The organism is Streptomyces sp. GbtcB6, assembly GCF_019091475.1.
Classification (GTDB): Bacteria; Actinomycetota; Actinomycetes; order Streptomycetales; family Streptomycetaceae; genus Streptomyces; species Streptomyces hyaluromycini.
In genome coordinates this window covers 1-111551 of record NZ_JAGXJL010000010.1, presented here as the reverse complement: position 1 = coordinate 111551, position 111551 = coordinate 1, and the positions used below count along the sequence as shown (strand labels likewise).

The 111551-nt window shown below is 70.5% G+C and carries 113 protein-coding genes and 4 pseudogenes; 41 read left to right on the top strand and 76 right to left on the bottom strand.

All coding sequences use genetic code 11. The features are described from left to right. Positions 1–207: 207 nt before the first annotated feature. From KVT45_RS18820 to KVT45_RS18780, 9 genes are all read right to left on the bottom strand, one after another. Positions 208–1455: an MFS transporter gene (locus KVT45_RS18820; RefSeq protein WP_217548938.1), complete on the bottom strand. Its 1248-nt coding sequence runs from the start codon at positions 1453–1455 to the stop codon at positions 208–210. Beyond that, complete coding sequence (locus tag KVT45_RS18815) at positions 1452–2357, bottom strand: diiron oxygenase (protein ID WP_217548936.1); 906 nt, start codon at positions 2355–2357, stop codon at positions 1452–1454. Before KVT45_RS18815 ends, KVT45_RS18820 begins: the two co-directional genes overlap by 4 nt. After that, entirely contained in the window at positions 2354–2569 is a 216-nt protein-coding gene (locus KVT45_RS18810; protein ID WP_217548934.1) for a PqqD family protein, read from the bottom strand. Before KVT45_RS18810 ends, KVT45_RS18815 begins: the two co-directional genes overlap by 4 nt. 59 nt (positions 2570–2628) lie before the next feature. Then, complete coding sequence (locus KVT45_RS18805; protein WP_217548932.1) at positions 2629–3402, bottom strand: hypothetical protein; 774 nt, start codon at positions 3400–3402, stop codon at positions 2629–2631. Next, the gene (asnB, locus tag KVT45_RS18800; protein ID WP_217548931.1) at positions 3399–5549 is read right to left on the bottom strand and encodes an asparagine synthase (glutamine-hydrolyzing); all 2151 of its coding nucleotides are present in this window, start codon (positions 5547–5549) and stop codon (positions 3399–3401) included. Before asnB ends, KVT45_RS18805 begins: the two co-directional genes overlap by 4 nt. Then, positions 5524–6510, bottom strand: a complete 987-nt coding sequence (locus KVT45_RS18795) for a putative PEP-binding protein (protein ID WP_217548929.1) — start codon at positions 6508–6510, stop codon at positions 5524–5526. Before KVT45_RS18795 ends, asnB begins: the two co-directional genes overlap by 26 nt. Positions 6511–7570: 1060 nt before the next feature. Further along, positions 7571–8455: an A24 family peptidase gene (locus KVT45_RS18790; RefSeq protein WP_217548927.1), complete on the bottom strand. Its 885-nt coding sequence runs from the start codon at positions 8453–8455 to the stop codon at positions 7571–7573. Then, positions 8452–11439, bottom strand: a complete 2988-nt coding sequence (locus KVT45_RS18785; protein WP_217548925.1) for a hypothetical protein — start codon at positions 11437–11439, stop codon at positions 8452–8454. The genes KVT45_RS18790 and KVT45_RS18785 overlap by 4 nt, the downstream gene beginning before the upstream one ends. 266 nt (positions 11440–11705) lie before the next feature. Continuing rightward, positions 11706–12056 (bottom strand): SsgA family sporulation/cell division regulator, encoded by a 351-nt coding sequence (locus KVT45_RS18780; RefSeq protein WP_089099551.1) that lies wholly within the window; start codon positions 12054–12056, stop codon positions 11706–11708. Positions 12057–12256: 200 nt separating this feature from the next. On the opposite strand from KVT45_RS18780, the gene KVT45_RS18775 reads away from it, so the two are divergent. Further along, positions 12257–13813, top strand: a complete 1557-nt coding sequence (locus KVT45_RS18775) for a sigma-70 family RNA polymerase sigma factor (RefSeq protein ID WP_217548923.1) — start codon at positions 12257–12259, stop codon at positions 13811–13813. 164 nt (positions 13814–13977) lie between these two features. Here the strand turns inward: KVT45_RS18775 and KVT45_RS18770 are convergent, their stop codons facing one another. From KVT45_RS18770 to KVT45_RS18730, 9 genes are all read right to left on the bottom strand, one after another. Beyond that, on the bottom strand, positions 13978–14439 hold the full coding sequence (locus KVT45_RS18770; RefSeq protein ID WP_217548921.1) for a TadE/TadG family type IV pilus assembly protein: 462 nt from the start codon (positions 14437–14439) through the stop codon (positions 13978–13980). Further along, the gene (locus tag KVT45_RS18765; RefSeq protein WP_089099554.1) at positions 14436–14855 is read right to left on the bottom strand and encodes a TadE/TadG family type IV pilus assembly protein; all 420 of its coding nucleotides are present in this window, start codon (positions 14853–14855) and stop codon (positions 14436–14438) included. The genes KVT45_RS18770 and KVT45_RS18765 overlap by 4 nt, the downstream gene beginning before the upstream one ends. Continuing rightward, positions 14856–15296, bottom strand: a complete 441-nt coding sequence (locus KVT45_RS18760) for a TadE family protein (protein ID WP_217548919.1) — start codon at positions 15294–15296, stop codon at positions 14856–14858. 63 nt (positions 15297–15359) lie between these two features. Next, positions 15360–15611 carry a hypothetical protein gene (locus KVT45_RS18755; protein WP_189266468.1) on the bottom strand — a complete coding sequence of 84 codons (252 nt, stop codon included), beginning with the start codon at positions 15609–15611 and terminating at the stop codon, positions 15360–15362. Between the two features lie 59 nt (positions 15612–15670). Continuing rightward, positions 15671–16591 carry a type II secretion system F family protein gene (locus tag KVT45_RS18750; RefSeq protein WP_217548917.1) on the bottom strand — a complete coding sequence of 307 codons (921 nt, stop codon included), beginning with the start codon at positions 16589–16591 and terminating at the stop codon, positions 15671–15673. Continuing rightward, positions 16588–17577 (bottom strand): type II secretion system F family protein, encoded by a 990-nt coding sequence (locus tag KVT45_RS18745; RefSeq protein WP_254646998.1) that lies wholly within the window; start codon positions 17575–17577, stop codon positions 16588–16590. Before KVT45_RS18745 ends, KVT45_RS18750 begins: the two co-directional genes overlap by 4 nt. A gap of 6 nt (positions 17578–17583) precedes the next feature. Next, positions 17584–18891, bottom strand: a complete 1308-nt coding sequence (locus tag KVT45_RS18740) for a CpaF family protein (RefSeq protein WP_217548915.1) — start codon at positions 18889–18891, stop codon at positions 17584–17586. Further along, entirely contained in the window at positions 18888–19727 is an 840-nt protein-coding gene (locus KVT45_RS18735; protein WP_217548913.1) for a hypothetical protein, read from the bottom strand. The genes KVT45_RS18740 and KVT45_RS18735 overlap by 4 nt, the downstream gene beginning before the upstream one ends. 17 nt (positions 19728–19744) lie before the next feature. Further along, on the bottom strand, positions 19745–20473 hold the full coding sequence (locus KVT45_RS18730) for a hypothetical protein (protein WP_217548911.1): 729 nt from the start codon (positions 20471–20473) through the stop codon (positions 19745–19747). 475 nt (positions 20474–20948) lie between these two features. Here KVT45_RS18730 and KVT45_RS18725 point away from each other — a divergent pair, with 475 nt between their 5' ends. Beyond that, the gene (locus KVT45_RS18725; RefSeq protein WP_217548909.1) at positions 20949–21626 is read left to right on the top strand and encodes a hypothetical protein; all 678 of its coding nucleotides are present in this window, start codon (positions 20949–20951) and stop codon (positions 21624–21626) included. Positions 21627–21639: 13 nt separating this feature from the next. On the opposite strand, the gene KVT45_RS18720 is transcribed toward KVT45_RS18725, so the two are convergent. The 9 genes from KVT45_RS18720 to KVT45_RS18680 form a co-directional block, all read right to left on the bottom strand. Continuing rightward, on the bottom strand, positions 21640–22239 hold the full coding sequence (locus tag KVT45_RS18720; protein ID WP_217548906.1) for a hypothetical protein: 600 nt from the start codon (positions 22237–22239) through the stop codon (positions 21640–21642). Then, positions 22239–22850, bottom strand: coding sequence for a hypothetical protein (locus KVT45_RS18715; protein WP_217548904.1), 612 nt, complete (start codon positions 22848–22850; stop codon positions 22239–22241). The genes KVT45_RS18720 and KVT45_RS18715 overlap by 1 nt, the downstream gene beginning before the upstream one ends. Continuing rightward, entirely contained in the window at positions 22847–23659 is an 813-nt protein-coding gene (locus KVT45_RS18710) for a hypothetical protein (RefSeq protein WP_217548902.1), read from the bottom strand. The genes KVT45_RS18715 and KVT45_RS18710 overlap by 4 nt, the downstream gene beginning before the upstream one ends. Positions 23660–23705: 46 nt before the next feature. After that, positions 23706–25109: a DUF308 domain-containing protein gene (locus KVT45_RS18705; protein ID WP_217548900.1), complete on the bottom strand. Its 1404-nt coding sequence runs from the start codon at positions 25107–25109 to the stop codon at positions 23706–23708. Then, positions 25106–25408 (bottom strand): type VII secretion target, encoded by a 303-nt coding sequence (locus KVT45_RS18700; RefSeq protein ID WP_308310819.1) that lies wholly within the window; start codon positions 25406–25408, stop codon positions 25106–25108. The genes KVT45_RS18705 and KVT45_RS18700 overlap by 4 nt, the downstream gene beginning before the upstream one ends. A gap of 219 nt (positions 25409–25627) precedes the next feature. Then, positions 25628–25828, bottom strand: coding sequence for a hypothetical protein (locus KVT45_RS18695; RefSeq protein ID WP_217548896.1), 201 nt, complete (start codon positions 25826–25828; stop codon positions 25628–25630). Between the two features lie 79 nt (positions 25829–25907). Beyond that, positions 25908–26816: a hypothetical protein gene (locus KVT45_RS18690; RefSeq protein WP_217548894.1), complete on the bottom strand. Its 909-nt coding sequence runs from the start codon at positions 26814–26816 to the stop codon at positions 25908–25910. Further along, positions 26813–27556 (bottom strand): hypothetical protein, encoded by a 744-nt coding sequence (locus tag KVT45_RS18685; RefSeq protein ID WP_217548892.1) that lies wholly within the window; start codon positions 27554–27556, stop codon positions 26813–26815. The genes KVT45_RS18690 and KVT45_RS18685 overlap by 4 nt, the downstream gene beginning before the upstream one ends. Beyond that, positions 27556–28260, bottom strand: coding sequence for a hypothetical protein (locus tag KVT45_RS18680; RefSeq protein WP_217548890.1), 705 nt, complete (start codon positions 28258–28260; stop codon positions 27556–27558). The genes KVT45_RS18685 and KVT45_RS18680 overlap by 1 nt, the downstream gene beginning before the upstream one ends. 485 nt (positions 28261–28745) lie before the next feature. Here KVT45_RS18680 and KVT45_RS18675 point away from each other — a divergent pair, with 485 nt between their 5' ends. The 8 genes from KVT45_RS18675 (at position 28746) to KVT45_RS18640 (ending at position 35446) form a co-directional block, all read left to right on the top strand. Beyond that, positions 28746–29420: a hypothetical protein gene (locus tag KVT45_RS18675; protein ID WP_217548888.1), complete on the top strand. Its 675-nt coding sequence runs from the start codon at positions 28746–28748 to the stop codon at positions 29418–29420. 231 nt (positions 29421–29651) lie between these two features. Then, positions 29652–30332 carry a hypothetical protein gene (locus KVT45_RS18670; protein WP_217548887.1) on the top strand — a complete coding sequence of 227 codons (681 nt, stop codon included), beginning with the start codon at positions 29652–29654 and terminating at the stop codon, positions 30330–30332. Positions 30333–30494: 162 nt separating this feature from the next. Further along, positions 30495–31157, top strand: a complete 663-nt coding sequence (locus KVT45_RS18665) for a hypothetical protein (RefSeq protein WP_217548885.1) — start codon at positions 30495–30497, stop codon at positions 31155–31157. A gap of 29 nt (positions 31158–31186) precedes the next feature. Next, positions 31187–32188 (top strand): hypothetical protein, encoded by a 1002-nt coding sequence (locus tag KVT45_RS18660; protein WP_217548882.1) that lies wholly within the window; start codon positions 31187–31189, stop codon positions 32186–32188. A 61-nt stretch (positions 32189–32249) separates the two neighbouring features. Continuing rightward, complete coding sequence (locus KVT45_RS18655; protein ID WP_089099578.1) at positions 32250–32552, top strand: hypothetical protein; 303 nt, start codon at positions 32250–32252, stop codon at positions 32550–32552. A gap of 58 nt (positions 32553–32610) precedes the next feature. After that, entirely contained in the window at positions 32611–33828 is a 1218-nt protein-coding gene (locus KVT45_RS18650; RefSeq protein ID WP_308310817.1) for an enoyl-CoA hydratase/isomerase family protein, read from the top strand. Positions 33829–33839: 11 nt separating this feature from the next. Further along, positions 33840–34733 (top strand): hypothetical protein, encoded by an 894-nt coding sequence (locus tag KVT45_RS18645; RefSeq protein ID WP_217548878.1) that lies wholly within the window; start codon positions 33840–33842, stop codon positions 34731–34733. A gap of 23 nt (positions 34734–34756) precedes the next feature. Then, a complete protein-coding gene (locus KVT45_RS18640) occupies positions 34757–35446 on the top strand; it encodes a hypothetical protein (protein ID WP_217548876.1) in 690 nt (229 codons plus the stop codon). Between the two features lie 212 nt (positions 35447–35658). On the opposite strand, the gene KVT45_RS18635 is transcribed toward KVT45_RS18640, so the two are convergent. The 6 genes from KVT45_RS18635 to KVT45_RS18610 form a co-directional block, all read right to left on the bottom strand. Then, positions 35659–36252: a hypothetical protein gene (locus KVT45_RS18635; protein WP_217548873.1), complete on the bottom strand. Its 594-nt coding sequence runs from the start codon at positions 36250–36252 to the stop codon at positions 35659–35661. Further along, positions 36245–36943, bottom strand: coding sequence for a hypothetical protein (locus tag KVT45_RS18630; RefSeq protein WP_254646996.1), 699 nt, complete (start codon positions 36941–36943; stop codon positions 36245–36247). Before KVT45_RS18630 ends, KVT45_RS18635 begins: the two co-directional genes overlap by 8 nt. After that, positions 36930–38300 (bottom strand): hypothetical protein, encoded by a 1371-nt coding sequence (locus KVT45_RS18625; protein WP_217548871.1) that lies wholly within the window; start codon positions 38298–38300, stop codon positions 36930–36932. The genes KVT45_RS18630 and KVT45_RS18625 overlap by 14 nt, the downstream gene beginning before the upstream one ends. An 8-nt stretch (positions 38301–38308) precedes the next feature. Further along, positions 38309–39799 (bottom strand): putative T7SS-secreted protein, encoded by a 1491-nt coding sequence (locus KVT45_RS18620; RefSeq protein WP_217548869.1) that lies wholly within the window; start codon positions 39797–39799, stop codon positions 38309–38311. Positions 39800–39825: 26 nt separating this feature from the next. Continuing rightward, on the bottom strand, positions 39826–40041 hold the full coding sequence (locus tag KVT45_RS18615) for a hypothetical protein (protein ID WP_254646995.1): 216 nt from the start codon (positions 40039–40041) through the stop codon (positions 39826–39828). A 212-nt stretch (positions 40042–40253) separates the two neighbouring features. Beyond that, complete coding sequence (locus tag KVT45_RS18610; protein WP_046726478.1) at positions 40254–40556, bottom strand: WXG100 family type VII secretion target; 303 nt, start codon at positions 40554–40556, stop codon at positions 40254–40256. A gap of 241 nt (positions 40557–40797) precedes the next feature. Here KVT45_RS18610 and KVT45_RS18605 point away from each other — a divergent pair, with 241 nt between their 5' ends. Further along, positions 40798–45369 carry an FtsK/SpoIIIE domain-containing protein gene (locus KVT45_RS18605; protein ID WP_217548865.1) on the top strand — a complete coding sequence of 1524 codons (4572 nt, stop codon included), beginning with the start codon at positions 40798–40800 and terminating at the stop codon, positions 45367–45369. Between the two features lie 42 nt (positions 45370–45411). Here the strand turns inward: KVT45_RS18605 and KVT45_RS18600 are convergent, their stop codons facing one another. Further along, positions 45412–47076, bottom strand: coding sequence for a serine/threonine-protein kinase (locus KVT45_RS18600; RefSeq protein WP_217548863.1), 1665 nt, complete (start codon positions 47074–47076; stop codon positions 45412–45414). Positions 47077–47161: 85 nt separating this feature from the next. Beyond that, positions 47162–48010, bottom strand: a complete 849-nt coding sequence (locus tag KVT45_RS18595) for a menaquinone biosynthetic enzyme MqnA/MqnD family protein (protein ID WP_217548861.1) — start codon at positions 48008–48010, stop codon at positions 47162–47164. 324 nt (positions 48011–48334) lie between these two features. On the opposite strand from KVT45_RS18595, the gene KVT45_RS18590 reads away from it, so the two are divergent. Beyond that, positions 48335–48538 carry a cold-shock protein gene (locus KVT45_RS18590; RefSeq protein ID WP_003992177.1) on the top strand — a complete coding sequence of 68 codons (204 nt, stop codon included), beginning with the start codon at positions 48335–48337 and terminating at the stop codon, positions 48536–48538. Positions 48539–48632: 94 nt separating this feature from the next. On the opposite strand, the gene KVT45_RS18585 is transcribed toward KVT45_RS18590, so the two are convergent. Next, positions 48633–49223 (bottom strand): helix-turn-helix domain-containing protein, encoded by a 591-nt coding sequence (locus KVT45_RS18585; protein WP_217549213.1) that lies wholly within the window; start codon positions 49221–49223, stop codon positions 48633–48635. A 72-nt stretch (positions 49224–49295) separates the two neighbouring features. Between KVT45_RS18585 and KVT45_RS18580 the strand changes: the two genes are divergently transcribed. From KVT45_RS18580 to KVT45_RS18565, 4 genes are all read left to right on the top strand, one after another. Further along, complete coding sequence (locus tag KVT45_RS18580) at positions 49296–49991, top strand: AzlC family ABC transporter permease (protein WP_217548859.1); 696 nt, start codon at positions 49296–49298, stop codon at positions 49989–49991. Further along, the gene (locus tag KVT45_RS18575; RefSeq protein ID WP_217548857.1) at positions 49988–50302 is read left to right on the top strand and encodes an AzlD domain-containing protein; all 315 of its coding nucleotides are present in this window, start codon (positions 49988–49990) and stop codon (positions 50300–50302) included. The genes KVT45_RS18580 and KVT45_RS18575 overlap by 4 nt, the downstream gene beginning before the upstream one ends. A 104-nt stretch (positions 50303–50406) precedes the next feature. After that, positions 50407–51045 (top strand): bifunctional 2-polyprenyl-6-hydroxyphenol methylase/3-demethylubiquinol 3-O-methyltransferase UbiG, encoded by a 639-nt coding sequence (locus KVT45_RS18570; RefSeq protein ID WP_217548855.1) that lies wholly within the window; start codon positions 50407–50409, stop codon positions 51043–51045. A gap of 58 nt (positions 51046–51103) precedes the next feature. Further along, positions 51104–51790 carry a response regulator transcription factor gene (locus KVT45_RS18565; RefSeq protein WP_217548853.1) on the top strand — a complete coding sequence of 229 codons (687 nt, stop codon included), beginning with the start codon at positions 51104–51106 and terminating at the stop codon, positions 51788–51790. On the opposite strand, the gene KVT45_RS56405 is transcribed toward KVT45_RS18565, so the two are convergent. After that, positions 51771–53003 (bottom strand): sensor histidine kinase, encoded by a 1233-nt coding sequence (locus KVT45_RS56405; RefSeq protein WP_167449860.1) that lies wholly within the window; start codon positions 53001–53003, stop codon positions 51771–51773. The genes KVT45_RS18565 and KVT45_RS56405 overlap by 20 nt on opposite strands. A gap of 282 nt (positions 53004–53285) precedes the next feature. On the opposite strand from KVT45_RS56405, the gene KVT45_RS18555 reads away from it, so the two are divergent. Both KVT45_RS18555 and KVT45_RS18550 read left to right on the top strand, forming a co-directional pair. After that, entirely contained in the window at positions 53286–55505 is a 2220-nt protein-coding gene (locus tag KVT45_RS18555) for an MMPL family transporter (protein ID WP_217548851.1), read from the top strand. A gap of 26 nt (positions 55506–55531) precedes the next feature. Then, on the top strand, positions 55532–55843 hold the full coding sequence (locus tag KVT45_RS18550) for a PASTA domain-containing protein (protein WP_217548849.1): 312 nt from the start codon (positions 55532–55534) through the stop codon (positions 55841–55843). A gap of 32 nt (positions 55844–55875) precedes the next feature. Here KVT45_RS18550 and KVT45_RS18545 read toward each other — a convergent pair whose 3' ends face one another. Next, a complete protein-coding gene (locus tag KVT45_RS18545; protein WP_217548846.1) occupies positions 55876–56736 on the bottom strand; it encodes an SDR family oxidoreductase in 861 nt (286 codons plus the stop codon). Between the two features lie 94 nt (positions 56737–56830). Between KVT45_RS18545 and KVT45_RS18540 the strand changes: the two genes are divergently transcribed. Beyond that, a complete protein-coding gene (locus KVT45_RS18540) occupies positions 56831–57562 on the top strand; it encodes a TetR/AcrR family transcriptional regulator (protein WP_217548844.1) in 732 nt (243 codons plus the stop codon). A 96-nt stretch (positions 57563–57658) separates the two neighbouring features. Here the strand turns inward: KVT45_RS18540 and KVT45_RS18535 are convergent, their stop codons facing one another. The 3 genes from KVT45_RS18535 to KVT45_RS18525 form a co-directional block, all read right to left on the bottom strand. Continuing rightward, positions 57659–58867 (bottom strand): cytochrome P450, encoded by a 1209-nt coding sequence (locus KVT45_RS18535; protein ID WP_217548842.1) that lies wholly within the window; start codon positions 58865–58867, stop codon positions 57659–57661. Next, positions 58867–59865, bottom strand: a complete 999-nt coding sequence (locus KVT45_RS18530; protein ID WP_217548840.1) for a DUF1259 domain-containing protein — start codon at positions 59863–59865, stop codon at positions 58867–58869. The genes KVT45_RS18535 and KVT45_RS18530 overlap by 1 nt, the downstream gene beginning before the upstream one ends. A gap of 102 nt (positions 59866–59967) precedes the next feature. Beyond that, positions 59968–61872 (bottom strand): long-chain fatty acid--CoA ligase, encoded by a 1905-nt coding sequence (locus KVT45_RS18525; protein ID WP_217549211.1) that lies wholly within the window; start codon positions 61870–61872, stop codon positions 59968–59970. A 534-nt stretch (positions 61873–62406) separates the two neighbouring features. Between KVT45_RS18525 and KVT45_RS18520 the strand changes: the two genes are divergently transcribed. Both KVT45_RS18520 and KVT45_RS18515 read left to right on the top strand, forming a co-directional pair. Continuing rightward, complete coding sequence (locus tag KVT45_RS18520) at positions 62407–63243, top strand: MaoC/PaaZ C-terminal domain-containing protein (protein ID WP_217548838.1); 837 nt, start codon at positions 62407–62409, stop codon at positions 63241–63243. Positions 63244–63456: 213 nt separating this feature from the next. Continuing rightward, positions 63457–64758 carry a DUF6716 putative glycosyltransferase gene (locus tag KVT45_RS18515; protein WP_217548836.1) on the top strand — a complete coding sequence of 434 codons (1302 nt, stop codon included), beginning with the start codon at positions 63457–63459 and terminating at the stop codon, positions 64756–64758. Positions 64759–64771: 13 nt separating this feature from the next. Here the strand turns inward: KVT45_RS18515 and KVT45_RS18510 are convergent, their stop codons facing one another. The 8 genes from KVT45_RS18510 to KVT45_RS18475 all read right to left on the bottom strand — a co-directional run bounded on the left by KVT45_RS18510 (position 64772) and on the right by KVT45_RS18475 (position 71507). Next, positions 64772–65410 carry a TetR/AcrR family transcriptional regulator gene (locus KVT45_RS18510; protein ID WP_217548834.1) on the bottom strand — a complete coding sequence of 213 codons (639 nt, stop codon included), beginning with the start codon at positions 65408–65410 and terminating at the stop codon, positions 64772–64774. Positions 65411–65449: 39 nt separating this feature from the next. Then, positions 65450–65773, bottom strand: coding sequence for a DUF4229 domain-containing protein (locus KVT45_RS18505; RefSeq protein ID WP_217548832.1), 324 nt, complete (start codon positions 65771–65773; stop codon positions 65450–65452). Between the two features lie 88 nt (positions 65774–65861). Further along, positions 65862–66386, bottom strand: a complete 525-nt coding sequence (locus KVT45_RS18500) for a GNAT family N-acetyltransferase (RefSeq protein ID WP_217548830.1) — start codon at positions 66384–66386, stop codon at positions 65862–65864. A 243-nt stretch (positions 66387–66629) separates the two neighbouring features. Beyond that, positions 66630–67793 (bottom strand): aminofutalosine synthase MqnE, encoded by a 1164-nt coding sequence (gene mqnE, locus KVT45_RS18495; protein ID WP_217548828.1) that lies wholly within the window; start codon positions 67791–67793, stop codon positions 66630–66632. 84 nt (positions 67794–67877) lie between these two features. Beyond that, a complete protein-coding gene (locus tag KVT45_RS18490) occupies positions 67878–68333 on the bottom strand; it encodes an Lrp/AsnC family transcriptional regulator (RefSeq protein WP_089099612.1) in 456 nt (151 codons plus the stop codon). A gap of 87 nt (positions 68334–68420) precedes the next feature. Next, positions 68421–69065: a UbiX family flavin prenyltransferase gene (locus KVT45_RS18485; RefSeq protein ID WP_217548826.1), complete on the bottom strand. Its 645-nt coding sequence runs from the start codon at positions 69063–69065 to the stop codon at positions 68421–68423. Positions 69066–69150: 85 nt separating this feature from the next. Beyond that, on the bottom strand, positions 69151–70053 hold the full coding sequence (mqnP, locus tag KVT45_RS18480; protein ID WP_217548824.1) for a menaquinone biosynthesis prenyltransferase MqnP: 903 nt from the start codon (positions 70051–70053) through the stop codon (positions 69151–69153). Beyond that, positions 70050–71507 carry a menaquinone biosynthesis decarboxylase gene (locus KVT45_RS18475; RefSeq protein WP_217548822.1) on the bottom strand — a complete coding sequence of 486 codons (1458 nt, stop codon included), beginning with the start codon at positions 71505–71507 and terminating at the stop codon, positions 70050–70052. Before KVT45_RS18475 ends, mqnP begins: the two co-directional genes overlap by 4 nt. 63 nt (positions 71508–71570) lie before the next feature. On the opposite strand from KVT45_RS18475, the gene KVT45_RS18470 reads away from it, so the two are divergent. Then, entirely contained in the window at positions 71571–72122 is a 552-nt protein-coding gene (locus KVT45_RS18470; RefSeq protein WP_217548820.1) for a TlpA disulfide reductase family protein, read from the top strand. 106 nt (positions 72123–72228) lie between these two features. On the opposite strand, the gene KVT45_RS18465 is transcribed toward KVT45_RS18470, so the two are convergent. After that, positions 72229–72759, bottom strand: coding sequence for a DUF3515 family protein (locus tag KVT45_RS18465; RefSeq protein WP_217549209.1), 531 nt, complete (start codon positions 72757–72759; stop codon positions 72229–72231). A gap of 88 nt (positions 72760–72847) precedes the next feature. Here KVT45_RS18465 and KVT45_RS18460 point away from each other — a divergent pair, with 88 nt between their 5' ends. Beyond that, a complete protein-coding gene (locus tag KVT45_RS18460) occupies positions 72848–73114 on the top strand; it encodes a PLD nuclease N-terminal domain-containing protein (RefSeq protein ID WP_217548818.1) in 267 nt (88 codons plus the stop codon). Positions 73115–73120: 6 nt separating this feature from the next. Here KVT45_RS18460 and KVT45_RS18455 read toward each other — a convergent pair whose 3' ends face one another. Then, the gene (locus KVT45_RS18455; protein WP_217548816.1) at positions 73121–73342 is read right to left on the bottom strand and encodes a hypothetical protein; all 222 of its coding nucleotides are present in this window, start codon (positions 73340–73342) and stop codon (positions 73121–73123) included. Between the two features lie 177 nt (positions 73343–73519). On the opposite strand from KVT45_RS18455, the gene KVT45_RS18450 reads away from it, so the two are divergent. Then, complete coding sequence (locus KVT45_RS18450; RefSeq protein ID WP_217548814.1) at positions 73520–74578, top strand: hypothetical protein; 1059 nt, start codon at positions 73520–73522, stop codon at positions 74576–74578. Positions 74579–74581: 3 nt separating this feature from the next. On the opposite strand, the gene KVT45_RS18445 is transcribed toward KVT45_RS18450, so the two are convergent. Beyond that, positions 74582–76273, bottom strand: coding sequence for a protein kinase (locus tag KVT45_RS18445; RefSeq protein ID WP_217548812.1), 1692 nt, complete (start codon positions 76271–76273; stop codon positions 74582–74584). 242 nt (positions 76274–76515) lie between these two features. Between KVT45_RS18445 and KVT45_RS18440 the strand changes: the two genes are divergently transcribed. Next, positions 76516–77730 (top strand): triacylglycerol lipase, encoded by a 1215-nt coding sequence (locus tag KVT45_RS18440; protein WP_217548810.1) that lies wholly within the window; start codon positions 76516–76518, stop codon positions 77728–77730. Between the two features lie 60 nt (positions 77731–77790). On the opposite strand, the gene KVT45_RS18435 is transcribed toward KVT45_RS18440, so the two are convergent. Next, on the bottom strand, positions 77791–78141 hold the full coding sequence (locus KVT45_RS18435) for a helix-turn-helix domain-containing protein (protein ID WP_217548808.1): 351 nt from the start codon (positions 78139–78141) through the stop codon (positions 77791–77793). Positions 78142–78268: 127 nt separating this feature from the next. Between KVT45_RS18435 and KVT45_RS18430 the strand changes: the two genes are divergently transcribed. The 3 genes from KVT45_RS18430 (at position 78269) to KVT45_RS18420 (ending at position 80795) form a co-directional block, all read left to right on the top strand. After that, positions 78269–78919: an FMN-dependent NADH-azoreductase gene (locus KVT45_RS18430; protein WP_217548806.1), complete on the top strand. Its 651-nt coding sequence runs from the start codon at positions 78269–78271 to the stop codon at positions 78917–78919. A 115-nt stretch (positions 78920–79034) separates the two neighbouring features. After that, positions 79035–79343, top strand: coding sequence for a chaplin (locus KVT45_RS18425; RefSeq protein WP_217548804.1), 309 nt, complete (start codon positions 79035–79037; stop codon positions 79341–79343). A gap of 63 nt (positions 79344–79406) precedes the next feature. After that, entirely contained in the window at positions 79407–80795 is a 1389-nt protein-coding gene (locus KVT45_RS18420) for a cytosine permease (RefSeq protein ID WP_217548802.1), read from the top strand. 81 nt (positions 80796–80876) lie between these two features. Here KVT45_RS18420 and KVT45_RS18415 read toward each other — a convergent pair whose 3' ends face one another. Then, positions 80877–81854, bottom strand: coding sequence for a CorA family divalent cation transporter (locus KVT45_RS18415; RefSeq protein ID WP_254646993.1), 978 nt, complete (start codon positions 81852–81854; stop codon positions 80877–80879). A gap of 196 nt (positions 81855–82050) precedes the next feature. On the opposite strand from KVT45_RS18415, the gene KVT45_RS18410 reads away from it, so the two are divergent. After that, positions 82051–82623 carry a hypothetical protein gene (locus KVT45_RS18410; protein ID WP_254646992.1) on the top strand — a complete coding sequence of 191 codons (573 nt, stop codon included), beginning with the start codon at positions 82051–82053 and terminating at the stop codon, positions 82621–82623. Here KVT45_RS18410 and KVT45_RS18405 read toward each other — a convergent pair. Continuing rightward, on the bottom strand, positions 82620–83948 hold the full coding sequence (locus KVT45_RS18405; RefSeq protein ID WP_217548800.1) for a PucR family transcriptional regulator: 1329 nt from the start codon (positions 83946–83948) through the stop codon (positions 82620–82622). The genes KVT45_RS18410 and KVT45_RS18405 overlap by 4 nt on opposite strands. A gap of 111 nt (positions 83949–84059) precedes the next feature. Here KVT45_RS18405 and KVT45_RS18400 point away from each other — a divergent pair, with 111 nt between their 5' ends. From KVT45_RS18400 to KVT45_RS18385, 4 genes are all read left to right on the top strand, one after another. Beyond that, the gene (locus tag KVT45_RS18400) at positions 84060–84545 is read left to right on the top strand and encodes a nucleoside deaminase (protein ID WP_217548798.1); all 486 of its coding nucleotides are present in this window, start codon (positions 84060–84062) and stop codon (positions 84543–84545) included. After that, positions 84538–85515 carry an isopenicillin N synthase family oxygenase gene (locus tag KVT45_RS18395; protein ID WP_217548796.1) on the top strand — a complete coding sequence of 326 codons (978 nt, stop codon included), beginning with the start codon at positions 84538–84540 and terminating at the stop codon, positions 85513–85515. The genes KVT45_RS18400 and KVT45_RS18395 overlap by 8 nt, the downstream gene beginning before the upstream one ends. A gap of 94 nt (positions 85516–85609) precedes the next feature. Then, positions 85610–87709 (top strand): hypothetical protein, encoded by a 2100-nt coding sequence (locus KVT45_RS18390; RefSeq protein ID WP_217548794.1) that lies wholly within the window; start codon positions 85610–85612, stop codon positions 87707–87709. A gap of 25 nt (positions 87710–87734) precedes the next feature. Next, positions 87735–89282 carry a hypothetical protein gene (locus tag KVT45_RS18385; protein WP_217548792.1) on the top strand — a complete coding sequence of 516 codons (1548 nt, stop codon included), beginning with the start codon at positions 87735–87737 and terminating at the stop codon, positions 89280–89282. 57 nt (positions 89283–89339) lie between these two features. Here the strand turns inward: KVT45_RS18385 and KVT45_RS18380 are convergent, their stop codons facing one another. The 10 genes from KVT45_RS18380 to hemL form a co-directional block, all read right to left on the bottom strand. Next, a complete protein-coding gene (locus KVT45_RS18380; protein ID WP_217548790.1) occupies positions 89340–89735 on the bottom strand; it encodes an SRPBCC family protein in 396 nt (131 codons plus the stop codon). A 38-nt stretch (positions 89736–89773) separates the two neighbouring features. Next, positions 89774–90661, bottom strand: coding sequence for a CU044_5270 family protein (locus KVT45_RS18375; protein WP_302832535.1), 888 nt, complete (start codon positions 90659–90661; stop codon positions 89774–89776). Positions 90662–90666: 5 nt separating this feature from the next. Then, positions 90667–91272, bottom strand: a complete 606-nt coding sequence (locus KVT45_RS18370) for an RNA polymerase sigma factor (RefSeq protein WP_217548786.1) — start codon at positions 91270–91272, stop codon at positions 90667–90669. A gap of 78 nt (positions 91273–91350) precedes the next feature. After that, a complete protein-coding gene (gene ccsB, locus KVT45_RS18365; protein WP_089099633.1) occupies positions 91351–92445 on the bottom strand; it encodes a c-type cytochrome biogenesis protein CcsB in 1095 nt (364 codons plus the stop codon). After that, positions 92442–94154 carry a cytochrome c biogenesis protein ResB gene (locus KVT45_RS18360; RefSeq protein ID WP_217548784.1) on the bottom strand — a complete coding sequence of 571 codons (1713 nt, stop codon included), beginning with the start codon at positions 94152–94154 and terminating at the stop codon, positions 92442–92444. The genes ccsB and KVT45_RS18360 overlap by 4 nt, the downstream gene beginning before the upstream one ends. Positions 94155–94158: 4 nt before the next feature. Continuing rightward, complete coding sequence (locus KVT45_RS18355; protein WP_217548782.1) at positions 94159–94935, bottom strand: cytochrome c biogenesis CcdA family protein; 777 nt, start codon at positions 94933–94935, stop codon at positions 94159–94161. 1 nt (position 94936) lies between these two features. After that, positions 94937–95527: a TlpA disulfide reductase family protein gene (locus KVT45_RS18350; protein WP_217548780.1), complete on the bottom strand. Its 591-nt coding sequence runs from the start codon at positions 95525–95527 to the stop codon at positions 94937–94939. Positions 95528–95583: 56 nt separating this feature from the next. Next, positions 95584–96840: a hypothetical protein gene (locus KVT45_RS18345; protein ID WP_217548778.1), complete on the bottom strand. Its 1257-nt coding sequence runs from the start codon at positions 96838–96840 to the stop codon at positions 95584–95586. A 165-nt stretch (positions 96841–97005) separates the two neighbouring features. Then, positions 97006–97698 carry a histidine phosphatase family protein gene (locus tag KVT45_RS18340; RefSeq protein ID WP_217548776.1) on the bottom strand — a complete coding sequence of 231 codons (693 nt, stop codon included), beginning with the start codon at positions 97696–97698 and terminating at the stop codon, positions 97006–97008. Further along, positions 97695–99023 carry a glutamate-1-semialdehyde 2,1-aminomutase gene (gene hemL / locus KVT45_RS18335; RefSeq protein ID WP_217548773.1) on the bottom strand — a complete coding sequence of 443 codons (1329 nt, stop codon included), beginning with the start codon at positions 99021–99023 and terminating at the stop codon, positions 97695–97697. The genes KVT45_RS18340 and hemL overlap by 4 nt, the downstream gene beginning before the upstream one ends. A 302-nt stretch (positions 99024–99325) precedes the next feature. On the opposite strand from hemL, the gene KVT45_RS18330 reads away from it, so the two are divergent. From KVT45_RS18330 to KVT45_RS18320, 3 genes are all read left to right on the top strand, one after another. Beyond that, complete coding sequence (locus KVT45_RS18330; protein ID WP_174855923.1) at positions 99326–100009, top strand: hypothetical protein; 684 nt, start codon at positions 99326–99328, stop codon at positions 100007–100009. 208 nt (positions 100010–100217) lie between these two features. Next, positions 100218–100388 (top strand): hypothetical protein, encoded by a 171-nt coding sequence (locus KVT45_RS18325; RefSeq protein ID WP_217549245.1) that lies wholly within the window; start codon positions 100218–100220, stop codon positions 100386–100388. Further along, a complete protein-coding gene (locus KVT45_RS18320) occupies positions 100385–100738 on the top strand; it encodes an ASCH domain-containing protein (RefSeq protein ID WP_217548771.1) in 354 nt (117 codons plus the stop codon). The genes KVT45_RS18325 and KVT45_RS18320 overlap by 4 nt, the downstream gene beginning before the upstream one ends. A gap of 57 nt (positions 100739–100795) precedes the next feature. Here the strand turns inward: KVT45_RS18320 and KVT45_RS18315 are convergent, their stop codons facing one another. The 5 genes and pseudogenes from KVT45_RS18315 to KVT45_RS18295 all read right to left on the bottom strand — a co-directional run bounded on the left by KVT45_RS18315 (position 100796) and on the right by KVT45_RS18295 (position 103375). Beyond that, positions 100796–101641, bottom strand: coding sequence for an MOSC domain-containing protein (locus tag KVT45_RS18315; protein ID WP_217548769.1), 846 nt, complete (start codon positions 101639–101641; stop codon positions 100796–100798). Between the two features lie 50 nt (positions 101642–101691). Beyond that, positions 101692–101946, bottom strand: a pseudogene (locus KVT45_RS18310) (aminopeptidase); the annotation flags it as partial. A gap of 149 nt (positions 101947–102095) precedes the next feature. Further along, a pseudogene (locus KVT45_RS58110) lies at positions 102096–102320 on the bottom strand (molybdopterin molybdenumtransferase MoeA); the annotation flags it as partial. 57 nt (positions 102321–102377) lie between these two features. Next, on the bottom strand, positions 102378–103136 hold the full coding sequence (locus KVT45_RS18300; protein WP_217548767.1) for a class I SAM-dependent methyltransferase: 759 nt from the start codon (positions 103134–103136) through the stop codon (positions 102378–102380). 20 nt (positions 103137–103156) lie between these two features. Next, entirely contained in the window at positions 103157–103375 is a 219-nt protein-coding gene (locus tag KVT45_RS18295; RefSeq protein WP_254647061.1) for a hypothetical protein, read from the bottom strand. An 8-nt stretch (positions 103376–103383) separates the two neighbouring features. On the opposite strand from KVT45_RS18295, the pseudogene KVT45_RS18290 reads away from it, so the two are divergent. After that, positions 103384–103593: pseudogene (locus KVT45_RS18290) on the top strand (molybdopterin-dependent oxidoreductase); the annotation flags it as partial. A gap of 6 nt (positions 103594–103599) precedes the next feature. Here the strand turns inward: KVT45_RS18290 and KVT45_RS18285 are convergent. The 3 genes from KVT45_RS18285 to KVT45_RS18275 form a co-directional block, all read right to left on the bottom strand. Beyond that, the gene (locus tag KVT45_RS18285; RefSeq protein ID WP_217548765.1) at positions 103600–104286 is read right to left on the bottom strand and encodes a phosphotransferase enzyme family protein; all 687 of its coding nucleotides are present in this window, start codon (positions 104284–104286) and stop codon (positions 103600–103602) included. A 444-nt stretch (positions 104287–104730) separates the two neighbouring features. Beyond that, on the bottom strand, positions 104731–105591 hold the full coding sequence (gene sigJ, locus KVT45_RS18280) for an RNA polymerase sigma factor SigJ (protein ID WP_217548763.1): 861 nt from the start codon (positions 105589–105591) through the stop codon (positions 104731–104733). Beyond that, complete coding sequence (locus tag KVT45_RS18275; protein ID WP_217548761.1) at positions 105588–106166, bottom strand: carboxymuconolactone decarboxylase family protein; 579 nt, start codon at positions 106164–106166, stop codon at positions 105588–105590. Before KVT45_RS18275 ends, sigJ begins: the two co-directional genes overlap by 4 nt. Positions 106167–106421: 255 nt before the next feature. On the opposite strand from KVT45_RS18275, the gene KVT45_RS18270 reads away from it, so the two are divergent. Further along, the gene (locus KVT45_RS18270) at positions 106422–106955 is read left to right on the top strand and encodes a GNAT family N-acetyltransferase (RefSeq protein ID WP_217548759.1); all 534 of its coding nucleotides are present in this window, start codon (positions 106422–106424) and stop codon (positions 106953–106955) included. Between the two features lie 33 nt (positions 106956–106988). Here KVT45_RS18270 and KVT45_RS18265 read toward each other — a convergent pair whose 3' ends face one another. Beyond that, on the bottom strand, positions 106989–107708 hold the full coding sequence (locus tag KVT45_RS18265) for an IclR family transcriptional regulator (RefSeq protein WP_217548757.1): 720 nt from the start codon (positions 107706–107708) through the stop codon (positions 106989–106991). A 236-nt stretch (positions 107709–107944) separates the two neighbouring features. On the opposite strand from KVT45_RS18265, the pseudogene KVT45_RS58440 reads away from it, so the two are divergent. Further along, positions 107945–108265: pseudogene (locus KVT45_RS58440) on the top strand (MATE family efflux transporter); the annotation flags it as partial. Between the two features lie 79 nt (positions 108266–108344). Further along, positions 108345–108617, top strand: a complete 273-nt coding sequence (locus tag KVT45_RS56390) for a hypothetical protein (RefSeq protein WP_254646990.1) — start codon at positions 108345–108347, stop codon at positions 108615–108617. Between the two features lie 70 nt (positions 108618–108687). Here KVT45_RS56390 and KVT45_RS18255 read toward each other — a convergent pair whose 3' ends face one another. Beyond that, complete coding sequence (locus tag KVT45_RS18255) at positions 108688–109476, bottom strand: SAM-dependent methyltransferase (protein ID WP_217548753.1); 789 nt, start codon at positions 109474–109476, stop codon at positions 108688–108690. Positions 109477–109593: 117 nt separating this feature from the next. Beyond that, positions 109594–110283 carry a M24 family metallopeptidase gene (locus KVT45_RS18250; RefSeq protein WP_217548751.1) on the bottom strand — a complete coding sequence of 230 codons (690 nt, stop codon included), beginning with the start codon at positions 110281–110283 and terminating at the stop codon, positions 109594–109596. Between the two features lie 199 nt (positions 110284–110482). Between KVT45_RS18250 and KVT45_RS18245 the strand changes: the two genes are divergently transcribed. Next, positions 110483–111151: a molybdopterin-dependent oxidoreductase gene (locus KVT45_RS18245; protein WP_217548749.1), complete on the top strand. Its 669-nt coding sequence runs from the start codon at positions 110483–110485 to the stop codon at positions 111149–111151. The last annotated feature ends 400 nt before the right edge of the window (positions 111152–111551 follow it).

The following is a 111551-nucleotide window of genomic DNA, read 5'->3' as shown; positions in this document are numbered from 1 at the left end:
TCAATTCAACTTAACCGTGGATTCCACTCGACCGCAAGCCTCTTGGCGAATTTCACAGGATCGGCTTTCGGTTGGAATCCAGGCATGCGGAAATCTGGAATGCGGACAAGCGAAAACACCTTGGCGTCCGCCTTTACATCTCTCCATTTATTCGGTCATGGAGAGTTAATGGCCGTGCTCGCGGAGCGTGGTGGAACCGGGTGGCCGCTAGACCGTGTCCAGGACCTGACCGACGTACCGTTCCCGACTGTGCACAGCCGCCCTCACCAGCGGCCGCACGAGCAGGGCGGCCACGAAGAAGAGCGCGGACAGGATGACCCAGCCGGTGACGCCCAGGGCTGACACCAGCGCCAGCGCCGTCACCGGCGTGAGCGCCTTGCCGATCTGGGCCGCCGAGGAGAACAGGCCGAGGTACTGGCCGTGCAGATGGTCCGGCGACAGGGCGGTGGCCGCGCCCCAGGAGCCGCCGGCCAGGGCCATCTCGGCGACCACATGGGTCACCGCCCCCACCACGAGCAGCGCGATTCCGGCGCCGACGCCGACATCGGCCGCCGCGCCGAAGAACAGGCAGGTCACACCAAGCCCGATGGCGCAGACCACGAGCGACCGCGAAGCGCCGCCCAGCGTCTCGCCGGCCCAGGCGACCTTCGTCTGGAACAGCACCACGAAGACCGTGTTGATGACGATGATCCCGGAGAAGAACGACTCCTGGATGTCCGTGCGGCTGACCAGCCAGACCGGCAGGACGACGAACAGCACGCCCTGGTTCATCGCCAGCACTCCGTTGACCAGCACCAGTCCCAGCACCGGCAGATCGCGATGGCCCTTGGCGGTGACCTGGGAACGGTCCGTCTCCGAGGCCACCTCGCGGAACCGCAGGCACACCAGCGCCCCGCCGATCTGCATCAGCCCCGCACCGAGCAGCCCGACCACGAAGGACGTCCGGACCGGGTCGAGCAGGACGAGGGCGCCCAGGCCCGCGCCGACGGTCAGGCCCACGTTGTTGGTCGCCCGCATCAGTCCCCGGGCGCCGGCGCGGGTAGCGCGCGGTAGCACCTGGCTGACCAGGGCGCCACGCGCGGAGGTGGCCGCGGCCTCCGCGACTGCGACCGCGCAGGCTGCGACCATGAACCAGGGCACGCTCGTGACCAGGGCGTACGAGGCCGTCGCAAGGCCTTGCGTCATACCGGCCGCCACCGTCATGGTCCGGGCACCGAACCGGTCCGCTGCCACCCCGGCCGGATAGGACACCAGGAGGGCCAGGAGCCCGGCGATGGTGAGCCCGATGCCGAGCTGGGCGGGCGACACCTTGACCACGGAGACGAAGTAGAGAGTCGTCAGAGACAGCACCAGGCCTGTGCCGACGGTGCGGACCAGGTTGCTCAGGCAGAGCCGCCGCACGTCGGCGTCCCGCAGCAGACTCCGAATGGTGGGCCGGTCGGTCGCATCCGTCATGCCGCCAACCTCTCCTCGATCATGTCCTGATTGACGGCGCCCAGTTCCACCAGGTAACGCACGCAGGCCCGTGAGTCCTGCAGCAACCGCCCCGCGGCAAATACCTCGCGGAACCCGCGGACCGTCTCGGCCGCCCGGTCCGGCCTCATCCCGGCCTCAGTCAGGCAGTGCCGTTCCATCGCCTCGTCCTGGCCGAGGAACGCGACGATCATCTCCGGGATCAGCGCGCCGAGGACGGCCCGGTCACGCATGCCGAGGGACCGCCAGAAGTGCGGCAGCAGCGCCCGGAAGTACGCGTGGTGGCGCCGCTCGTCCTGACCGTGGTCGGCGACCACCTCGCGGACATAGGTCGGAAGCCGCTCGTCCCGCGGCAGCATCAGCAGCTTCGTCGAGATCAAGGTCTCGCTGACGTACGTGATCAGCAGGTCGAACGCGGGGCGCAGGGTCGGCTCAATCGATTCCCGCAGTCGCCCGCGCACGCGCTGGAACTCATATGTCTCCGGCAGGCATGGCGGCACGCCCGTCTGGTCGGCGATCCTCTCGATCAGATCGAAGGTGAACTGCCCATGCCACGCCTCGTCCGTGGTGATCGCCATCGCGTCGCGCCGCATCGCGATCGGCAGTTCGAGCCCGGACCGCCCGGTGCCCAGCAGGGTGGTCACCGGGAGGACGACGAGCGACTCCAGTTGCACGGTGAAGTCGAGGTACGCGTACAGATGCAGGGTCAGCAGCCGTCGCACCTGCTCGGGGCCCAGTGACGACCGGAGCACCTCGTGCCCGGTCACCAGTTCCGGCGGGTAGTAGAAGTCCCTCGCCTCGGTCGCCTCCCGCAACGGCTTCGTTCGCACACTGGCCTGGCTGTCCCACCGTACGAAGGCACTGCGGTACTCGTCGACGCTCAAGAACGGCTCCTCTCCTGAACAAATCCCGCCTCCACCAGACTGGCGACGGCCTCGGAGATGTCGGAGCGAACCTCGTCGGGAGTGATTCCGTACTCGGCGGCGACGGCCTCGGCAAGCTCCTCGACCGTCACCTGAGCGGCGAGTCGGTGCCACAGGAACTCGGCGGTTTCGTCGAGGGCAATGTCCCGGTCGTCCAGCGTCAGGTGGAGCACCCCGTCGACTCGCCGTAACCGGGTCCGCAGCGTGCGCCTGAACTGCCCTGCCATCGCGGTCACAGCTCGATCGACGCGGCGATGTTCTGACAGGTCACGAGCACGCTCTCGATCCAGGCCTCGGGGTCCTTGTGATAGTCGCGCAAGGTCTCGACCGCCCAGTACTCGTCCAGGGTGAACTGGGTCGGCCGAGCCTCCTCGACCCGGCGGGCGCGCCACTTGCTGGACGCGCTGAACTCCCCGCACACCGCCAAAGCCGCGTCCACCGAGTGCCCGTGGGCGCGCAGCGTCGCGAGGGTCGCGCTCTTGATATCACCGGTTTCCAACTGGCCGACAGCGTCCTCGACCGCGTTGTCCGACAGCCGCAGGCATCGGTCGGCCATGACCTGGCGGGCGTCGGAGGCGTGCAGGCGTCGTTGCCACCGCGCGACGTTGTCCCCTCCGCTGATCGGCTGACCGTGCCAAAGCCGGCCGAGGAAGTCGACCTCGTAGTTCGTCAGCGTGACACCCACCGCACGGTTCTCGTGCACCTCACTGATGTGCATGGCCGAAAACAGCGACTCCACCTGCGTCTCCCGCCACACCTGCAGGTCCCCGACGTCGTCGCCGTCCGCCAGCGCACGCCGGTAGAAGTGGCCGTCGGCCGCACCGCACGGAATCTTCGTGAACAGCCCGTCGGCGGGCTCGTGAACCTGCGGCAAGATCGCGTACAGGTCGCGGTCGCTGTGCTGGTTGGCCCAGCCGCGCACCGTGGACCCGCCTTCGAAGACCGTGGGCGGATCCGGCAGGTCCGTGGCGAATACGGTCAGCGTCTGCTCCAGTCGCCCGGTCATCGGAGTACCTCCGGACACTGGAGCAGGCCACCGGCGATCAGTTCGTCGACCTGCAGCTCAACCCGTGTCCGCTCCGGCCCCGCGCACCCGTCGACCAGGTCGGAGACCGACGTGGTCTCCACGGCCCGCTGCAGCAACTCCACAATCCACCGCTCGTCTTCGTCGACGGTGTACTCGATCGTGCCGTCGACGATCACCAGCGTCACGTTGTCGTCGGACCGCGCGAAGTCGACACCGGGAGCGGTCCGCACCAAGGTGTCGACACCGCCCAGCAGGCCGAGGAACACCGAGTGCCTGGACGTGTCGAGGTCCGTCTCCACCAGCGCGGGCTCCTCCGTCGAATAGGCCGGCGGATCCAACTCGTACTCCGCAAAGCCCGAGGCGACGATGTCGTCCAGCAGCGCCATGTTGACCAGGCGCAGCAGCAGATCGACGTCCACACCGCGATCGCCGTCGACGGCCCGGCCGACGGCCGACACGATGGCGTCCGGCCGCAGGTGCTCCTTGCCACCGACGCTGTCCAGGGCGCGTTCCAGCAGGGCCCGGCGTTCGCCGGTCAGCATGGCGAGGGTCTGCTGTTGCACGAGCCCTTCACCGACACCGCGGTAGAACGAGATTTTCGGGCGATCCGCAAGACCGCTCGGCAGGACGTCCTGGAAGGCCTGCCGAGCGATCGCCTTGTCCCACAGCAGCTCCGCATGCCGCGCGCGCGGAATGCGGCCCAGGAGTTCGATGATCCGGTGGTCGAGGAACGGCACCCGTGCCTCGACACCGTGCATCGCCGCGACGCGGTCCTCGTGCCAGTTGTTGTACTGCTGGATGTCCTCGTACTTCGTCCGCACGAAGTCCGCGTAGTGACGGGCCCCGTCGCCCTCCGCCACCGACCGCAGGTACGAGCCCGCACCGCCCTGCCATCCGTTGAGCCGGCCGTCGGACAGCAGGCGCGTGTTCTGGCTCATGCTGTGCAGCGCCTGCTCGAACATCGGCCAGTCGTCGGCGTTGGCGATCGCAGTGGCGTATCCCCCGTTGAACTCGTCCGCCGCCTGGCCGAGCAACATGGCCTTCAGAGCCGGGTTGGTGCGCTTGGCCTCGATGTACAGGTTGTGCTTGAACCACTGTTCGGGCCCGCAGAACGGCGTCTCCGTACCGGCCAGCAGCTGCAGCCACTCCCCCGCGGTCGGGTACAGACGAGGCGGCAGGGCCACCAGGCGCAGGTCCACCCCGAGGCTCGCGGCCAGCCGCTGAGCGGCCTCGGCGTCCCCGTTCATCAGCGTGCCGGGCGTGACCGCGCTGAACGCCGTGAAAGTCTTGCCCGCACGCGCGGCGAGCGCGGCCACGACGGCGGAGTCAAGGCCCCCGCTGAGCAGGAGACCGACGTCCGCGTCGGCCGTGGCGCAGTCGGCAACCGCCGCGGCCACCAGCGCGCGATACTCCGCTGCGAAGTCCCGGTCGAGGTCGACGGGCACGTCCAAACCGCCGAAGTCCGGGAGTTGCCAGTACCGCCGGGAGGTCATGGCGCCGCTGCGCAGGTCGATCGTCTCGATGGTCGCGGCGGGGGTGGCGTGCACGCCGACGACGAACGAATCCAACCTGTTGCGCGCGAGCGAGGGTTCGGCCGCCAGTTGACGGTTGTGCAGAGCGGCGTCCCAGTCGAAGCGCATGTCGATCCGGGACGAGCGGGCGACTGCTTTCAGCTCCGAGGCGAAGACCAGCCGACCACCCGAGACCGCGTGGTACATCGGTTTGATGCCGAATCGGTCCCGCGCGAAGATGACTTCATCGCGGCGGCGATCGTGAATGACCAGCGCGAACATCCCGCACACATCGTCAAGAAAGTCCAGCCCCCTCCGCTCGTACAAGTGGAGCAGGATTTCGCAGTCCGATTTGGTGCGCAGCCGAATATCCGGCAGCGACGCCTCCAGCTCGCGATGGTTGTAGACCTCGCCGTTCGCCATGAGGACGATCTGGCCGTCCGCAGACACAAACGGCTGATCGCCGTCCTCGGGTGCGACCAGGGCGAGTCGAGTGAATCCCATGATCGCGGAGCTGTCGCGCACCATGACCCGTCCGTCGGGGCCGCGGCGGCTCAGCGCGTCGAGCATGGCACTGACCGCTTCCAGTTCATGGTCGGTCGACCGGGAATCCACCGATCCGAGAGTCGCCAATCCTGCTAGACCGCACATCTTCGTTCCACCCTTCGGCCCGGTTGTTCCTCGCTTGCTCGGCAATCGCGGCACGCGTCCGCTTCTTGACCTCGGCAAGATGGTCCAAGTGCGGGATATCGGCGTACGCCTCGCCGAGCAGCCGCGGCAGGTCGGAGTAATGCACGACACACGTGTCGGCGCCGCTCCGCAGCGCCGCCTCCATCAGTGGCGGCGTCAGGTAGCCGGCCACGTGCATCTGGTAATCGTCTGCGACGCTCGCCTCGCGGACGAGGCTCAGCGCCCGGGCCAGCCCCGGACCCAGTTCGGTGTTGACGTCCGGCACCCGAGGTCGTGCCGCCAGCAGGCTGCCCAGGTCGTTGGTGCCGACAACGACGTGTCGTGCACCGGCGGCGATGAGTGACGCGGCGTCCAGCACGGCGGCCGGCGTCTCGATCATCGTTCCCACTCGGCAGTCCGGCCCCACTTCCGTCAGCACCTTGTCCCGGAACCACAGGTACTCGTCCACAGCGGAGACGAAAGGGGCGATGACGATCAGGTTCGGGTGGCGCCGGTGAATCTCACGTAACACCTGCAGCTCTGCCGAGAGACTGGCCGGATGCCTGATGTGACGGCGCACTCCGCGCACGCCCATGAGCGCGTGGACATCCTCGTGGATTACCTCTTCGACGCCCTTGAGGGTGTTCGCCTCGGCCGCCGTGACCTCCATCGTGCGATAGACGACCGGCCCCGACGAGAGCATAAAGAGCTCGTCGAGATAGGCGAACAGCTGTTCCTGTGCAACTGGATGCGTCGGATACAGCTCCAGCGCCCGGAAAACATACTCACCTCGTACGAGACCAATCCCCGTGAAACGTGAGACTAGTTCACGAGTCGGTCTCTCGCCGGACAACGCCAATGAAAGAGAATCCGACTTCTGATGATTCTCCGGACTGCCTGCACTCACCAGAGACACCCGACGATGACGACCACTCCCCGAAATGCTCGCACTCGCTCGAATATGTTCTTACTGCTTACCCAGGCGGTCGAACAGATGAGAGAGCACAGGCTTTCAAGTAAAGGGGTACTGCGGTCGCACAACTAGTGCCGACCCTTACCCCGAACCCCCGGTTCATCCCCGTTCTGCCCCCGCTTGACCGTCGACGGTACCTGATTACCCACAGGACCTGTCAACCACTCAACTACAGCACGTCCCGCACCGCTTGTATGACTACTCGACCCACTTCGCCGGCAACCACAGCTATAAACCGCATCCTCGAATATGGCGAGAAATCTGCGGTTGCGCTCCACCGAGCGGCGCGGGGATCCGGCCCCCACCAGTTTGCCGGAGACCCTGTCGGCGGGGTGTCACCCGAACCCTGCGGTCTCACCCGGGATCGCATATGAAACACCGACGCGACCTGCGGAATCCTTGGCCTGGTCTCGTCACGTGGCCGGGTCGGACGCCACGGCCTGCGCCCACCTTGCCGAGTGTTCCCTGCCAGTCACGGCAACGGAATCATTGACCAAGGCCAGTCGGCAAATTTCGGCCCTCGTGGCGTGAATCGACTGACCGATTATCATCAACAGCGCCCGAGGTCACGGACGAAGCCGCCTTCAGGAATCCTCGCAGAAGTGGCCGACGCGCACTTCTCGGGCGGTACGGCCCCTTTCTTTATGAAATCCATCCCCCACGCGCGGTGTGGGTCAGGATCCAGTGCAGCTCTTCCGGATCCGGGGAACCTCCCACGAGCTCGTCACACGATCTTGTTGGGGTGCGCTCGGGCCATGTCGACCTGTGGATCGCGAATTCGCTATGCAGCAGGACGGTCAGTGGGGCCCCCGGGTGGGCGAAATACCGGCGTCCGTCACATTCTGTCCGCAAGCCGGGACAGACTGCGGCCGAGTCGAGTGCTCACGGTTCGGCAATGGTCTGCAGGGACAGGCCTCGTACCCCCGCCAGGCAGTGGGCCACGCGGCAGGACAACGCAAGCACGCCCGTACATCCGAGAAAAGGACATCGGAAACTAGACGCCGCTGTACGCGCCGACCAGCAGCCCCGCGAACGCTCCCGCGATCAGGAACGGTCCGAACGCGATCGCCGTCTTGCGCCCGGCCCGCCGTACGACGACGAGCGCGCCGCCGTACAGGGCGCCGAACAGGAAGCCGGCGAAGGTGCCGAGCAGCACGGTGGGCCAGCCGTACCAGCCGAGGGCGGCGCCCGCGCCGAGCGCGAGCTTGACGTCGCCGAAGCCCATGCCGCCGGGGTTGATGAGGAAGAGGACGAAGTAGGCGCCGCCCAGGGCGAGGGCCGCGTAGAGGGAGGTGAGCCAGTCGCCGGCGTGCTCGGGGAGCAGGGCGGTCACGCCGAGGAGAGCGAGGGCCGCGGCGGCGAAGGGGAGGGTGAGGGGGTCGGGGAGGCGCTGGACGCGGAAGTCGACCACGGCGAGCAGCACGCCGACGGGGGCCAGCAGCAGCCAGACGGCGAGTTCGGGGCGGGTGCCCGTGGCCAGGGCGAGGGCTGCGCAGACGAGGGCGGTGGCCAGGGCGAGGGGGGCGGGTGCGGGTGCGGGTGCGTGGGTGGTTGCGGATTTGGTGCTCCCACCCGCATCACCCGTGCGAGTTTCGTTGTCGGGTGCGGGTGGCCCCTGTGGGGCGTTCTCGCCGTCGGCGGCCACCGGTTCGTCGTCGGGGGTGGGTGCGGGTGCCTGGGCCGGGGAGTCTGTCGGGCAGTCGCGGCAGTGTGTGGGGCCCAGCCAGCCCCTGATGGGGTGGCCCGCCGGGCACGTCTTTCGCCAGTCCTCCCCCGCCGGGGCCGAGAAGCGGTACGCGGCGCGGGGCAGCAGGGACCCGGCCGCTGCGCCCCAGAGGGCGGCGGCGGCCGGGAGGGCGAGGTCCAGGGCGGTCGTCATCCCGTCGCGGCGGCGCCGTCGCGCCAGGTCGGGAGGAGCTCGTCGAGGAGGGCCTCGGTGCGCGGGGGCAGGCCGCGCGCGCCGCTGCGGGTGACGAGGTCGGCGGCGAGGGCGCGCAGCCGGTCCGGGTCGCCGGTGGCGTGCGTGGCGCGCAGCAGCTCGTTCCAGAGGCGCTCGTCCGCCGAGGCGGTCCGCAGCGCCGCGCCGAGCGCCTCGATCGCCTTCTCCGCGCGGTCCTTCTCCAGGTGGAACGCGGACAGCGCGAGGCCGATGTCGGCGACGAGGAGCGGGAGCTGGGCGTCGATGATCTCGTGGGTGAGCCAGCGGTAGCGGCCCTCCGCGCGGTCGGCGAGCAGCGGGCCGCGCACCAGGACGAGCGCGTCGGTGAGGAGGCGGCCGCGGACCGCCCGGCTGTCGACGCCCTTGCCCTGGGTGGCCTCGTGGTACAGGGAGCGCAGGACGTCCAGGTCGGAGACGACCGACTTGGCGAGCGTGAGACGGCCGGCCGCGTCGGAGCGCAGCCGGGCGCCGCCGTCGGGGTCGGTGCCGAGCCAGCCGCGCAGCCGCTCCAGGAGGGCGTCGCGGACGTCCTCCGGCACGCCCCGCGGCCACAGCGCGGACGACAGCACGCGCGGGTGCACGCCCTCGCGGTGCAGGAGGAGCAGCGCCAGCGCCTCGTGGAGGAGGGCGCTGCGCTCGCCGTCGGGGGCGTCCAGGCCCATGATCTCGTACGGCCCGACGAGCCGCGCGTACACCGCGGGACGGCCCTGTTCGCTGATGTCGACGAGGAACGGCGGGGTGGTGGTGGGGCCGTCCGGGTCGCGCTCGGGGTCGGCCTCCACGAAGAGTTCGACGACCGCGCGCTGCTGGACGGCGGGCAGCAGCTGGGCCTGGAGTTCGAGGCCGAGGAGCGGGGCGAGGAGCCTGCCGTCCGGGGTGATCTCCATCGCCCAGGCGGCGCCGGCCAGGTCGTCGCTCTCGGTGCCGACCAGGTAGCCGATGCCCAGCCGGCTGGCGTCCGCGGCGAGTTCGGCCAGGCGCAGCGCGTCCTCGGCGGACGGCTGGGTGGCGAGGAGGACCAGGTTCGGCGCCCAGCGGGTGTGCTGGGCGGGCCCGGTCCGGCCGGTGAGGACCGAGTGGTGGTCGGCGGCGCCCAGCGCGCCGCGCCGCTGCCGGGTCTCCGCCTCCATCGTCTCGAACAGCGCCTCCACGTCGTCGAGATGGCGCAGCCGGTTGGGGGCGAGCGGGGTGAGGTCCGCGCCGAAGCCGACGAGCGTGATGGTCATACGGTCCGACCAGCCGTTGGTGGCGAGTTCGGCGGCGACGGAGGCGAACACGGCGGCCCGGTCGGCCTCGCGGCCGCTCAGCGAGACGATGCCGGGCACGGCCTCCAGGTTGAGCAGCAGCCGCGAGTCGTCCATGGTGCCGAGGCTGACCAGACCGGGGTACGGGGCCGCGGCGTCGGTGTCCTCGTAGCGCTCGGCGTCCGCGCGGGACAGCGTCCAGAACGTCTGGTCCTGGCCGAGCTGCCAGGGCGCCGGGGGTTTGCCGGCCGGCTGGGCGAGTTGCAGATGCAGATCGCCGTGGCTGAGCCAGGCCGCGTAGACGACGGGCAGCGAGCGGGACTCGGCGGTGAGGGCGGCGGCGAGTGCGCGGAGCGACCGGTCGAGCAGCCGTACGCCCTCCGGGTCCGCGCCGACCAGCAGCGCGTCCTGTACGTCCTGGGCGTCGCCGGTCGGGATCGGCGGCTCCATGCCGCGGCGGCCGCCTACGGCACCGAGCGCCGACTGCCACAGGGCCTGCCGGCGCCGGAGGCCGAGGGCGGCCAGCAGGCCGGCGGCGAGGAGGGGGGCGCCGAGGAGGGCCTCGGACAGACCGAAGGAGGAAGAGGAGGACGAAGCGGAGGAGTGCGCGGAGGTCCCGTGTGCGGCGGGGGTGCCGGTGTTGTCGCCGGCCGGGCGCTGGCTCGGCACGGTGATCTGGGCGGTGGCGCCGTCCTGGTCCGCGTGCTGTCCGCCGCCCTGCTCCTGGTGCTGCTGCTGGTGCTGGGCGTGGTCGCCGGTCTTCGCGTAGTCGCCGATCTGCTGCTGGACCTCCGGGGAGACGTGCGCGTCGGGGTTCTCGACGAGTTCGCCGCCGTGTGCGTCGCCGGGCATCTCCATGATCCAGCCGGGGCGGATGAGGCTCGCCTCGGAGAGCCGGGAGCCGTCGGGCTGGATGCGGTCCTTGTTGAGCTCGTAGATCTCCTTGTACCGGCGGCCGTCGCCGAGGTGGCGTTGCGCTATCTCCCACAGGGAGTCGTGGTGGCGGCCCTCGGGCGGCTGGATCCGGTAGTACTTCGTCGCGCCGTGCGCGGCGGTGGAGCCGTGCTCGGCCTGGGCGGAGACATGGCCGGCCTGCTCGGCGAGGGCGGCGGCGGTGCTCTTCGCCTGCGCCTGCTGCTGGGCGAGGATGCCGGGGGTCGCCTGGGCGGCGGCCACCGTGCCCTTCTGGTTGCCCTCCATGCTGTGGCCGAGCTGCGAGAGGCCCGGGGTGAGGCTGGCGGCGGTGGCGCCGACCAGCAGCAGGGCGGCGACCAGCTGCCGGGCGAGCAGCTGGCTGGGGCCGGCGCCGGGGACCCGGCCGGGCAGGCCGACGCCGGAGACGGCGGCCTTGACCTCCACGAGCACGCAGGCCGTGAACTGGGCCCAGGCCAGCCAGACGACGACCGTCAGCGCGTACAGGAACGTCTCGACGCCGATCGGCTGCGACAGCCAGTCCATGCTGGGCGCGGTGCGCGGCAGCGGCCAGCCGACGGTCACGGCGAGGGCGCCGGGGACGCCGACGACGAGGACGAGCAGCACCACGAAGGCGAGGAACGCCTTGACGACGTCCCCGAACGTACGCCGCCGCAACCGCACCGGCTGCGGGGTCCGGTTACGCGGACCCGACGGAGCGGTCCCCGTCGGTCTTCCCGTCGAGCTTGATGTGCTGCGTCGCGCCATGGCGGGTGTCCCGGGGTCGTGTGTGGAAGGAGTGGGCCGGGGGCGCACCGAGCCTGTCGAGGTCCCCCTGACGATCCTATTGACTGGGACCGACAGCGTCGAAGGGGAAGAACGGCGAACGGCCGCCTGAATCATCCCCTTTCACCAACCGGTGCACCATTGACCGGAGTTGCCACCACCCGGCCCGTACACGCCCCCTCCACACACCCCGCACAATCCCCCGCCATCCCCCGGTTCGCGGTCATCCGCCCCCGCCGGCCTCGTTTTCAGCTGCACACCCGGAGCGACGACAGCAGGAAGCGGGTGAGGGCCGAGGTGGGGAAGCTGATCGCCGCCACGCCCTCCTCCGCGCGCAACTCCACGACCGTGCGCGACGGGCCGTACGGGCGCACCTGCACGTTGCCGAGCGCGGCGGGGCCCTCCAGGCCTTCCTCCAGCAGGGCCCGCGCGAAGGTCCAGGTGACCTCCTCGCCGTCCAGGGAGATCCACGGCGGGAAGACGAAGTGCACGGCCTGCGGGTCGGCCGAGGTGTAGCGGAGGGTCGCGGGGACCGCCACCTCCTGTTCGTCGGCGGTGAGCAGGCGGGCGCCGGTGGGCTGCTCCAGCGTGATGGGCACGGGTCGTCTCCGGGGGGGGGTGCGTGGTGGGCCGTCGTACAAGTGAGAGCGCCTGGCGACGGGCTCATTACGCCGAAAACACAAGTGACTTGAGTGACATGTGTCACTTTCCGGTGGGCTTGAAACTTTGCTTGAAAGTTTCGTCATCTACTCTGACAAACCTTCTCCCGCCCCACAGCCGGCAACTGGAGCGTTCCGCCATGCACGACGGTTCCTCTGCAGTGATCAGCGCCACCGCCTATGCCCGGATCTACGAGGAACAGCAGCCGCGCCTCGTCGCGTACGCCCGCTCCCTCACCCGGAACGCCTGGCTCGCCGAAGACCTCGTCGCCGAGGCGCACTTCAGGGTCTGGCGGCGGCTGGCCGAGGGGCACGGGATCGACAACGTGTCGGCGTACCTGACGACGACCGTCCGGCATCTCGCGTACGCCGCGAACGGTGCCGCGCGCGAGACGCCCCGCGACCCGCACGCCGACGAGCAGGCCGAGTCCGGCCACCACGGCGACGACCCCGCCGAGCAGGTCTCCGCCGTCGACCTGCTCGTGCGCGTCCTGGCCCAGTTGCCCGAACGCTGGGTCAAGGCCCTGTGGCTGGCCGAGGCGGAGGGCCAGCCGCTGGCGCAGATCGGTCCGCAGCTGGGCACCAAGGAGGGCGCCACCGCCGTACTGCTGCACCGCGCCCGGGAAGGGATGCGGCAGGCCTTCCTGCGTACCCAGACCGGAGCCCCGGACGACCCCGCCTGCCAGGTCCACTGGAGCCGGATGCCCGCGTACGTGCGGGGCGCCGCGACGGAACGTCAGTCCGACCGCCTGCTGGGCCATGTGGACACCTGCGCGGACTGCCGGACCCGGCTCGCCGCGCTGATGAGCGCCAACGACCGGCTCCCCGCCCTCGTCGGCCCGGCCCTGCTGGTCTTCGCGGTGGGCGGCACGGCCGGCAAGTTCCTGCTGACCCTGACCGCGGCCGGGGCCGCGGCGGGCGGTCACGCGGGCGGGGGCGCGAGCGGGCTGCTGCACGGCGTACGGCAGGCCACCGGTGTCGGCGGTACGAAGGCGCCGCTGGCGGTCGCGGCGGGCGCGATGGCGGCCGGTGCGGCGGCGCTGGTGCTGATACTCGGCCCCGGCCAGTCCCCCTCGGTCCCCGCCCAGCGGACACCGGTCGCCGACGCGCCGGTGACACAGGCACCGGTGGCCGAACAGCCGGTGGTCCCGCAGGACGAGCCCGCCATCCGGCCGACGACGGCACCCGGACAGGGCGAGGGGGAGCCGGTACGGCAGCAGAACGCGGACGACGGCGGTACCGCCGCGGCCGTCGTCTCCCCGTCCGAGCCCGCGACGCAACCGCCGGCGTCGAACGGCAGCGACGGCGGCTCGACGGCGGATCCCGGCGGGAACACCCCAGGGGGCGACGGGAACGGCGACGGGGACGGGAGCGGCACTCCCCCGGTGACCACCGAGCCGACACCGCCCGCCGCGCCCACGGACCCGGAGCCCACTCCCCCGGCACCGCCGACCGAGCCGACGCAGCCGACCGATCCCGCTCCCCCGGCGGACCCGGTGTACCCGACTCCCGTGGACCCCCCGCCCGTCACGGACCCCGCCCCGGCACCGGCCGACCCGGATCCGGTCACGCCGCCCGACGACGACTGCCCACCCCAGCACGGTCACGGCAACGGCAACGGCAACGGCAACGGCAAGGACCGTACCCACGGCCACAGCAGCCGCACCGCCTCCGACGCCTCCGACCCCGAGGCCTGAGCGCTCCGCTGGAAGTGCCGCGATGTGCCGTCTGCCGTCTGCCGTCTGCCGTCTGCGGCGTCGTCGTGGCTGGTCGCGCCCACGCGGCGGTAGCCGCATATCGGATACGGCCCCGCGCCCCTTCGGGGGCGCTGTCGAACCGCAGCAAATATCGACGGACCCGCCTAGCCGACCTCGTTCTCGGCCGTCGCCTGGCCGTGTACCACGATCGCGCCGCCGTAGAACATGCCGGTGAAGACCGGTTCGTACGTCAACTGGACCTCGACCTGGACCTGCTGGGCGTCGGCGGCGACGCAGTGCGTGCCCGCGATGTCGGCGGTGGACATGTCCATCTCGCGGGCGAAGGTCTTCACCCGGGCGTCGCAGTCCTGGAAGTTGATCGGCGCGTCGCCCTGGTTCTCGTACAGCTTGTCCAGGTCGATGTCCTGGGCCGCGTAACGGGCCGCCTGTTCCGCGATGTCGGCGGCCCGTTCGCGCTTGGAGATGGACAGGCCGCCGTCGATGACGAAGGCGGACAGGGTGAGGAAGACCAGGGCGAAGATGATGACCGCACCGGCGCCCGAGCCCCGGTCGTCGAGCCGGAGCCGGCGCGCGGTCCACCAACTGCGCAGCACCGCAAGGCTCATGCCGCCCTCCGGAGCGGGTCGAGGGGCGAGGAGAACGTCGAGGAGAGGGTCGTCGGGATGTCCAGGCCCAGCATCGCCAGACCCCTCACCTCGCAGCTCACCTCGACCGTGAAGATGGTGCCGGACTGGAAGCCGGCGCTGGTCTGTACGACGGAGACCGGCCCCGAGCAGACGTCCGACAGGTCGGCCTCGGCGGCCTTCTGGGCCTCCGACATGGCCGTGGCGTGGTCCTTCTGGATGGACCCGGCGCGGGCCGCGTCCCGCGCGGCGCCGTCGATCGCCCCACGCCCGTCGACGAGTTGGCCGAAGGCGACCAGGACGAGAATGAACAGGATCATGACCGGGGCGAGGATGACGACCTCGACGGTGGACAGCCCCCGGTCGTCGTCCAGAGCTCTCTTCTGCACGGAGGACATCTAGTTCCTGTCCTCCACGAACCGCTCCACCGGTCCCGACGACTGCGCGTGCACCGTCAGGTCCAGGCCCGGGAACACCGTCGGCACGCGGGCCGTGATCTCGACGCCGACCGTGGTCTGTTCCGGCTGGAGCATCTTCACGTCGGGCGACAGGACCAGCTGCGGCCCGAGCTGGCTGATGTAGGAGTCGACCACGTCCTGGGCCTCGCCGCGCCAGGCGCCCGGCTCCGCGTCGGCGGTGGCACGGGCCTTGCGGGCGCCGGCCTGGGCCGCCGCCTGGGCCACGTGGTCGGCGAAGAAGTACAGCGCGAACTGCACCGTCGCGAAGATCATGAAGAACAGGACGGGGGTGAGGAACACGAACTCGATCGCCGTCATGCCCGAGTCACCGCGCGCGGCGGCGGCACGGCGGCGTACCCAGCCGCGCAGGCCACTGCTCACGCCCGCAGACATCCCCGTCACCCCCGTCATCCCGTCATCCCCGTCGTAGTCGCGCTCGTCCGCTCAGCAGGTTCCGCTGGCGTTGGCGCCCTTGATGCAGTCGCCGACCTTCTTGGCGCCGTCGCTCAGCGCGGCGTTGATGATGGCGGCCACCACGCCGACGATCGCCACGACGACCGCGGAGATGATGACCCACTCGACAGCGGAGGCGCCGCGGTCGAGTTCGCCGGAGCGGGCGCGCTGCACCCGGCCCTGGAGGAAGGTGACCAGGAAGTCCACCGCCGGGATCCCGGTGCTGAAGTTCCGTGTGTTCATGATGACTTGTCCTCTCGAAACAGCAGTAGGCGAAGGTTCTCGAATCAGCTCACGTCAGCTCACACCTGGAACACCCGCATCGCCGCCGGGAAGATCAGGAAAACCAGGAAGCCGGCGCACAGCAGCAGCTGGGCGACGAGCATCGACTGGGACTTCTCGCCCGCGCTGCCCTCGATCTCGGCGAGTTCGCGGTGGCGCATGGTCTCGGCGCGGGAGGCGAGGGACTCGCGGACCTTGGCGCCGTCGTCCGCGACCAGGGCGAGGGAGGCGGAGAGGTCCTTGAGCTCCTCCACGCCGAGTTCCTCGCCGAGCGCGCCCAGCGCCTGCCACTGGCTGACGCCGGTGATCCGGGCGTCGGCGAGGGCGTTGCGGATGCGCTGGTTGGCCCAGCCGTCGGAGACCTCGGCGGCCGCCATCAGGGCCTCGGGCAGGCCGCGGCCGCCGGCGAGGCTCATCGACACCAGGTCGAGGTACGCCCCGATGACCCGCCTGAGGTCCCGGCGCTTCTCGGCCGCGTCCCGTCGTACCTCCAGGTCGGGCAGGAAGAAGAACAGGGCCGCGCAGGCCAGGGAGAGCCAGACCGGGATGACCGGGCTGTGCCCGAAGCCCATCGTGTAGACGACGGCGAACAGGAACGGCCCGAAGATCAGGCCGGCCGTCGCGAGCAGCACCTTGGTCGCCAGGAACTTCTCCCAGCTGCGGTCCAGGACGGCGAGGTCGGCGCGGAGCGAGCGCTGTTCCCAGCCCTGCTCCCGGTAGAACTCGGCGACGCGTGCGCCGACTTCGGCGCGCAGGGAGCCCAACCGGCCGGTGTCCTGCGTCGGCCGCGCCGACTCGTAGGCCGCGCCGCGCGCCCGCATCGCGTCGATCCGGGCGACCTGTGCGACCGCGCTGCGCCTGGACGGCATCAGGGCACGGATCAGGGCGTAGACGCCCAGTCCGAGGATCACGCCGACGACGATCGGCATCGTGAGGTTCACCGGCGTACTCCTTCCTCGGTGGGCAGCGACTGCTGACCAGGCGGACCCTGCTGGCCGGGAGCGGTACGGGGCGGTCGTACGAACTGCACGGAGGACTGGTCTCGGACCAGGAACCGTTCCGGGGTCTCGATGGTGGACAGCTTGCGCAGCCACCAGAAGCCGAGCGCGAACAGCCCGCAGACCAGGGCGAGGACGAGCTGGCCGACGGCGGTGCCGTACGGCGAGACGAAGTCGCGGTTGAAGACGGCGAGGCCGAGGACGAACGCGACGGAGACGGCGACGACGATCTGCACCGAGCGCCGCGTGGACGCCCGCTGGGCCATCACGCGCTGGCGCATGTCGACCTCCTCGCGCGCCGACTTGGCCAGGGCGCCCAGCACTTGGCGCAGACCGGGGCCGCGGAGGCGGGCGTTGAGGATGAGTGCCGCCACGATGATGTCGGCGGACGCGTCGTCGATCTCGTCGGCGAGGTGCTGGAGGGCGTCCGGCAGCGGGGTGCGGGCGCGCAGCCGGTCGACGAGGGCGTCCAGGTGCGGCCGCAGGATGGGCGCGGCGGCACGGGCCGAGGCCGGGATGGCCTGCTCCAGACCGACCGCGCCGGCGATCGTGTCGCGCAGCGACTCGGTCCAGGAGGCGAGCGCCTCCACGCGCTTCATCGCGGCCCGCTCCTCGGCGGCGCCGCCGAACAGCTTGTCCCAGAAGAAGACCAGGACGCCGGCGGCGATGCCGGCCACCGCCCAGCGGGTCATCAGCAGCACGGCGAGCCCGATGATGGCGGCAAGGGAGCCGCGCTGGCCGGCGAACCGGATGAGCTCGGCGGCCCGTTCGTTGGCCTTCTGCTTCTCGTGGTCGGGCTTGGCGGGCAGACCGCGGATCGCCAGGATCAGCAGCGCGAGCCCGCCGCCGGCGGCGACTCCGCAGCCGAGCGAGTAGAGGACCTCGGTGGAGAAGAGCCCGCCCATGGAGCCCAGGGAGTCCAGGTTCATGTCACATCACCCCCAGGCCCCGTGCGGCTGGTAGCCGTAGGCCATCAGGTCCTCCAGGCAGGCTATGGGCGCATGCGGTACGACCCGGCCGTCGTGTGCCTCCGCGAACACCTCGCTGGACAGCACCCGGCCGTCGACGCCGTTGACCTCACGGACCGAGGTGACCATGCGCTGGAGGCGGCCGCCGGTCTGGTAGTTGTTGCGCCGCTGGATGAAGACGACGAAGTTCACCGCGCCCGCGATCAGCATCTGGCTGGCCTCGATGGGCAGCCGCTCGGCGGCCTGGAGCGCGTACGTCGAGATGCGGTTGAAGACTTCGCTGGAGCTGTTGGCGTGGATCGTGGAGAGGGATCCGTCGTTGCCCTGCGACATCGCGTTGAGCATGGTGACGATCTCGTCGCCGAGGACCTCACCGACGATGACCCGGGACGGGTTCATACGCAGCGACCGGCGGACGAGTTCGGCCATGGAAATGGTCCCCTGTCCTTCGGAGTTGGGCAGCCGCTCCTCGAACGCCACCACATTGGGGTGCAGGTCCTGGAAGGTGTCGAGCCCGAGCTCCAGCGCGCGCTCGACGGTGATGAGCCGTTCGTGCGGCGGGATCTCGTTGGCGAGGGCACGCAGCAGGGTCGTCTTTCCGGCGTTGGTGGCCCCCGCGATCATGATGTTCTTGCGGGCGCGGACCGCGCAGGCCATGAAGTGCGCGACCTCGGGCGTCACGGTGCCGTTCCCCACCAGGTCGGAGATGAACACCTTGCCCATGCGGGCGCGGCGGATGGACAGCGCGGGCCGCCGGGTGACGTCCATGACGGCGGAGAGCCGGGAGCCGTCGGGAAGGCGGAGGTCGAGCTGCGGATTGGCCGAGTCGAACGGACGTGACGACAGACCCGAGTAGGCGCCGAGCACCTGGATCAGCTCGATGAGCTCCTCGTCCGTCTCCGCGACGGGATCCCCGATGGCCTCCCGTCCGTCGCTGTACCCGACGAAGACCTGGTCGCAGCCGTTGATGTCGATGTTCTCGACGTCCGGGTCGTCGAGCAGCGGCTGCAGCCGCCCGACACCGAACAGCGCGGCGTGCACGGCGGCCGCGTACTGCTCCTCGGTCTCCGCGTCCAGCGGGGTGCGCCCGGCGTTGATGTCCGCGCGGGCGTACTCCTCCAGGATCTGGGCTATGACCGCGCGGGCGTACTGCCGTTCGTCCTCGTTGGACATCGGCGTGACACCGGACGTCTGGTCCTGCCGGCGCTGCTCGGCGATACGGTCGCCGGCGTCCTGCCGGAACCGCTTGACCAACTGGTGGTCGACAGCCGTCATCGGCCGGCCCCCGCGTGGGGCGCCTGCGTCGGTACGGCCCAGGCGGCGCCGTACTGCTGGTGGAGGTCGGCGGTGACCTTGCGGGCCGAGCGGATGAGCAGGGACTTGTCGAGGCGCCCGCGCTTGCGGCCGGCCAGCTGGTCGGCGCCGGTGGGGTCGTCCGCGATGGTGCCGACCACCCGGGCACCGGTCTGGGCGTGTACGAGCATGTCGTTGACCTGGTTGACCAGCTTGCCGGAGCTCGACGGGTCGGCGACCAGGACCACGCCGATCAGCGGGGTGGCGAGGGCGGCGGCACCGCGCGGACCGCCGTGCAGCTTCTGCGCGAGGGCGGCGGCACGGTCCCGGACCCGGGCGAGGGCCTCCGGCTCGGTCCGCGAGACCAGCAGCACGAGCGCCGCGTGCGGGAACAGCTCGACGGCCGGGGTGTCGCCGCTGACCCGGCCGCAGTCGGCGATGACGTCGGCGGGCGCGTTCGGGGAGTCGGCGAGGGAGGCGAAGGCGTGCCCGAGGGTGGGCCACAGCCCGGCGAGCCCGGCGGCCTGCTCGGCGATGCCCAGCCCGACGAGGACCTCGAGCCCCCCGCTCAACGGCTGGACATGGTCCCAGAGTTGATCGGGAACGAGGCCGCGTCGAGCCGTGGCGGCTATGGACAGCATGCCGGTGTTGGGGTTGAGCGGTCCGCCGTGCGCGGCGGCACTGCGGTAGACCAGGTCGCCGCCGGCCGGGTCGGCCTCGGCGAGCAGGACCCGGCGCGGCCAGACCGCGGCCAGCGCGACGGCCGCGGTGGTGACGCCGGGGGAACCCTTGTCGGCGGCGATTGCGATGAGCGCCATGGGGTGGAAGCCGCCTTCTAGTTGCCGGTGCCGGGCACGAGGACGAGGGCGACCTCGCCGCCTGACGCGGCGTCGGCCAGGTCGGCGGCCTTGTCGCTGTCGACGGTGAGCGTGATGGCGTAGCTGGTGCTGCTGACGAGTTCGCCGCTGCTCTTGTCGTCCGGTACGGCGCTGACCCTGGCGTTGCCCGTGATCAGCGAGTCGGTACCGGAGGAGGACGACGACGAACCGCTGGAGGACGAGCCGCCGGAGGAGCCGCTGACGCGGTAGGCGGCGACGGTGTCGCCCACCTCGATACCGCTCGGGTACTGACCCTCCTTCAGGGCCAGGCCGACGGTGGACTTGCCGGCGGGAAGCTTGCTGCCGCTGCCGAACATCTCGCCGACGGCGACGGCACCGGCCGGGATGGTGCTCAGGGCCTTGAGCTTCTTCAGGCTCTCCAGCTGGGACCACCTGACGTAGTGGATGCTGGAGTCGTCGGCGACCATGACGGAGGTCACGTTGCTCCCGTCCACGGACGAGCCGGCCGGGATCTCCTGCGTGATCTTTATGACCTCGATGCGCTTGCCGGCCTGCAGCACGAGCGTCGTCGCCCCCAGCGCACCCAGCAGGATCAGCAGCACCGCGAGCGCGGCCAGCGCGGGCTTGCGCTCACGGGGCGCGCTGGGAAGCCGGTCACCGACCGAAGGCTGAGCCGGACCGGCGGAACGACCGGCGCCCGCCCCCGTACGCTCTTGGATCTTCACGCAACCGCTCCCCGTTACAGCCAAGAAAACTGTCTGCCGAACACTCGAACACTCTGTCAACGCCGTAAAAGCGGACACTCGACACCAACCGCCCGATCCGGCCGAGTACTCGGCGACATGGCGAGAGTCAAGCGATCGCACCGTATCAGCCGCACATAAGCCCCTCAAGGCGCGCCCGGACTCCTTGACCTCACCGAAATCGTCGTTGCGATCTGCAACGGCGTTGCCCTGTGCGGCGGTTGTGATTGGGGGGACACCAGGGGACACCGGGCTGTGCGCCGGCGAATCCAGAACACCCTGTTCGCGGCCGGGCCGCCCCCGACGCCCTCACCGCGCACCCATGAGGCCTGCACGAAGTGCTCACGTCGGCCGGGCGGGCACCGACGGCGGCCCGAGTACGATCACCCGGCCGGACGAAGCGTTCACCGCAGCGAAAGACGGCTGACGACCCCGACGACCGTGAGGATGCCAGACCGTGACCGTGCCTCAGCGGCATTCCTGGCAACCCCCGGCGGGCGAGGAGCTCGTGGCGCGTGCCCTGGTGTCCTTCGCGACCGGCGCGGCGCACCGCGTCCAGGGCCGGCGCTGGTTCCGCGACACCGAACGGCGGGACATACAGGACGAGTTGGCGGGCTGGCCGGCAGGCCCGGCATACCGCCTCAGGTCGAGGATCGGCCCGGTGGTGTGGACGGTGCTGACGGCCGTGTTCCTCCTCGGGGTGTTCGTCCTCGCCGTGCTCTCCGGGGGCAACGTGCCGCCGGGCAGCGGCCCGGGCGGTTCCGGCCCGCTGGGCAAGAGCGAGGATCCGGAGAACGAGGAGACGGACTTCCCGGTGCTGTGGGCGGCCCCCGGCACGATCGCCCGTACCCTCCCCTGGGAACTCGACCCGGCCCGCCGTCCCGACACGGACCTCACCCACCTCGTCCTGACCGACCGCCGCCTGCTGGTCCTCGGCGGACTCCGCGATCCCAGGGAACCCTGGGAGGAAGTCCTCTGGGAGACGGACCTGAGCACGGTGGCCACGGTCGGGCGGCGCCCGTTCAGCGTCGGCGGACGGGACTTCGGGATCACCTTCACGGACGGCTCCTGGTGCCGCCTGACGTCCCTGGAGGGCGAGCCCCTCGTCCGTCACCTGACCGCGGCCCGACCGTAGCGGGAGCGCTCGGCTAGGCCGTGACCCGGACGGTCCGCGCCAGTTCGTCGGTCAGCTCGCACAGGGCGTCGGTGTGGGCCGGCGCCTGCCAGGACGTCAGCAGGACGAGCCCCCACGTCTCGTCGGCCCGGATGCCGTACGCGCACGTCTCCATCACCGTCCCCAGCCCGTCCCGGCCCACGTCCTGGACGTACGCGTGCCGGACCCGCACCGCCGGGCCCGCGGGAAGGGTACGGAGCTCGGCCTCGGGCGGACGGTAGGAGACGGGGGTGGGGGCGGCGAGGTAGCGCTGGAGGAGGTCGACGGTCATGGCCGGGTACGTGTCGTCGGCGACCAGCGCGGACAGCTCGATCCGGGCGAGTTCGCCGAGACGCGGCTCGGGGACGTACGACAGCGCCGTGATCGGACCGCGCTCACGGGAGTCGGCGGCGGCCTCGCGGAGTTCGGCGGCGAGGACGTCGAGCAGCTTCGGGTCGGGGTCGTCCGGGGCGACGTGGCGCGCGGCCGCCTCCGCGGCCCACGCACGCAGGTCGACCCCCGCCACGCGCACCGGCAGGGACACGGCGTCCTCGGGCACCTTCATACGCACCGTGGACGCGGCGAACTCGGGCATCAGGCCATCCATTGCAGAGTGCGGGCAACGGCATCGAAGAGACCGACCAAGGCTTCCGCCAGCGGCTCCATCGGCGTGGAGAAGGAGAGCAGCAGCCGCTGGTCGCTGTTCGGGACGGCGAGGTAGACGTCCAGGTGCGTGACAGCGAGCTTGTTGCCGTCGGGGTCGTCGGCGGCGGGCCGGCGGAGGTAGCGGTGGCGTACGGCGGGGCCGGCGGGGAGGCCGACAAGAGTGACGTCCTCGGCGGTCGCGCGCAGAGCGAGGGAGCGGGCGATGTCCCCCAGGTCGCCGGTCTCGGTACCGGGAGCCGGCCGAAGCAGGGTGACGACCAGGCCGGCGGAGACCGGGACCTGGCCGAGGAGCTGGTTCATGACGTACATCTCGACACCGCCGTTGGCGTGCGCCGCCTCGGCCTGCTCCCGCATCCGGTCGGCAAGCGCGGCTTCGAGCTGCGGACCGGCCTTCGTACGCCGTAGACCGCGCTTGACGACCTTGTCGATACGGTGCGCCCACTTCTCGGGATCGAGCACGATCCGCTCCCAGCCCTCGGGAACGGCGAGGCGGTAGTCGGAGGGGGGTGCCGTGGCCGTACTGGCCGTCCCGCCGTTCATACCGCCGTCCCGATCGCCTGGTCGTACCGCTTGCGCCGCCCCATGGCCACGACCGTCACCGGTGCCAGAACAAGCACCGCGGCGGCGCCCAGGCAGACGTAGCCCTCAAGGACGCCGCCGATCCCGGACTTGGTGCCGAGGGATGGCTTGTAGTGACCGGCCGGGTCGATGACGGCCGTGGTCGTCTGCCCGACTCGGTCGGCACAGTTCTCCTTGTTGTCGATCACCTCGTGGACGGACCCGTCCCGCAGCCGGACCCTGCAGTACGTCTCACGGGTCCCGTGCGTCCATTGATGGGTCGGCGTGGCGATCGTGACCGTCTGCTCCACCCCGCGCAGCTGCAGGTACCAGGCGTTGGCGAAGTACGAGCCGACCAGGACCAGTACGAGATAGGCGGCCGCGGTGACATACCGGGCGACGGGGGCCCCTCGGGAGTCACGGGTCTTGAAGGCCACCCAGATCACCGGCAGCCCGAGCAGCAGGCCGACGAACGCCGCCGCCTTGCCGATGAACAGGCTGGAGAGCAGACAGACGACGACCGATACGGCGGCCACCAGGAGCAGCCGGGCCCACGGCCATACCGGCGTTCCGCCGCCGTAACCGGTCCACCCGGCCCGCGCCGGCCGAGGATTGGCGGTGGCCTCGGAGAACTCGGCGAGGATGGTGCGTACCCGCCGCATGCCGTCCGGGCCGGCCTCGATGCGGCGCAGCTCCGGCAGCCCCAGGCCCACTTCTTCCAGCGACCGCTGCCATTTCTCCGGCAGTTCCGCGAACAGTTCGTCGACGGACCGCTCGTCCTCACTCGCCACGTGATCCTTGCTCTTTCCGCTCTGGGATTCCTGACAGCCGACCGGGTCAGCCGCTGGTGCTCCAGTGCCAGTTGTAGAACGGTGTTCCGCCGGCCCCGATGCCCGGAATCTCCTTCGCCCCCTGGAGGGCGTTCGGCCCGGTGACCCACGGCTCGTCGGAGTGCGTGTGTGCCAGGTTCGACCAGCCGGCCAGGAGCGGCAGCACCTGGCTGCCGTAGTACAAGGCCTTGGCCTGACCCGCCATGCTCTTGAACGAGGAGTCCGCGATCTCCGACAGCTCGGGCGCCGATTCCGCAAAGGCCTTGGCCGCCCGGTGCACTGCGGGGGCATCGCGGATGTCGGTCGCGTACGCCTTGAGGTTGAGCGACTCCTTGACCACCGAGCGCATCCGCGGCAGGAGTTTCGTGGGCCCTTCGGACAGCGCCTTGCCGATCTCTCCGGGCTTGACCCCGTTGAGCGTCTCGGCGAGTTCGCGGGCCGCCGTCGGATTCAGCCCGATCTCCCGGGCCAGCTGGAGGTCCTTGACCGCGGAGGCGCCCCGGGCGGCCATGGCCGCCTCCTTGGCCGTCGTTCCCAGGACCCGTCCGGCGCCGAAGGACAGGACGCCGATGGCGTCGATGGCGACGTCCAGCCAGGTGCCCTTGCCGTCCAGCGCCGAAACGGTGTCGCAGACCAGAGCGACGACCGAGGCGATGAGTGCCAGCGCGCCGAGCACCTCGCCGAGGACCGGCACCCAACTGAGAGCGAGGGCGAGCACGCCCAGAACAGCCGCGGCAACTCCGGCCCAGTGCCCGATGTCGGCGACCCAGTCCTTCCAGTTGTCCCACCAGTGGTGCTTGGGATCCTTCAGACCGTCGTGGTCGATGGCGTCCCGTATCGCCTTGGCGGCGTACCCGGCCTGGGTGTCCCGGTAGTCGAGCGCGGCCCGAAGCTCCCGTTTCGCGGCGTCGAGCTCCCCGTCCGAGGCCTCCTTCTGCCGCTTGAGTTTCTGCTTGTCCGGATGACTGTCGTCACCGGACGGATGCTGATCGATCTGCTTCTGGTAGTTACTGCTGTCGGCATCGGCCGCGGCGGCCTTCTTCAGCGCCGAGCGCACGCGGTTCTGGGCGTGGTTGAGGGCGGTGGCCCAGTTCTCCCGGACGGTGTCAGCGATGGGCTCGTACGGCACGGAGGACCCGAGGGCCGCCCCGGCCGCCGCGTACCGCTGATGCGACTGGCTCAGCAGCTTGACGGTGTCGCCGGTCTTCTTGGTGAACTCCCTCCCCGCATCGGAGTCCCACCCGTTCCCGTCGACGAGGTTGTTCAGGTTGCCGGCCTGCTCCTCGATCAGCCTGGCGGTGTCGGAGATCCGCTTCCCGAGCCGGGCGACCTCGTACGGATCCCCCGGCGTGAACTCCCTGTCGTCGTACCGGGCCGTCTGCCAGTCGACCCCGGAGAAGTCGTCGCTCACTTGTCCCCCGACTGGGCCTTGAGCAACGCGTCGGCGAGATGCTGGTCGACCCCGTCGTAGGCCTTCGCCGCCTCGCCCGCGGTCTTCCCGAGGAACTCCAGCCCGTCGCAGAGCTGTTTGCGCTTCTTCTTCCAGTCGTCCGCGAAGTCGCCGAGGGCATCGGCCACATCACCGGACCCGATCTCGGAGCCGTACGCGTCGACGAGATCCTTTGCATGTTCGAAGTTGGACTTCAACTTGGCGACAGACCGGCTGATCTCCCGCAACTCGGTCGTGGACACCCTGACGTGATCCGCCACTACTACCCCCGTGAACACCTGCCTACCCGGCCGCCCCGCGAGACGCAGGGGACCAGGGTCACTGTGTGTCGAGGGTTTTCGGGGCTACAACCAACGGACCGCAAAGGGTGCTCAAAGGAGCAGGCCACCGCCCGGGCGGACCACACCGCCTCCACCCCGCATCCACGCGCCCCCCACAACCGGCCCGGCCTGCCCACCACCCCACACCACTCTTCATTCTCACGGGGGATCCACTGTGGGGGACGGCAGTTCCGAGAGCGGCGACAAGAGCGCGGGGACCAACGCGGGTGGATCGGCCTCTCCAACGGTCTCGAACTCTGCCCCGGCTGAGAGAAACGCACCGGCCTTCGCCTTCCCGTCGGACATCGAGGCGGTCGTGGAGCGGACTTCGACCGGGAACGCCACGAAGGACACGATCATGAGGGACACGATCACGAGGGACGCGGCAGAGCTGGAAGAAGGCGGACAGGAGGTGTGTGCAGGGATGAGGGCTCCGGGGTCAGTCGAGCGGTACTTCCTCCACCACCTTCTCGGCGAAGCGCCATGACCCTCGATTGCCGGATGCCTCCGCACGAAGACCCAGTTCCCAGGCGATCCGAGCCGCGCGCTGCCGGGTCACGTCGGGGTACTGCTCAGGTGGCACCTTGATATAGCCCCGGCGGTCGGCGGGATATGTACGCAGCGCCTCGCGGAGCTGCTCTTCCTGCTCCTCCGGTGTGGCGCCCGAGCCGCGGGTCCCGACGAGGTTCCGGTTCGCGCCGTGTGCCTCGCCGCCACGGCTCCTCCGCCGGGCCGAATCCGACCCCTGCCAAGCCGTCCACCCAACCGCACCGAGGGCGGCGAGGGCGAAGCCCAGCGACCCCAGTTCCTCACCTGTCGCATCCGCCTGCCCCGGAGTCCTCGGCCGGAGCTCGCCGCGCGGATCCTCGATGACCGTCACCTTCTGGCCGACGGCATAGAGATCGGTCAGAGTTCTCATGGCGGGCCCCGGCACCTTCGTACCGTCCTGCCGCTCCAGCGTGTAGTTGTAGTCACGCGCCTTGCGGCCCTCCGCCGCGTCGCGCCACTTCTTCACCACGGTGGCCGTGACCCGCTCGCCGCGTTGCTGCAGCGTGAGATCGTCACGCGCCATGTCTGCCACGTACACGGACATGACCGAAGTGGCCACGATGAACAACATCGTGTACGTACTCGACGTCTTCGCCCCCAGCTTCCTGATGAGCACAACGAGGATCACGGCGTGGACGATCCACACAGGCACGAGGAGTGCGGGGCCGAAGTCGCCCGCCAGGACGAACAGGCCCACAATGGCCGCGAGCGCGTAGCCCCCGATGACGACCGCGAGAGCGACGGGGTGCCGCACACGCCTCCCGCGAGCCTCGTCATAACCGGTGTCGCCGCCGTTCATGTCTGTCTCTCCGTTCCTTCGGCCCCCGGATTCCGATCGCCTGGTCGGCGCTCGTTCTCCGGCTCGTCCGTCGAAAGCGACCTCATGATGCCGCTGAACATGTCGAGGTACGCCGACCAGTGGCCGGGGTCGGTGTCCTGCGTGGTGAAGACGAAGAGGGCGGACCCCGGCCCGGTCCGCAACGGCACACAGAACTGCACCTGGCGAACCGTGACGGGGACTGGGTCGCCCAGCCCGAAGACGGCCCCGGGAATGAGGATCGCCTGGTCACGTATGCAGAGAGCGGTCATGCCGTACGGCAGCATCACGAGCCCGACCTCGGCATCCGGATACAGGTCGCGCCACTGCACGGCCGTCCGCTTGGCCGAACTCTGTCGGTCCTGGTGCTTCGGACCCGCCGCCGGCCTCTCGACGAGGACGCACAGGGTCGCCTGGGACAACTCCCCGTCGGGCATTCGCACCAGGCAACTCGACACGTGCTCGGCGTCCGCTGCGATCATGGTCTGGAGGACGTATTCACCCGACACGATCAGACTGAGCTTCTGCTCCGCCGTTGCGGTGACGCCGAACATGACATCGGTGGCCTCGGCCATCCGCAGCATGCGCGACTCGGGATCCTCGTCGAGCCGGAACGGGGTGAAGCCCGGCGGAAGTTCGAACCACAGGTCGGGCCCGACCGCGTCATCCGGCAGGCCACCGGTCACCACGCCGGCCGTCGCCGTCTCTTCGTAACCGGTCATCAGTCCGTCAGCTCCCAGGCACCCAGCCCGATGGCGCTGCCGACGGCCACGAGTCCGCCGAACTTGCCACCGCCGGTTCCCATGGTGGCGTTGCCCACCCCGGTACCCCAGGTGGCTGCGTCGTACCGCCCGGGGGTCGTCTGGTAGGCGTTGAAGGCGGTGGGTGCGGTCCAGGCGAGAGTGGCGGCAGCCTGCACCCCCTCCGTGACGGTCAGGGCGGTACCGCGCGAGACGCCGAGCTTCGTGGCGACGGCCATGACCGGCCTGTCGATCACGGCAGAGACGGGATCGGCGGCCTTCATGATGTTCTTGGCCGTGACGCCGGCCGTCTTGAGACCCACGCGGGTGCCGGCGACCAGACCTTCCGCACCTCGCCCCGCCTCGAAACCGGCCGTGATCCCCGACTTGGCGGCGCCGACACCCGGCACCATGCCCAGCGCGTCTCCGCCCAACGTGAGCCAGTTGCCGATGTTTCCGCCCGTCGGCGGCCAGAGTCCGTCGACACCGTAAGACGCCGCATGTGCGAAGAAGGCGAGTGCGCTCAACCCGATGGCCAGCGGAGCCAGCGCCGGGCAGAAGATCGCGATCACGCCGACCACAGAGGCGGCCACCGTGATCCAGTCCGTATGGCTCTTGATCCAGTCTCCGAGGTCGGAAAGGAGCTTGCCGACCTCTCCCGGCAGATCGGCAAGAGCCTTGCCCAACTCTTCGAGTGCATTACCCAGCCTGTCCCAGATACCGGGCAAACACCGCGCAGTCAGCCGACAAGTCACTCATTCCGCCCCGTTACTGCCGTGCTCGGACCATCCGCACGAGCAAAAGACCCTAAGACCGGGAAAGGAGCGCACGACAGGGACGCCGGGCAAGGGAGACGTAAAAACCGCACGCGAGAAGCAGGCAGAAGGCAAAAATCCAGCAGAACACCGAGGCAACCGGGGCAAAGGAGGGAAGAGTTCACGCTTCCCTCCCGACGGTTCCGTTCCACACACAGGCAAGCCCGACCTGCCACACCCGGTTCGCCGCCTTCGCCATCCCACGCACGAGGACACAGCCGGACACAGAGGTGGGTGGTTGACGCACCTTGAGCCGGGCTTTCCCTTATGTCTCACAGGTTCGCGCTGGCGAAACCGTGAACCCCGCCGATAGCGTCTGCATCCTCGACGAACTTCATTCTCACGGGGAGTCCACAGTGAAGCGCCGCAGATTGCCCGTTGTCGTCGCGCCGGCCGCGACCGCAGCCCTGCTACTGACGGCCTGTGGTGGCGGGGACGGCAATTCCAAGAGCAACGAAAAGATCGCGGGTGCTGACACCGATGGCACCAAGACGCCGGCATCGCCGAGCGCATCGGACGCCGCTGCGGGCATCGACCGTCCGGCGATGACGTTCCCCTCGGACTTCGAGATGGCGTTCGACATCACCAAGCCGTCCAATGCCAAAGAGGCAGCGGCTCTGAGTGACGCAGAGAACTTCATCCGGGCCATCAACTACGGCATCATCCGGCAGGACCCGGAGGACACGGCGTACAAGTTCTACTCCACGGCCGGCGACACCGCTCAGGCCTACGCCAAGAAGCAGATCAAGCAGTACGTCGACGGCGGCTGGACCGTCACCGGGGTCCAGCGTTACTCGCAGGGCAAGGTCGATTTGGCATCCGACGGCAAACGAGCGTCCGTCTCCTTCTGTGACGACGACTCGAAGTTCTACGGCAAGGAGGTCAAGTCCAAGAAGATCCTCAAGACCAGTCCCAGCCTCAAGGACTACTACCACTTCGAGATCGTCATGACTGCCTCTCCGGAGGCCCAGGGCCTGTGGACCGCCGAAGACATCGAGGTGCAGACGGAGGCCGCACAGTGCAGGGCATGAAGCGTCACACGATCGGCATTGCCGGTTTGACCACCCCCCTGCGGCATCAAGTACCTGCGGTCGTCAGGTGACGGTGCATACAAGCTCCGGGCCACGGTCACCTGGGAGATCACCTGGACCGGACCCGAAGGCGCGCATGGCGACCTGCCTGACGAGACCTTCGGCAATGGCCAAGACATCGAGGCCCAGGAAACCCAAGCCGTGAACCGCCGAACTGGAAAGCCTCCGGAAATGAGCACGAAGAGCCTGGCCGGGCACATACAGAGCCGTCTCGGTGTCCCGGCCGAGTCCGCCGCCTGGTGCAAGATCGGCAAGATCCCTGCACCCCCGAAGAACGTGCACCGGGCAGCCGGCGACGGACCGCTCAGACCCGCACTCATCAGGCCGCTGGGTGCGCTCGGCATGGTCCTGATTGGGCTTCTCTCCCCGCTGATACTGCTTCTCTACCTTCTCTCGAAGGTTGCGGACGCGGAGGAGTGGCTGAAGGCCTCGGCGTCGGAGCGCGCCACGGCCCGGACCAAGGCGCGCGAGGCCAAGGAGGGCAAAGCCACTGTCCGCGCCCAACGCCTCGACCAGGTCTTCGACGGCGACTGGAACAGGTCTGCCGGCCAATTTCTGCTCCACTGGTACAGCCAGTCGTCGCACCACACCCGCGTCCTGGCCCTGACCCAGGACCGCATCGTCCTCGCCGCCCCGCCCAAGCGCGTATCCGTACGGCAGGAGAGGCGGCTTCAGGTCGTTGCCAGCATTCCGGCAACCGAGGCCGTCGTGGAGGATCCCCTCGACGGGTTGCACAAGAGCGGCCTGTTGCGCATCCGGTTCCGCGACGGCTCCTGGCTCACGGTCCTCACCGAGGAGCTGCGCAGTGAGGTGCACAAGCACCTTATGAGGCAGACCAGGTCGGAGGGCTGAGCACGCGCCCGCAGAAGCACGATCAGGAAACGGACGGGCCACGCAGTATCCGGTTCACACCATATTGCCCACGTTGACAAAGAAGTTCGCGCTGGCGAATCGAGAACCCCGCAGATAGCGTTGGTGTCCTTGCCAAACATCTGTCTCACGGGGGAGTCCACAGTGAAGCGCCGCACCTTGCCCGTTGCCGCCGCGCTCGCCGCGACCGCAGCTCTGCTGCTGACGGCATGCGGAGGCGGGGACGACAGCTCCAAGGGCAACAACGACAAGATCGCGGGGGCCGGCACGGAAGGCTCGGCTTCCCCTTCACCGTCCGCCTCCGCCTCGGCCGACAAGAACGCGCCGAGCTTCGACTTCCCGTCGGACATCAAGGTGACAGTGGATCGAGAGTCGACCGGGGACGCCACGAAGGACGCGATCCTGCGGGACGTGGCCTACTCGACCCAGGCCAATATCGAAGCCTTCGCCAAGGGAGTCGGCCAGACCCCCAACATGAACCGCTACTTTGCGGCAGCCGCCCTCACGTACTGGGCCAAACGCGTCGAGACGGTCAAGAAGGACGGGCTCACCGTCACCGGCGACTACCGGTATTACGACTTCGAAGTCACGGATGTCGTGAACGGCAAGGCCGCGGCGGCCCGTTACTGCGAGGACCAAAGCAAGGCGTTCGGCAAGGAGATCAAATCGGGGAAGGTGCTGCGTACCAAGGCCAGCGACAAGAGCTTCGTCCTCTACACCCTCCAGGCTCAGAAAGACGCGGCCGGCGACTGGCAAGTGACACAGCAGAACTGGAAGAAGGGGGCTGCTTCGTGCGTGCAGGGGTAGGGGCAAGGACTGTTCGTCCCGCTGCACGGGTGGCCACCGTAACCGGTCTCGTCCTGGCGCTTTGGACACCGTTCCCGGCCTACGCGGACGACATCCGAGGTGATGGGAGCGGTACGGGAACCGCTGCACCGCCGAACCAGCCCGACAAGGGCACCGAGTCCGGTGGGGATTCCGCCCCCGGCTCCATCGGTGCCCACATCCGTATCAACCAGAGCAAACCTGCCTCGAGCAGCTCCACCACCACGGCGACCTCTTCCAACGCCAACTGGAAGCCCCCCGTCTGCTGGTACGAGCCCATGTACACGCCGGACGAGTACGAGGAGTTCATCAAGTCCTCGTACAAGGGCGCCCAGGAACCGGCCGCGAGCTACGCGAAGAAGCGCGCCGACGAGGACTACCACAAGGGCGACAAGGGCCTGTGGTGGCAGGTGCAGTTCCGGAACGACAACTACACCGACGCCTGTCCCGTGACCCCGGCCAACTGGGAGATCTGGGTCCCGCCCGCCCAGCCGAAGACGGACCCCAACCAGCTGACTCCGGAGATCCTCTCCGAACTCGCCTACAACTCGACGAAGTTGCCGAAGCCGCCCGTGGTGCTGAACCCGAGCCCGGACCGGCTCAAGGTGAACCTCGGTACGCGGGTGAAGTTCGAGGGGAACTTCGACCGGGTCTGGACGACCGCCAGCATCAACTACAAGGGCGTCCAGATGGCCGCGACGACCGTCGCAACCCCCATTGCCCTCAAGGTCGAGGCCGGCACCGCGGACGCCGACCCGGAGTCGTGCACGTACGACCTGGTCAAGGGCGACAACGGCTACACGGTCGACAGCAAGGACGCCGGTTGCAACGTCACTTACCTGCGTTCGTCAGGTACCGGCACCTACCCCTTCAAGGCGTCGATCACCTGGAAGGTGACCTGGACGGACTCGGCCGACCCCGACGGACCCGCACGGCAGCCGGGCCTGCCCGACGGCCTGTCCACGTACGAGCAGAACGTGACCGTGAAGGAAATCCAGGCGGTCAACCGCTGATGAGACGCGAGCGGCCCGTGGAGTTCTGGCTCCGGGCCGCTCCAGGAGACCGGAATCCGACATGAGTGACCTGCGCCTCGAAGACACGATCTTCCAGGACCTGAAGAAGACCTTCTCGTCCATCAGCGACCGCATGGAGACCACCCGCCGCACGCTTCGCAGCGCGGACGCCTCGGCCGTCGGCGAGAAGCAACTCGTCGAAGACGTACAGGACTTCGCCGACGACTGGGGCTACGGCATCAAGCAGCTCGGCAAGCACACCCAGGGTGCCGTGAAGATGATCAACAAGATCGGCGAGAGCTTCGGCAAGCTCGACCTGGACCTGGCCGAGTCCCTCAAGGCTCCGCAGCAGAAGGGCAAGTGACGTGGCTGGGCAACGGCCGGCCTTCCCCCACATAGGCTGGGACCCCACGCCGGGGAGCGTGGAGGACACCCGGGACCTCGCCAAGCAGCTCGGCAAGCTGGCCGGCGAGTTGGGTACGGCGCTCGGAGAGCTGGAGCGCATCGAGACCGGTGCCTGGAAGGGCAAGACCGCGATCGCTTTCAGCGAGTATGTCGGCCAAGACGTCACCCCGCTCATCCGCAAGAGCCACGAGTCCTTCGACAAGGCATCGCGTGCTCTGCATCGCTGGGCCGACGACCTCCAGGACTTCCAGGACCGCGCGGACCGTCTGGAAAAGAGCGCCGGGGAAAAGCTCGACGCCAAAGCGAAGGCCCAGGCCAAGGCCGGCAGCGACGGCAGTACGGAACTCGGCGAGGCGTCCAGCGCCGTGGACGGCGTGATCCAGAAGGTCCACGAGCTGGAAGAGGACTACCGGGCAGCCGCCCGCCAGGTCAGCAAGGAACTGGACAAGGCCGGCGACATCGCCCCCGACGAGCCCGGCTTCTGGGACAAGCTGGGGCACGGGATCGCGAACGCGTGGGATGCCACGGGTGACTGGCTCAAGGAACATGCCGACCTGATCAAGGAAATCGGCGACATCCTCAGCGACGTCACTGCGATCCTCGGCGTGCTGGCCATCATCACTCTGCCCTTCGAGCCTCTCGGCGCGATCTTCGGTGCTGCGGCGGTTCTCACCAGTGGAATGGCGCTGCTGGCGCACTCGGTCGCCAAGGCAAGCGGTGCTGACGTCAGTTGGCTCACCATGGGCACGGACGCGCTGGGGCTGCTGCCAGGTATCGGCCTCCTCGGAAAAGGCGCCAAGGTGGCCAGCAAGGCAGCCGCGGCCGAGAGGATCGCGGAATTCGGCAGCGGCTTCAAGGTGTCCGGCATCGAGCGTGCCTTCAACGTGATCGCAACGGGTGACATGGCAAAATCGGTCGAGGGTGGTATCGGCCTGCTGGGCAGGCGGATCGTCCTGGGCGGTGCGGGGAAGGACCTCGGACTGCTGTCCCATGAGAGTGGTGCGATGAGCCGCCTGTCCGGGCTCGCCGAGGCGGGGTATCACCAGGGCCAGTGGCTCGGTACCAAGGGTCTGGCGCTCGCGGGCGAGAAGTTCACGGTCGACCCGTTGAGCAAACTGGGCAGAGGGATCGACGTGGCAGGCAAGGTGCTCCCCAAGGGCATCAGCATCGGCCTGCACAGCGGTGACTCGGCCAACCCGGGAGACAGCCTCCAACAGTCCGCCACAGCACATTGAGGCACGAGAAGATGACAAGATGGCAGCCTGACCCCGACGAGACCCTGCTCGCGCGCTGCGGAGTGAGTCTCGCCACCGGCGTCGCCACCCCCGTGTCCGGGATGCGCTGGTTCCGGGACACGACGCGACGAGACATCCAGAACGAGCTGCCGGGCTGGCCGGCGGGTCCGGAATTCACCGCCCGCACCAAGAACGAGAGCCGCCTGCGTGAGGCGGGCAAGCTCGGCGCTCGCTCTCTGCTCGTCGCGACCCTCGGGGTCCTTGAATCGCTGGCCGGGTCGGGCAGCACAGGAAACGTCTCGCGGCTCGGACAGCCCGAGGAGCCGGAGAACGAGGTCGAGGACTTCCCCGTCATGTGGGCGGCTCCAGGATCCCTCGCCCGTACCCTCCCGTGGCAGCTCGACCCCGGACGCCGTTCCGACACGGATCGAACCCATCTGGTGGTGACGACCCGGCGGGTCCTCGTCCTCGGGCTGCTGGACGACAAGAACGATCCCCATGACGAGGTCCTGTGGGAGACCGAGCGGTCCAACATCAGCACCGCGAAACGGATGAAGTTCAGCCAGCACAAGGTGGACTTCAAACTTGTGTTCGCCGACGGATCATGGAGTCGCCTCGCGGGTTGGAACACCAATTGCCGTGACGATGTCACCCGGCCCCTGGCCACCAGTCCTGAACTGCTGTCCGACGGCGCGCTGACAGAGGGGCAACAGCGGACCGTCGCGGAGCTGCTGAAGCGCCAGAAGGGACCCGGCGATCTCGTGATCAGTCGTCGACCGAGCGGCCACTTCCTCGCCGACTATCTGAGGACCGGCACGATCGATCCCGACTACGGAATCAGCAGCGACTTCTGCCTGATGGGCGTCAACGGCGAAGACGTTCCGTTCCAAGAGGGCGACCTCTAAACCGGATTGGAAGCGGAAACCCAGTGACCACGCCTCTCATAACGGTCGAAGCGGATGTCCCTCCCCTGACGTTCGACGTCCCCGAAGGCTTCTTCACCCTCCCGCTGGCAGCCGAGCCCGAAGCGCGGGCCGCACTGTCCGACAACTTCGTTCGGGACCTCTACTCCCAGGGCGCCGAAGCACTGTGGACCCCGGCCGCCCCGTACTATGCGGCCCTGGCCGAACAACTGGCCCTCAGCGGTGTTTCGTACTCGGCCCTGGGCTTGTTCTCCACCGAAGACGAAGGCGTCGTCCAGTGCGCCTTCACTGTGGCAGCGGTCGAAACCGATCATGCAGATCCGGAAACTGCGGCACACGGCATCCTGGTCGCCCTGTCCCGTGATCCGCACCACGACGCACGCTGGATGGATCTTCCCTGCGGCCCGGCGGTTTCCTGCGTAACCATGCGCGAGGTGACGCTCTCACCGGAACTCACTGCCGATCACACGGAGAAACAACTCCTGACCGGGCAGATCCAGATCCATATCCCGTTCCCGACGGGCCCCTACACCGCCGTTTTCACGCTCCACACTGCGTCCACCGAATACTGGAACGAGTTCTGCGACGGAACGGTGGCGATCCTACAGACGGTGTCATTCCCCGCTCCTGAAAACGACACGGACTCAGCAGAACAAGGCAACAGCGGATCCGACGAACCGACCCTGGGGAACTGAGCCCCATGGGCTGGTAGATCCGGTGCCGCCGTACACCGAGGTCCGCCCACGCCGGCATCCGCCTCGCCGAGTGCCGGGGCATGCGCTTGGGCGTACCGGGCGATGAGAAGAACCGCGAAGGCACCCACACGCGGGCAACGCAGAACGCCGGGGGGCGAGCTATGGGCCTGAACGCGAGGCGGCGAAGGAGTGCCGTGCCAGCTGCCAACGGCTCAGAAGCCCACCGTCAACGTCCGCGCGATGCTGTCCGCGGCGTCCTCGATCTCCTCGTCGATGCCCGGCACCGTCCAGGACACCAGGAGCACAAGGGCGTTGTCGGTGCCCTTCGGGAGGACACCGTACGTGACTGTCTGGAGCAGCACTCCGGGACCGCGGCGGGACATCCCCTCCGCTGCGAAGTTCTGGCGGAGGCGCACGGCGGGGCCGATGGGCAGTTCGGGGTGCGAGATCTGCGGGGGCCCGAAGTCGTGTGCGCTGAAGGTGTCCGCCAGCCAGTCGAGAGAGAGACGGGGGATGGTGTCGTCGGGCCGGACGACCTCGACCTCCAGAAGGGCCAGGGCGGTGTCGAATCCGTCGGGATAGAAGGCGAAGCCGTACAGCGGACCACGGCTGCGGCTGTCCTCGGCCCAGCCCCGCAGGTCTTTTCGCAGGGCCGTGCCGTCCAGCTCGTATCCCGCCGCGCTGCTCCGTTCACAGAGCTCCGTCGCGGTGCTCTTCGCCCAACTCTTGACGTTGTCCGCCGGATCGAGCGGGAGCGGAACCCAGTCCGTCGGACAGACGATGCCGCAGGTCTGGATGTCACTCATGGGTGGCGTCACCGTCCAGCCAGGTGAGCGAGCCGGCGACCGCGTCGAAGAGCTCGACCATGGCGTCGGCGATCTGCAGGAGCGGGGTGGAGAAGGTCAGCAGGAGGTGCGCCTCGGCGCCGGGCACGGGGAGTTGGTAGTCCACGGTAACCGACGGCAGCACCTCGTCCGGGCTTCCGGCTGCCCCGGGCGGAGCGGGGGTGTTCGGTTGCCCCGTCACCCGGCGGACACGGACCGCCGTGCCCGCGGCCAGCTCCGTGACCGTGGTCTCCCCCTCCATCCCGGCTGAAAGGCGCCTCGCCAGTTCGGCCGTGTCCGGCAGGGCTGTGCCAGGTGCCGGCCGCAACAAGGTGATCAGGAGGGAGGCCGGAATCGTCAGGGGGCCCGCCTGCTGCAGACTCAGATACAGCTCGATTCCGCCGTCGCGGTAGGCCTCTGTGGCCTGTGTCAGGAGTTCGTCGCGCAGTTGCCGTTTGAGGTGGGGCGCGTTGTCGACTCCTGCGAACTTGCGGTCGACCAAGGCGTCGACCGAGCGCTCGCGCCCCTCCGGGTCGATCCGTACCCGGAACCAGCCGTCCGGCAGCAACAGCCGGTAGTCGGACGGGGATGCGGTCGTCCGGGGACTGCCCGCGTTCGCGGTCACATTGGCTCCGGTGTCGTCGGTCCGGCCGGTGGCGTCACGCATTCTCATGCGGCTTGTCGTAGTGGAAGCGGCTAATCAGCGACCTCGTCGCGGCGGGAACCCATTCGGCCACGATGGTCAGCGCGGAGAACAGACCTGCCAGGCGCGCCGGGACGCCGTCGCCGAAGAGTCCGGCGAGCAGCAGGAGGCTGAAGAGGGGAATCAGCAGCAACTCGTTCCCGCCGATCACGGAGCTGTGCCAACTGGTCGCGGCCCGGGCCTCCTTGGCCGGCAGGGGCGACATCGTCCGGGCGTCCGCGGCGAGGGGGTGGCCGTTCCACCAGGGTTCCGTGTCCCCGCCGGGCCGCTTGGGCCTGCGCGTCTCCTCGTCCGCTGCCGGGACCGCGAGCGCCGAGACCAGGTCCTCCCATTGATCCTGGCCCTGCGGACCGGCGAACCAGTTCCGCCACGGAAGCAGCGCCCGAACCTCGCCTCTGCCGTCGCGGAACTCGACACCCAACGGCTGCCGGTCCCCCGGAGACACCAGGCGCACCAACCGCGCGACGCCAGGCGCGCCGTCGCGTCCGAGCCAACGCTCACGACCCACGGTGTCGGTGATGACGACGTCATGAGGCAGCACATGTACGGACGCCGTCTGCAGGAACCTGGGCGTCGCTCCCGCTCCGGCCGCCGGATGGGGCGTGAACAGCACCGCCTCGGCGAAGCTTCGGCCGTCCCGTCGCCTGCGCCACCACGCACTGACACGCACCACCAGATCGGCTGCCGGTACGGCGAACAGAGCACCCGCGGCGATCGGCAGACACCAGTCCACGTCAGCCGCGAAGGCGACGATGAGAGCGATGAACCAGCCCAGGATGCCGAGCCCTCTGATCCAGCTGTGCCAACGGGGCAGTTCGCCATGGAACACGCGGTCCGGAGCGCGGTCGGACGCCGATTGTGGCTGGTCCCGTCCACCGTCCGGCGTTTGCGGACGATCCTCCACCGGAATGCCGAGCGTCGCGGCCAGGTCCCTCAGTCCGGTGCGGTCCAGGCATTTCGTCGGCTTCAGGTCCAGAATCCCCACGGCGTCGGCTTCCGGCAGCCATTCGGCGAGCGGCACCCTCAGGACCTCATGCCCGTCCTCTTCCTCGAAGACGAGCACACCCCAGCGCTCCGCGGGCCGCTTGCTCACAGCCTCCCAGGCGTCGGGGGGCGGCGGGACGAACACGGCCCGCCGAATGCCTCCGGCGCCGACCGGATACCGGCGCTCACGCAGTCTCCGGTCGCGTACGACGAAGGTCTTCCCGTCGGCAAAAAGACGCGCCCGACGTACGACGCCGACGTTGTGCGGGCGCATGCCACTGGGCCGCACCACGGCAGCCTGCTTGCCCAGCGCTTCCTCAGTTGCCCATGACTCGGCCTTCACCCGTCTGCTCACCCGTCACTCGTCGTCGTCGCGTCCTTGACTCCGGTCGCCGACCAGACTCCGTCATCCAGCCCGCTGATCCCGACACGATCGCCAATCCATCCCGTGATCTCGCCCTTGTCAAGAAGGTCGGTGGCCGAGGCGACAAAGGTCGAGCCCGCCCAGATCCGGGTCTGGGTCCTGAACACGCTGCCGGCCGCCTTCACCGCATCGTCGGCCCGCAGGGACTCGGAGATCTGTCCCATGCTCTTCTCCAGCCCCGCGATGCCGGTGTCCCCGAGCCGTGGCCGAACTCCCGCCCAGGTGGAACTGTCCCCCAGCTGACGGAGATTGTTCCACCCAAGGTCCTTGACTCCCTTGAGGCCTTCCCACGTCTCCTTGCCGATCGACTTCGGGCTGAAGGCTTCCCTGAGCCGGGCGGTTCCGGGGTTCCAGCCCTTCGGCGCGCCGGCGATGGCCTCGACAGCAGCCTTGCCGCGCGGCGCACCGCCGCTGAGCACGTTGGCTCTGCGCCATGCCTGGTTCAGGGCCCGCTGGTAGGCAGCCGTGCCGGGCTTCGCTCTGATGCCGGCCCTGAGCGCCCGGCCCGCAGCAGTCCTCGCGGAGGCTTTGGCGGCCAAGGACGCGCCCTTGGCCCCTGCGATGGCGCCCCGGCCGATGCCCAGGGTGACGAGGCCGACTACGTCGAGCGCGACATCGAACCAGCTACCGTCACCGGACAGCGCCAGAAGGAGATGACCCACGAGCGACACCAGGGTGGCGAGAAGCGCGATGGTGCCGAGGATTCCGGCGAGTGCCTGGCCGATGACCGGGATCCAACCCACCAGCAGGGACAGAGTTCCGCAGACGGTGGCGATCCAACCGCTCCAGGTCAGGATCGTCTGGATCACCCCGGCGTGATCGTGTACCCACCCCTTGAACTTGTCCCAGCGGCTGTCCTTGAGACCGTCGTGGTCGATGGCGTGGCGGATCGCGTCGCGGGCTCGCTTGGCCGCCGCGTCGCGGATGTCCTTCGCCGTCTCCAGGTCCTTCTTCGCCCGCTCCAGCGCCGAACTCGCCGCCTCCTGGCGCTTTTGCAGCTTCTTGCGGCTCGGATCGTCGTCGGGGGTGTCCTTGGGCAGCTTGTCGAGGGCACCGCCGCTCGCCCGGTGCTCGTCGTCGGCGGTCCGAGCGTCCCGGAGTGCCTTGTCGGCCGTCTGCTGCGCCCGGTGGAGCTCCGAGGCGTACTCGGTGGAGGACGAACCGTCCAGGACCCGCTCGCCCAGCGCGTCGGCCGCGGCGTCGTACCGCTTGAAGGCCTTGCGCAGTTTTCCTTCGGCCTCTTCCGCCTGCTGCCGGAATTCCTCCGCCGCCTTGCTCTTCCACGCTTCGACCGAGGACAGGGCCTTGATCTCGGCGGCCTGCTTCTTGATGGATTCGGCGGTCTTCCGCAGTTCTCTGCCGAGTCTGGCGACTTCGTCCGGATCGCCGGGCACCGGATCGGCCGATTCCCCGATCACTGCCCACTCGTCAGCCCGGGGCCGCGTCACTTCGCCCCTCCCTCGGGCCCGGCCGGCTTGGCATCCGTACCGCGCAGGGCGTCGGCCAGTTGGCGATCGATGTCCTCGTAGCCCTGCGCCGCGGCGGTGAGGATCTTCGAGAGCTTCTCCAACTCGTCCAGCAGACGCCCACGGTGAACCCGCCAGTTGTCGCCGAAGTCGTCGAAGACATCGACCAGACCCTTTTCGCCGAAGACGGGCACCCCCAGCCCCTTCGCCGGATTCGCGTTTCCGGCGAACTCCTTGTGGATCCTGGAAAGCGAACGAGCACTCTCCTTGATGCGTGAGAGATCAGCAGTCTGATCCGACACAACTACCCCCGTCGAGGAAACTTGTGAAACATCCGCACAAAGCCCGCCGGTGCGATGGCCGACCGCTCCACCGCACCGACGTGACTCGTCGCATGCCGAGGTGATTAGCCCTTGGCCTGCTTCGCCAGCTGGTCGTCCAGCTGCTCGTACGCTTCCTTGGCCTTCTTCAGGAAGTCGGACAGCCCGTGCAGGCCCTGGATCGTCTTCGTCGCGCCCTTCGTGAAGTCCTTCATGGAGTCGTCGTACGCTCCCGAGGCCTTCTGGGTGGTGAAGCCGTTCTCCACCAGTGCGGAGACGCGCTTCTCGACGTTCTTGATCTTGTCCTCAAGCTCGTGCATGTCCTTGATCAGGTCGCCCGCGACCTTCTCCATCTCGGCATATGTGAGATCCGTGTCCTTGCTGGCCATGACGGCTCCCTCCCGTTGGTGTGGCCTCAGGGCCTTCCCCCGTGGCACCGATCGCGCGGATCCTTGGCCATGACATGGCCGTCCGCACGAGCAAAGATCCTACGGGGGTGACGCGTTCGACCGCACGGTGCTTGTGCGGCGGAATCGTGAACCCCGCACATCCCGTTGCACCCGGGAAAGGGCGGGCGGCTAAGGTCGCTTCCACTGTGTTGGGTGCTCTCGGTGTGTTGGGGGACGGAACGTGCGCCTGAGTCTGACCGTCGTCGACCCGGTCGGCGGTGCCACCGCCGACGTGGTGCTCGACGCGGATCCCGAGTCCACGGTCGGTGACGTCGCGCGGGAGTTGGCCCGGCAGGTCGGTGTGGGATATCCCGAGAGCCAGGGAGGGGCCCAGGTCATACCCATCGGCGCCTCAAGGGGCGCCGCCCCCTTCCAGGCCGCCGGACCGCACGCCTACGTCGACGGGTACGCCCTCGACCCCGCCGCCACCGTCGTCGGCTCGCCCCTCCGGGACGGTGTCGTCGTCAGTCTCCACGACCCCGCCGGGTGCCTGCTCGGCGAGCCCACCGGCGTCGTGGAGTTCCGGGTCGCCGGCGGCCCCGCCGCCGGCGCCGTGCACCGGCTCGGAGTCGGCCGGTACGACATCGGCACCGGGGCCGCCTCCCACCTCCGCGTCGAGGACCCCGAGCTGCCCGCCCGCGCCGCCACCCTCACCATCGCCATCGACGGCACCTGCAAAGTGCAGACCCACGTCGATGGCGTGCGGTTGGACGGGGAGGAGTTCCAGGGGGACGGGGACTGGCCCCTCAACTCCCAGCTCGCACTCGGTAACACCCTCCTAGAGATCACCGGGTACGCCCCGCCCAACGCCGCCCTCAAGTGGTCCGACGACGGTGCCGGGCTCGACTACAACCGGCCCCCGCGGCTGCGCCCCGCCGACCGGCAGACGCACTTCTCGCTGCCCAACCCGCCCGGCGACTACGAGGCCCGTCCGCTGCCCTGGCTGATGGCGCTGCTGCCGCTCGTCGGCGCGGTCGTGTCCGTCTTCATGTTCCATCGCTGGTACTACCTGGTGATGGCCGTGATGAGCCCGATCATGCTCTTCGGCAACTACTTCATGGACAAGAAGCACGGGCGCAAGTCCCATGCGAAGCAGCTGAAGGAGTACAAGGAGCACAAGGCGCGGATCGAGGAGGAGGCGCAGGAGGCGCTTGTCGCCGAACGGTCCGAGCGGCGGGGTGCGGTGCCGGATCCGGCGGCCGTGCTGACGTACGGGACCGGGCCGCGGACGCGGCTGTGGGAGCGGCGGCGCACCGACGCCGACCACCTGCTGATCAGGTTCGGCACCGGGCGCGTGCCCTCCGAGGTCGAGCTGGACGACCCCGAGCAGGACGAACACAAGCGCAAGGTCCGCTGGTACATCGAGGACGCCCCGGTCGGTCTGTCGCTGCGCGACCTCGGGGTGATCGGGGTCGCCGGGCCGGGGGATTCGGCACATGCGCTGGGGCGTTGGGCCGTCGCCCAGACCGCCGTCCTGCACAGCCCCATGGACGTGCAGTTCTACGTCCTCACCGACAACGACGCCGGCGCCCGCTGGGACTGGATGCGCTGGCTGCCGCATGCCCGGCCGGGCGGCGGCCAGGACGTGAACGTCCTCATCGGCACCGACTCCGAGACCGTCGGCGCCCGCGTCGGCGAGCTCACCCAGCTCCTCGACGGCCGGCAGAAGGCCTTGCAGCAGGGCGGCCGCAGCAAGGTCGACGGGCCCGCCTTCTCCGACCCGGACATCGTGGTGGTGTGGGACGGGTCGCGGCGGCTGCGGTCCATGCCCGGTGTCGTACGGCTGCTGAAGGAGGGGCCGGGCGTCGCCATTCGCTCCATCTGCCTCGACGAGGAGGAGCGCTTCCTTTCCGGGGAGTGCCAGGGCGTCGTGGTCGCCGAGCCGCGGTCCAGCAAGGAGGCGGCCGCCCAGGCGACTCCGGTGGCACAGCAGGCCGCCGGCGGCTTCCCCTCCTTCCAGGCCTGGCATCCGCAGCACGGCGGCGGCGAGGAACAGGCCCCGCAGGACCTGGAGTTGCGACTGCGCGTCGAGCAGAGCGGGGCGCTGCGCAAGCTGGGCGTACGGCCCGACTTCGTCTCCGCCGCCTGGTGCGGCCGGCTCGCCCGCTCGCTCTCCCCGCTCCGGGACATCAGCGGCGAGAGCGAGGACTCCGCACTGCCCGCCGCCAGCCGGCTGCTCGACGTGCTCCAGCTGGAGCCGCCGACGCGGGACGCGATCGCCGCGCGGTGGCGGATGGGCGGGCAGTCGACGATGGCCGTCATCGGGGAGTCGTACGACGGCCCGTTCGGCATCGACCTGCGACGCGACGGGCCGCACGGGCTCATCGCCGGTACCACCGGTTCCGGCAAGTCCGAGCTGCTGCAGACAATCGTGGCCGCGCTGGCCGTCGCCAACACCCCCGAGAACATGACCTTCGTGCTCGTCGACTACAAGGGCGGCTCGGCGTTCAAGGACTGCGTGAAGCTGCCGCACACCGTGGGCATGGTCACCGACCTCGACGCCCACCTCGTGGAGCGGGCCCTGGAGTCGCTGGGGGCGGAGCTCAAGCGGCGCGAGCACATCCTCGCCGCCGCCGATGCCAAGGACATCGAGGACTACCAGGACCTGGTGAAGAGGGATCCGTCCCGGGCGCCGGTGCCCCGACTGCTCATCGTCATCGACGAGTTCGCGTCGATGGTGCGCGATCTGCCCGACTTCGTCACGGGACTTGTCAACATCGCTCAGCGGGGGCGGTCCCTCGGGATCCACCTGCTCCTCGCCACCCAGCGGCCCTCCGGTGTCGTGTCCCCCGAGATCCGCGCCAACACCAACCTCCGGATCGCGCTGCGCGTGACCGACGCCGGTGAGTCGACCGACGTCATCGACGCGCCCGACGCCGGGCACATCGCGAAGAGCACGCCGGGCCGGGCGTACGTCCGGCTCGGGCACGCCTCGCTGGTCCCCTTCCAGTCGGGGCGCGTCGGAGGAAGGCGGCCGGGGGCCGCGGACCCGGCCACGCTCGCGCCCTGGGCCGGGGCGCTGTCCTGGCAGGACCTCGGGCGGGCCGCGCTGCGCAAGCCCAAGTCCGAGGCGAAGGAGGACGACGAGATCACCGACCTGAAGGTGCTCGTCGACGCCGTGCGCGAGGCCAACACCGCCCTCAGGATCCCGGCCCAGCACTCGCCGTGGCTGCCCGCCCTCGACGACATGCTGCTGCTCGACGACGTACCGGCCGTGCAGGCGCAGGGCGCGCTGCCCGCCGCCGCGTACGGTGTCGAGGACCTGCCCGCCGACCAGGCCCGGCGCGCGGTCGCCGTCGACTTCGCGACCTTCGGGCATCTGATCATCGCCGGTGCCCCGCGCACCGGACGGTCCCAGGTGCTGCGCACCATCGCCGGTTCGCTGGCCCGCACCAACTCCTGTGCCGACGTGCACCTGTACGGCATCGACTGCGGCAACGGCGCGCTGAACGCGCTGACCCGGCTGCCGCACTGCGGTGCCGTCGTCAGCCGTAACCAGACCGAGCGCGTGGAACGGCTCATGGCCCGCCTCTCCGGTGAGCTGAGCCGCCGTCAGGAGCTGCTCGCGGACCGGGGGTTCGCCGACATCGGCGAGCAGCGGGCGGCCGTGCCGGAGGCGGAGCGGCTGCCGCACATCGTGCTGCTCCTGGACCGCTGGGAGGGCTGGCTGCCCACCCTCGGCGAGCTGAACCACGGTGACCTCACCGACAAGATCATGGTGATGATGCGGGAGGGCGCGAGCGTCGGCATCCATCTCGTCCTCACCGGCGACCGGCAGATCCTGGCCGGCCGGATCTCCTCCCTCACCGAGGACAAGTACGGTCTGCGGCTCGCCGACCGTGCCGACTTCTCGATGCTGGACATCAACTCCCGCAAGGTTCCCGAGGAGATCCCGCCCGGCCGCGGCTTCCGCAGCGAGACGGCCGCCGAGACGCAGTTCGCGCTGCTCTCCGCGGACACCACCGGTCAGGGGCAGGCCGCGGCGATCGTCGCGATCGGCGAGGCGGCCGAGGTCCGCGACGCCCAGGTGCCTCGCTCGCGGCGGCCGTTCCGGGTGGACGTGCTGCCCGGCCGGATCTCCTTCGAGGAGGCCTGGGCGATGCGGGACCCGGCTGCGGCGGCTTCTCCGCTGTGGGCCCTGGTGGGTGTCGGCGGCGACGAACTCACCGCCTTCGGACCGGACCTGGCGCAGGGCGTGCCCGCCTTCGTGATCGGCGGTCCCGCCAAGTCCGGCCGCTCCACGACCCTGTTGGGTTTCGCCCGCTCCTACCTGGCCAACGGCGTGCGGATCGTGGTCGCCGCGCCCCGGCAGTCGCCGCTGCGCGAACTCGACGGCCAGGAAGGCGTGCTGAAGGTCTTCACCGGCCGGGACGTGGACGAGGACGAGCTGACGGAGGTGCTGGCGTCGGCGTCCCCCGCCGAGCCGATCGTCGTGCTGGTCGACGACGCCGAGGTGCTGGACGACTGCGACGCCGAGGACGTCTTCAAGCGGATCGTGGAGAGCGGCACCGAGGAGGGGCTGGCCGTCGTCATCGCCGGTGACGAGGACGAGATCTGCGACGGCTTCTCCGGCTGGCAGGTCGATGCCAAGAAGGCCCGCCGGGGCATCCTGCTCTCCCCGCAGGAGTCCGGCTCCGGCGAACTGATCGGCATCCGGACCACCCGTGCGATGGTGGGCGGGCCGATCCAGCCCGGCAAGGGCATGCTGCACCTGGGCAGCGGGGAGCACGTCACGGTGACGACCCCGCAGTAGCCGTACGCGAAGCAGTCCTGCGACGGGGGCCCCTGAGGATCCTCAGTCCCCCGTCTTCGACATCACCGCCACCGGGTTCCCCTCCGCCGAGCTGTCCGACGTGTAGACCAGGTCGCCGTGGCTCGGGGTCAGGTAGACCGTGTTGGTGCCGGGGTCGCAGCCGTCGTGGTTGCCCTTGGCGCCCTTCGAGGAGGCGACGAGCCTGGCGGCCGTCACCGATCTCAGGGTCAGGATGTCCGTGCAGACCCCGCCCAGCTGGTCGGTCTGCCGCAGGCGGCCCAACTCCTTGCCGACCGCCGCCTGTTCCACGGTGACCCGGAAGGTGCCGATGGGCAGGTTGCCGGACAGGGCGGTGGCCGAGCCCTGCCAGGTGCCGAGGTAGGCGGCCGGGATCGCCCCGCCGCCGGACGCTGACGACGCGGACGCCGAGGGCGACTTGGCGGCGGCTCCCACGTCGCTGTTCGATCCGCCGCTGTCGGACCCGAGGAACGGCTTCACCAGGAACCCCACGCCGACGGTGACCACCGCCAGCGCCGCGGCCACCGAGAGCGCGACCGTACAGCTCACCCGGCGCCCGCGCCCGTTCTCTCCCGGCACGGCGGTCGCGGCCACGCTCACGGACACCTTCCCGGCCGCCGGCGGCAGGGCGTCCCGCGGCTCCGGTACGACGGCGGGCGGCATCGTCGGCAGATCCGGTACGCCCGCGGGCGGCAGCGTCGGCGCCGGCCCGAACTCCCCACCCACGGACGGGGTGCCGAACTCCACCGGCCCGGACGCCAGCCCGGACGCCGGCCCGGACGGCGCGGCCTCCACCACCTCCAGGTTCAGCACCTCCACGGCGCTCCGGCTCACCCGCTCCACCAGCGCCCCCGGCAGCCACCCGCCCGCCACCAGCGGCGCGGCCCCCTCCGGAGCCAGCCGCCGCGCCACCTCCGCCGGGCCGGGCCGCCGCTCCGCCTCCTTGGTGAGACACGCCTCGGCCACCTCCCGCAGCTCACCGCTCAGTACGCCGAGTTCGGGTTCCTCGTGGACGACCTTGTAGAGCAGGGCGGCCGAGGAGTCGCCCGGGAACGGCGGCTCCCCGTTCGCCGCGTAGGCCAGCACCGCGCCCAGCGAGAACACGTCCGCGGCGCCCGTGACGCCCTTGCCCAGGATCTGCTCGGGCGACATGTATCCCGGTGACCCGATCGAGACCCCCGACGACGTCAGCGAGGCGGTGCCGTCCGTGGCCCGGGCGATGCCGAAGTCGATGAGCAGCGGGCCGTCCAGGGTCAGCAGCACGTTCGACGGCTTCACGTCCCGGTGCACAAGACCCAGTTCGTGCACCGCCGCCAGCGCCTCGGCCAGCCCGGCGCCGAGCGCCCGTACCGTGTGCGCGGGCAGCGGGCCGCCGTCGGTCACGGCGGCCGTCAGGGAGGGACCGGCCGCGTAGGCGGTGGCGACCCAGGGCACCGGCGCGTCCGGGTCGGCGTCCAGGACGGGGGCCGTCCAGGCACCGCCGACCCGCCGGGCGGCCGCCACCTCACGGCGGAAGCGGGCGCGGAACTCCTCGTCCAGCGCGAAGTGCGGGTGCACGATCTTCACGGCGACGGTCCGGCCGCCGGTCGAACGGCCCAGATAGACGCGGCCCATGCCGCCGGAGCCGAGCCGGCCGAGCAGCCGGTACGGCCCGATGGCGGTAGGTTCGTCGCCCGCGAGCGGCTGCATGCGCCCTCACCCCCCAGAGAGTCCACACAGCAGCCTAGGGCCTGCCGGTGCCTGCCGACGCGTGTCACGGCGTCGGCAGGTCGTGTCACGGCGCCAGCAGGTCGACCTTCACATCCGCCGCGAACCCGGTCGTCGGGCCCACCCGGCGGGCGAACTCCGCCACCGCCGCCAGCTGTGCCGCGCCGAAGCTGAAGTCGAGGGTGGTGAAGTACTGGGCGAGGGTCGCCTCGTCGAAGGCCTCCCAGCGGGCGGCCTGTTCGGCGACCTTGGTGACCTCCTCCAGGGAGAGGTTGCGGGAGTCGAGGAAGGCGCTGTGCACCTCGCGGGTGATGTGCGGTTCGCGCTCCAGGTAGTCCCGGCGCGCCGCCCACACCGCGAAGACGAACGGCAGGCCCGTCCACTGCTTCCACAGTGCGCCGAGGTCGTGGACCTGGAGGCCGTAGCGCGGGCCGTCCAGCAGGTTGGCGCGCAGGGCCGCGTCGCCGATGAGCACCGCCGCGTCCGCCTCCTGCATCATCAGGCTGAGGTCGGGCGGGCAGGTGTAGTAGTCGGGCTGGACGCCGTAGCGGTCGGCGAGCAGCAGCTGGGCGAGGCGGACCGAGGTGCGCGAGGTGGAGCCGAGGGCGACCCGGCGGCCGTCCAGCTGGTCCAGCGGCACCTGCGAGACGATCACGCAGGACATCACGGGGCCGTCGCAGCCGACGGCGATGTCCGGGAAGGCGACCAGGTCGTCGGCGTTGCGCAGGAACTCGACGAGGGTGATGGGACCGATGTCGAGGTCGCCGCGCACCAGCTGCTCGCTGAGCTTCTCGGGGGTGTCCTTGGTCAGCTCGAAGTCGAGGAGGGTGCCGGTTCTCGCGAGCCCCCAGTAAAGGGGCAGGCAGTTCAGGAACTGGATGTGGCCGACGCGCGGCCGGGTGCGAGAATTGTCCACATCGCGAGACTAGACCCCATGGGGTACCGTGCTGGGACCGCCCCCGCCCCCGCCCTCGGTGCCTCGACCGCCCGTACGGTCAACCCGCGTTCGGGGTCATTCAAACGTCCGGGTGACGTGATCTTGGCCTCTGTTGCTTTCGGCTGCCCACATGCTAGGCTCGCCGCAAGTTGCAGTTTGGTTTCCCTTGCAGTACAGAGCCTGCGGAGCATGTAACCGCGGGCTCTCGTCGTTTTCAGACATATGCAGTTGTGCGGCACTTAGTTTGTTTTCACACTTGCAGGTTCTGGAGCAGGGCGACCCTTTTGAGCCCAAGGAGGGCTTATGGCTACCGGAACCGTGAAGTGGTTCAACGCCGAAAAGGGCTTTGGCTTCATCGCCCAGGAAGGCGGCGGCCCCGACGTCTTCGTCCACTACTCCGCGATCAACGCCAGCGGGTTCCGCTCCCTCGAGGAGAACCAGCAGGTGAGCTTCGACGTCACGCAGGGCCCGAAGGGTCCGCAGGCGGAGAACGTCACCCCCGTCTGATCCCAGACAAACCAAGTCTGATCGCAGACTGAGTGCAGTACCCAAGGAGCCCCGCGCCGTCAGGCGACGGGGCTCCTGCCTTTTCACCGCCGCCTCAAACGTGCTGCATGACCAGCACGAACGTGGTGCCGGGCAGCAGCGCCTCATAGGAGTGCGGCACGTCCCCGCGATACGTCAGGTAATCCCCGGGATTCAATTCGACGGTTTCCCCGCGCGGCCCCGCCTTCACCTGCCCGCTGCATACGACGAGATGCTCGACCGTTCCCGGAATGTGCGGCTCGGACTCCCGCGGCGCACCCGGCTCCGTCCGCAGGTGGTAGATGTCCCGGCGGGCGCCGGGCGGGCAGGACGACAGCAGGGTGGCGGCGAAGTCGGCCCGCTCCGACGCGACCGTGGGCCCCTCCCCGGCCCGGATCACCTGGACGCCGGACACCGGCGGCTCCACCAGCGCGCTGAACGGCACGCCCAGCGCCACGCCCAGCGCCCACAGTGTCTCCACGCTCGGGTTCCCGCCGCCGGCCTCCAGCTGGGACAGCGTGGACTTCGCGATGCCGGCCCGCTTGGCCAGTTCGGACAGCGAGAGCCCGACCCGGGCCCGCTCCCGCTTCAGGGAACCGGCGATCCACTCCATCGGAAGCCGGTCCGGCTGTTCTGACCGGTCCGGCCGGTCGGGTGCCTCGGACATCTGATTCGTTCGCTCCATCGGTACGATCGTTCGCCTTGACGAACATCACTCTGTACGTTCATTGTAGAGAACATGCGTTCGCCACACCGAACCACTCTTCCGCCGGGCACCCGGACGGGTACCTCGCTCGTCCGGGACAGTTCACTCGTCTGGCTGGCCGGCGGGATCGTCGGCGTCTCCTTCGGCGCCGTCAGCGTGGCCGGTGGCCTGCCCGTATGGGTCCCGGTCGTGATGTCCCTCGTCGTCTACGCGGGCTCGGCCCAGTTCAGCGCGGTGGGCGTGCTGCTCGCCGGCGGCGGCCCGCTGGCGGCGGCGGCCACCGGCCTGCTCCTCAACACCCGTACGGCGGCCTTCGGCCTCGCCGTCGCCGACCTCCTCGGCCCCGGCCGCGCCACCCGCCTGCTCGGCGCCCACCTGGTCACCGACGAGACGGTCGCCTTCGCCCTGGCCCAGCCGGACCCGGCGCGCCGCCGCACCGCGTTCTGGATCTCGGGCCTCGGCCTGTTCGCCGCATGGAACGCGGGGGTGCTGATCGGCGCCCTGGCCGGCACGGCCCTCGGCGACACGGCCCGCTACGGCCTGGACGCGGCGTTCCCGGCGGTACTGGTGGCCCTGGTCCTGCCCGCGCTGCGGGCGGACGCGGGGGTACGCCGGGCGGCGCTGCCCGGCGCGGTGATCGCCCTCGCGGTGACCCCGGCCGTCCCGGCCGGAGTCCCGGTCCTGCTCGCCCTTCTGGGCCTGTTCGCGTTTCCGGGGGTACGGCGATGAACGCGACGGTGGTCATGATCCTGGCGCTCTGCCTCGGCACGTACGCCTTCCGTCTGGTGGGCCCGGCGCTGCACGGCCGGGTCGAGATCCCGGCGCGGGTCCAGGAGCTGGCGTCGGCGGGGGCGGTGGTCCTCCTCGTGGCCCTGCTGGCCACCGGCGCGCTGACCGAGGACGGCGGTTTCGCGGGCTGGGCCCGCCCGGCGGGGGTGCTGGTGGCGGGCGTACTGGCCTGGCGGCGGGCGCCGTTCGCGGTCGTGGTCCTGGCGGCCGCGGCGGTGACGGCACTGCTGCGGGCGGCCGGAGCCGGCTGAGCGCTCCGCGGGAAGGGCCGCGGTGCGTCGTCGTTCGACCGCGGCGCCGTCGTGGCTGGTCGCGCAGTTCCCCGCGCCCCTTCGGGGCGCTAGGGTCCGCGGGCATGACCGCCGACTTCCTCACCGCCACCCGCACGTTCTACGACGCGATCGCCGACGACTACGCCGACCACTTCCGCGAGGACATCTCCAACCGCCCTCTGGACCGGGCCCTGTTGGCCGCCTACGCCGAACTCGTCGGCGCCGGCGGCACGGTGGCCGACCTCGGCTGCGGCCCCGGTCGCGTCACGGCCCGCCTGGCCGGGCTCGGCCTGTCCGTCTTCGGCCTCGACCTGTCCGCGTCGATGCTCGCCGTCGCCCGCCGCGAGAACTCCGGCCTGCGCTTCGTCCAGGGCTCGATGCTGGAACTGGCCGTGGCGGACGGCGCCTTGGACGGGGTGGTGTGCTGGTACTCGTCCATCCACACCCCGGACGACCGGCTGCCGGTGCTGTTCGGGGAGTTCAGGCGGGTGCTGCGGCCCGGGGGCCGGCTGCTCCTCGCCTTCCAGGTGGGGGACGCGGCCCGCCGGTTCGAGGACCCCTGGGGACATGCGGTGGCGCTGGACTTCGAGCGGCGGCGGCCGGAGCTGATGACGAGGCTGCTGACGGAGGCCGGCTTCCGGCTCCACTCCAGCACGGTACGGGAGGCGGACGCGGGGCTGGGAGAGACGAGTCCGCAGGCGTATCTGATCGCCTCCTTGTGACCGCCATGGAGACCGCCGTCCCGGTTCGCGCGTGACACGGGCGGGCTAGAGTCCGGTGGTGACCGACGAACCGATCGACGTGGTGATCGCCGACGACCAGGAACTGGTGCGGGCCGGCTTCGAGATGATCCTCGACGCCCAGCCGGGCATCCGGGTCGTGGGGGTGGCCGGAGACGGTGTGGAGTGTGTCGAGCTGGCCCGCCGGCTGCGGCCCGACGTCGTGCTGGTCGACATCCGGATGCCGCGGCTGGACGGGCTGGAGGTCACCCGGACACTGACGGGCGAGCGAGGCGGCGGGCAGGGTGACGGTGACGGGCCGAACGTCGTCGTCATCACCACCTTCGACCAGGACGACTACGTACGGGACGCGCTGCGGTACGGCGCCTGCGGGTTCCTGCTCAAGGACGCGTCTCCGGAGCTGCTGGTGGAGGCGGTCCGGGCGGCCGCCCGCGGTGACGCCCTGGTCTCGCCCGCGGTCACCGTCCGCCTGCTGGGCGAGCTGCAGCACGGCCCGCGGAGCGGGCGGGACGCGGAGGCGGCCGGGCTGAGCACCCGGGAGACGGAGATCGTGCGGCTGGTGGCCGTGGGCCGCACCAATCAGGAGATCAGCGAGGAGCTGTTCCTGTCGCTGTCGTCGGTGAAGACGTATCTGGCCCGGATCCAGGCCAAGACCGAGGCCCGGAACCGGGTGGAGATCGCGGCCTGGGCGTGGGAGCACGGCGTGGTCACTTCGCGGTCCTGGTAGCACCGCGTACCGATCGCGGTGGGTGCGGTGGCGAGTCCGGGGACCGGGGCACGCTGGCCCGGACCTCCCACTGGGCGGGGTCGACGGCACCCGCCCAGAACTCGCCGTCGAGCGCCTCGACGCGCTCCCGCAGCCCGATCAGGCCGAGCCCGCTCTGTCCGCCGGCGGGACTGCCGATGCGGCGGTGCGGCAGGCTGTTGGCCACCGTCACGTGCAGCCAGTCCGGGTCGGCGTCCAGCCGTACGACCACCCGCTCGCCCGGCGCGTGGCGGTGCACGTTGGTGAGGGCCTCCTGGACCACCCGGTACACGGATGTCTCCACCTCCGGGCTGAACCTGCTGGTCCGGGCCGCCGCGCCGGCCTCCAGGCGGGCGGCGGGGGCCTCGGGCCGGCCCCGGGAGAAGCCGGCGACGAGGTCGCCGAGCCCGGAGAGCAGGTCGGCGGGGCGCAGCGCCTGGTGGTCGTCCTCGCGCAGCACGCGGACCAGGCGCCGCATCGACTCCAGGGTCTCCGTCCCGGACCGGGAGATCGCCTCCAGGGCCGGGTCGACCTTCTCCGGCGCGATCGCGTGCACGGTCCGGGCCGCGTTGGCCTGCACGATGATCCCCGTCATGTGGTGGGCGATGAGGTCGTGCAGGTCACGGGCGAGGGCGAGCCGCTCGGCGTAGCGCACCTCCTGGACGGCGCGCCGGCGGCGGGCCTCCAGGGCGCGCAGGGAACAGCCGATGAGGACCGCCAGCGCGAGGGCGACCGTCAGCACGTACTGCCCGGCCACGAAGCTGAACACGGTACGGCCGCGCAGCGGCATCATCAGCACGGCGGCGACCAGGGCGGCGGCGGTCCATGCCGTGGTGCGGTCGGACGCCGTCTCGGCGAGCACCCGGACGATCAGGAAGAGCAGGGCGAGGAGCTCCAGGAGGCCCCAGTCGCCCACCGGCCGCGGGTCTACCAGGCATACGCAGGTCAGCGCGGCGGACATGGCGGCGATGCCCAGCGACCGGGCCGTGAGCGAGGGCGACCAGCGGGTGTCGGGCAGGGCCAGCACGGCCAGCGGACCGGTGACGAACACCGGGAGCCAGCGGATGGGTGAGCTCGCCTCCCCCGGGTTGTACACCGCGAGGATGTCGACCACCCAGGTGAGGGCCAGGGCCAGCAGTGCGGCGGCGGTGATGAGTCGCCGCACTCCGGGCGAAAACGGAAGTTTCCAGTCCACGCCTACCAGAGTAGAAAACCGACCCGCTCCCGTGGTGTCGGCCAGATGACCGACACGGTCCGGCGACGCCCGTACCAGAGGCTGACGCGGCCGGGGTTCGGCCCGGCGCAGCATGGTTGTGGGGCACGGGCGTCTCCCCGGCGCCGGTGCCCCGCCACCGCGCCCGTCGACGACGACAGGCCGCGCATGCCCGGAGCACCGCCCCGTGCGCACGGTCCTCGACCCCAGCCGCATGTGTCTCCGCCCCCACCCTCGTTCCGACGTACGGAGTCTCTTTTCGTCATGGCTACTTTCCTGCACCGGATCGGTCGCCGCGCCTTCGAGCGCCGCTGGCTGGTTCTGCTGCTCTGGGCGGTCGTACTGGGTGTCGCGGGCGCCGCGGCGGCCGGCAGCAGCGGAGGCGGCAGTTCCAGCGTCACGCTGCCCGGCATCGAGGCACAGAAGGCGTACGACCTGCTCGGCAAGAAGTTCCCGGCCGCGAACGCGGAGGGGGCGAGCGCCCGGGTCGTCGTACGGGCGCCCGGCGGGCAGAAGCTGACCGGCGGCAAGCCGAAGGCCGAGGTGAAGGCGCTGCTGAAGGACCTGAAGCAGTCCTCGCCGCGGGTGGCCTCGGTCACCGATCCCTTCACCGCCAAGACCGTCAGCGCCGACCGCACCACCGGCTACGCCCAGGTCACCTACTCCGCCAAGGCGGCCGACCTGACCGACGCGGACCACAAGCACCTCGACAAGGTGCTCGAGGAGGCCCGCGGCAAGGGCCTGACCGTCGAGGCGTCCGGCACCGCGCTGACGGCCGCCGCAGCCGGTGGTTCCTCCGAGGCGGTCGGTTTCGCGCTCGCCGCGCTCATCCTGGTCATCACCTTCGGCTCGTTCGCCGCGGCCGGCATGCCGCTGGCGACCGCCGTGGTCGGCGTCGGGATCACCATCTCCTCGGTGACCGCGCTGAGCGCGGCCCTGAACCTCAACAGCAGCACGTCGGCGCTGGCCACCATGCTCGGTATCGCGGTGGGCATCGACTACGCGCTGTTCATCGTCTCGCGCTACCGCTCCGAACGGGCGGCCGGTCACGACCCCCGGGAGGCCGCCGCGCGCGCCAACGGCACCGCGGGCTCCGCCGTGGTCTTCGCCGGACTGACCGTCGTCATCGCCCTGGTGGGCCTGGCCGTGGTGAACCTGCCGATCCTCACCGCCATGGGCATGGCCGCCGCCGGTGCCGTGGTCGTCGCGGTCCTGGTCGCCGTCACCCTGGTCCCGGCCCTGCTCTCCCTCGCCCCCGAACGGGTCCTGGGCCGCGCCGGAGGCCGCCGTACCGCCCGCACCTCGCGCACCGGTGCCAGGACGCCGCTGGGAGAGCGCTGGGCGGTCTTCGTACTGCGCCGCCCGTGGAAGGTGCTGCTCGTCGCGGTCGCCGGCCTGGTCCTGGTCGCGCTGCCCACCGCCAAGCTCGAACTGGGCCTGCCCGACGACGGGTCGAAGCCGCCCTCCACCACCGAGCGCAAGGCCTACGACATGCTCGCCGAGTCCTTCGGGCCCGGCTTCAACGGCCCGCTCACCGTCGTCGTCAACGACACCGATCCGGCGGCGACGAAGAAGGCCGTCGGCGAACTCACGGACGGCATCACCGGTATGAAGGACGTGGCCGCCGTCAGCCCGGCCGTCTACAACCCGGCCGGCGACACCGCGATCGTCACCGTGGTCCCCAGGAGCGCGCCCACCAGCGAGAAGACCAAGACCCTCGTCCACGACATCCGCGACCGGGCCGCGGACACCCACGCCGCCACCGGCGCCGAGGGCCTGGTGACCGGCACCACCGCCCTGAACCTCGACGTCGCCGCCAAGTTCGCCCAGGCGATCGTGCCCTACCTGCTGCTCGTCGTCGGCCTGGCCTTCCTGGTCCTGATCCTCGTCTTCCGGTCCGTCCTGGTACCGCTCAAGGCGGCGCTCGGCTTCCTGCTGTCCGTCCTGGCCGCCTTCGGCGCCATGGTGGCGGTCTTCCAGTGGGGCTGGTTCAAGGACCTGTTCGGCCTGCAGACCACCGGCCCGATCATGAGCCTGGTACCGATCCTCACGGTCGGCATCGTCTTCGGCCTCGCCATGGACTACCAGGTCTTCCTCGTCACCCGCATCCGCGAGTCCTACGTCCACGGCGCCGGCTCCCGCGAGGCGATCACCGAGGGCTTCCGGCACAGCGGCAAGGTCGTCACGGCCGCCGCGCTCATCATGACGGGCGTCTTCGGCGGCTTCATCGGCGGCGACGACTCCATGATCAAGTCGCTCGGCTTCGGCCTCGCCGCCGCCGTGCTCTTCGACGCGTTCGTGGTCCGCATGACCATCGTCCCGGCGGTCCTGGCGCTGCTCGGCGACCGCGCATGGTCACTCCCCGGCTGGATCGACCGCCGGCTCCCCCACGTCGACATCGAGGGCGAGAAACTGACCCACCCCACGCCCCCGACCACCGCCACCACCGACACCACGGAGCCCGATTTCACCCACGCCGGCTGAACCCGGCCCCCCGGGAAGAGGCACCCATGCGCAAAGGTCCCGCGCTTCTCGCCCTCGCGGTCGTCGTCGCCCTGCTGGCCCTGTCCCAGCACGCCCGGAAACAGACGGCGGAGCTGCCGGACCTTCGTGGCAAGACCCTGCGCGACGCACAACTGGCCGCCCGGGACGCGGGGTTCCGTCAACTCGCCGGCGAGGACGCGCTCGACCGGCACCGGATCCCCGTCCTGGGCAGCAACTGGCGGGTCTGCTCACAACAGCCGCCACCGGCACGCCACACCCTCACCACGCCGGTCACCGTACGCGTGGTGAAGACGGGCGAGGCGTGTCCGGCCCCATGACGCACGGGAACTCCCGCGGCGAGTGCCAGGCCCTAGGTCAGCCGCTCCTGCAACAGCCGGCGCATGGTGACGGGTGCGCGGCCGATCAGATTCGCCAGGGAGGGGTCGGTTGCCGCGAACTCGCCTTCGCGGGCGGCGGTGAAGATGCCCAGGAGCTGGTCGGCCGTCTCGGCGGGTACGCCGCCGGCCGCCAGGTGCGCCCGGAACGCGTCGTCCGGTGCGGTGGTCCGGGTGACCGTACGGCCGGTGAGTTCGCTCGCGAGGGCGACGAGGTCGGCGAAGGTGAGCGCCTCGGTCGCGGTGAGCGGGGGCGTCGGCCCCTCGAAGCGGTGGCGCTCGTCCGCCAGGATCACCGCCGCCGCCTCCGCCAGGTCGGCGTGCGACGTCCAGCAGACCGGGCCGTCGGCGGGCAGGGCCACCTCCCCGGCGGCCAGCCCCGGGGCGAGGAAGTCGAGCCCGCCGGCCGCGTGGAAGCCGTTGCGGAGGGAGGTCCAGGGGACGCCCGAGGCGGCGAGGGCCTCCTCCGTGGCCGCGTGGTCGCGGCAGGCCTGGAAGCGGGAGGCGGGGCTCGCGCCCATGTGGGCGGTGTAGACGATACGGCGGGCGCCGGCCGCGACGGGCGCGTCGATGGCGCCGCGGTGCTGCCGCACGGCCTCCTCTCCCATCCGGTCGACGGAGACGATCAGGATCCGGGCGGCTCCCTCGAAGGCGTGCGCCAGGCCGGCCGGTTCGGTGAAGCTGCCCTGCCGCACCCGCACGCCCCGGTCCGCGAGGGCCTGCGCCCTCTTCGGCTCACGGACGCTGACGCCGACCCGGTCCGCCGGTACGCGGGCGAGCAACCGCTCCACGATCTGACCGCCGAGTTGTCCGGTGGCTCCGGTCACGATGATCACGATGTCCTCCAACAACGACACTGATAACGCCGGAAACACCTTCATGATAACACCGATACTAACGACGGAAGCAAGAAGGCGATATCGTTGATACATGGCACCCGGACCACGTGACACGACCGCCGCCACCACCACCGCCGGCACCGCCGCCGACACCCGGCAGCGCGTCATCGACGCCGCCATCGGGCTGCTGGAGCACGAGGGCCGGGACGCCGTCACCACCCGCGCGGTCGCCGTCGCCGCGGGGCTCCAACCCGCGGCCATCTACCGGCTGTTCGGCGACAAGGAGGGACTCCTGGAGGCGGTGGCCGAGCACGGCTTCGCCACGTTCCTCGCGAGCAAGCGCGTCGTCCCGGACCCCGAGGACCCGATCCAGGACCTACGGGACAGCTGGGACCTCGCGGTCCGGTTCGGCCTGGAGAACCCCGCGCTGTACCTGCTGATGTACGGCGACGTCGCGCGCAGCGACTCGCCCGCCTTCCGGACCGGGCTGGAGATCCTCAGGGGCCGGGTCCGGCGGCTCGCCGTCGGCGGCCGGCTGCGGGTCGGCGAGGCGCTCGCGGCCGACGTCATCCACGCCACGGCCCGCGGCGCCGTCCTCACCTGGCTGTCCATGCCGGCGGCCGACCGTGACCCGGCCCTGCTGACCACCCTGCGCGAGGCGATGGTCACGGCCGTCACCACGGAGAAGCCCGCCGTACGCACCACCGGCCCCGCCGGCGCCGCGCGTGCCCTGCGGGCCTCCCTCCCCGACCAGACGACCCTCAGCCCGGCCGAACAGCACCTCATGAGCGAGTGGCTGGACCGCCTGGCCACCGACGCCTGAGACACCGGCGCCCGAGACGCCGGCGCGCACCTGAGACACCGGCGCACGCCGGACGACCCGGCGTCACCTCGTGGGCCGGGTCACCCAGCACACGGCCTACCAGGCCACCGGCAGCTCCAGGGGGAAGCGGCGGATGGTCTCGGTGTCCCAGCGGACCTCGTCCGGGCGTACCGCCAGGCGGAGCGCGGGGAAGCGGTCCAGGAGGCGGCCCACCGCGACCTCCAGTTCGGCCATCGCCAGGGGGACCGCGATGCAGCGGTGGCCGCCCCAGCCGAAGGTCATGTGCTGAGCCCCGAGACGGCCGGGCACGATCTCGTGGGGGTCCGCAAAGCGGTCCGGGTCGCGGTTGGCCGCCAGGTACGAGACGTGGACGAAGTCACCGCGCCGGATGACCACCCCGTCCATCTCCACGTCCTCCAGCGCCACCCGGGGAATGCCCACGCCCTTGCGGAAGGGGATGTACCGGAGCAGTTCGTGCAGGAAGTCCGTCAGGTTCCCGCGCTGCGTGCGGGCGTACTCGACCAGTTCCGGCCGGGTCAGCAGCAGATACACGATGTTGCTGATCTGGCAGGTCGCCGTGTCCTGTCCGCTGAGTGTGAACGTCAGCGCGAGGACGGCCAGTTCCTTGTCGTCGAGCTGGTCCTCGCCGTCCCGCGCCTCGGCGAGCACGCTGATGATGTCCGTACCGGGGTTGTTCCGGCGCTCGGCGACGAGCTCGGTGAAGTAGGCCGTCAGGCCCTCCTTGGCCGCCCGCGCGACGTCCCGGCTGCCCGCGCCGAGCACCAGCAGGCGGTGGACGTCCTCCTGCATCCGCGGCCACTCGGCGCGTTCGATGCCGAGCAGGTCCAGGATCGTGTGCTGGGGAAGGGTGTCGGACAGATGGCGGACCAGGTCGGCCGGCGGTCCCTCGGACTCCATCTCGTCCAGGAGCCGGTCCGCGAGGAGCGTGATCCGCTCCCGCATGTGGTCCACATGGCGCTGGGTGAAGGCCTGGGTGGCCAGATGCCGGATCCGGCTGCTGTGCGGCGGGTCCATCACGTTGATGGACTCGGGGGAGACGATCGGCTCCGCCGTGAGACGCGGATAGTCGTGCCGGATGATCCCGGCCCGGCTGAAGCGGTGGTCCGTGGTCACCCGCTGCACCGACTCGAACCCGGTGACCAGCCAGGCGTCCGGCCGACCGTACGGCAGGTGGATCCTGGCGAGGGACTCGCGCTCCATGAGACCGGCCAGGACCGGGTCGAAGTCGAGGGCCTCGCTGAACGCGAAGGGGCAGGTGACCGCCTGGTCGCGGTGAGCCGTCATCAGCCGGTCACCCCCGCCATCGGTACCACGGCGGTGGCGTGGACGGCCTCGCGCAGGACCTTCGCGAGCCGTACGGCATCGCCCGTGCCCCAGTAGTGGACGAAGAACAACCGCGGCTCGTCGGTCAGGTTGTGGTGATGCAGTTCCACGAGTTCCACCCCGCCCTTGCGCAGGATCCTCAGGACCGGCTGGACCTCGCTCGCGGTCATCACGAAATCCCCGTTGGTCACGGCCCTCCCGCCGCCCACCGGCTGGAAGTTGACCGTGGTCGTCGCGCCGAGGCCGGGCGGCAGGATCATGTCGCCGTCCAGGATCCGCTCGGTGCGGACCCAGGTGCTCTTGTAGATTCCCTCGTCCTGGAAGCCGGCGACGCCGAACACACCGTCGATGCCCTTGGTGTCCAGGGCGAGCGGCGGCGGGGCGGTGGGCGGCCGGTAGGGCGGGGTACCGGTGCGGCCGAAGGCCGCTCGAAGCCCCTTGGCGACCGGCACCGGGTCGTGGGCGTGGGCGTGCAGGTGCAGCCACCAGACGGCGGGCTTGTGGGCGAGCAGATGCTTGTGCACGGCGGTGATCCCGATGCCGTGCTCCAGGAGTGTGTCGCTGAAGCCCTGCAACTCCTGCTCGGTGACCACGGCGTCGCCCATCAGCAGATGGGCGCCGTCCTCGTACCGCACGAAGGACACGTGGGTGCCGAGGGCCAGTGCGGTTTCGATCCGCACGCCCCGGGAGACGACGTCGAGGTCCCGGCGGGGCAGGCCGGTGTGGTACATGTACCGCTTCATCTCACCCGGCCGGCCAAGGGCCTTGGTGACCTCGGCCCAGTCGGCGAGCACGGTCATCGTGGGTTTGATCAGGGCGCGAGGACGTTCCCGGGGCAGTGCGCGGGCGTCCGGGGTCGCCGCGCCCACGAGTACGGGGGCCACGGCGCCCGCGGTGAGCAGGCCGCGCCGGGTGGCGGTGGGTCGGGTGAGGATGGTCCGCTGTCTGTTGTCAGCCATGGTGCACCTCCATCCGCGATGGAAGCACGGGGGATATCCGCGACCGGTGATTCCGCCCGCCAGTGAGGCCAGCTGGCCTAACCAGAGCCGACGCCGTGTGACCTACTTCGCGTACAGGCTCTCGATCTCCGGCGTGAAGTCCTTCATGATCACCTCGCGGCGCAGCTTCATCGACGGGGTCAGGTGCCCGGCCTCCTCGGTGAAGTCGACGGGGAGCATCTCGAAGCGGCGGATGGACTCGGGACGGGAGACCAGTTTGTTGGCCTCGTCGACGGCGCGCTGCAGGACGGCCCGCAACTCCATGTCGTCCATGAGGAGTTCCGGCGGCACCGGGTGCTTGCCGTTCATCTGGCGCCAGTGGGTGAGGCCGTCCCGGTCGAGGGTGATGAGGGCGCTGACGTAGGGCAGCCCGTCGCCGACCAGCATCACCTGGGAGATGAGGGGGTGCGAGCGCAGCCAGTTCTCCAGCGGGGCCGGGGCCACCGACTTGCCGCCGGCCGTGATCAGCATCTCCTTCTTGCGGCCGGTGATGGTGAGGTAGCCCTCGTCGTCCAGTTCGCCCAGGTCGCCGGTGGCCAGCCAGCCGTCCCGGGTGGCCGGGACGACCCCGCCGGCCTGCGGGTCCCAGTAGCCGCGCAGCACGTGGTCACCGGCGACCAGGATCTCCCCGTCGGCGGCGATCCGGACCTTGGTGCCGGGCATCGGCCAGCCCACCGTGCCCAGGCGGGGTTTGAGGGGCGGGGTGCAGGTGGTCGCCGCCGTGGTCTCGGTCAGGCCGTAGCCCTCGTAGATCTCGATGCCGGCCCCGGCGTAGAACGCGGCGAGGCGACGGCCCAGCGGTGAGCCGCCGCAGATGATGTGCCGGACCTTGCCGCCCATGGCGGTGCGGATACGGCGGTAGACGAGCGGGTCGTAGAAGGAACGGGCCGTCTTCAGGGCGCGGCCGGGGCCGCTGCCGGTGCCGGTCTGCTTGGCCTCCAGCGCCTCGCCGTACCGCTGGGCGACCCCGGTGGCCCGGTCGAAGACCGAGACCCGGCCGCCTGCCTCCGCCTTCGCCCGCGCGGTGTTGAAGACCTTCTCCAGCATGTACGGGATGGTGAGGAGACAGGTCGGTCTGAAGCCGGCCAGGTCCGGGAGCAGGTCCTCGGCCTTGAGGCTGGGGGCGTGGCCGAGGCGGACCCCGGCGCGTATGCAGGCGATCGCCACCATGCGCCCGAAGACGTGGGACATGGGCAGGAAGAGGAGGATGGAGACCTCATCGTCGTCGCGCGACTTGAAGATCGGGTAGAGGAGTTCGATCGCGTTGTCGACCTCGGCGAAGAAGTTGCCGTGCGAGAGGGCGCAGCCCTTGGGGCGGCCGGTGGTGCCCGAGGTGTAGATGAGGGTGGCGAGCGTGTCGGGGCCCAGCATGCCGCGCCGTACGCCCACCTCGGCGTCCGGCACCTGCGCACCGGCCTCCGCGAGCCGGTCCACGTGCCCCTTCTCCATCACCCACAGGTGCCTGAGGTCGGGCAGCCGGTCGAGTTCGGGGCCGAGCGCGGCGGCCTGCGCGGTGGTCTCGGTGACCAGGGCGACGGCACCCGAGTCGTGCATGATCCAGCGGGTCTGGAAGACCGAGGAGGTCGGGTAGACCGGCACGGTCACCAGGCCGGCCGCCCAGGCGCCGAAGTCGAGGAGCGTCCACTCGTACGTCGTCCGGGCCATGATCGCGATCCTGTCGCCCGGCATCAGCCCCTCCGCGATCAGGCCCTTGGCCACCGCCAGCACCTGCGCGGCGAACTCCGCGGCCGTCACGTTCTCCCAATGGCCTTCGCCCTCGCCCGACTTGCGGCTGAGCACCACGGCGCCCGGCTCCGCCTCCGCGTTCTCGAACGGCAGGTCGCCGAGCGACCCGTGCCGCACCGGCGGCGCGAACGGCGGTACGTACGCCTCCCGCACCACCCCGTCCAGCCGCTGGACGAGGGGCTCGACCAGGATCGGCTTCCCGTCGTAGTCCGTGGCCTGGATCGCCGCGCCCGAGGAGACGGGGGCGGCGCTCGGATAAGAGGACGTGGACACGGGGCGGCTCCTCGGGCGTGCAGCGGTGAACTGCTTGCTGCATGACGTACGTGCCTCGCGCACCGAGGCGTTCACCGGCACCGGCCCTCGGAAAGGGGTTACCGGCGGTTCAGGCTGGAGATCGTACGGGGCCGCTGTGGCGGGCTTGTGGGTATTCGGGGGTTGTCCGGGGACGGGCCTGTGCAATCCCGGAGGTTACGTGAGGGTCCTTCACGTTCGGTCCGTTTCCCGGCACTTGACAGCTGTGACATAGACTTACCTACGGTAACCTTACTCCAGAGTCAGGAATCGGGCGACATGGGGGACGGAAATGACGGACCGCTGTCCGAGCTTCACCGCCACGGCACCCGGCCGATTCCCCACCCCGCTGCAACCGGCCCTGTCGGTGCGGCCGCCGCAAGCGCCGTCCCCGGCCGGTGAGGTGCCGGGCGCGCCAAAAGCGGAAGCAGGGCACTTCCACCGCCGGCTGGAAAGGCGAACCTCGTGATTGTCCTCGACAGTGCACCCTCGCTGGGGCCCCTCCTCGCCCGCGGTGCATTGCAGTCCCCCTTCAAACGGCCCACCCCCGACGCCCGCTTCCCCCGCACCTGTCTCCTCCTCCCCCAGGTCCGCCCCGACCTCGAAAAGCTCGCCGCCTACGAGCGTGTCTGCGGGTTCGCCACCGGCGACGACGGGCTGCCGATCACGTACCCGCATGTGCTCGGGTTTCCGTTGGCCATGCGGCTCATGAGCGCGCGGGACTTTCCGCTGCCGTTGCTGGGGCTGGTGCACACCTCCATCGAGATCGAGCGGTATGCCGAGCTGCCCGGGGACGGCACGTACGACATGGCCGTCCATGTGGAGAAGCTGAGCCCGCACCGGCGGGGCACCGAGGCCACCGTCGTGACCGGGGTGCGGGTCGGCGAGGACGTCGTATGGGAGTCGCGCAGCACGTATCTGGCGCGGCACCGTACGCGGCACTCCGGTGAGACGGCCCGGAACGAGCCCGGGCCCCTGCCCGTCGTCGAGGAGTGGCGGATCGCCGGGGATGTCGGCCGGCGCTACGCGGCCGCCTCCGGGGACCGCAACCCCATACACCTGCACCCGCTCACCGCCCGCCTCTTCGGCTTCCCCCGGGCCATCGCGCACGGCATGTGGACCGTGGCCCGGTGTCTCGCCGCGCACGGGGTGCCGGCGGCGGCGGAGGTACGGGCGGAGTTCCGGGCGCCGGTGCTGCTGCCGGGCACGGTCGAATACGCCGCCGAGGACGGTCGCTTTCAATTGCGGAGTGGAGACCGGCTACATGTGGAGGGCAGCGTGCGCCCACGCGTTGCCCGGTGATCTGCTAAGAATGCACAAAGACTGTGTTTCGCCTTTCTGTGCGACTCCTGTCATGCCGTTGCGAATCCGCAGGTGGCCGCGGTGGCCGGAGGTCTCCTCACACCGGACACCCAGCTCGTCCAAGGATCCGTGAAGGAATCCCTAATGCTGCGCCAAGAATGCGTCCTTAGCCTCTGCTCACTTTTGTGATCCATTGCACGAAGGGCACTGAGCATGCCTCCCAGACGCGTCGCAGTAATCGCCGACTCGGACACCCGCTGGAAATGGGGTGCGTCGGTGGCCCGGCAGATCGCCCCCGAGCACGCGCTGGACGCGTACTTCCTGCGGGGCCGGTCCACGCCCACCGAACGGCAGCTCGCCGAGATCGGCATCGAGCCCGACACCCGGCGCGAGGTACGCGCCACCGAACTGGTCGACGACGAGGAGCTGGCGAGCGCCGACATCGTCGTGCTGGCGGTCCTCGGCGGCACCGTCCTGACGCTAGTCCACAGCCTGGGGATCGCCTGGGAGGGCCGGCTGCACCGGCCGATCACGGTCAGCGGGTACGTCGGCGTGGTCTACGAGAAGATGGTCGACGGTCTCATGACCCGCGCCGGCACGGATCTCGTGCTCGCCAACTCCGACCACGACACCCGGCGGTTCCGCTCCGTCTTCGCGAGCGTGGGTGCCGACCCCGACTCGGTCGTCGAGTGCGCCCTGCCCTTCCTCGGCGGCGCCCCCTACCGGCCCTCCTCCGAGCGGCCGTTCACCGTCACCTTCGCCGCCCAGCCGTCCGTGCCCAAGGACCGCGCGTCCCGGCTCAGGCTCCTGGAGCGGGCCGCCGCCCACGCGCGCCTGCAGCCGGATCGGCTCGTGCTGGTCAAGCTGCGCAGCCGGCCCGGCGAGCAGACCACCCACGAGGAACGGGACCCGTACCAGAAGCTGGTCGAGACCCTCGCCGAACCCGCGCCCGCGAACCTCCAGCTCGTCTACGGCAACATGGCCGAGGTGCTGGACCGCACCGACCTGCTGGTCACGGTGAGCTCGACGGCCGCCCTGGAGTCGATGCACCGGCGGATACCCACCGCGATCCTCACCGACTTCGGCGTCCGCGAGGCCCACGGCAACCACTACTTCGTGCACTCCGGCTGCCTCGCCTCCTGGGACGACATCGACGCGGGCGCGCTCCCGCAGCCGGACCCGGCATGGGCGGCGGCACACGGCATCGGCAGGAGCGACCCGTACACCGCGGCCCGGGCCCGCATCGCCGCGCTGCGCGCCACCGACCCGCTGCAACCGCTACCGCCGCTGCGCCCGTACTACACGCCGCAGAACGCCGGCATCTACCTCGACGGCATCCTCCGCAACAACGGCTTCGACGAGCAGGGCCGCCCGCTGCCGGTGCCGCTGGGCGGCGGCGGCCGGGGGCGGGTGAAGAAGGCCGTCCGGGCGGTCGCCGGGCGGGGTGCCAAGAAGCTGTACCGCGTGGGCCATCAGCGGCTCGCGCCCGCCCTGCGCCGCTGGGGTTCCGTCTGACGGGCCGGGCCGGTCACGGCGGGGACCACGGCCGGCCCTCCATCAGGTTGCCCAGGCCCGCCCAGGCGAAGTTCATCAGGGTCGCCGCCGCCTGACGTGCCGTTACCCCTGGTGTGGCGTTGGCCCAGGCCGCGAGGGACTCGGCCGCGCCCACCAGTGCCTCGGCGAGGCCCGCCACCTCGCCCTCCCCCAGGTCGGGATCGCGGTGCGCCTCGCGGGCGGCGGCGACGATGAGCTGGGTCACGAACGCGACGATCTCCTCGCGCATCGCCGCGACCTCGGAGGCGAACCGCTCGCCGTGGGTACGGGCCTGGATGTGCAGCACCGACCAGCCGTCGGGGTGGTCCGCGGTGTACGTGAAGAACGCCCGGAGTCCGTCCCAGAGCTGACGGTCGGCGGGCAGTTCGCGGTCGACGCCGGCCCGGACCGCCTCGGTCAGGGCTCCGGCCTCGCGGCGGATGCACGCCGCGAACAGGTCTTCCTTCGAGTTGAGGTACAGATACACCAACGGCTTGGAGACACCGGCCAGTTCGGCGATCTCGTCCATCGACGCGGTCATGTAGCCGCGCTGGCCGAAGGTCCGCACGGCGGCGTCCAGCATCTGCTGCTCACGTACCGCGCGCGGCATCCGCTTGGTCTTGACGGTCCCCATGGGACAAAGCCTAGTTGGGGCCGGAGAGCGGGGAGCCGCTCAGGAAGAGGTCTGGGCCTGCCCCGGGGCCTGGGCCTGGGCCTGGTCCGCCTCGTCGACCGCCGCGTCCTCCTGGCTGCGGTTGGCCTCGATGTTGGCCTTCATCCGGTCGACCCGCTGCGAGACCTGCACGGAGGCGCGGTCCCGCTCCTTGCGCAGCACGACGAAACTGATCGGCGCCGACAGGACGAGGGAGAGCAGCAGCACCCAGAAGGGGTTGGAGTCGCCGAAGCCACGCGGGAACGCTCCGGCGTAGACGAGGCCCCAGACGACGAGGAGGCAGCCCGCGAAGATACCGAGGCGCATCAGCGTGTAGCGGAGCATCTCAATCCAGTCTTCCGATGACGAAAAGGGGCACCGTCCAGTGAAGCACGGCGTGGGGTCGATCTTGCACCGGGGTCCGGTCGGGCCTTCAGGCCAGCGGGAGCAGCATGGTGATGTCGTCGCGGTCGTCGCCGGGTGCGACGCGGATCGCGGCGGGGATCCGGCCGACCTCCTTGTATCCGCAGGAGCCGTAGAACTCCTCCAGGCCGAGGCCGCCGCGGCAGGTGAGCCGTATCGCGTCGATGCCGTCGAAGCCACGGGCGGCGCCGGCGGCGGCCGCGAGCAGGTCGCGCCCGTATCCCCGGCCCTGGTGCCTCGGGTGCACCATCACCGTGTACAGCCACACCCAGTGCTTCATCAGCCGGTGCGTGTTGAAGGAGAAGAAGGCGGTGGCGGCGACCTCGCCCGCCTCGTCCTGCCCGACGAGGAGGCGGTGACGCCCCTCGGCCATCGCGGTGAAGTGCCTGACCAGCTCCGGGCGGATCTCCTCGGAGGTCACGGGAGCGACGAAGCCGACGGCCCCGCCGGCATTCGACACGTCCGTCCACAGGCCGAGGACACCGTCGCGGAGGGCGGGGGTGACGGCGGGGTCGAGGGTGAAGGTAAGGGGCATGGGCGGATCGTATCTATTACAGCGAGGGGTGTGGAGAGGCTTTTCGCCGTGAGGGGTTCGGCACTGTCCCGGCTGCGGGTCGGTGGGGGCTGGTCGCGCCCACGCGGCGGAGCCGCAAATCAGATACAGCCCCGCGCCCCTTACGGGGCGCGGGCGGCCATGGCCTCGCCTTTTTGCCCACCGAGTCGGGTGGTGGGTGGGCGAGGGTCCCGGGGGGTCCGGGGGGCGGAGCCCCCCGGGGTCTCACACCCGCATCGGCTGCGGGGACTCCCTGCGGGCCGGGTCCGGGCCGTCGTACTCGCGGATGATCTCGTAGCGGGTGTTGCGTTCCACCGGGCGGAAGCCCGCGTCGCGGATGAGGTCCAGCAGGTCGTCGCGGGTCAGCTTGTTCGGCGTGCCGTAGTTGTCCGCGTCGTGGGTGATCTTGTACTCGACCACCGAGCCGTCCATGTCGTCGGCCCCGTGCTGGAGCGCCAGCTGCGCCGTCTGCACCCCGTGCATGACCCAGAAGACCTTGACGTGCGGGACGTTGTCGAAGAGGAGCCGGGAGACCGCGAAGGTCTTCAGGGCCTCCGCGCCGGTCGCCATCTGGGTCCGCGCCTGGAGCCGGTTCCTGACCTTCCCGTCCTTCATGTCCACGAAGTCGTGCTGGTAGCGGAGCGGGATGAAGACCTGGAAGCCGTTCGTCTCGTCCTGGAGTTCGCGGAGGCGGAGGACGTGGTCCACCCTGTGCCTCGGCTCCTCGATGTGGCCGTACAGCATGGTGCACGGGGTCTTCAGACCCTTCTCGTGCGCCAGGCGGTGGATCCGGGACCAGTCCTCCCAGTGGGTGCGGTGGTCCACGATGTGCTGCCGGACCTCCCAGTCGAAGATCTCCGCGCCGCCGCCGGTCAGGGACTCCAGCCCCGCGTCGATCAGCTCGTCCAGGATCTCCGACGCCGACAGCCCGCTGATCGTCTCGAAGTGGTGGATCTCCGTGGCCGTGAAGGCCTTCAGCGAGACGTTCGGGAGGGCCGCCTTGAGTTCCCGCAGCGACCGGGGGTAGTACCGCCACGGCAGGTTCGGGTGCAGGCCGTTGACGATGTGCAGCTCGGTGAGGTTCTCGCCCTCCATCGCCTTGGCGAGCTTCACCGCCTCCTCGATGCGCATCGTGTACGCGTCCTTCTCGCCCGGCTTGCGCTGGAACGAGCAGTACGCGCAGGACGCGGTGCACACGTTCGTCATGTTGAGGTGGCGGTTGACGTTGAAGTGGACGACGTCGCCGTTCTTCCGCGTCCGCACCTCGTGAGCGAGGCCGCCGAGCCAGGCGAGGTCGTCCGACTCGTACAGCGCGATGCCGTCCTCGCGGGTCAGCCGCTCACCGGCCCTGACCTTCTCCTCCAGCTCACGCTTGAGCCCGACGTCCATGCCCACACCTCTCTACGACAACTCCGACAACGTTACGCCCCCGCCCTTCGGGCGGGAGGTGCCCCCAAACGGCGCTGAAGGCGCCTAAGCCTCTTCGGGAAGTTCCCCGACCCGGTTCTCCCACTTCGTGGACAGCACGATCGTGGTACGGGTCCGGGAGACGCCCTTCGTCCCGGACAGTCGCCGGATGGTCTTCTCCAGGCCGTCCACGTCGGTGGAGCGCACCTTGAGCATGAAGGAGTCGTCGCCGGCGATGAACCAGCAGTCCTCGATCTCCGGCAGGTCCCGCAGCCGCTGTGCCACGTCCTCGTGGTCGGCCGCGTCCGAGAGGGAGATGCCGATGAGGGCGATGACACCGAGGCCGAGCGAGGCCGCGTTGACGGTGGCGCGGTAACCGGTGATGACCCCGGCCGCCTCCAGCCGGTTGATGCGGTCGGTGACGCTGGGTCCCGACAGTCCGACGAGGCGGCCCAGCTCCGCGTACGAGGCCCGGCCGTTCTCCCTCAGGGCCTGGATGAGCTGCCTGTCCACGGCGTCCATGCGATCGAAGCCTTCCGCTGAAAGTTCCCGAAGTAGATGAGAGGTGGTGCAGAGGTGGTGCCGGGGGTGGTGCTGGGGGGCGTGGTGCTACTTGTTCGCGCCGCCGAGGTCCCCTTCCCAGCGGCGGTAGAGCCGGTGCCCCACACCGGCCGCGTCCAGCACCCGCCCGGCGACGAAGTCGACCAGGTCCTGGATGTGGGTCGCGCCCGCGTAGAAGGCGGGTGAGGTGGGGACGACGACCGCCCCCAGGTCGTCCAGGGTGACCAGATGGCGCAGGGTCTGGCCGTTCAGCGGGGTCTCGCGGACGGCGACGACGAGCGGCCGGCGCTCCTTCAGGGTGACACTCGCCGCCCGCTGGAGCAGGTCCTTGGAGAGGCCGAGCGCGACCCCGGCGACGGCGGCGGTGGACGCCGGCACGATCAGCATGCCCTTCGTCGGGTACGACCCGGAGGACGGCCCGGCGGCCAGGTCCCCGGCACTCCAGTACCGCACCCGCGCGAGGTCCGCCCGGAAGGTCCCCGGCTTGCCGTCGGCCCCCCGAGCCAGCCATTCCCCCAGGTCGTCCTTCCAGTGCGCGTCCCGGAAGGAGATCCCGGTCTCGTCCAGCAGGGTGAGCCGCGAGGCCCGGCTGACCACCAGGTCGACGCTCTCCCCCGCGTCCAGCAGGGCACGCAGCACAGCAGCGGCATACGGCGTTCCGGACGCCCCGGACACCCCCACGATCCAAGGCACGCGCTGCGTTTCTCCTGCGTTCACATCTTGAGCGTACCGGCGCGACCCGGCGAGTTCAGGACGGGTCCACGGTGGCCGACGGTACTCAGACGCTCAGGCCCCGGACCAGCAGGTCCAGCAGCGCGCACGCGAAGAGGGCGATGCCGATGAAGCCGTTGACGCTGAAGAAGGCTCGGTTCAGGCGGGAGAGGTCATGGGGGCGGACGATGGAGTGTTCGTAGACGAAGGCGCCGGCGACGATGAGCAGGCCCAGCCAGAAGAACGCGCCGGCACCGGTCGCCACGGCGTACCAGACGAAGAGGCCGGTCGTCACCGCGTGGCAGACCCGTGCGCCCCAGATCGCCGCCGGGATGCCGAAGCGGGCCGGGACCGACATGACGCCGATCTCGCGGTCGGTCTCGACGTCCTGGCAGGCGTAGATCAGGTCGAAGCCGCCGATCCAGATGCCGACGGCGAGGCCGAGGATCACCGCGTCCCAGGACCACTCACCGGTGATCGCCAGCCAGCCGCCGATCGGGCCCATGGCCTGGGCCAGGCCCAGGATGGCCTGGGGGAAGTTCGTGAACCGCTTGCCGTAGGGGTAGACCACCATCGGGATCACGGCGACGGGCGCGAGCGCCAGGCAGAGGGGGTTCAGCAGGGCCGCCGAGCCCAGGAAGACCGCCACCGCGATCAGCGCGCCGGTCCAGGCGTGCTTGACGCTCATCGCACCGGTGACCAGCTCCCGGTGGGCCGTGCGCGGGTTCCGGGCGTCGATCTCGCGGTCGATGATCCGGTTCACGGCCATCGCGAAGGTGCGCAGGCCGACCATGCAGATCGTGACGAGGAGCAGCCGGCCCCAGTGGATGTTCTTGTCCATCTCGAACATCGCGGTCAGCGCGGCGATGTACGCGAAGGGCAGGGCGAAGACCGAGTGCTCGATCATCACCAGGCGGAGGAAGGCTTTCGTGCGTCCCGGCTGCGGGAGTGCTGCGGAGGCGGAGCTCACAGGCCGTACTCCTTCCAGCGGCGGTCGACCGTCGCCGCCGTATCCGGGTCCGACAGGACCATGTCCGGCCAGCCCCCGTCCCTGGTGTAGCCCTCCTCGGGCCACTTCTTCGTCGCGTCGATTCCCGCCTTGCCGCCCCAGAACTGCTGGTAGGAGGCGTGGTCGAGGTGGTCGACGGGGCCTTCGACGACCGTGAGGTCGCGGGCGTAGTCGGTGTTGCCGAGAGCTCGCCAGGCGACCTCGTGCAGGTCGTGGACGTCGCAGTCGGAGTCGACGACCACGATCAGCTTGGTGAGGGACATCATGTGCGCCCCCCAGACCGCGTGCATGACCTTCTGCGCGTGCTTCGGGTACTTCTTGTCGATCGAGACGATCGCGCAGTTGTGGAAGCCGCCGGCCTCGGGCAGGTGGTAGTCCACGATGTCCGGGACGATGATCTTCAGCAGGGGCAGGAAGAAGCGCTCGGTGGCGCGGCCGAGGGGGCCGTCCTCCGTCGGGGGACGGCCGACGACGATCGCCTGGAGAAGCGGGCGCTTGCGCATCGTCACGCAGTCGATGGTCAGCGCCGGGAACGGCTCCTGGGGGGTGTAGAAGCCGGTGTGGTCGCCGAACGGGCCCTCGGGGAGCATCTCGCCCGGCTCCAGCCAGCCCTCCAGGACGACCTCGGCGTTGGCCGGGACCTGGAGCGGGACCGTCTTGCAGTCGACCATCTCGATCCGCTTGCCGGCGATGAACCCGGCGAAGAGGTACTCGTCGATGTCGCCGGGGAGGGGGGCGGTGGAGGCGTAGGTGACGGCGGGCGGGCAGCCGAACGCGATCGCGACCGGGAGCCGCTCTCCCTTCCGCGCCGCGACCTGGTAGTGGTTGCGGCTGTCCTTGTGGATCTGCCAGTGCATGCCGATGGTGCGCCGGTCGTGGCGCTGGAGCCGGTACAGGCCGAGGTTGCGGATGCCGGTCTCGGGGTCCTTGGTGTGGGTCAGGCCCAGGTTGAAGAAGGAGCCGCCGTCCTGCGGCCAGGTGAACAGCGCCGGGAGCTGGTCCAGGTCGACGTCGTCGCCGTGCAGGACGACCTCCTGCACCGGGGCGTCCCCGGACTTCACCTTCTTCGGCGGTACGTGCGTCATCGCGCCGAGCTTCCCGAACGCCTCGCGCACGCCGACGAAGCCGTGCGGCAGCTCGGGGCGCAGCAGCCCGCCGATCTTCTCGGAGATCTCGCCGTACGACTTCAGGTCCAGGGCCTTCAGCAGCCGTCGGTCGGTGCCGAACACGTTCATCGCGAGGGGCATGCTCGACCCCTTCACGTTCTCGAAGAGCAGGGCCGGTCCGCCCGCCTTCTGCACCCGGTCGACGATCTCCCCGACCTCCAGATACGGGTCGACCTCGGCCTTGACACGCTTGAGGTCTCCCTCGCGCTCCAGTGCCCGGAGCAGGGAGCGAAGATCGTCGTAAGCCATGTGTCCCAGTATCGGCCACCCGGGGTCCGGGCCCGGTCACCGCCCCCTGCATACTCGTCGGCCGTGAGACGTCATCGCCGGTTACCGCTGCTCGCCCTGCTCCTCGCGCTTCCGCTCGCCGCCTGTGCGCCGCCGCGGGAGGCCGGCGGCTCGCCCGGCTCCCCGCTGACCCGGGTGCCGGCCGCCGACCGGAGGACGGCACCCGACCTCACCGGCAGCAGCCTCGACGGCAGGGCGGTCAGCCTCGCCCAGTACCGGGGCAAGGTCGTCGTGCTGAACGTCTGGGCGTCCTGGTGCGGGCCCTGCCGCGCCGAGGCACCCGAACTGTCCAAGGCGCAGCGGGAGTTGGCGGCCAAGGGGGTCCAGGTGCTCGGGGTGGACACGGATGCCCGGCGGGACAGCGGGCGCGCGTTCCAGGACGAGCACGACCTGGTGTATCCGAGCCTGCACGACCCCGGCAGCCACAAGCTGGTCCGGCTGCCGAAGGGGTACCTGCCGCAGGCGCTGCCGTACACCCTCTTCATCGACCGGGACGGGAAGATCGCCGCGAAGTACCCGAGCCCGCTGACGGAGGCCGACGTCCGCAGCATCACCCGGCCGCTGCTGGCGGAATAGCGCGGCCGAGGGGCGCGGTGGTTCCGTGCGACGGCGACTACCGGTGGTTCGTGGCTTGTCGCGCAGTACCTCCCCCAGCCTTCGGCCGGGGGTACCCCCAGCGCCCCTAAAGGGGCGCCACGGCAAGGCACTCGGCGCCTTCCCGGATCGGCGCCACCAGGTGGCTCAGGTCCACGAGGACCGTGTCCAGCCTCGCCACGGAGTCGCTCACCGAGACCTCCACGGCGGGGCTGCGGCCGTAGGTGACCAGCTTCTTACGGCCGTCCCCCGCCGACTCCCGCCACACCCAGTCGACGCCGTCCACGCTGACGCAGGCGTCCGTGGTCGGCGCCGGCGGGTTCACGCCGCACCACAGCTCCACGGTCCCGTGGCCCCACACGGCGAGCCCCTCGAACGACACCCGGTCCCGGACGGCGCCCCCGAGCCGCTCGGGATAACGATCGGCGAGCCGCCCGCACCCCGGGTCCTTCGCGAACGGCCCCTGCGCCAGCCCGAACACCGGCGAGTCCAGCTCACCGGCGACCAGTCCGGTACCGGCCAGCAACCCGACCACGGCCAGCCCGACCGCCGCCCGGCTCCTGCGAGACCGCCCGCCCCCCGGCCCCCGCCTCCCGCGAGGCCGGGCGCCCACGATCATGGCCACCGCTGGCCCCCTCCCATCAGACGGAGAACCATGATGCCCGGGTGCCGATCCGCGGCCCAGGTCACCCGCTAGTCTGGCCGCCATGCTCAGGTATCTGCCCTACTTGCTGATCCTCGCGCTGTGGATCTACGCCTTCGTGGACTGCCTGAACACCCCCGAGGACGAGGTCCGCGCCCTGCCGAAGCTGGCGTGGGTGTTCGTCATCCTGCTCTTCGGCGAGGTCCTGGTCGGTCCGGTGGCCTGGCTGATCGCGGGCAGGACCCGGCAGCCGCGCGAGCGCTGGGTCGCCCCTGACGACAACCCGGAGTTCCTGAAATCCCTCAAGCCGGAGGACCCGCGCACCGACTGACGCCGGTCACCGATCGCACTCCTCGGTGCGGGACCGCGGAGGCGTCTCAGGGCGGCGGCGGGAGTCGGTCCAGGCACGGTAGAGGGCGGCCAGCGCCGCGCTCCCCGCGGTCAGGGCGGTGGTCGAGACGCCGCACAGAAGCAGTACGACGCCCGCGGTCACGACGGCCAGGAAGGCCACCAGGTCGAGTCGTGGGTTCGGGTGTCGGGGGTTTCGGTTCGTGGTCATGGCCGGTCGGCCTGCCTTCCGGGTGGTGCGCCCCGCCGGTCGGAGCGCTGACTCGGTTGTAGCCGGGGGCCACGGGGTTCAGGACGGGTCTTTGTTTCCGGACCACGAGCGGGAAGAAGAGCGCAGGTCAGGATTTTTTCCGGAGCGTCCACGCGGCTCCCCGCTAGCCTGGAGGGCATGGCTGAGCAGAGGGATGCGCGGCGCGGACGGCCACCCAAGGGCCTGGACATACCGGGACTTGATCCACACCTTCGCGAATTCGCCCGGGACCTCGGGCAGTTGAAGGGGACTCAGACCCTTGAAGCGCTCAAGAGGGATCTGAACTGGTCCAGTTCGGAGTTCTCCAAGGCCTTCACCGCGAAGAAGCTGCCTTCCCTGGCCCTGGTCGTCGCGCTCGCCGCGCACGCCGGAGCGGACCCGGAGGAGTGGAGGCTCAGGTGGGCGGTGGCCTATGAGCAGTTGCGGACGGCCGGCCGCACCGATCTGATCCCCAGCCGCCTGCGCCCCTCGGACCGGGCCGCGTTGCAAGCCGCGGCCGAGGAGGCCGAGGCCCTGCTCCTCACGATCGAGGCGAGGATCGCGGAGTCGCGCCGCAGCGCCCTGCTCAGGGCCGAACCGCTGTTGGCCGAACTGGACGAGGACCTGCCCACCACCACCTCCAAGCAGGGCAGGAACGCGGCGGTCTGCTGGATCGACCTCACGGACTACCTGCGGCGGCTCGTGCTCGTCTTCGACCCTCGTCCGATCCCCACCGGGGACGACGGTCACGCCGGCATCGACGCCGTCCTGCCCCGGCTCGCCGGACTCGCCGACTTGACCGGCCTCCCGGAGTGGCGCGAACTCGCCGACCAGCTCGGCAAGACCTTCCGGACGGCCCAGGTCACCGGGTGGGTGGACACCGACCCCACGTACGGCGCGCCTCCCGTCTACGGCGACGAGTTCGCCGGGTATCGCGCCAGGGCCGGCCGCATCGCCTCGGAGCTGGCGCGGACCACCGCCTATCTGCCCCGGACCGCGGTGCTCCTGCCCGCCGCACCGGTCGACCGTGACCGCTACGACCCGCCTCGCAGCAAGTACCGCAGTGAACTGATCGGCAGCGTCGCACTCGTGCCCGTGGCCGTCCTGCCTCTTGCCCTCTTCCACGCGCCGAGACCCGTCTGGTGCTTAGTCCTGGGATTCCTGTTCCTGCTCGCCGTCGGTGCCGCGGCGGGGATGCGCACGGCCCGCCGGGACTGAGCCCTACAGCAGCGCCTTGACCTGAGCCGCCGTCAGCGCCCGCTGGAACACCTGGACCTGCTTGATCGAGCCGGGGAACCAGTCGGTGGGGACGCCGCCGGTGGTGGCGCGGCCGATCACCAGGGGGCCGTCGGCGGCGACGGGGTTGCTGTCGTTGATACCGGCCTCCTGAACGCCGTCGACATACAGGAGAAGCTGGTTGCGGAGTCCCTCGTAGACGCCGACCAGGTGCGTCCAGACGTCCGGCTTCGGAACGGTGAACGACAGGGCGCGCAGGCCGGGGCGGGCGAAGGCCCAGCGGTTCTCGGCGGCCGAGTACTGGAGGTAGAAGCCGCTGACGTCGACGGCGTCCTGGCTGACGGCGGTCGCGAAGGACGACGGCACCTTGCTCAGGGCCACCCACGCCGAGACGGTGAAGCTGCGGCCCTCGGCGGTCCGGAGCACCGGCCCCGCGGTCATGATCTGGCTGGTGCCGCCGTCGAACAGCGCGGCCCCGTCCTTGCCCCGCCCCCAGCCGACCGCGGTGGCCGTGCCGTCGTACCGGCCGGTGTCGTCGGCGGCGACCGCGCCCGAGGTCTCGTCCAACGGCCAGGCGTCGAGCGGCGAGGGGACGGAGACGGAACCGCCGGAGCGCTGCGGGGACTTCTTGCCGCCGCCCCGGTTGACGAGGTGCGCGACCGGTACGGCCGCGAGCGCGGCGACCGCGAGGGCTCCCCCGGAGACGAGCAGCGTGCGGCGGCGCACGCCGCCTGACGGAACCGGCGGTGCCGACGGTGCCGGGGCGAGAAGGGTGACCGGGCGGGTGGCGGCGGGCGCGGGCGCGCGGTCCGTGGGGGCGAGGCCGGTTCGGGGGTCCGCCGCCGGTCGTGCGAGGAGGGCGGTGGTGTCCGCGGCGGGGGCGATCCGGGTCAGGATCTCGCGCGGGGTGGGCCGGTGGGCGGGGTCCTTCGCCAGGCAGTGGGCGATGAGGGCGGCGAGGGCCGGGTCGGTGACGGCGCCGATGTCGGGTTCGTCGTGCACGACCCGGTAGAGCAGCGCGGGGGTCGGCCCGTCACCGAAGGGGTTGCCGCCGGTGGCCGCGTACGTGAGGACCGCGCCGAACGCGAACACGTCGCTCGCGCCGGTCACCTCCCCGCCCGCGATCTGTTCCGGCGACATGAAACCGGGCGAGCCGACCATGAGCCCGGCCCGCGTGATGGTGGCCGACTCGACGCTGCGGGCGATGCCGAAGTCGATGACCCGCGGCCCGTCCTCGGCGAGCAGCACGTTCGACGGCTTGAGATCCCGGTGCACCAGCTGCGCCGCGTGGACGGAGGTGAGCGCCTCGGCCAGCCCCGCGGCGAGCGCGAGCACGTTCGCGGCGGGCAGCGGCCCCTGTTCGGCCACCGCCTCCTGCAACGAGGGCCCGGCGATGTAGCTGGTGACCAGCCACGGCAGCTCGGCGTCCGGATCGGCGTCCACGACCGGGGCCGTGAACGCGCCGCTGACCTTGCGCGCGGCCTCCAGCTCACGGCGGAAACGGGACCGGAACTCCGGCTGCCCCGCGACCAGTTCGGCGTGCACGACCTTCACGGCGACGGCCCGGCCGCCCGGCGAGCGCCCGAGGTACACCCGGCCCATCCCGCCCGCGCCGAGCCGCCTCAGCAGCTGGTACTCCCCGACGGAGCGCGGATCGCCCGGCTCCAGAGCTGCCACGATCCCTCCCGTGCCGCTTGCTCCCAAGACGCGGTCAGCATAGGACCGGGACGCGCGACGAATGACCGATTCCCGTCCCTGTACGGCAAGTTGCCCTCCGGTCTGCCCTTCAGGACGCCACCGGGACAAAAATCGCACCATTTAACACGTGTTGGTGAAAACATGACGTAAGCGCCTAATGCCGGGTTCATATGCCGAAGATCTCCCCGGAACCGCTTCCGGCAGTGCGGAAAGGGACGACTGTGGCAGACAGCAAGGTCGAGAAGGCGAAGAAGGCCGCCGGGTCCATCGGACTCGTGACCCCGGCGGGTGCGCGGCCGGCCGCACAGGCGCCCTCGGCCGACGAGGTGTGGCAACTGCCGGGCGGCAGCGCCCGGGTGTACTACGGGGAGGGAGGGAAGGGGGTGGTCCGGCCGGTCGTCCTCGCCGACGGGTTCGACCTCGGACCGACCGACCACGACCGGCTCTGGAACGGGCTGGAGAACGGCCGGTTCCCGTTCGTCAGCGAACTGCGGCGCCGGGGGCGCACGTTGGTCCTCGTCGGGTTCGACGAACGCAGCGAGTCGATCCTCCGGAACGCCGAGACGGTGATCGCCGCCGTCTTCCGGACCATCGCGGAGCAACTGGGCAACGCCCGGCTGCTCGTCGGCGGGTTCAGCATGGGCGGCCTGGTCACTCGCTACGCGCTGGCCAGGATGGAGCTGCAGCGCATGGACCACCGGGTCGGCGTCCACCTGTCGTTCGACAGCCCGCACCGGGGTGCCTGGCTGCCCATCGGACTCCAGGCCTTCGCGCACTACCTCGCCCCGCACGACGACACCTGCCTGCGGCAGATCAGCAGCCCCGCCGCACAGCAGATGCTCTGGCGTCACCTGGACGGCGTGAACGGCACGCCCAAGGAGAGCCCGCTGCGGACCGAGTTCAAGAGGGAGCTCGATCGGGTCGGCCACTGGCCCCGCATCCCGCGTCTGCTCGCGGTGTCCAGCGGACGCGGCAACGGGACGGGCAACGGCGTCCGCGCCGGCGCGAAGACGCTCAGCTGCGCCGGGCCGCTCTTCGACGGCACCCGTTTCCTCGCCCAGGCGAAGGGCCAGAAGACGGAGATCGCCGTGCTGAACGGCGTACTCGGCGGACCGCACTCGATCACCACGAGCGGCTTCCCCGAACTCGACGGCGCGCCGGGCGGCACGCTGGAGTCCTTCGGCCTCCTCGCCGACACGCTCGCGGCGGCCGGCGAGAACACCGACATCGCACACCGGAGCGTGTGCTTCGTGCCGTCCGTCAGCGCGGTCGCCATCCGCGACCTGGACCAGCAGGACGACCTGTACGCCGACATCGGCGACCTCCCTCCGGAGGAGTCCGACGTCGACGACTTCCTGCTCTCCTCGAAGAACGAGCCGCACGCCCTGATGACCGGGGAACTCGCCGAGTGGATCCTGGCCCGGCTCCCCAACTGACCGGCCACAACGGCGCCGCAGACGACCGGCGGCCCGTCGCCGCCCCACCGGGCGAAGCGCTCAGCAGGCCGATTCCGGCAAGTGGTCCCGCGCCCACTCCCCGAGCGTCTTCAGCGAGGGCTCCAGCGCCGCCCCCGCCGCCGTCAGCCGGTACGACACCCGCAGCGGCGGTCCCTCGTCGACCTCGCGCACCACGAGTCCCGCCGCGCCGAGTTCGGCGAGCCGGTCGGAGAGCATGCGTTCGCTGATGCCGGGGATGGCGCGGCGCAGGTTGGCGAAGTGCGTGGGCTGATCCATCAGGACGGACAGGATCGGGCCGTTCCAGCGCTTGCCGAGCACTTGGAAGACGCGCGTGATACCGGCATCGACACCTTTGCACGCTTCCGGGTCATGGGCCTGCTCCACCGCCATGGCATCAGGGTACAGCCCCACCACGGGAGGGGGCTGAAAAAAAGTAAGCACCTGTGTTATCTATAGCTGAGTACGAATTCTCAGCCCCCTCGGCTCTGCCCTGGGCCCGTGTATCCGGAGACATCTCATGGCCACCCTTCTCCACATCGACTCGTCCCTCCTCCCCGGCGAGGCCTCCTCCTCCCGTGCCGTCACCGACGCCTTCCGCACGGCCTGGCTGGCGCAGCACCCCGACGGCACCGTGATCTACCGCGACCTGGCGGCGGACCCGGTACCGCACCTCACCGCGGCCGCCCACACCGCCGGTTTCGCCGACCCCGCCACGCACACCCCCGAGCAGGCGGACGCCTTCGCGGCCCGGGTGCGGCTGATCGAGGAGCTGGAGCAGGCGGACGCGGTGCTGATAGGCGCCCCGATGTACAACTTCACGATCCCGTCGACGCTCAAGGCGTGGCTGGACAACGTGGTCCTGTTCAACCGCACGATGGGCGAGAACCCCTCCGCCAAGGGCACCCCGGTCACCGTGGTGGCCAGCCGCGGCGGCTCGTACGCGCCGGGTACCCCGCGGGAGCCGTTCGAGTACGTCCAGAACTACCTGACCGCGCTCCTCGCCGAAGGTCTCGGCCTGGACGTCGACTTCATCGTGCCGGAGCTGACCATGGCCCCGCAGAACCCGGCGATGGCCGAGCTCGTGCCGCTCTACGAGGCCTCCCGCGACCGCGCCCTCCAGGACGCGGCAGTCAAGGCGAAGGAGCTGGCGGACCGCCTCGCCGCGTAACGCGCGCACCGGCGTCCGGCCCCCGTTCCGGGGCCGGTTGCGCCGATCGGCCCAGCAGCAGATGCGGGCCCGGTTGCAGGCGGTTGTGATGGACGGGTTCTGACATTCCGACACCTTGGAGGCCGTCACGCGCATCCGATCCCTCGCCGGCACCACCGCCGCGTACGCCGACAACGGCGCCGAAGCCCACGGTGTCGCAGTCGACAGCCCGGGTCTGCTGTCGGGCAACGTGGTCCGGGCCCCGATCAACATCCCGATCAACGTCTGTGGCAACACCATCAACGTCATCGGTCTGCTGAACCGGCGATCGGCAACTCCTGCAAGAGCGGCTGGCCCAGGCCGGTCCGCAGGTATCGTCCGAGGAACTTCCGAAGGCACCGAGCCTCCGGAAGTCCTCGCATGCGTGCAGGTTGTACGCCGGTGAGCCGCCCGAAGCGGACAGTGCGCCCCTGGGCCGCACCGGGAGCGATCCCGACACTTACCTCGTATGACGACTGCTCCCGCCGGTTCCACCACCAGCATCGCGCCCGAGTACGGCGACCGGGTCATCGCCGTGGAGACGGCGGGCTCGGAACCCATCCCCGACGCCGAACGCCACGGCAGCCCGCTCCAGTTGCTCTGGACGTGGGCCTCCCCCAACATCGAGTTCGCGACCGTCTACATCGGCGTGATCGCGGTTCTCTTCTTCGGCCTGGACTTCTGGTCGGCGACCGCCGCGATCCTCCTTGGCACCGCGATCGGCGCGGTCACCCAGGGCGTGCTGTCGCTGGACGGGCCGCGGTTCGGCGTCCCGCAGATGGTGATCGGCCGCTTCTCCTTCGGCTTCCTCGGCAACATCCTGCCCTCCGCCGCCAACGGCCTGCTCGCGGGCGTCGGCTGGTTCGCGGTGAACAGCGTGAGCGCGGCCTTCGCCCTGAACACGCTGACCGGCCTGCGGCCCCTGCCCTCCCTTCTCCTCGTCGTGGTCGCCGAGATCCTGATCGGCTTCATCGGCCACAACTTCGTGCACACCTTCGAGAAGTACGCGTTCCCGGCGCTCGCGGTGGTCTTCCTGCTGGCCGGGGTGTGGACCTTCAAGGACGCGGACCTCGGCGGGGGCGGCTCGGGCGGCGGCGTCGGCGGCTTCCTGCTCGCCTTCAGCGCGGCCTGGGGCTACGCGGCCGGCTGGAACCCGTACGCCACCGACTACTCCCGCTATCTGCCGCGCACCGCGAACAAGGCGAAGACGGTCCTGTGGCCGGCCGTCGGCCTGTTCGTGTCGGTCTCGATCGTCGCCGTCATCGGCGCGGCCTCGGCCACCATCATCGCCCCGAAGGACGCCACCCCGACGGCCGCCTTCACCGGCCACCTCCCCGGCTGGCTCGGTGACCTCGTCCTGCTCGCCATCATGCTCGGCGGTGTCTCGGCGAACGCCCTCAACGTGTACTCCGGCGCGATCTCCATCGCCTCCTTCGGCCTGAAGCTCCCCACCTGGCTGAGCCGCAGCGCCCTGGTCGTGGTGTCGGGCATCGCCGGCACGGCGGCCGCCTGGGCCTCGCTGGACGACGCGGGCGCGGCCTACGAGGCGTTCCTGCTGGTCATCGCGTACTGGGTGGCGCCCTGGCTGGGGGTCGTCCTGGTCGAGCGGTGGCTCCAGCGCCGTACGGCGACGGACGAGGAACTGTCGGCCCGCCTGGCCGACCGCTCCTTCACCAACTGGCCCGGCCTCGCCGCCCTGCTGATCGGCGTAGCGGTCTCCGTCCCGCTCTTCTCCAACCAGGAGGACTACGTGGGATACGTCCCGAAGCACTGGCCGTCCTTCGGCGACATCACCCCCCTGGTCGGCTTCGCGCTGAGCGCGGCGCTGTACGCGGCCCTGCGCAAGCGCGCCCGATAGGGGCGCGGGGAACTGCGCGACCAGCCACAACGAAAGCCGCAGCCAACCGACTGCCCAAAGCGGCCCCACCCAGCGGCGCGCCTAGTCGTCGTCCCGCAGCCGCCGCCAGATACGGCTGCGGTGCAGCAGGAACAGCGAGCCGACCACGGCGACCAGCTGGAGGCCCACGGCGAGCAGCCAGAACTCGTCCCTGGTCTCCAGCCGGTTCGTCAGGAACTCGAAGTTCATGCCGAAGAAGCCGGTCAGGAACGACAGCGGCAGGAAGATCACCGACACGATGGCCAGCCGGTTGATCACCCCGTTCTGTTCGCCCGCGACCAGGGAGCCGTAACTGGCGAAGGCCCGGCGGGTGGCGTCCTGGAGGGACTCGATGTCCGCGAGGACCAGGCGCGCCGCCCGCTGGAACTCCTGAGCGAGCCGCTGCCGCTCCACCGGGAAGTCAGGGCTCATCATCCTGCGGGTGATCACCTCGTCGACCCCCTGGAGGTAGGGCAGCAGCGCATGGTGCAGGACGGCGGAGTGGCGGCGCAGCTGGGACAGCCGGTAGATCTGCTCGGGGCGTCGCTCCTCGAACATGTCGTCCTCCAGCTCCTCCACCTGGAGCAGCGCCTCCACCGAGGCCCGGCGGAACGTCGAGAGCGCCTCCTGAAGCAGCAGGAACAGCGCGGCCACCGCGTCGCGCGGCCGCTCCCGCCGCACCAGTGCCGTGATGTCCCCCGCCAGGCCGGCCCGGCGGCCCCAGTGGACGACCACCAGAAAGCGTTCGGAGGCCAGGGCGTGCACATGGTGGACCTGGCCGCCACGGGCCACCGGCACGACGAACCCGGCGGTGTCGCCCAGGAACTCGGCCCGCGGGGATCCGTCCGGCCGGGCGAACCACTCCAGGTCCTCGTCGTCCAGCCCGAGCTGCCGGACCACCGGCTCCTCCGCCGGTACCTCCTCCTCGGGCAGTTCGACACCGAGGAGCAGGAACGGATCCGTGGCGAGCCGCCGACGCGCCTCCTGCACGGAGACCCGCGTCACGCCCCCGTCCGGCACCGACACCACCGTTACGATCATCACCCTCACCGCTGATCCCTCGCCCAGGCTCCCAGCCTGCGTGCGGCCCGCCGTACGCGCACGCGCTGCCGCCGCCGACCAGGTGCGGGCCGTCCGGGCGAGGCGGCGGGCCGGTACGGCATGGTGCCCGGGGCCGCGTCACCCCGCGGCGGATGCTGAGGTCTACCCCGCTGTCTCCCCCTCGCAGGAGAGGCCCGTGACCGATCCCCGCCCCCGAGTGGCCCCGAGGCCGGCCTCCGTCACGGCAGGCGACGCCCTTCCCGCCCCCGGGGTCATCGGCATCGGGCTCGCCGCGGTGCTGACGTTCGCCCTGGCCCAGGGCTCATGGCAGTGGTTCGCCACCTTCATCGGGGTGACGCTGCTCGCGGTGCTGGCCGCCTTCCAGCGCCGGGCGGCCTGGACGCCGGACCTCCGCTCGCCCTACCTGCGCGGCCTGGTCGCGTACGCGCTGGTCGTCGGCCTGTGCGCGGCGATCGCGCTCGCGCCCCTGCTGCAGCGGCAGGCCTGGCTGTTCCCGATGCCCGGCACCCGCGACGACTGCGAACTGACGGGCCGGTACCAGGCCCTCCAGGTGAAGGCCGCCCTGGGAGACCTGGCCGGCGCCGACAGCGCCGCCCTGGCGTTCGCCCAGCAGACCCAGGCCCGCAAGGCCGTCGCCGAGTGCCTCGCGGCCACGACCACCCTGTGGCTGCCGCTGTACGGGCTGGCCGTGGCACTGCTGGTGGGAACGGCCGCCTGGTTCCGCGACCGGGCACGGACCCGCGCCTAGGCGCTCCGCTGGAAGTGCCGCGATATGCCGTCGGTCGACTGCTGCGCCGTCGTGGCTGGTCGCGCAGTTCCTCGCGCCCCTTCAGGGCGCTGCCGAACCGCCCCCGTCCCCCGCACCACCCGGTGCGCGCAGGTCGCCGTGAGGAGTTCGCCCAGCAGGTCCGGGTCGTCGATCTCCAGGCCGAGGAGGGACTCGATGCGTTCCAGGCGCTGGTAGAGGGACTGGCGGCCGATGTGCAGGAGGGCGGCCGTGCGGGTCGGGGAGCAGCCGTGCCGCAGGTGCACCTCCAGGGTGCGGACCAGGTCGCTGGCGTGGGCCGCCTCCCAGGCCAGCAGCGGGCCGAGGGTGTGCTGGACGAGGACGGCGAGGCGGTCGCGGTTGGCGGCGACACCGCCCCGGGTCAGCTCCCGCTCCAGGGCGAGGGCACGGGCCGAGGTCACCGACGGGCCCTCGGGCAGCGCCGGTTCGGCGGGCGGCACGGTCAGCGCGAGTTCGAGGGTGGTCCGGGCCGCCCGCAGCGTCTCGCTCCAGTGCAGCCAGCCGCCGGGGCCGACCGCATGGCCGACGGCGACCGTCGCCCCCGCCTCGGCGGCACCCCGGAACGCCTCCTGCACGGCCCGCACGGGATCGCCGGCGACCGCGGCCGGCACCGCGAGCAGCGCCAGCACGTCCCCCGGGAACGCGGCCCGCAGCACCCCGGCCCCGCCCAGCACCCGTACCGCCCGGTCCACCGCGCCCACGCCCCGGCTGCCGTGCAGCGAGACGCCGAGGAGCCGGGCGCCGGGCCCGGGGTGGAACCCGGCGAGGGCGGCCCGGGCCTCCACCTCGGGCTGGTTGAGGGCCTGCGCGTCGGCCAGGTCGGCGAGGAGCGCCGCCGCGTGGTCGTCGCCCCAGGGCCGGACGAGCGTACGGCGGCCGGACAGCCCGCGGGCCACGATCGCCCGGTTGGCGGCCTCGGCGATCCGGACGAAGGGCACCACCCGGTGCAGGGCGAGCAGCGGCAGGTCGAGGCGGCAGGCCTCGTCGGTCACCTCGGGCGGCATGCTGGGCAGGGCCCGCCCCACCTCCACCGCGAGACCGGCCGCACCGCGCGCCGCCAGCTCCCGCACATAGCGGCGGCGGACCTCGTCGCCGGCGTCGGTCAGCCCGAAGCCGTTGGTGAGGAGCAGTTCGCCGCCGTCGAGGAAGTTGGCGCCCTCGTAGACCTCGCTGGAATGCACCCAGCGCACCGGGCGGTCCAACGCGCCCTCCCCGGCGAGCAGTTCGGGGCGGGCCGCCCGCACGGGGTCGAGGGCCAGGACTTCGCGGAGGGTGAGTGCGGGCACGGCGGCCTCCAGGGGACGGGCACGGCCGCTGACATTTCGTCCGGCCGGGGGTTGCCCGGAGGGTACTTTCCGCACGTTGCCCTCGTGTTTCGGCCACAGGAGAGTGAAGTCATGCAGCCCATGGATCCGCTGGACACCCTGGACCCTCTGGACCCGGCACAGGCCCGTTCCTGGCTCGCCGCCGCCGTCGCCGAGGCCCGCGCCGGGCTCGCCGAGGGGGGCATCCCGATCGGCGCCGCGCTCTACGGCGCCGACGGCGCACTGCTCGGCCGCGGCCACAACCGGCGCGTACAGGACGACGACCCCTCCATGCACGCGGAGACCGCCGCCTTCCGCGCGGCGGGCCGCCAGCGCACGTACCGCGGCACCACCATGGTGACCACCCTGTCACCGTGCTGGTACTGCTCCGGCCTGGTCCGCCAGTTCGGCATCTCCCGGGTCGTGATCGGCGAGGCGGCCACCTTCCACGGCGGCCACGACTGGCTCGCCGAGCACGGCGTGCGGATCGTCCTGCTGGACGACCCGGAGTGCACCGCCCTGATGCGCGACTTCATCAACGACAACCCCGCCCTGTGGAACGAGGACATCGGTGAATGACACGAGCAGCAGCCCCCGTATCCCCACCGTCGACCTGCGCCCCTGGCTCGACGGGGACGAGGACGACCGGCGGGAGATCGCCCGGACCGTCGACCGTGCCCTGCAGACCGCCGGTTTCCTGCTCGTCACCGGGCACGGGGTCGACGCGGAGCTGCGCAACGGGGTCCGGGAGGCCGCACGCCGGTTCTTCGCGCTGCCCGCCGACGTGAAGCAGGCGTACGAGGTGAAGGTCGGCGGGCGCGGCTGGCTGGGGCCCGGCGCGGAGGCCAACGGCTACTCGGAGGGCACCGAGACCCCGCCCGACCTGAAGGAGTCGCTGACCTTCGCGACCCACGAGCCGTTCGAGGACCCGGTGGTCAACGCCGAGTGGTACGCGCCCAACGTGTGGCCGGCGGAGGTACCGGAACTGCGGACGCTCTGCGAGGAGTACCTGGACCGGATGGCCGAGCTGGAGAAGGAGCTGTTGTCCCTGCTCGGGTACGCGCTCGGGCTCGAACGGGACTTCTTTTCCCGGCACATGGACCATCCGACGTACGGCTTCAACATCAACTGGTATCCGGGGACCGAGGTGCTCGGCGAGCCCGCGCCGGGGCAGTTCCGGATCGGGCCGCACACCGACTTCGGGACGGTGACCATCCTGGACCGGCAGGCCGGCAAGGGCGGGCTGCAGGTGTACACGGACGAGGGCGGCTGGGAGGACGCGCCCTTCGACCCGGCCGCGTTCACCATCAACATCGGTGACCTGATGGCCCGTTGGACCGGCGACCGGTGGCGGTCGGGGCGGCACCGGGTGCTGCCGCCGCCCACGGACGCGCCCGCCGAGGAGCTGATGTCGCTCGTCTACTTCGGCGAGTGCACCCCGGGCACCGCCGTCGAGTCCGTCCCGGCACCGGTCGGCCGGGTGGCGTACCCGCCGGTCGACTCGCACGTCTACCTCCGGGAGAAGCTGGACTCCATCACCGTCGGCTGATCTCACAGAGTCAGGATTCGTAACCCAACAGTCATCACGCGATCTGGCCCGAAGCAACTCCCCCTTCCTACACTTGCGTTGAGGGGGGACTGCCTTGCACAGACGGTTGCACGGGCGTGGAGCGCTGTTCGACGTCGAGCCGGCCGGGCTCGTCCCGAGGCTCGTCGGGTTACGGCCGTACCAGCATCGTGCCCTCCCCCTCGAACACCCCGGTGAGCTGCCGTTCGTCGTGCTGACCGGGGCCCGGGGGCTCGGCAAGAGTGCGGTGCTCGCCGAGTTGCGGGACGCCTACAAGGGGCACACCCCGGTCGCGCTCGTCGACTGTGCGGACGAGCAGTTCGCGGCCCCGCCGCCGGAGCGGCCCGCCGCGTCCTGGTCGCCGGTCGCGCAGGCGCTGCTGGTCGTCGCCGAGCAGCTCGCCGAACCGGTCACCGGCGCCGGGCGGATCACCTTCCCGCGGCTGATGTCGGGCCTGGTCGCGGTGGCCGCCGGCGGCTGGGGCGACGCGGACTCGGAGCGGATCCGGCGCGAGGTGGAGCGGATCCTGCTGCTGAACGAGAGCGGTTCGTGGATCAGCGGGTTCGCGGGGCGGTGGGCCGGGAAGGTGGCGGCGAAGGTCGTCGCCGCCGCGACCGGCACCGGACCGCTGGTCTCCGGCGCCATCGAGGCCACCCTGGAGTCGATCGCCGAGGGCTTCAGCAGCCGCCGGCACCAGAAGGCGTCCATCTGGTACCGCACGTATCCCAACGCGGGCGGGCACGCCCAGCGCGGCCTGATCCTGCTGTCGGGCCACTTCCGCGCGGGCGGCACCTCCCGCGAGCACGCCGAGCGGTACCTGGTCCGGGCCCTGCTCGCCGACCTGACCGAGGCGTACGCGGGGGTGCTGCCGCGGATGCAGCGGCTCGGCCGGCCGCTGGTGCTGGCCGACAACGTGCAGACCGGGCCGGGGCCCGGCCTGGTGGAGGCGGTGCTCAGGGACCGCGCCGAGGGCGTCGCCGACCAGGTGGCCTTCGTCGCCGGACTGCGCGGCGACGGCCGGGAGCTGCTGCGCGGCGGAGTACGGCGGGAGCCGGCCGGGGTCGCCCGGCGCAGCGAGTGGACGCCGGACCCGGCCGTACCCTCCTCACGGGCCCTGCTGGTCGCGCTCCCGCCACTGACCCCCGACGACACCCTGCACCTGGTCGCCGCCCCGGCCGCACCCCAGCTCCCGCACGCCGTCCACCGGCTGACCGGCGGCAACCCGCTGGGCATCGCCCTGCTCGCCGAGGCCGCGGCCCAGCACCCGGAGCGGGCCGGATCGCTGGGCGGCCTGCTCACCGCCGACGTACAGCCGGTCGAGGACGGTCCCGCCACCCCCGCCTACCTGCTGCTCCTCGACCGGCTCGTGCCCGCCGACCGCCTCGACGAGCTGACCGTCCTGGCCGCCGCCCACGACCACGACTCGGCGTGCGCCCTGGCCGCCGCGCTGCTCCCGGACGACTTCGGCCCGGCCGACGTACGCGCCCTGCAGAACCGGCTCGCCCGGGAGGGGCTGCCCGCCGTGCCCGGCCAGTTCGTCGGGGACCCCTTCGTACGGACCCTGCTGCTGCTCCGGCTGCACCTGCGGGACGCCGACCACAGCGGCTGGCGCACCGCCCACGAGACGCTGATCGCGTACTACACCGAGGACCGGCCGGACGGGCAGGCCCGCTTCCGGCTGCACCACCAACTGGCCCTGGGACAGAGCGGACCGGCGGTCGCCCACCTGCGCGACGGCTTCCCGGTCCTGGACACCCGCAGCTGGCTGCACACCCTGCGGTTCATCGCCTCCGCGCCCTACTTCCACGCCCATGACGCCGAGGGCCGCGACTTCACCGGCCAGGGCGACCGGCGGGCGGCGGTGGCGCTCGGCCGCACGGACGCGCAGCAGCGCGTACCGGACGGCGTGGACGCCGTACTGCACCTGCGGATAAGGCGGTTGCTGCACGCGGTGTGGCTGCTGACGGATCCGCTGGTGCTGCCCGACCCGAAGGTGGGCGACCGGCTGCGATTCGAACTGGAGCAGCTGTCCAACCTGCGGCCGGCCGGCAACGCGCTGCTGTGGCGGGCCTCCCGGGACTGGCCGGCGGCCGCGCTGGCGGGACGCCCGCCGGCGGACCCGGAGGACGACGACGAGAGCGACGAGGGCGACGACGAGCGGAGCGGGGTGGCGTGATGGCACAGCGGAGTGGGGCGGCGTGATGGCGGGGCGGGGCGTGGGCACGTGGTTGCGTGAGGGCGTCTGGGAGATTCCGCTGCGCCGCTATCTCGCCCTGCTGGTCACGGCCGCGGTGATCGCCGGCCTGGTCGTCGGGGTACGCGTGCTCACCCACGACGACCGGTCCTGCGCGCCGGGGGTGGCCCGGCCCGAGGGCAGCGACGAGTGCGTGGGCGTGGCGACGACCGCGTTCGACTTCGGGCATCCGCAGCTGCGGGACACCGTGCAGGCCATCGCACGCGAGAACGCCCGTCTGAAGCCCGGGAGTTATGTCACGGTCGCGGTGATGCTGCCGTACACCTCGACGGCGACGGCGAACCTCGCCGACATCGAGCACGAGCTCCAGGGCGCCTACCTGGCCCAGTACCAGGCCAACCACGACTCCAACGGCCAGTCCCCGGTGATCCGGCTGGTACTGGCCAACCCCGGTGCGACCAGCCAGTACTGGCAGCGGATGGTCACGCGGCTGGCGGGCATGACCGGCGGCACGGACCGGCTGCGGGCGGTCGCCGGGGTCGGGCAGAGCACCGACAACAACAAGAAGGCCGTCAAGGAGCTGACCCGGCTGGGCATTCCGGTGGTGGGGTCGTCGATCACCGCCGACGACCTCGCCAACGGGCAGGGCGGCAAGGACCCCTACCCCGGCCTGGCCCGGGTCTCCCCCACCAACACCGACGAGGCCCGCGCCCTGGCCTCCTTCGCGAAGGTGAGCGCGGGCCGGGCGCTGCTCGTCTACGACAAGCCGGGCGACCCGTACACCCGGACGCTCCAGACGTCGTTCGCGGCGCTGATCAAGGGCTCGCCGTACGAGCCGCAGCCGTTCACGCCGCCGGCCGACCGCAGCCAGGAGGGGACGACCGCGAACACCTTCCGGCAGATCACCAACCTGGTCTGCGACACCTCGCGGACGACGGACACGATCCTCTTCGCCGGCCGCCACACCCAGCTGCGGCAGTTCATCAACGCGCTGGGCGGACGGGGTTGCCAGGACCGGAAGTTCACGGTGCTGACCGGGGACGAGGGGTCGTACCTGACCGGCGAGAAGAAGCTGGACCGCAGTGCCCTGGGGCACAACCTCTCCGTCCGCTACACCGCCCTCGCCCATCCGGACGCGTGGGGCAGGGGCAGCCCGGCCACGGGCGGTTCGGCGGCGGACATGGCGACCCTGACCGGGCTGCTGAAGAGCGCGGAGAAGGCACCGGTCGGGCCGATCGGAACGGTGGCCCTGGAGGACGGGCAGCTGATCATCGCCTACGACGCGATGCGGCTCGCGGTGCATGGCATTCGCGAAGCGGTGCCGGAGGGGAAGTCCGTGCCGGCGCTGGCCGACGTGGGGTTGCAGTGGCCGCAGGTGAAGGGGTCGCTGCGGGTGGACGGGGCGAGCGGGTGGATCTGCCTCGACGCGCACGGCAACCCGTACGACAAGGCGGTGCCGATCGTTGAGCTGCGGGCGGAGGGTGGGTCGCGGTTCGTTCGTATTGCTTGGCCGGAGGGGAAGCCGCCCAGTGGGGAGTGTCTGCCGCCGTCGTAGGCGGGTGCGGGTGAGTGGGGGCTGAGCGCGCAGTTCCCCGCGCCCCTAAAGGGGCGCTCATCCCAAGGTGTCGATCAGGCGCTCGAATCTGGTGCGCCAGCCCGGCTCTGTCTCCACCTCGCCCTTGAACTCGTGGGTGAAGCGCAGGGTGCTGCCGGTCTCCCCGTCGCGTTCCAGGTGGAAGCGGATCCTGCCGCCGCCCTCCACCGTGTACTCCGCGATCCGGTCGACGTCCCAGGCGGTCACCCGGCCCGTGCCCAGGTCACCGAGGGTGACCGTGCCGTCCAGTCTCGGTTGCAGGACGTCGACCGGGGTGAACCAGCCGGCCAGGCCCTCCGGGGTGGAGAGGCTCGGCCAGACCTGGTCCGTCGGCCTCGGCAGTCGTACCAGGAAGTGCAGGATGTGCGTTCTCCCGTGGGTCTGGCTGATGCCCTGTTCTATGGAACCGGCCATGACACCAGCCTGACCCCGGCCCCCGGGATCCGCACCCCCTACGGACGCTCCCCCGCCTTGTCGACCACGGCCCGCGTGATGATCGATGTGCCGCCCATCGACGTACCGTGCAGGTCGTACACCCGCTCTCCGAGGAACGCGTACGTCTTCTGGTCGAAGATCAGCTGGACCTTCTCCTGGCCGGTGGTGCGGGTGATCGCGATCCCCTCCCTGCCGGTCAGGTCCTTGGCGTCGTGGACCACGTCGACGCCCGGGATCGTCGCCGCCGCCCGGTAGAGCGCGGCGCCGACCTCCGGCGGCATCAGGGACTCCTGGATCAGATCGGCGAAGAGCATGAACGCCGCGTCGTTCCCGTCCGGGCGTTCGGCGTCGACCTCGTCGGCGCTGACCCGGTACAGCCAGTCGTGCATCGCCTCGGTGCCGGTCGGCAGCTTGGCAAGGTCCCGGTAGTAGGTGGACCGTTCGCCGGCCTTCTTGCCCTTCGTGCCGAGCGAGACGTGCTCGTTGTCCGGCGTGTTCTCCTCCAGCAGGCCTTTCCTGGTGCCGTCCACCGACTGCCAGACCTCCCGGTCGTGGACGGGCTGGAGCTTCGCGGGTCCGCCGTTCTCGGAGACCGTGAAGGCGGTCCGGCTCTTGAGGTAGACGAACTGGTCGTCGCGGATGCCGGCCGGTGCCTTCTCGTGCTCGGCGGCCAGCGCGATGTGGCCGAGGAGGGCGGTGGCCTCCTGGGACGCGTGCGGCTGCGACGTGCTTCCGGACGGCACGGCCACGGTGACGGCGATCGCGGCGACGGCCGCCACGGCCGCGCCGACCAGCGCGGGCCGCAGCCGGCCACGGGACAGCCGGCGTTCTTCCCGTCGGATCTCGGTCATCAGATGCTCCTTGAGGAGTCGGTGACGGGCCGGCGGAAGGTCCTGCTCAGACATCGGGTTCATCGGTGTCCCTCCCTCAGGGGCCCGACCGCGGTGGTGCGGTCACCTCTCATCTGTCCGTGCGAATGGGCGGGTTCCATATGTTTCGCGAGTTTTGTGCGGGCTCGGGAGAGGCGGGAGCGGACCGTGCCCACGGGCACGCCGAGGGCCTCGGCCGCCGCCGCGTAGTCCAGGCCCGCCCACACGCACAGCGCCAGCACCTCGCGTTCGGGCCTGCGCAGCTGCGCCAGTGCCGCACGCACGAGGGCCAGTTGAGCCGCGTCGTCGATGCGTCCGGCGACCTCGTCGGCGAAGTCCCGTACCGGCTCCTCGCGGGGCAGCCGGGACATCGCGGCCGCGTGTCTGCGGGCGGTCCGGCGCTGGTTTCGGGTGACGTTGGTGGCGATGCCCAGGAGCCAGGGGCGGGGTGAGCCGCCGTCCTCGTCGAGGCTCGCGCGCAGCCGCCAGGCCTCCAGGAACGTCAGCGAGACGACCTCCTCGGCGGTCGTCCACCGTCCCGTCAGCCGGAAGGCGTGGTTGTAGACCGAGCGCGCGTAGGCGTCGAAGAGGGCGGCGAAGGCGTCGTGGTCTCCGGCGCGGATGCGTCTTCGCAGATGTGTGTCCACGCCCTCGTACCTGTCCGTACGACGAAGGCCGGTTCCTGTGACCTGGGTCACGGGAACCGGCCTTCGCCGACAGCGGGCCTAGACGCCCGCGTAGGAGTGCTTGCCGGTCACGAAGATGTTGACGCCGTAGTAGTTGAAGAGCCAGCAGCCGAAGGCGATCATCGCCAGGTAGGCGGCCTTGCGGCCCTTCCAGCCGGCGGTGGCGCGGGCGTGCAGGTAGCAGGCGTAGGCGACCCAGGTGATGAAGGACCAGGTCTCCTTGGGGTCCCAGTTCCAGTAGCGGCCCCAGGCGCTGCCCGCCCAGATCGCGCCCGCGATGATCGTGAAGGTCCACAGGGGGAAGACCGCCGCGTTGACGCGGTAGGCGAACTTGTCGAGCGAGGCCGAGGCGGGGAGGCGCTCCAGGACCGAGGTGGCGAAGTTGCCGGGCTTGCCGCCGTTCTCCAGCTTGCTCTCGTACGCGTCCTTGAAGAGGTAGAGGATCGTGGCGACCGCGCCGACGTAGAAGACCGCGCCGCAGAAGATCGCCGTCGAGACGTGGATGTACAGCCAGTACGAGTGCAGGGCCGGGACCAGCGGCTCGCTCGCCGTGTAGAGGACGGTGACCGCGAGGCCGAGGTCGAGCAGGACCGTGGTGATCAGGAAGAGGCCGAGCCAGCGGACGTTCTTCTTCAGGGCCAGCAGGGTCAGGTAGACGGCGACCGCGACCGTGGAGAACGTGATGTTGAACTCGTACATGTTGCCCCACGGCGCCCGCTGCACGGAGGCCGCGCGGGTGATCACGCCCGCCAGCTCCACGAGGAAGGCGAGGACCGTGAGGGAGATCGCGATCCGGCCGTAGAGGTCGCCCTGCTCGTCGCCGCCGTGGGCGCCGGGCCCGTCCGGCACGTCCCGGGAGCCCGCCGCGGAGCGGACGACGACCTGCGGACGCTCCAGTACGGCGGTGCCGCCGGCCTTCTTGACCGTCACGGACGGCGCCTTCTTCGCGTCCGCCTTGCTGGTGAGCGCGTTGGCGGTGCGCGCCACCCGGCTGCGGCTGCCGAGCAGCCACTCGAAGATGTAGGCGAAGAAGGCCAGCGTGTAGACGGCCATCGAGGAGTAGACGAGCGTGTTGCTCATGCTCGCCAGATGCTCGTTGGTCGCGGCGAGGGTCGTTGCGGCGGCGGAAGTCATCGCTTCTCAGCCCCTTCGGCAGGTACGACTTCGGGGTCGGGGGAGGGTGAAGAGTCGTCGTCGGGATCGTCGTCGGAATCGGGAGCCCCCGACGCCTGGTCGTAGAGGATGCCCGCGAGGTCGCCCAGTTCCTCGGGCACCTTCGCGGACTCGCTGCGGCCCAGCCCGGCCATCTCGACCACCGTGACGCCGTCGGGGCCCGGCACCGCGCGCACCCACACCCGGCGGCGCTGGATGAACAGCGAGGCGGCCAGGCCGAAGATCGCGGAGAGGGCACCGCCCAGCGCCCAGCCGCTGCCGGGCTCCTGGACGATCTCGAAGCCGGCCCACTCCTTGACGTCCTTCTCGAACGTCACGGAGCCGGCGCCGTTCGGCAGCTGCATGGTCTGGCCGGGCTTCAGGTTGTCCCGGAACTGCTTGCCCTTGGAGTCCTTGAACTCCTTCATGTGCGTCTTGTCGAGCTGGTACACGCTCTGCGGGATGCCCGAGTTGACGCCGAGGTCGCCGTGGTACGGCGCCAGGTTCAGCACCGGGTTGTCCAGCGCCGGGAAGGAGGAGAGGACGGAGGAGCCGCCGGCGTAGGTCGGCAGGAAGAACAGCTGGATGCCGAGCTGTTCGCTGACGCCCTGGGCGCTCTGGTAGCCGTCCATCACCTTCACCACGCCCTGGGAGCTGATGTTGGCGTCGAGCGGGAGCAGCGGGACGGCGTCGTGGTAGACGACCTTGCCCTTGCTGTCGCGGACCGTGATGACGGGCGCGTAGCCGTGGCTGACCAGGTAGACCTTGGCGTCGTCGATGTGCAGCGGCTCGTTCACCTTGATGGTGGTCCGCTTCGGCTTGCCGTAGGCCCCATCGCTGTAGTCGATGTCCGCGGTGAAGGTGACCGGGGTGCCCTTGCTGGGGCCGCTGGTCTGGTAGCTGGCGTGGAAGTTCTTCAGGTCGAAGCTGAACGGCACCAGGTCGTCGGTGCTGAACATGGAGCCGGACTTGAAGTCGTCGTACTGGAGGATCGAGTTGGCGAACCCGTCGCCCTCGACGACCAGCTTGGTGCCGTCCGACTTGTACATCTGGCCGGAGGCGAAGGCGATCAGCAGCACGATCAGCGCGATGTGGAAGACCAGGTTGCCGAACTCGCGGACGTAGCCCTTCTCGGCGGCGACCGCGTCCCCGGCGAGGTGTGCGCGGAAGTGCCGCTTCTTCAGCAGCTTGAGGGCCGCCGCACGGATCTCCTCCGGCTCGGCCGTGGTCCGCCAGGTCGTGTACGCGGGGAGCCGGTCCAGCCGCTTCGGGGCGCCCGGCGGACGGCCGCGCAGCTGGCCCACGAACTGCCAGGCGCGCGGGATGATGCAGCCGACGAGGGAGACGAACAGCAGGATGTAGATCGCCGAGAACCACACCGAGCTGTAGACGTGGAACAGGCCGAGCTTGTCGTAGACCGGCGACAGCGTCTTGTGGGCCTTCTGGAATTCGGCGACCTTGTTGATGTCGGCGCCGCTCTGCGGGATCAGCGAGCCGGGGATCGCGCCCAGCGACAGCAGCAGGAGCAGCAGCAGCGCGACCCGCATCGAGGTGAGCTGCCGCCAGAACCAGCGGGCCCACCCGACGACCCCGAGCCCGGGGGCGACCGGCGGCTCGACGGGGGCGGTGGAGAGCTGGGAGCCGGCGGCTCCGAGGTCCTGCTCGGCGTTGTCGGTTTCGGTCTTGCTCATTGAGTCAGATCCCCACAGTGAAGCCGTTGGACCAGCCCTGCATCTCCTGCACGAGGCCGTCCCAGGCCCCGGTCAGCAGCAGCACACCGGTCACGATCATCATCGTGCCGCCGATGCGCATCACCCAGACATAGTGGCGCTTGACCCAGCCGAAGGCACCGAGCGCCTTGCGGAAGGCGACCGCGGTGAGCACGAAGGGGACGCCGAGACCGAGGCAGTAGGCGACGGTCAGTATGGCGCCGCGGCCGGCGCTGCCCTGCTGGGCGGAGAGGCTCAGCACGGCGGAGAGCGTCGGGCCGATGCACGGGGTCCAGCCGATGCCGAACAGCGCGCCGAGCAGCGGTGCCCCTATCAGACCGGCCACCGGCCGCCTGTGGAAGCGGAACTCGCGCTGGGTGAACCAGGGCATCAGGCCCATGAAGAACACACCCATGGCGATCATCAGGACCCCGAGCACCTTGCCGAGAGTGCCGGACTGTTCCTGAAGGTCCTGGCCGAAGTAGCCGAAGAGCGCACCGCCCGACACGAACACGGCGGTGAAGCCGAGCACGAACAGCGCGGCGCCCGTGGCCATCCGGCCGCGCCGGGCGTCGGCCAGATCGGTGCCGGCGACCCCGGTGACATACGAGAGGTAGCCGGGTACGAGGGGCAGCACGCACGGGGAGAAGAAGGAGACGAGCCCGCCGAGCAGCGCGATCGGCAGCGCGAGCAGCAGCGCGCCGTTCATGACGGTCGTGTTCGGTCCGTCTGTCACGGCCGCGACCGTGAGGAGTGCGCTCACGTCACTTCTCCGCGACGACGGGCTTGAGCATCTTCAGCAGGTTCTCCTCGCTGAGCGCCGCCAGCGAGCGCGCCGCGACCTTCCCCTGCCGGTCGAGTACCAGGGTGGAGGGGATGGCCTGCGGGTTGAGCGTGCCCTTCTTGAAGCGGAGCATCAGCTTGCCCGTCGGGTCGTACAGGCTCGGGTAGTCGATGCCGTTCTGCTTCTCGAAGGCGACCGCGGAACCGGTGCTGGTGTCGCGGGTGTTGATGCCGACGAACTGGACGCCCTTGCCCGCGTACTCCTTGGAGACGGAGGCGAAGTAGGGCGCCTCGGCCCGGCAGGGGCTGCACCAGGAGCCCCAGACGTTGATGACGACGACCTTGCCCTTGTAGTCCGCGACGTCCAGGGTCTTGCCGTCGATGGTCTTCCCGGACAGGTCGGGGGCCGCCGCGCGGTGGCCCTCCGCAACCGTGTCGATGCCGTCCTTGCCGGTGACGAAGTTGGTGTTGCCGCCTCCGCCGGAGGTGCCGCCGTTGCCGCACGCGGACAGGGTCAGGGCCGCCGTGGCGGCCATGGCGCCGAGCAGGAGGGCGCGGCTACGGGTACTCATGTGAAAAGTTTCGCATGCCCGTTCTGAGGATCTTGCGCACCCCCCTCACGGACGCCTCAGGCGGCTGCTCCCTGCTTGAGGAAGGTCCGCCAGCCGGCGGCGGGCCGCTGTCCCACGTCCAGGGTGCGCAGCTTGGCCAGCACCTCCGGCCGCTGTACGTCCATCCAGTCCGCGAACTGCCGGAAGGAGACCATCCGGACGTCGGCGCCCTTCTCCTTCTCCCGGGCGATGTGCTTGAAGGCCTGCTCGACGGCGTCCATGTAGATACCGCCGTTCCACTGCTCGAAGTGGTTGCCTATGAAGAACGGCGCCCGGTTCGTCGTGTACGCCCGCTCGAATCCGGATATGTACGCCTGGGCCGACTGGGTCCGCCAGCCCGGGTAGTTGTAGGCCGGGGCCTTGGTCGAGTTGACCGACTGGTTGGCGAGCATGTTGTAGTCCATGGAGAGGACCTCGAAGGAGTGGCCCGGGAACGGTATCTGCTGCAGCGGCAGGTCCCACACGCCCAGCTTCTTCGCCGGCCAGACCTGGCGGCCGCCGGGCGAGGAGGCGTCGTAGCGCCAGCCGAGCTCGCGGGCGGTGGGCAGCAGGTTGTTCTGGCCGAGGAGGCAGGGGGTACGGCCGCCGACCAGCTCCTTGTCGTAGTCGAAGGGGAGCGGGGGCAGGTCGGTCCAGCCGGTGTTGGTCCGCCACTCCTTCACGAACGCCTTGGCCTGGTCTATCTCGCTGCGCCACTGCTGGGGCGTCCAGTTGCCGACGGTGCCGTAGCCGCCGCAGAAGTGGCCGTTGAAGTGGGTGCCTATCTCGTGCCCTTCGAGCCAGGCCCGGCGGACGTTGGTGAGGGTCGCCCTGATGTGCTCGTCGGTGAGGTAGCCGATGTCGGAGGCGCCGCGGGGGTTGTTCGGGGGGTCGTAGAGCCGCTTCTTCGACTCGGGGAGCAGGTACAGCCCCGAGAGGAAGAAGGTCATGGCCGCGCCGTGCTCCCTGGCCAGGTCGAGGAAGCGCGGGAAGAGGCCGGTGCCGACCTCGCCGGCGCCGTCCCAGGAGAAGATCACGAACTGCGGCGGGGTCTGGCCCGGCTCCAGCGGCTCGGGGGCGGCGGGCTGGTGGGGCTGCTTGCCGGTGCTGGAGGTGGAGCCGTCGCCGAGAGGGCGGGCGTCCGGCGTCTTCGACGGCTTCGACGGCTCCTTGGTGGAACCGCCGGCCCGGGTTGTTCCGTCCGATGCCGTGAGAGAGCCGCAGCCGGCGAGGCCGAGTCCGGCCGTGGCGCCCGCGCCGAGGCCGAGTATTCCCCTTCGGGTGAAGGTCCGCATGGTTCCCCGATTCGTCACGTCCTCTGGTGGTCACCCACTCAGAGGGCGTGACGAAGGGGCGGGTTCCGCCGCCTCTGTGATACTTCACAACGAATGTGACGACGGTCCATCCAAGTGGCCTGCGTCACTTATGACTTACGCAGCATGACGCAGGCCCGCTCAGACTCACGCGCCGAAGGCCTTGTCCTTCCCCTTCACCGGCTTGGCGCCGGCGCGCAGATGGGCCGGGACCAGATCGATGGCGGGCTCGGAGTAGCCGACGGAAACGATCCTGTCGCCCTCGTATGTGAAAGTCGTCAGCGAGGCGAGGGTGCACTGCCGCTTGCGCGGGTCGTGCCACAGCCGGCGCCGCTCGACGTACGACCGCAGGATCCAGATCGGCAGCTGATGGCTGACCAGCACCGCCTCGTGCCCCCGCGCCCGGTCCTTGGCCGCGTCCAGGGCGCCCCGCATCCGCACGACCTGGTCGACGTACGGCTCGCCCCAGGACGGCCGGAACGGGTTGACGAGGTACTTCCAGTTGGCCGGGTTCTTCAGCGCCCCGTCGCCGACCCCGAAGGTCTTGCCCTGGAAGATGTTCTCGGCCTCGATGAGCCGCTCGTCGGTGCCGAGGTCGAGCCCGTGCGCCTTGGCGATCGGGGTCGCGGTCTCCTGCGCGCGCTCCAGCGGGGAGGCGATGACGTGGGTGACGTCCCGGGCCGCGAGGTGCTCGGCGACCCGGTCGGCCATCTGCCGCCCGAGCTCGGAGAGGTGGTAGCCGGGGAGTCTGCCGTACAGGACCCCGTCCGGGTTGGCCACCTCCCCGTGCCGCATCACATGGACGACGGTGATGTCCTGCTGTTCGCTCTGCTCGCTCATGCTGCCGTGGCCTCCGCGGCCGCTCGGGCCGCCGCCGGGAGGGCGTCGGCGATCTTCTGGACCGCACGCTCGTCGTGGGCCGTGGAGACGAACCAGGACTCGAAGGACGACGGCGGCAGGTAGACGCCGTCGGCGAGGAGGGAGTGGAAGAAGGCGGTGAACCGGAACGACTCCTGGCCCCGCGCGTCCTCGTAGTTCCGCACCGGGCGGTTGGTGAAGAAGACGGAGAACATGTTGGAGGCGGTCTGCACCTGGTGCGCGACGCCCTCCTTGCTCAGCGCCTCGCTGACGAGCCCCTGGATCTGCGCGGAGACGGCGTCGATCTTGTCGTACGCCGCGTCGTCGAGCAGCCGCAGCTGGGCGAGGCCGGCGGCGGTGGCGACGGGGTTTCCGGAGAGGGTGCCGGCCTGGTAGACGGGCCCGGCCGGGGCGAGGTGCGCCATGACGTCCTCGCGGCCACCGAAAGCGGCCGCGGGGAACCCGCCCCCCATCACCTTCCCGAAGGTCATCAGGTCGGGCACCACCCCGTCGATGCCGAACCAGCCGGCCCGGCTGGTCCGGAACCCGGTCATGACCTCGTCGGAGATGTACAGGGCGCCGTTCTCGCGGCAGGCGTTCTTCAGTCCCTGGTTGAACCCGGGCGCGGGCGGCACGACACCCATGTTGCCCGGCGAGGCCTCGGTGATCACACAGGCGATCTCCCCGGGGTGCCGGTGGAAGGCCTCCTGCACGGCTTCGAGATCGTTGTACGGCAGCACGATCGTGTCGCCGGCCTGCGCACCGGTGACACCGGGGGTGTCCGGCAGCGCGAAGGTGGCGACGCCGGACCCGGCGGCGGCCAGGAGGCTGTCGACGTGTCCGTGATAGCAGCCGGCGAACTTGATCACCTTGGTGCGCCGGGTGAACCCGCGGGCGAGCCGGATGGCGGACATGGTCGCCTCCGTCCCGCTGCTGACGAGCCGCACCTGCTCCAGGGGCTCGATCCGGGCGACCATCTCCTCCGCGAGGGCGACCTCGCCCTCACCGGGCGTACCGAAGGAGGTACCGCGGGAGACGGCCTCCTGGACGGCGGCGATGACCTCGGGGTGGGAGTGCCCGAGGATCATCGGCCCCCAGGAGCACACAAGATCGACATACTCGCGCCCGTCGGCGTCCGTCAGGTAGGGCCCCTTGCCGGAGACCATGAAACGGGGGGTGCCGCCGACTGCGCGGAAGGCGCGCACCGGGGAGTTCACGCCGCCGGGCGTGACGACGGAGGCGCGGTCGAAGAGCGCCTGTGAGACGGGCGCGTCGTAGGGATAGGGCGTTTCGCTCTGGGCACTCATGACGTGCGGCTTCTCCGACTTCTCGGACTCCGGATGCTTGGTGACCTCCTCAGGGTAGGCCGAGGAGCGCGGTCTCCTCGCAGCGGAGGACGGCGGTCCCCGCACAGCGCCCGGGGCATCTGCGAGACTGTGACCCGATACACCCAGCTCATCCGGCACGCAGGCGGCCGGAGGCTGTAAAGATCCTGCGGACTGATGTTTCGACGCACGTTTCGGCGGGCGGCCGTGGGGGAGGTCACTGACACGATGATCGGGTTGCGCGGCGGGGGCCACGCGTCCTAGAAAAGCAGTCGGGTGGAGATATGCATCGCGGTGGCGGACTGGGCGAGGGGACCGATGACCTGGGTCCTCGACGTGCCCATCGGGGAAGGCACCGGCGCGACGCGGAGGAATCGGCCGAGGCAGCACGTCAGGAACAGGGCGTACCGAGTGAGTCGGAGCGGCGCGACCGACGTATCGATCAGCGGGACCGCGATCAGAGGGATCGGGACCAGCGGAGCGATCGGCGGATCGACCGTCTTCAGACCGGGAGCAGGAATGGTGGTCGGGTGGGGGTGACGTACAAATACTTCGGCGCACCGGACGGCGCGACCGCGGCCCGTGTCCCGATCTCGATGCGCCCCGAGGAACTCGGCGGCGACGAGCTCGGCATGAACGGCATGTTCACCAAGATCAAGCCGGAGACGATGGCCGCGATGGTGCTGACGGGCATCGAAGGCGTGCCTCTGCACAAGGTGCCGCCACTGGAGCTGGTCGTCCTGCACCCGGACTACGCGGTGGTCAAGCTCCCCATGACGGTGGTCGACCCCCTGCGCGGCATCGGCGAGGAAGCGGTCGGCGCGGCGGCCTTCATCTGGTCGACGGTCCCGGACCGGGGCGGCCCGAGGGACGCGTTCAACGTGTACCAGCTGCTGCACGAGTGGCAGGACTTCAGCCACCGGCTGCATGAGGCGGGGCATCAGCCTTATTGCCTGGTATGGCCCTGACCTGGGGTTTTGCTGGTAGCGGGCGGGGTCTTCGGGCCTCGCCCTTTTGGTGCCGGAAAGGGGCCGTCAGGCGGCCAGGGCACATTGAGGGCACATTGGTTTCGCTGGGGGCCCTGATGTGCCCCGGGCGGCGGGTGGGGCGCCGTCGTCTTCCCCCTCGCACCCAGCTCCCCGCCCGTCTGTTCTGCCCGCGGGCGCCACCGCTTGGATGCTCGACACCCGAAAATGGCCCGGATCCGTCACCGAGTACGCCGGCCACCTGGTGGCCATGACGGAGAAACTGCTGTCCTGCCCCGAGCACTTCTTCCGTTCGTACTCCGCCGCCGAGATCGGCCGCCTGATCACCGCACCAGCACCCAGGAGCCTCTCCGCCCCATGAGCAGCACCACCCCGCGCCACCGCGAACTCAGCCTCTACCGCCAATACTTCGAGCTGGTCGCCGCGGGCACCAAGACCATCGAAGTACGGGTCAAATACCCCCACCTCGCCGATCTCGCCCCCGGCGACATCATCCGCTTCCGCATCAAAGGCACCGACGAGACCTGCGAGGTCAGGGTGGAACGGGTCACCGAATACCCCGACTTCGAGGCCCTCCTCGACGGCGAAGGCCCCGCCGACGTCAACCCCACCGCCACCCGCGACGAGCAACTCTCCAACATCCGGGCCATCTACCCACCGGAAAAGGAAGCTCTTGGCGCCCTGGCCATCCAGATCGGGCGCCTCAGCTGACGCCATGAATGGCGGGCGCGCAGTCGCCGACGTGACCGGGAGTCGTCGGGCAGAGGGTCACGCGGCCGCGTCCAGTGTGATCGCGTCGCCCACCCGGACCGCCCCCGCTTCCAGCACCTCCAGGTACACGCCGAGGCACGAGAGCCGGCCCAGGTCGAACACGGGTACGCGGTGATCGCGGGCAACCGCTCGCATGATGCCGGGATCGGCCGGCAATTCGTCATGGCCGAGCGTGGGAACCACACAGCGGGGAGTGGGCACCAGGACCCTGAACAGCGCCTCCCCCACGCGCAGTCGTGATCCCAGCCAGGCATCCTCAGGGAAACCGGGCCCGCCATCGGTGTCCACGACGAGGTTCGGCCGGAAGCGGCGAGCGTCGAAGTCCCCGGCGGGATACACCCCGCGCATCCGGGCCAGGGACGCCGTGGTGACGAGATGGACCCGGCCGAAGTCGAAAAAGGTCCCCGGGGCGACACCGCCGGTCGTGATGCTCGCCCCGGTGGCATCGACGGCCGCCGTCTCCCGCACGGAGTCCGGTACCCCGCCCTCGTACTCGGGGACGGCCCGCTCCAGCCTGCTGTGCTCCGGTACGGCGGCCGAGAGGAACACCGGCCGGCCCAGCAACTTGGACAGCTGCGCGTCCAGTTCGGGATCCTCCACCGGCAGGGCGGTGCCGTCCGGCAGTACGACCCGGACCGTGCCGGACTCGTCCAGGCCGCTGCGACAGCGCAACAGCGCCCCCCACTTGCGCGGGTGCTTGGCACTGCCCACCGCGCCCGTCTCATCCAGAACGGCGTAGCCCCTGTCCCCCGAGAATCCGCCTTCCGTGACCGCCACGGCGATCACGGCCTCGCCCAGCATCGACTTCACCGGATACCGGTACAACGCCGCCACAGTCCCCATGGATGAAGTATCGGTGGAGACCGGCCGGTGACGGGCACGTCAGTGCGATGTCAGAGGGTGAGCAGTTCCTCGTAGAAGCCGCCGAACTCCCGCTGCCGGTCGACGAGATGGATCTCCAGGATCCAGTGGCAGGTGCGTCCGGCCTTGTCGGTGCGGCGCAGCGGGGTGTCCTTGGCGGGGGCGATGTACGACTCCGTATCGGCACCGTCGATGGTCTCGTGCGGGAACTCGCCGACCAGGTGCCCGGCATGCCAGCCGCCCAGTTCCCAGCCCGCCTCGGCGGCCAGCCGCTCCACCTCGGCGTACGTTCGTCCCGCAGGACGTCGGTGACGATCTCGTTGCCGCGCTGGTCGAACTGCTCGATCCAGTCCTCCCGCATGGGGCCTTCGCCCGCGCGCAGCACGCCGCGCACCCGCCAGGGCCCGGCCCCGGGACCGACCACGTAGCCGTCCATGGCGGCCGTGTCGAACCCCGGCATCGGCTGCGGGGTGCGCAGCACGGCGGCCAGCGTCAGCCCCGCGGCCCGCGCCAGGGGAACCTGCCGGGCGGGCAACGGGATCGAGGCCGCGTGAGCGCGTTCACGGGCAACCGCCCACGGCAGGGGGCGGGGGGCGCGGCTGCGGTGGCGAGGACGGTCATGGCGACCACTCCGGCGCCGCCGTTTTACCGGGCACCGCACTCCGGGTTGCCGCTGTGGCACGGGCCGTTCAGATGCCCTCCGGCCGGGTCGTGAGGTTCAGGGGCTGACGATCAGACGGACTGCGCCGTGAAACTCCGGCTGCGTACGGAGGTGCCCGTACCGCGCGTCCCACGCTCCGGAGTCGAGGTCGGCCGCGAGCCGCTGCGTCGCGCGCTCCTCGACACCGGGTTCGAGGAAGCTCCACGCGGACTGGGCCCGGCGTACGGCGGGGTCGAGGAAGGATTCGGGGCGGGCGTAGTACGCCTCGGTGAACCCGTCCACGCAGTCGAAGGGGATGGGCACGGGGTGCACCTGGGTGCCGGGGCCGAGGGCGTCGGTCACGGTCGCGACAGCCGGGAAGCGGGCGGCCTCCGTGGCCTGCAGTTCGGGAACGTAGTCCATCAGCCACAGCCGGCCCAGCTCGTCGCCGTCGAAGGTCAGCACGACCACGGGCCCGCGTGCGACGCGCCGCATCTCGCGCAGCCCGGCCACCGGGTCGGGCCACTGGTGCAAGGTCACCATCGCCATTGCGGCGTCGACGGAGTCGTCGTCGAAGGGCAGGTGCTGGGCGACACCGTCGATGGCCGGTGCCAGGTGCGCGGGGCGCTGGGCACGCATGGCCGGGGACGGCTCGATGGGCAGCACGTGCCGGTCGAGGGGTTCGTAACTGCCCGCGCCCGCACCGACGTTGACGACAGTACGGGCGTCGCCGAGGGCCTTGTGGACCTGGGCGGCGATACGCGGGTCGGTGCGGCGGACGCGGCTGTAGGCGGTGCCGACCAGACCGTAGTCCGTGTCGCCCATGACCTGAGACATGCGTTTCCTCTCGGCATCACTCAATGACAGGCTTGTTCGTCGCTGCGCACCGCGCGCGCCATGAAGTGGTGCGGGGCGTCCTCGTAACAGTCCAGGCGCCAGCCCGCCGCCCGCAGTGCGGGCCGCAGGTGCTCCTCGCCCATGGGATCGTCCGGGTCCAGGAGGCGGCCGTGACGGGCGGCGCGCTCGGCGCGGCCGGAGGGGTGGAAGAGCAGCAGGACACCGTCGGGGGCGGTCACCCTGGCCCACCGCCGAACACGGCTTCCCCCTGCGCCTGGTGGTCCCGCAACTCTTCGGCTACAAGAGCCCCAAGTGGCTGCGCGGCACCGAGTACATGACCGCCGACCGGCGCGGCTTCTGGGAGGAACGCGGCTACCACAACCTCGCCGACCCCTGGAAGGCACAGCGCTACTCCTACCAGGAGGAGCCGGGCGAAGGCCCGCAACAGAGCGGCTAGCGAGCTTCACAGTCGCTGGCATCCGGCGTCCGGCCCGAAGGTGCCCTCGATCCACTGGGCGTCCGTCAGGTACCGGCGGTCGTGTCCCTCAGTGATGTGACGCGCGAAGGCCGGATGACCTTCCGCCGCCTCGGCATACATCCACTCGACCAACGCGCGCAGACGCACCGCCGCAACCGCCGGAAGCGCAGCCCGTTCCCTGTCGGACAGGCCGTATGTGTCGGCGAAGAGCGTCAGCCGCCGGCGCGCTTCGGGAACCGGCAGCGTGAGCTCGACCTCGTCCGGCGCGTACAGCGGTACGAATCGGTAGGCGGTGTACGCGACGTCCCACACGCGCGGTCCGGGATGGGCGGTGTCGAAGTCGATGAAGGCGACCGGAAGCTGGTCCCGGAACACGGTGTTGTACGTGGCCGCGTCGCCGTGACAGACGACTTCCGCGGGTTCCCTCGCCGGCAACTGCCACACGTCGTCCGGCCGTTGCGCGAAACTCGCCGAGGCGTCGTGGAAGCTTCGCAGCAATCGCGCCACGGCGATCAGTGACGCGTCGCTGCGCACCTGGGGGGCGGCGAAATCGTGCCCGACCTCTCCGGGCAGAAAGTCGACGATCTCCTCTTCACCGTTCTCGCTCAGCCCGTGGGGGCGCGGCGCCCCGGTGAACCCGGCCTCGGCCAGGTGCGCCAGGAACCGCTGCACCGTGGGAGTCCAGGGGCCTGCCGGGCGTGAGACGCGATTCCCGCGCCGGACAACCTGGTTCACTCCGCCGACGAACACTTCGCGATCTTCCACCGTGGCACCTTAGGCAGCTCGGCAAGACGGCCGCGCTGCTTTTTCGCACCAGTCTCCATGGTCCCGCCCCATAGGGCCGCATCATGACGCCGACAGGAGTGGGGCTCCAAGACCTATACACCGCACCGCACTTCGCGACCTCCGCACTCATCACGATCGACGTGCAGCGCGACTTCCTGGCGGGACTCGCCACAGGAGCGTCGAGGTGCTCCCGGCCGCGAGGGCGCATCCAGCGGTGAGGGCAGCTGAGCGGCAGGACCCGTGTCGGCCCGGGTTCCTGTTCTGATCCTCAACTGGTGCTGCGGTGGGCGGTGTTCCGGGTGCGTCAGGCCCGGAACACCTGCCCGTGTGCTACCTGGTGAGATCGGTCAGCTTGTCGATTCGTGTCAGCTTCTGCGGGTTGGATGTCGCGTAGATCCGGGTGATGCGCCCGTTCTCGATCAGGAGGCTGACCGCGGCCGGTCCGCTGTCGGACTGGATCCGGATCGCGGGGGCGCCGTTGAGCCACACCAGCATGGTGTCGGACTCGCGCCGTTCCGTGCGGGCGAGCATCGTTGCCACGAGCTCGGCCCCGTGGACGGGAGCCAGTGCGGCGGCCGTGAGCCCGCCTCCGTCGGCGACGAGGGTCACATCCGGCGCCATGATCTCCATAAGGTCCTGGACGCGACCGGTGTGCAGCGCGGCGAGGAACCGGTCCATCACCGCCTTGTGCTCCATCGGGCTCACGTTGACGCGTGGTTGACGGGCTGCGACGTGGTTCCGGGCCCGCCGGGCGATCTGCCGAACCGCGGCGGGGGTCTTGCCCACCGCCTCGGCCACCTCGTCATGCGGCATGTCGAAGACCTCACGGAGCACGAACACCGCGCGTTCCACCGGTCCGAGCGTTTCCAGGACGGTCAGCACGGCGATGGAGACGCTTTCCGCGAGTTCGACATCGTCGGCGACGTCGGGGTGGGTCAGCAGGGGTTCCGGCAGCCACTCGCCCACATAGTCCTCGCGACGGCGTGAGAGGGTGCGTATGCGGTTGAGTGCCTGCCGGGTGACGGCCCGGACGAGGTACGCCCGCGGGTCGCGGACCTCTGACCGGTCGACGTCGGCCCGCCGCAGCCAGGTCTCCTGGAGCACGTCCTCCGCGTCGGCCGCGGAGCCGAGCATCTCGTAGGCGACGGTGAACAGCAGGCTGCGGTGGGAGACGAACGGGTCGTCAGTCATGCCGTGGACCCTACGCGGGACGTCACCGGGCGCTTGGCCAGCGGTATCTCGCAGGCGTCGGAGAAGCCCTGCGAGGTGACCCCGTTCGCCACATTCGCCCTGGTGGCCAGGTTGACGTAGGCGATGAACGCGGTGAGCTCCACCATCGCCGGCGTTCCGAGCAGCTCCAGGAGTGCGGCGTACTGCTCGTCGGTGACGGTCGGCGGCGTGTTCGTCATCGCCTCGGCGTACCCCATGACGTCGCGCTCCAGCGCCGTGAACACGTCCGCCTCCCGCCAGCGCGGCACCTGGCTCGCCTTGGCCAGGTCCAGGTTCTCGTTGTGCGCCTGGAAATAGCCGACGTCCAGGCACCAGCTGCATCCGACCAGCGACGCGACGGCCATGTGCGCGAACGACTTCAGGCTCGGGTCCACCGCGTCCCACGCTCCCGCCTTGGCACCGAACTCCAGGTTGTCCTGGGTCACCCGGGGGCTGTGCCACAGCACCTCGACGTTCTCGGGCACGACGCCCAACTGCTTGATCATGTTCTCCTTGAGCTCGGCGGGAAGCTCGGCCTTCGGCAGGCGCAGCGTCATGATGTCTCTCCCTTTACGCGTCCCTGTGGGCTTGTTCGGCATGAAGACACCGTCCGGCCCACGCATGTGACAACCACCGCCGCCCCGGGTCTGCAAGGCGGTCGGCCTCGGCCAACGCCCGCTCGGGTTCGGCCAGTTCATGGAATACCTTGTCGGCCCGGTAGCCGTCCGGTGCCGCAGCCGACGTCGACCACGGACGTTCCGGGTGCGGCGCCGATTACCCATGAGGCCGTTGCCTTCGGCAGGATGAGCGCCATGACCGAGATCCGTACCCCCCGCCTTCTCCTCCGTCGCTGGCATGACGACGACCTCGTGTCCATGGCGGACATCAACGCGGACCCTCAGGTCATGCGCTGGATCGACGACGGCTCGGTGCTCGACCTGGACCACACGGCGGAAGCCATCGAGCAGTGGGAGGAGGAATGGGACGAGGAGGGTTTTGGACTCTTTGCCGTCGAGCTACTGGCTTCGGGTGAGCTCGCCGGCTTCACGGGTCTGTCCGTGCCCGAGTTCCTGCCGGAGGTACTGCCCGCCGTGGCGATCAGCTGGCGGCTCGGCTCACAGTTCTGGGGCCAGGGATACGCATCCGAAGCCGCCCAGGCCACGCTGGAGTTCGCGCTCCAGGACCGCGGCCTCGACCGCGTCATCAGCATCAGCCGGGCGGGGGACGACGCCTCCGAGAACGTCATCCGCAAGCTCGGCATGGCGCTGGAGCGAGAGACGGCACACCCGGTGCACGGCTATCCGCTGCGCGTGCACGCCATCGACCTCACCGAGTTCCAGGCGTGAACCGGCCGAGCCGTCGCCTTACGGGCGGTCGCCTTACGGGCGGTCGCCTTCCGGGCGGTCGCCTTCCGGGCGGTCGGCGCCCAGATCGTGGGATATGGCGCGGGCGCAGTTCCTGACCGCGGAGACCAGCGAGCCTCGTACCTCGCCGCCGTCGTACATGCGGTCGGCGGCTCCCGTGATGCTCACCGCGGCGACGGCATCTCGCATGTCGCGGATCGGTGCGGCGAGGGAGACCGCCCCGTACCGTGCCGGTTCAGGAGCGCAGGCCCAGCCCCGCTCCCGGGTGGCCTCCAGAAGGCCGGCCGGGGTTGCCGGAGCAGCGAGGACCGCACCCAGTGCCGTTCCCTCGGCGAACACCATGGTGCCGGTCTCCACCACCTGCCTCGTCTCGCCGGGCCGGACGACGTGATGGATGATCAGTACGCCCGACCTGTGCGGCACGCCCACAAACACCTGTTCGCCGGTGGTCCGGGCCAGGTCGTCGGCCCAGGGGAGCGCGCGGGCACGTAAGTCGTGGCGCTGGAGGTAAGCACCGCCCAGCCTCACCGACTCGGCGCCCAGCCGGTACTTGCCGGACGCCGGGTCCTGCTCGACGAGGCCCTCTCGCCGGAGCGTGTGCAGAATTCCGTGCACCGTGCCCTTCGGCAGACCCAGGGCGGCAGCGGTGTCGGAGAGGCCGAACTGGCACTGCCCCGTGGCGAGAAGCCGCAGTACGGCTGCGGCTCGGGACACGGACTGGATGGGACCTGGCACGCAGCCACCTCTTCCGACTCGGCTGACGCCGAGGGGGCGCCGAAACCCTGAGCAGGCGCCGGTTCACGGCACCGCGGGGGTGAGTGTGCCATGCATTCAACGAGCGGAACCGGCCAGTTATCGACATTTTCCGTCATCCGCGGCAGCACGCTCGAAACAAATGCCACGTGGCCGCCATACGTTCGCCGACGAAGCGCCGCCCCGAGCTGCGATCGCTACTCGGGTTCAGCCTCCCGATGTCGGTCGCCAACTACGTACAGCAGTCCTACCTGTTGGCCGACAGCATCATCGTCGGCCACTACGTCGGCATCGGCGGGCTGGCCGCGGTCGGTGCCGCCCAGCCGATCTTCTATCTGGTCAACGCCGTCTTCCTCGGCCTGGTCAGCGGTTTCGCCTTCCGGTTCGCGAGGATGACCGGATCCGGCGGGGCCGAGCGGCAGCAGGACGCCGTCATCGGCCTGGCGGCCTTCGCCGTCGTCTGGGCCGCACTGTGCATCGCGCTGGTCCTCACCAGCACCGACTTCTTCCTGGACACGACGGGGATCCACGGCACCGTGGCGCACGGCAGCGTGACCTGTCTGCGCACTCTTTCCCCGGGGTTCGTGGGCATGTTCGGAATCGGCGCCCTGGGCGACCGTGGCCGAGTCCCTGCTGGTGATCCTGGTGCGGCACGGCATCGGGCGGACCGTCTTCCCGCTGGTGTGCACGATGCTGTCGTTCCTGGTGTTCCGGGTACCCACGGCGTCCCTGCTGAAAGTCCCGCTGGGGCTGGACGGTCTCATCCGGGCAGTGCCCATCGGCTGGTTCGTCGGCCTGGCCTACACCACCTTCACCGTCCGTCGCTACGTCCAGGACGCCGGGCGGTTCATCCCCGTGCGGAAGGTCCCCGCGCCGGCAGAGCCCGCTTGACGCCCTTGCCGGGCCCCCGGTCCTCGGCCGTGACCCCGGCGGACTCCAGGGGATGAGGCGGCTGGGGGGGTCAGCGGATGCGGGCCACTCCCGAGTAGATGCCGCTGCCCTCCGGTTCCGGGGCCGGGGTGGTGGCGAACCACTCCGTCGCCGTCACCAGGCCGGGCGGCACGAGGTCCAGGCCGTCGAAGAAGCGCTCCACCTCCGGGCGGGTGCGGAAGGCGAGCCGGATGCCGCCCTTGGCGTACTGGGCGACGACCTGTTCGACGAGGTCCGGAAACAGGTCGGACGCGGCGTGCGACAGGATCAGGTAGCTGCCCGAGGGCAGCGTGTCGACCAGGGCACGGACTATGCCGTGGGCGCCCTGCTCGTCGCTGATGAAGTGCATCAGCGCGATGAGCGACAGCGCTACGGGGCGGTCGAAGTCCAGGACGTGCCGGGCATGCCGGACGATCGCCTCCGGGTCGCGCACATCGGCCTGGATGTAGTCGGTGGCCCCCTCCGGGCGGCTGATCAGCAGCGCCTCGGCGTGCCGGAGGACGATCGGGTCGTTGTCGGTGTAGACGACCTTGGCCGACGGCACGACGTTCTGCACGATTTGGTGCAGGTTCGGCTCGGTGGGGATTCCGGTGCCGATGTCCAGGAACTGGTCGATGCCCTCCTTGGCGAGCCACGCGGCCGCCCGGTGCATGAACTGACGGTTCTGCCGGGCGGCGTCCCGTGCCTCGGGCGGCAGCTTCTCACCGACCGCCTCGTCGACCGGGTAGTTGTCCTTGCCGCCGAGCAGCCAGTCGTAGACCCGCGCGGGATGAGCCCTGCTGGTGTCGATCGACGGAGACGGCTGTGGGGCGGTCGTCATGGCAACTCCATCGCGCCGGCGAAAGGTAGGAGAGAGCGAGTTCGCGATGATCGTACTCGGGCTTCCCATCTGCCTTGTTCCAGGGGCGACTTGAGCCAACCGCGGGCTGCTTCCCGGTCAGAGGGTGAGCAGTTCCTCGTAGAAGCCGCCGAACTCCCGCTGCCGGTCGACGAGATGGATCTCCAGGATCCAGTGGCAGGTGCGTCCGGCCTTGTCGGTGCGGCGCAGTGGGGTGTCGTTGGCGGGGGCGATGTACGACTCCGTGTGGGCGCCGTCGATGGTCTCGTGCGGGAACTCGCCGACGAGGTGACCGGCGTGCCAGCCGCCCAGTTCCCAGCCGGCCTCGGCGGCCAGCCGCTCCACCTCCGCGTACAGCTGCTTCCCGGTGATGTCGGGGGCGGCCTCGAAGAAGTGGCGCCCCGCGGCGAAGATCTCCCCCAGGTCGGCGCGGAGCCGGTGCTTGACCGGATCGTCGCCGAGGACGAAGGTCCGGCCGAAGTCGGCCTCGTACTCCTCGAAGATCGGCCCGAAGTCGGCGAACACGATGTCGTCCGCGCCGATCACCCGGTCCGGCGGGTTCTCCTTGTACGGCTTGAGCGTGTTCGGTCCCGAACGCACGATCCGCTTGTGCCAGTGCCGGGTCGTGCCGAACAGTTCGTTCGCCAGGTCACGGACGCGGTCGCTGACCGCCCGCTCCCCCTCGCCCGGCGCGACCAGCCCGCGCGCCTCGATCTCCGCGAAGAGCCGCTCGGCCTTCGCCTGGGCATCCAGCAGTCGCGCCGCGCGCGTGGGTTCGTCATCCGCCATGACGCCGAAGCTAACCAGCCAGATCGTCCGCGGCAACGGGATTCCTCACCCCCCTACCTGCGGGTCGCCGTGCGGGGAGCCGCGCACTGTCCCCTCGGGCTCACGACTCACCGTGACGCACCCGGCCAGGGCATCACGAGAAGTGAGCGCTTACGCTGCACGGGAAGGCAGGCCGACAGGACGCGACGAGGAGAAGAGGGTGCCGACCGTGGCCGACGTGCCGTCCTCCGGGGCCGGGGTCTCCGGCCGCATCCCTCCCGGACAACGCCTTGTGCACGGCTGGCCCGTCTCGCACTACGGCCCCGTCCCCCGCTTCCGCCCCGAGCGCTGGAACCTGCGCGTCTTCGGCGCCACCGCCTCCGGCGACACCCACGAGTGGACCTTCGACGACCTCGCCGGCCTCCCCCGCACAACTGTCGTCGCCGACCTGCACTGCGCGAGCGGCCCCACCTCCACCGGACACGAGTGGTACGGCATCCCCGCCGCCACCGTGCTGGACCTGGTCCCGCCGGCGCCCGGGGTCACCCACATCATGGGCTGGGCGGAGTACGGCTACTCCGCCAACCTCCGCCTCGCCGACTTCACCTCGCCGCACACCCTGATGGCCACCCACCACGACGGCGAGCCCCTCACCGCCGAACACGGCTTCCCGCTGCGCCTGGTCGTCCCCCACCTCTTCGGCCACAAGGGCCCCAAGTGGCTGCGCGGCATCGAGTACATGACCGCCGACCGGCGCGGCTTCTGGGAAGAGCGCGGCTACCACAACCTCGCCGACCCCTGGAAGGCACAGCGCTACTCCTACCAGGAAGCGGACGACGACGGCCCGCATGGCGCCGAGGACGGCGACTCTTCGCCCAGCTCCGGCTGAACGACCGCGCATTCGCAGAGCACCGGGTCGGCTGCGGGCCGCCGGCCCCGGAATCCAGGTCACATGACGGATGTCACCGCAAAAGTGCTCTTCATAGGGTCCATCGCAGGCCACACCGATCAGTTTCGGCCGTGCGGGGTTGAGCCGGCCGCCCTTGTGCAGCAGCTCGGCGGCGAGCTCTCCGTCAGTCCCGTTCCCCCAAGCCCCATGCATGAGGAGTCCCATGAGTAGCGAGGTTTCCCGCCGTCGGGTACTGGCCGCCGGAGCGGCGCTGGCCGGGTCGGCGGCGCTGGCCGTCGGCGCAGAAGGAACGGCCGGCGCGGCGACGGCCCCGGTCAGTACCGGGGAGGAGAATCCGAAGGTGAAGCCCACCATCGTGCTGGTGCACGGCGGCTACGCC

What these genes read in the sequence shown, in the direction of transcription:
- KVT45_RS18820 (WP_217548938.1), bottom strand. Translation starts at nt 1,455, where the DNA reads ATGACGGATGCGACCGACCGGCCCACCATTCGGAGTCTGCTGCGGGAC.
- KVT45_RS18805 (WP_217548932.1), bottom strand. Translation starts at nt 3,402, where the DNA reads ATGACCGGGCGACTGGAGCAGACGCTGACCGTATTCGCCACGGACCTG.
- KVT45_RS18790 (WP_217548927.1), bottom strand. Translation starts at nt 8,455, where the DNA reads ATGACGACCGCCCTGGACCTCGCCCTCCCGGCCGCCGCCGCCCTCTGG.
- KVT45_RS18785 (WP_217548925.1), bottom strand. Translation starts at nt 11,439, where the DNA reads ATGGCGCGACGCAGCACATCAAGCTCGACGGGAAGACCGACGGGGACC.
- KVT45_RS18775 (WP_217548923.1), top strand. Translation starts at nt 12,257, where the DNA reads ATGCACGACGGTTCCTCTGCAGTGATCAGCGCCACCGCCTATGCCCGG.
- KVT45_RS18770 (WP_217548921.1), bottom strand. Translation starts at nt 14,439, where the DNA reads ATGAGCCTTGCGGTGCTGCGCAGTTGGTGGACCGCGCGCCGGCTCCGG.
- KVT45_RS18765 (WP_089099554.1), bottom strand. Translation starts at nt 14,855, where the DNA reads ATGTCCTCCGTGCAGAAGAGAGCTCTGGACGACGACCGGGGGCTGTCC.
- KVT45_RS18755 (WP_189266468.1), bottom strand. Translation starts at nt 15,611, where the DNA reads ATGAACACACGGAACTTCAGCACCGGGATCCCGGCGGTGGACTTCCTG.
- KVT45_RS18745 (WP_254646998.1), bottom strand. Translation starts at nt 17,577, where the DNA reads ATGAACCTGGACTCCCTGGGCTCCATGGGCGGGCTCTTCTCCACCGAG.
- KVT45_RS18740 (WP_217548915.1), bottom strand. Translation starts at nt 18,891, where the DNA reads ATGACGGCTGTCGACCACCAGTTGGTCAAGCGGTTCCGGCAGGACGCC.
- KVT45_RS18735 (WP_217548913.1), bottom strand. Translation starts at nt 19,727, where the DNA reads ATGGCGCTCATCGCAATCGCCGCCGACAAGGGTTCCCCCGGCGTCACC.
- KVT45_RS18720 (WP_217548906.1), bottom strand. Translation starts at nt 22,239, where the DNA reads ATGCCCGAGTTCGCCGCGTCCACGGTGCGTATGAAGGTGCCCGAGGAC.
- KVT45_RS18715 (WP_217548904.1), bottom strand. Translation starts at nt 22,850, where the DNA reads ATGAACGGCGGGACGGCCAGTACGGCCACGGCACCCCCCTCCGACTAC.
- KVT45_RS18695 (WP_217548896.1), bottom strand. Translation starts at nt 25,828, where the DNA reads ATGATCGTGTCCTTCGTGGCGTTCCCGGTCGAAGTCCGCTCCACGACC.
- KVT45_RS18690 (WP_217548894.1), bottom strand. Translation starts at nt 26,816, where the DNA reads ATGAACGGCGGCGACACCGGTTATGACGAGGCTCGCGGGAGGCGTGTG.
- KVT45_RS18685 (WP_217548892.1), bottom strand. Translation starts at nt 27,556, where the DNA reads ATGACCGGTTACGAAGAGACGGCGACGGCCGGCGTGGTGACCGGTGGC.
- KVT45_RS18670 (WP_217548887.1), top strand. Translation starts at nt 29,652, where the DNA reads ATGAGCACGAAGAGCCTGGCCGGGCACATACAGAGCCGTCTCGGTGTC.
- KVT45_RS18655 (WP_089099578.1), top strand. Translation starts at nt 32,250, where the DNA reads ATGAGTGACCTGCGCCTCGAAGACACGATCTTCCAGGACCTGAAGAAG.
- KVT45_RS18645 (WP_217548878.1), top strand. Translation starts at nt 33,840, where the DNA reads ATGACAAGATGGCAGCCTGACCCCGACGAGACCCTGCTCGCGCGCTGC.
- KVT45_RS18635 (WP_217548873.1), bottom strand. Translation starts at nt 36,252, where the DNA reads ATGAGTGACATCCAGACCTGCGGCATCGTCTGTCCGACGGACTGGGTT.
- KVT45_RS18630 (WP_254646996.1), bottom strand. Translation starts at nt 36,943, where the DNA reads ATGAGAATGCGTGACGCCACCGGCCGGACCGACGACACCGGAGCCAAT.
- KVT45_RS18610 (WP_046726478.1), bottom strand. Translation starts at nt 40,556, where the DNA reads ATGGCCAGCAAGGACACGGATCTCACATATGCCGAGATGGAGAAGGTC.
- KVT45_RS18600 (WP_217548863.1), bottom strand. Translation starts at nt 47,076, where the DNA reads ATGCAGCCGCTCGCGGGCGACGAACCTACCGCCATCGGGCCGTACCGG.
- KVT45_RS18590 (WP_003992177.1), top strand. Translation starts at nt 48,335, where the DNA reads ATGGCTACCGGAACCGTGAAGTGGTTCAACGCCGAAAAGGGCTTTGGC.
- KVT45_RS18585 (WP_217549213.1), bottom strand. Translation starts at nt 49,223, where the DNA reads ATGTCCGAGGCACCCGACCGGCCGGACCGGTCAGAACAGCCGGACCGG.
- KVT45_RS18580 (WP_217548859.1), top strand. Translation starts at nt 49,296, where the DNA reads ATGCGTTCGCCACACCGAACCACTCTTCCGCCGGGCACCCGGACGGGT.
- KVT45_RS18575 (WP_217548857.1), top strand. Translation starts at nt 49,988, where the DNA reads ATGAACGCGACGGTGGTCATGATCCTGGCGCTCTGCCTCGGCACGTAC.
- KVT45_RS18570 (WP_217548855.1), top strand. Translation starts at nt 50,407, where the DNA reads ATGACCGCCGACTTCCTCACCGCCACCCGCACGTTCTACGACGCGATC.
- KVT45_RS18555 (WP_217548851.1), top strand. Translation starts at nt 53,286, where the DNA reads ATGGCTACTTTCCTGCACCGGATCGGTCGCCGCGCCTTCGAGCGCCGC.
- KVT45_RS18550 (WP_217548849.1), top strand. Translation starts at nt 55,532, where the DNA reads ATGCGCAAAGGTCCCGCGCTTCTCGCCCTCGCGGTCGTCGTCGCCCTG.
- KVT45_RS18540 (WP_217548844.1), top strand. Translation starts at nt 56,831, where the DNA reads ATGGCACCCGGACCACGTGACACGACCGCCGCCACCACCACCGCCGGC.
- KVT45_RS18535 (WP_217548842.1), bottom strand. Translation starts at nt 58,867, where the DNA reads ATGACGGCTCACCGCGACCAGGCGGTCACCTGCCCCTTCGCGTTCAGC.
- KVT45_RS18530 (WP_217548840.1), bottom strand. Translation starts at nt 59,865, where the DNA reads ATGGCTGACAACAGACAGCGGACCATCCTCACCCGACCCACCGCCACC.
- KVT45_RS18515 (WP_217548836.1), top strand. Translation starts at nt 63,457, where the DNA reads ATGCCTCCCAGACGCGTCGCAGTAATCGCCGACTCGGACACCCGCTGG.
- KVT45_RS18510 (WP_217548834.1), bottom strand. Translation starts at nt 65,410, where the DNA reads ATGGGGACCGTCAAGACCAAGCGGATGCCGCGCGCGGTACGTGAGCAG.
- KVT45_RS18505 (WP_217548832.1), bottom strand. Translation starts at nt 65,773, where the DNA reads ATGCTCCGCTACACGCTGATGCGCCTCGGTATCTTCGCGGGCTGCCTC.
- KVT45_RS18500 (WP_217548830.1), bottom strand. Translation starts at nt 66,386, where the DNA reads ATGCCCCTTACCTTCACCCTCGACCCCGCCGTCACCCCCGCCCTCCGC.
- mqnE (WP_217548828.1), bottom strand. Translation starts at nt 67,793, where the DNA reads ATGGACGTCGGGCTCAAGCGTGAGCTGGAGGAGAAGGTCAGGGCCGGT.
- KVT45_RS18490 (WP_089099612.1), bottom strand. Translation starts at nt 68,333, where the DNA reads ATGGACGCCGTGGACAGGCAGCTCATCCAGGCCCTGAGGGAGAACGGC.
- KVT45_RS18475 (WP_217548822.1), bottom strand. Translation starts at nt 71,507, where the DNA reads ATGGCTTACGACGATCTTCGCTCCCTGCTCCGGGCACTGGAGCGCGAG.
- KVT45_RS18465 (WP_217549209.1), bottom strand. Translation starts at nt 72,759, where the DNA reads ATGATCGTGGGCGCCCGGCCTCGCGGGAGGCGGGGGCCGGGGGGCGGG.
- KVT45_RS18460 (WP_217548818.1), top strand. Translation starts at nt 72,848, where the DNA reads ATGCTCAGGTATCTGCCCTACTTGCTGATCCTCGCGCTGTGGATCTAC.
- KVT45_RS18455 (WP_217548816.1), bottom strand. Translation starts at nt 73,342, where the DNA reads ATGACCACGAACCGAAACCCCCGACACCCGAACCCACGACTCGACCTG.
- KVT45_RS18450 (WP_217548814.1), top strand. Translation starts at nt 73,520, where the DNA reads ATGGCTGAGCAGAGGGATGCGCGGCGCGGACGGCCACCCAAGGGCCTG.
- KVT45_RS18435 (WP_217548808.1), bottom strand. Translation starts at nt 78,141, where the DNA reads ATGGCGGTGGAGCAGGCCCATGACCCGGAAGCGTGCAAAGGTGTCGAT.
- KVT45_RS18430 (WP_217548806.1), top strand. Translation starts at nt 78,269, where the DNA reads ATGGCCACCCTTCTCCACATCGACTCGTCCCTCCTCCCCGGCGAGGCC.
- KVT45_RS18420 (WP_217548802.1), top strand. Translation starts at nt 79,407, where the DNA reads ATGACGACTGCTCCCGCCGGTTCCACCACCAGCATCGCGCCCGAGTAC.
- KVT45_RS18415 (WP_254646993.1), bottom strand. Translation starts at nt 81,854, where the DNA reads ATGATCGTAACGGTGGTGTCGGTGCCGGACGGGGGCGTGACGCGGGTC.
- KVT45_RS18400 (WP_217548798.1), top strand. Translation starts at nt 84,060, where the DNA reads ATGCAGCCCATGGATCCGCTGGACACCCTGGACCCTCTGGACCCGGCA.
- KVT45_RS18385 (WP_217548792.1), top strand. Translation starts at nt 87,735, where the DNA reads ATGGCGGGGCGGGGCGTGGGCACGTGGTTGCGTGAGGGCGTCTGGGAG.
- KVT45_RS18380 (WP_217548790.1), bottom strand. Translation starts at nt 89,735, where the DNA reads ATGGCCGGTTCCATAGAACAGGGCATCAGCCAGACCCACGGGAGAACG.
- KVT45_RS18375 (WP_302832535.1), bottom strand. Translation starts at nt 90,661, where the DNA reads ATGTCTGAGCAGGACCTTCCGCCGGCCCGTCACCGACTCCTCAAGGAG.
- ccsB (WP_089099633.1), bottom strand. Translation starts at nt 92,445, where the DNA reads ATGACTTCCGCCGCCGCAACGACCCTCGCCGCGACCAACGAGCATCTG.
- KVT45_RS18360 (WP_217548784.1), bottom strand. Translation starts at nt 94,154, where the DNA reads ATGAGCAAGACCGAAACCGACAACGCCGAGCAGGACCTCGGAGCCGCC.
- KVT45_RS18350 (WP_217548780.1), bottom strand. Translation starts at nt 95,527, where the DNA reads ATGAGTACCCGTAGCCGCGCCCTCCTGCTCGGCGCCATGGCCGCCACG.
- KVT45_RS18345 (WP_217548778.1), bottom strand. Translation starts at nt 96,840, where the DNA reads ATGCGGACCTTCACCCGAAGGGGAATACTCGGCCTCGGCGCGGGCGCC.
- KVT45_RS18340 (WP_217548776.1), bottom strand. Translation starts at nt 97,698, where the DNA reads ATGAGCGAGCAGAGCGAACAGCAGGACATCACCGTCGTCCATGTGATG.
- hemL (WP_217548773.1), bottom strand. Translation starts at nt 99,023, where the DNA reads ATGAGTGCCCAGAGCGAAACGCCCTATCCCTACGACGCGCCCGTCTCA.
- KVT45_RS18330 (WP_174855923.1), top strand. Translation starts at nt 99,326, where the DNA reads ATGCATCGCGGTGGCGGACTGGGCGAGGGGACCGATGACCTGGGTCCT.
- KVT45_RS18325 (WP_217549245.1), top strand. Translation starts at nt 100,218, where the DNA reads ATGCTCGACACCCGAAAATGGCCCGGATCCGTCACCGAGTACGCCGGC.
- KVT45_RS18320 (WP_217548771.1), top strand. Translation starts at nt 100,385, where the DNA reads ATGAGCAGCACCACCCCGCGCCACCGCGAACTCAGCCTCTACCGCCAA.
- KVT45_RS18315 (WP_217548769.1), bottom strand. Translation starts at nt 101,641, where the DNA reads ATGGGGACTGTGGCGGCGTTGTACCGGTATCCGGTGAAGTCGATGCTG.
- KVT45_RS18300 (WP_217548767.1), bottom strand. Translation starts at nt 103,136, where the DNA reads ATGTCTCAGGTCATGGGCGACACGGACTACGGTCTGGTCGGCACCGCC.
- sigJ (WP_217548763.1), bottom strand. Translation starts at nt 105,591, where the DNA reads ATGACTGACGACCCGTTCGTCTCCCACCGCAGCCTGCTGTTCACCGTC.
- KVT45_RS18275 (WP_217548761.1), bottom strand. Translation starts at nt 106,166, where the DNA reads ATGACGCTGCGCCTGCCGAAGGCCGAGCTTCCCGCCGAGCTCAAGGAG.
- KVT45_RS18270 (WP_217548759.1), top strand. Translation starts at nt 106,422, where the DNA reads ATGACCGAGATCCGTACCCCCCGCCTTCTCCTCCGTCGCTGGCATGAC.
- KVT45_RS18255 (WP_217548753.1), bottom strand. Translation starts at nt 109,476, where the DNA reads ATGACGACCGCCCCACAGCCGTCTCCGTCGATCGACACCAGCAGGGCT.
- KVT45_RS18250 (WP_217548751.1), bottom strand. Translation starts at nt 110,283, where the DNA reads ATGGCGGATGACGAACCCACGCGCGCGGCGCGACTGCTGGATGCCCAG.